Source organism: Natronorubrum marinum, assembly GCF_052040125.1.
Taxonomy (GTDB): domain Archaea; phylum Halobacteriota; class Halobacteria; order Halobacteriales; family Natrialbaceae; genus Natronorubrum.
Map to the genome: position 1 here is coordinate 1 of NZ_JBPPFV010000004.1, position 115343 is coordinate 115343.

Genomic DNA, 115343 nt, shown 5'->3' on the forward strand with positions numbered 1-115343 from the left:
AGTCGCGCCCGCGGTTCGGTCGTAAAGCCCGGCGCGAAGTACGCGCCCTCGTGGGCCTGTTCGGCGATTGCGTCAGCGACTCCGTCGGCGGAGTGTCCGAGGTTCGAACACATGAGCTGTCCCGAAAAGTCGATGAACTCGTTTCCCGCGGCGTCCGTGAATCGGACGCCCTCACCGCCGACGATCTCGGTCGGGTCGACCTCGCTTTGGAACGACCACGTCCCGAATACGTACTCCTTGTCCAGGCGCTCGATTTCGGTCCGATCGTCCGACAACGCTGTCTCGTTCGTCATCCTTTCGCAAGGGTTTGAACCCCGTCTACATTAATCTTTCCGACGAGTACATCATTTCTGAACCAGTGTCCTAAACAAAACCACTATATTAGAATTAGGTGTGGTGTAGTAGCTACTAGTTCGAACACACTCCCGACCTATCGAAGATTTTATTTCATCGCTTACGGTACACCCCCTATGGTCGAACTACAGTCGATCGGTGAGAGCAGCACAGTCCGCAACTACGTAGACGGTGACTGGCGCGACGCCTCGGGTACCGACGAGTTGACGAGCGTGAACCCGGCGACGGGAGAAGAGCTGGCGACGGTTCCGTTCAGCTCCGCCGACGACGTCGACGAAATCGTTCAAACCGGAACCGAAGCGTTCGAGGAGTGGTCTGCCCGCCCGGTCGAAGAACGGATCCAGCCGCTGTTCGAACTGAAGCAACTGCTCGAGGACCACCAGGACGAGCTCGCGGAGCTGCTCGTTCAGGATCACGGCAAGACCTTTGCAGAGGCCAGCGGCGAACTCCGCCGCGGTATCGAGAACGTCGAAGTCGCCTGCGGCATCCCGTCGATGATGCAGAGCGGCTCCCTGCTGAACGCCGCGCCGGACATCGACGAGAGCGCCGTTCGCAAGCCCCTCGGTGTCTTCACCGCCATCACTCCCTTTAACTTCCCCGGCATGATTCCGCTGTGGTTCCTGCCGTACGCCGTCGCGACCGGCAACAGCTTCATCCTCAAGCCGAGCGAGCAGAACCCGCTTGTCGCCCAGCGACTGTTCGAACTCGTCGACGAGGCGGGCTTCCCCGACGGCGTCCTCCAACTCGTCAACGGCGGCCCCGACACCGTCAACGCGCTCCTCGACCACGAGGGCGTCGAGGGTGCGTCCTTCGTCGGCAGCACCCCCATCGCGAAGCTCGTTTACGAGCGCGCGGCGAAAAACGGCAAGCGCGCCCAGGCTCAGGGCGGCGCGAAGAACCACATTATCGTCACCGAGACAGCCGACCTCGAGTTCACAGCCGAGAAGACCGTTTCCTCGGCCTTCGCGTGCGGCGGCGAACGCTGTCTCGCCAACGACATCGCCCTGATCGAGGAGTCGGTGTACGAGGAGTTCACCGACCTCGTCGTCGAAGAGGCGGCCTCGCAGGTCGTAGGCTACGGGCTCGACGAGGGGACGGATATCGGGGCGCTCATCAGCCCCGAACACGAGCAGACGGTTCGAAACTACGTCCAGACCGGTATCGAGGAGGGCGCAGAACTGCTCCTCGACGGCCGCGACGTCACCGTCGAGGGCTACGAGGACGGTAACTTCCTCGCCCCGACGGTCTTCGGCGACGTCACCGAGGACATGGTGATCTCCCAGGAGGAGATCTTTGGCCCCGTGCTCGGTCTGGCAGCCGTCTCGGACGTCGACGAGGCGATCGAACGGATGAACGGGAGTCAGTTCGGAAACGCCGCGAGCCTGTTCACGGGCAGCGGTGCGGACGCACGAAAATTCCGTCACGAGGGCGATATCGGGAACCTCGGGGTCAACGTCGGCACCTCCGCGCCGATGGCCTTTTTCCACTTCGGCGGCTGGAAGGATTCGTTCTTCGGCGATCTCCACGCCCAGGGCGAGGATATGATCCACTTCTACACCGACAAGGCCGTCTACATCGAGCGCTGGCCGGACGCCTGATCGATGACGAACCCACCAGAGTCGACGGATGAGACGGTAGTTCCGGCCGACGTCCGGGAGTCGTACGAACGCGCGACGCCCCAGTCTCGAGCCCTGGCCGAGCGGGCTCGGTCGGTGATGCCCGGCGGCGACACGCGATCGGTCACCTACCACCGGCCGTATCCCTCGTTCGTCGACTCCGCAAGCGGCGCGTCCCTGCAGACGGTCGACGGCGAGACGTTGCTCGACGTCCTCAACAACTACACCCAGAGCGTCCTCGGGCACGCGCCCGAGCCGGTTGTCGAGGCGGTCTGTGACCGGTTTCGCGCGGGCAACGGGATCGCCGCCCCGACCGAACCCGCCGTCGAACTGGCCGAGTTGCTCGTCGACCGCGTCGCGTCGATCGATCAGATTCGTTTCTGCAACTCCGGAACCGAGGCGACGATGAACGCGATCCGGGCGGCGATGGCCTGGACCGGGGCAGAACGGATCTGCAAGATCGACGGCGGCTATCACGGCACCCACGACGTCGTCGAAGTCGGTGTTTCAGGAGACGGCCGCGAGCACGAAGGGATCCCACGCTCCGCCGAACGTCGGGTCCAAACGGTGAGCTATAACGACAGCGAGCAGCTCAAGGCGACGTTCGAAGCCGTCGGCGACGAACTGGCGTGTCTCGTTCTCGAGCCGATACTCGGCGTCGGCGGCATGATTCCGGCGACGGACGAATTCCTGCGGACGGCTCGTGACGTGACGGCGGACGCCGACGTACCGCTGATCTTCGACGAAGTGATGTCGTTCCGACTCTCCCCGGGCGGCGCACAGGAACGGCGCGCCGTCGAGCCGGATTTGACGGCACTCGGGAAGCTGATCGGCGGCGGCCTTCCGGTCGGCGCCGTCGCCGGACGCGAGGAGTTGATGGCGCAGTTCCATCCCGAAACCGGCTCGATCGATCACTCGGGGACGTTCAACGCGAACCCTGCGACGATGGTCGGCGGCGTAGCGACACTCGAGGAACTCGACGGCGACGCGATCGCCGAACTGAACCGACGCGGTGACGACCTGCGAGAGCGTCTTCAGCGGGTCGGCGACGACTCGGCCCACCAGATCACGATCACCGGTGAGGGATCGCTGTTCCAGATCCACTTCACGGACGGTCCGGTTCGAGATTGGCACTCGTCCGGTGCCGGCGGCCCCCTCTCCGAATCCCTCTTTCACGGGATGCGACGCGAGGGTGTCCTCCTCGCACCGCGCGGGATGGGGAACCTCTCGACGGCGATGGACGACGAGGACCTCGAGACGGTAGCGACGGCGTTCGAACGGGCACTCGAGTCGCTGGAATAATTACTGGCGCCGCTCGAAAAATACGGACTAAAATTATTTGAATACTATAAAAAGGCATAATATTCGAAGTATAAGACATACATAGGAAACTATGGTGAAAATGATAGAGAATGTCGAACACAAGATGAACCGGAGAGAGTACCTTGCGGCATCCGTTGGGACAACGACGATCGGACTAGCCGGTTGTATGGGAGGCGATAGCGAGTACATTCGATACCTCGGATGGGGTGGAAACACGCAGGATTCGGCGGCCGAGATTTTCGAGCAGTGGAGCGAAGAATCGGACGTCGAAGTTCGCCACGAATCCGCCGGCGGAGACGTCGAATTCATCTCGTACCTCCAGCAAAACCGCGGAGACGTCGACCTCTTCTTGCCGTCCTCGTACGGCATTCACTTGGCGCGTCAGGAGGATCTCCTCGCGGAGGTCGATCGGAGCGAAGTTCCGAACTACGCGGAGAACATGAAAGAAGAATGGCAAGACATGCCGTACATGGAGAATGACGCCTTCTTCCGCGACGCGCTGACACAGGGGTATGCGGTAAACACCGACGAAGTAAGCCGCGAGATGACCTCCTGGCAGGACATTAAAGAAGACGAGTTCGCCGATCTTCTCGCACTCCGAGACGACGCCGCGAGTCGTTTCACGAACGCGGCGCTATCGATCGAGGAGGACGTGAACGCGATTCCGGACGACGGCGGTCTCTTCGACGATGTCGTGGCCGAACTCGAAGCTCAACACGAGAACACGTTCTCTCTCTGGGGATCGGGCGCAGAAGCGATGCAGTACCTCCGAGAGGAGAACGCGATGGTCGCCGAGGCGTGGGGAGGCCGAACTCGAGCACTCCAGCAGGATGGCAACGAACACATCGAGTACGTCATTCCCGACGAGGGTGCCGCAACGATCACCGAAGACTTCGCTATTCCCGCGGATAGCGAGAAGAAAGAAACCGTATACGACCTGCTGGACTTCGTCTATCAGCGAGACAATCTCGTCGACCTCTCCGATATGCTCGGGTACCCGATCCCGGTCGTCGACACACCCGACGTCATCACGGGACTGCCCGACTACGTCGACGATCCCGACGACTTGGCGTGGGTCGACTGGTCGGTGGTAGATCCCGTTATCGACGATTGGCAGGAAACGTTCGACCAGATCAAATAACGCCTCCCTCGCCACAAATCTATGCTCAAAATTAGCGGACTTACGAAGTATTACGACGATCTTCTCGCGGTCGACGACCTTTCGTTTTCGGTCGACGAGGGCGATTTCGTCACGCTCCTTGGCCCGAGCGGCTGTGGGAAGAGTACGACGCTCCACACTATCGCCGGGTTGATCGAACCGACCGAAGGGAGCATCCATCTTCGAGGGGAGGACGTGACCGACCGGCAACCCGACGAGCGCAACATCGGAATGGTGTTTCAGAACAGCGCTCTGTTCCCGCACATGTCCGTGAAGGAAAACATCTCGTACGGGCTGAAGATGCACGGTATGGACGACGAGATCGATCAGCGCGTCGGCGAGTACCTCGGACTGGTCGAGATGTCGGGATACGAAGACCACCTCACGACGGAGTTGAGCGGCGGGCAACAGCGTCGCGTTTCAATCGCCCGTGCGCTCGCGTACGAACCCGATATCTTGTTGCTCGACGAACCGTTGACGGGGCTCGACAGGGTGCTTCGAGAGCAAATCCGCGACGAGGTCAAGAAAATTCAACGGGAGATCAACGTTACGACCCTTTTCGTGACTCACGATCAGGAGGAGGCGTTGTCGCTGTCGGATCAGGTTATCGTCCTCAACGATGGACGAAAGGAGCAGGAAGGCCATCCCGAGTCGCTGTACGAACGGCCAGTGAACTCGTTCGTGGCCGAATTCATCGGAAAATCCTCGAAGTTCACCGGAAGTATCGACGAGAGCGATCCGTCGATCGTCCGAAACGGGTCCTCGACGTTTGTCGTCGATTCCAACACGCCAGTCAAGTCGGGCGACGTGACGCTCTATATTCGGCCGGAGGATATTACTCTCGAACCGACCAACGGCTACGAGAATCAGTTCGAGGGAACCGTCTCCCACATCGCTAACGTAGGGAGCCACAGCGAAATCGAATTGGTACTCGAAGACGGAACGCCAGTACTGGTCGAATCAAATCGGTTTCCCGATGTCTCGGTCGACGACGTTGCAACCATCGGATTTCGTCCGCAAGACGTGATCGTTCTATGATATTCAGGAACCTCACTGTTCCTTCGTGGATACGTAAGCGTGCGACGCCAGTCCACCTTCTCGCGTTCGGGCTCGGGTGGTTGGTGCTCTTCTTCGTCGTCCCTCTCCTTGTACTACTCTGGCAGAGCCTCGGACTGGGGACTGGCGATCCGTTTGCCGCGTACGAGCGAGCGTTCTCAGAACTCTACATTCGTACGATCCTCAGATCGTTCTACTACGGAATCGTCACGACAGTTATCACTCTGGCGCTCGCGTACGGGTTCTCGTACTTCGTCGTCTTCTGGACGAGCATGAAACAACTCTTTCTCGTCTTCGTCGTGCTCCCGCTCTGGATCGCGTACATTATTCGCTATCTCGGGATCCAGTTGTTCTTCTCGCCGACTGGCCCCTTCGTCGAACTGTTCGGAACCGATTTCGGTATCCTGTTCTCCACGAGGGGCGTGGTCATCGGATTGACCGTCGCGTTCCTTCCGTTCGCGATCCTTCCGATCTACAATTCGATGAGCGCGATCGATCGCTCCTACATTCAGGCATCTCGAGTACTCGGAGCCGGCCAGTTGCGGACGATCTACTCGGTGATCCTCCCGATGAGCGTCTCCGGGATCGTTGCAGCAGGACTTATCGTCTTCATCTTGGCGTCCGGGTCGTTCCTCGCTCCAGCCGTCCTCGGTAGCTCGGACAACTTCATGATCGCAAACATGATCGAACGATCGTACACCGAACTGTACAACATTGAGCTCGCAGCGGCGTTATCGGTGATTTACACGGTGATGTTGCTCGTGCTGATCGCCGTATTCAACTCGTACGTCAACCTCGGAGAGGTGTTCGAAAAACTATGAAGCTCTACGAAGTAGCGGAACGATTCGCAGTGTGGCTGGTCGCCGTCATCGTCCTCAGCCTGTTACTGATTCCGATCGTCGTGATCGTGCTTACGTCGTTGACACCGAACAGCTTCCCGACGATTCCGAGAGACGGAATTAGCTTTCAGTGGTATGGTGAGATGTTGTCTAACGCCGGACTGATGCGCGCCCTCGTCACGAGTTTCGTCGTTGCGGCGGTCGCGGCAGTCCTCGCCGGAATCATCGGGACCGTGACGGCCTTCGGCTTCGTTCGAAGCGACATCCCGTATCGGGAAGAACTCGCGACGTTCATGCTGTTGCCCCTGATGATCTCACCCGTCATCACGGGGCTCGCACTGATCCAGTTCGCCGCGCGGTTCGAACTTTCGAGCGGGTATCCGTCGCTCATCCTCGGTCATACCATCCTGACGCTACCGTACGTGTTCCTGATCGTACGATCGCGGCTGGTTACCTTCGACGAGGAGCTCGAGGCCGCCTCGCGCATCCTCGGTGCAAACGGGCTCGAAACGGTGTTCAACGTGACGCTGCCGATCATCTCGCCGACCGTGATCTCCGCGATGGTCATCGCCTTCGTCGTCTCGTTCGGCGAGTTCACCGCCACGCAGTTCTTGATCTCCCCCGACACCACTACCGTCCCCGTAATCATCTACACGATGCTCCGGGCCGGCCTGAGCCCCGAGATTAGCGCACTCTCGACGGTCCTGATCGCCATCATGGTGATCGGTGCCGTTATCAGCGGTGCGCTCTCGCGGTAATCGCCTCGGAATCTTTCGTCTCTATCCGAACCTAAGGAGCGTTCCCTCTCCGGTGCCGGAACGGCCCTGGCGCTCCGCCGCGAAATCTCGGTTAAAGCGGGTAACTCGACCCGTGTCGGTCGTCTTCGATACGGCCTCGCGCTTCTCCGTCCGCTCCGTTCGAGAGTAACACTATTGTCGCGTTCCCGCGAGCGTACGTGTATGCCTGCAGCACTAGTGACGGGAGCGTCTCGAGGCATCGGCCGCGCCATCGCGGTTCGATTTGCAGCGGACGGCTACGACGTCGCGGTAAACTACCGGAGCAGCGAATCGGCGGCCCGCGAGGTCGTCGACACGATCGAGCGCGAAACCGAGCAGTCCGCCCTCGCGGTACAGGCGGACGTCGCCGATCCCGGCGCCGTCGAGGCGTGTGTCGACGACGCGGTCGACGCGTTCGGCTCCCTCGACCACGTCGTCAACAACGCCGGAATCAACCAGCACCGGTACTCGCCCGACCTCTCGCCCGAAGACTTCCAGCGACTTCTGAATATCAACATCGTCGGCACGTTCGCAGTGACGAAGGCCGCACTTCCATACCTCGAGGAATCATCCGTCTCCGAGGGACCCTCCGTAATCAACCTCTCGTCGCGACTCGCACACAGCGGTGCGGACTACGAACCGCACTACGCGACGTCGAAGGTCGGGATCATCGGGCTCACGAAGAGCCACGCGCTCGAGTTCGGCCCGACGATTCGCGTAAACGCCATCGCGCCGGGGTTCATCGAGACGGATATGACCGACGCGACGACCTCGGAGGAAGCAAAGGAGAAAAAGCGACAGGAGGTGATTCCGGTCGGCCGATTAGGCAAACCCGAGGATATCGGGCAGGCGGCCGCGTACCTTCGGGACGCCTCCTTCGTCACCGGCGAAACGCTGAACGTCAACGGCGGTCAGCGGATGCAGTAGTCGCTTCCACCGGCCGATCGCTTCCGTTAGTCGATCGGTCGCTTCCGTCAGTCCGTCGTCACCGACTCGAGGAGCGCCCGGCGGTCGATCTTGTCGCTGCTCGTCTTCGGCAACTCCCGTTCGAACACGTACTGACGGGGGCGTTTGAACGACTCGAGTTCGTCGGACGCGACGAAGAAGGCCTCGAGGTCGTCGCTCGTGAGGTCCTCGCTCGCCGGAACGACGAACGCGGTGACGACTTCGCCCCACTCGTCGTCGGGAACGCCGACGACTGCACCCGAAACGACGTCCGGATGGCTGTGGAGGAGGTTCTCGACTTCCGCCGGATAGATGTTCTCGCCGCCGCTGACGATCATGTCGTCTTTCCGGTCGACGAAGTAGAGGAAGCCGTCTTGGTCTCTGCGCCCGAGGTCTCCGGTTCGATACCAGCCGTCGACGATCGCCTCGTCGGTCGCCGCCGGATCTCGCCAGTACTCGAGCAGGCACGTGGAGGCCTTCACGAGGAGTTCGCCCACCTCGTCGGTGTCGACGACGGCGTCCGGAACGGGGGTCTCGGAATCGACGACTCGGACGGCTGCGTTCGGAGCGGCCTGTCCGATGCTTCCTAACTTCTCGTCGTGGAACTCCGGATAGATCAGCGTCCCGAAGACGATCTCCGTCGTTCCGTACGCGTTCACGAACTCGCAGTCCGACACGTGGTCCCGCGCTCGCTTCGCGACGGCGGCGGGCATCGCCGCGCCGGAGTACTGGATCATCCGCACGTGTTCGATATCTCGATCTTCGATCGATTCCTCGTCGACCAGCGCCCGCACGTGCGTCGGCACTCCCCACATGGTCGTGATTCCCTCCGATTCGATTCGCTCGAGCGTCGTCGCCGGATCGAACTCGTGCTGGATGACGTTGCACGCCCCGACGTTCAGTGCCGGCAGGACGTTACAGAGCAGCGGCCCGACGTGATAGAGCGGACCGAGCGCGACGTTGACGTCCGTCGGCCGGAGCCGATTGTACGGGAGCGAGACGAGCGCGGCGTTCACGACGGTTCGGTGAGAGTGGAGGACGCCCTTCGGTTGCCCGGTCGTCCCCGAGGTGTAGAGGAGTAGCGCCGGGTCGGATTCGTCGACGTCGGCCTCGGCCGGCATCTGTTTCGTGCCAACCCCGTCGCCGCCCTCGAGTCGCTCGTACAATACGTCGACCGACTCGGCGTCGACACCCACACCCACGACTAAGGTCGGCAACGCCTCGGCCTCGAGCGCACCGACGGTCTCCAGACACTCCTCGTCGAAAACGAGTCCGGCCGATTCGGCGTGCTCGAGGACGTACGCGAGCCGCTTCGGCGGCACTCGATAACTGATCGGGTTGAACACGAGTCCGGCGTACGCCGACGCGAACAGGAGTTCGACGAACTCGATCGAGTCGGTCGACAGGACCGAGAGGTGATCTCCGGGTTCGAAGCCGGCCTCGAGCAGCCCGGCTGCGATATCTTGCGCACGCTCGTCCAGTTCCGCGAAGGAGACCGTTTCGTCGCGTGCCGGCTCTCGGAGTGCGGCTCGATCCGGAAATCGGGCCGCGGCCTGTCCCAGGAGGTCGGCGGTGGTTGGCTGTGTCACACACGACGGTATCGGAGCACACCGTAATAACGCTGCTGTCCGCCGGTCTGGCTGTGCGTGTGGGTGGCGGGCCATCCCACGGAATTATGTTGGATGGCACCAAGGTACGACTGCGATCGGACGGGTCGCACGTGATACCATGATAACAACACTCGAGCTCTCGGAGTCCCATCAGGACCACCGGGAGTCAGTTCGCCAGTTCTGTGAAACGGAGGTCGAACCGCACGTCGACGAGTACGAATCGTCCGGCACGTTTCCGATGGACGTCGTCGAACGGGTCGCCGAGGCCGGATTCCACGGGGTTCAGTACGGGACGGAGTACGACGGGCTCGGCCTCGATTACCGGTCCTACGCCATCACCATCGAGGAGCTCTCCCGAAGCTGGAAGCTCCTCGCCGGAACCGCCTCGGTCGCCGGCAGTCTCGTCGGCTATCCGATCCACGAGTTCGGCGCGGAGTGGCAACGCGAGGAGTGGCTCGGAAACATCTGCTCGGGCGCGTGGATCCCCGCGCTCTCGCTGACCGAGCCGAACGCCGGCAGCGACGCGGGCTCGCTCGAGACGACGGCGACTCGAGACGGCGACGAGTACGTCCTCGACGGCGAGAAGGTGTGGACGACGAACGGCAGCATCGCGGATTTCCTGGTCGTGGGCGCTCGAACGGACGAGGGTGTCAGCCTGATCGGCGTCCCGAACCCGGCCGATCGAGACGGCCTCGAGTTCGTTCGCGACATCCCGTGTATGGAAGGCGACGCCTCGATCGAGACCGAACTTCGGTTCGACGACGTTCGGGTTCCGGCGGAGAACGTCATCGGAGAATCGGGGAAGGGACTCCGATACGTCCTCGAGGGGCTGGATATCGGACGAATCGGAACGGCCGCCCAGGGCGTCGGCGTGGCGCAGGGCTCGTTCGAGGATAGCGTGGCGTTCGCCGACGAGCGCGAGCAGTTCGGACAGCCGATCCGGGAGTTCCAGGGCATCTCGTTCAAGCTCGCGGACATGGCGATCGAGATCGAGGCGTCGCGGCTGCTCACCCTCTCCGCCGCGGCGAAACGGGATCGTGGCGAACGCGTCACCTCCGAGGCGGCGATGGCGAAGACGAAGGCGACGGACGTCGCGATGGACGTGACGACCGAAGCCGTCCAGGTCCACGGCTCCCGCGGCTACTCGAAGGACTACCCGCTCGAGCGGCGCATGCGCGTCGCGAAGGGGATGCAGATCTACGAGGGAACGAACGAGATCAATCGGATCGTGGTCGCGAACGGGCTCTACGACTGAGCGTAAGAACAGTTATTAGCTGACCGGTCACACGTGTTATCGTGTCTCAACTGATCGACTTGACCGCGGAGATCACCGAAGAGATGGCGAACCATCCGAACCACGGGCGAAGCCCGCTGTTCCTCTCCGGCACTCGAATGAACCACGAGCAGGCCGAAGACACGTGGCGCGGAAAGGGGGTCGACGATCTGTCGCTGGTCAACGGCTTCGTCTACATCGCCGAACACAACGGGACGCACATCGACGCGCCGTTTCACCTCCACCCGGACGGCAAAACGATCGACGAGATCGGGCTCGAGGAGTGTCACGGTCCGGCCGTCTGGCTCGACGTCTCCGACGTCGGGCCGAATGGGGAGATCGGCCCAGAGGTGCTCGAAGAGGCCGCGGCCGATGCCGGCGTCGAGGTCGAACGCGGTGACTCGGTGTTGCTGTACACCGGCTGGGACGACTACTTGCCGGACGACGAAGCGACGTATCTCGGTGACCACCCGGGCCTCTCGGCGGCGGGCGCGGAGTGGCTCTTTGAGCGCGACGTGAGCGTCGTCGGCATCGACTGCGGGAACGTCGACATCGCCGGCGACGTCTCGATGCCGGCTCATCGCGTCCTCCTCAGGGAGGGCGCACCCGACTCCTACACCTTGATCGTCGAGAACCTCCGGAATATCGACGACATTCCGTCCCACCGCTTCGTCTTTAGCGCGACGCCCCTTCCGCTCAGCGGGGCAACGGCGAGTCCGATTCGCGCGTTCGCCGTCGTCGACGACTGAGCGTTCCGCGTTACACACTGCTCTCGGGCGATCGTACAGGAGTCTTTGCGAATAAACGGGAGGCCGATGCTGCGTTCAATTCTACTCGTTCGGCAGTACGGACGCCGGAGGCGTAGCCGGTTCGTCCGAATCCCCGTACTATTGCTTTCGGTGTTCCTCGACGACGTCCCAGTCGAGTTCGATACCGAGTCCCGGTTCGTCGGGAACCTCGATACGACCGTCCTGGATGAGCGGTTCGTCGGCGTCGACGAGGTCGTCCCACCACGGGACGTCTCGAGCGTGGAACTCGAGCGCGAGGAAGTTCGGAACGGTCGCGCCGACGTGAACGCCGGCCATCGTCGCGACGGGGCTACCGATATTGTGGGGACACATCGTCAGGTAGTAGGTGTCGGCCAGTTCGGCGATCTTCTTCGTCTCCGCGATGCCGCCGGTCTTCGGCACGTCGGGGGCGACGAAGGAGACGGCTTCCTCCTCGAGGAGGTCGCGAAAGCCGTGGCGGCCGTAGCGGTTCTCTCCGGTGAGTAGCGGCTGCTCGATGCTTCGGTTGAGCGTCGCCAACGCCTTCGCGTTTTCCGGCGGGAGCGGGTCCTCGATCCACGCGAGGTCGTACGGCTCGAGGGCCGCACACAGCTTTTCGGTCGCCTCGACGCTGAAGTTCCAGTGGAGGTCGACTGCGACCTCCGCTTCGTCGCCGACCTCTTCCGTCACGGCTTCGACCAGCCCGCGCTTGTGTTCGATCTCGGGGCCGTCGAAGTGGCGTGCGAGCGTGTCGATCTCGCGACCCGACGGGACGTCGAGGTCGAACTTGACGATCTCGTAGCCGTCGTCGACCGCCGCCCGCGCCGCCTTGGCGTAGGCCTTCGCCTCGTACGTCTCGTTCGGCTGTTCGTTGAGGGCCGACTCGACCATCCCCTCGCCGGCGTGGCAGTCCGCGTACATCCGGACCTCCTCGCGCATCTTGCCGCCCAGCAGTTGGTACACCGGCTGTTCGAGGATCTTCCCGGCGGCGTCCCAGAGTGCGAGTTCGATCCCGCTGATCGCGATCGTGCCGATCCCCTGCTGCGAACCGCGGCCAGAGAGGCTCTCGCGCATGAGATGGTAGAGTCGCTCGACGTCCAGCGGGTTCTCGCCGACGAGTACCGGTTCGAAGTAGTCGGTGATCACCTCGTGGACGCCCGGTGAGGGATAGGATTCACCGATGCCGACGACGCCGGCATCGGTCTCGAGCCGAACGATCGTCCACGGGAAGTTTCCGTCGACGACGATCGTCTCGAGACCGGTGATTTCAGGTGTCTCGGTCGAGCGATCTGGCGTTTGACCGAAATCGGGCCAGATGCTCGAGGCTAACCGCGACGCGAAGTCTGCATACATGGTACCACAAAACACATTGCCGGACGGTTATATTAATCTATGGGAGCACTGACCGAGGGACATCTCGCCGTTCGTGCTACCGTTCGTCGGTCGGTAGTTCGGGGAGAACTTTTCCGGGGTTCAAGATCCCCTTCGGGTCGAATGTGTCCTTTACCGAACGCATGAGATCGATCGCCAGGCCGTGTTCCTCGTCCATGAACTTCCGTTTCCCGATACCGACCCCGTGTTCGCCGGTTGCGCTGCCGCCGAGCGCGATCGCTTTTCTGACGACGCGTTCGTTCAGTTCCTGGGCCCGCTCGACCATCTCCTCGTCTTCGGGATCGACGAGCGACGTGAAGTGAAGGTTTCCGTCGCCCGCGTGACCGACGCAGGAGGTCAACAGGTCGAGTTCCTCGCTGACCCGGGAGACCTCCTCGACGATCTCCGGATACTGCGAGATCGGGACGACCACGTCGCCGACCAGTGCGACCTCCCACCCCTCCCGGTAGGCCTGGGTCGCCGGGTACTTGTCCCGGCGGGCCTGCCAGATATCGTCCAGGTTCTCCTCGGCCGCCGCCTCCCACGAGAGCATTCCGTGGTCCTCGCAGATCGCCTTCGCGAACTCGAGGTCCTCCTCGATTCCGGCGTTGTTCGCGTGTAACTCGATGATCAGCGTCGGCCGCTCTTCGAAGGAGACGTCGTCGTGGTAGGCGTTCAGCATCTTCATCGCCGTCGTATCGATGAACTCGATCGCACCGGGGACCAGCGCCGATCCGATGGCGTCCGCGACGGCCCGCGATGCGGCGGCGCGCGACGGGAACGTTACCAGCGCCGCTCGGCGGTACTCGGGGATGCCGACCAGTCCGAGCGTTACCTCGGTGACGACGCCGAGGGTCCCCTCGCTGCCGACGAAGAGGTCCTTCAGACTATACCCCGCGGACGTCTTGACGACGTCTCTGCCGCAGTCCACGATCCGTCCGTCAGCGGTGACGACCTCGAGCCGCCGAACGTGGTCACGCGTTTCGCCGTAGCGGACCGCGTTGAAGCCGCTCGCGTTCGTCGCGACCATCCCGCCGATCGTCGCCACGTCGCCGCTCGAGATACCGGGCGCGAACCGCAATCCGTTCGAGGCCAATTTGTCGTTCAACTCGTCGTAGACGACGCCCGCGCCGACCGTCGCCTGCAAATCCTCGGGTGACACCTCGACGTGTTTGATCTCGGCCGTGCTGAGGACGATGCCGCCGTGGGAGGGGATCGCGTTCCCCTCGAGACCCGAGCCGCCCGACCGCGGGGTAACGGGGATCTCGCGATCGTTGGCTCCGGCGAGGACGGCCGCGACCTCGTCGGCCGAGGCCGGCCAGACGACGGCGTCCGGCATGCGGCCGGCGTGTGGGCTCTCGTCGGTCGCGTACTGTTCGCGCACGCTCTCGGTGTGGGCGACCCGTCCGTCGGTGACTGCGTCGTCCAGAAACGCGCAGTCGGTGCTCGAATCGGGGTTCCGTTGCATGATACCGCATGGTACGCGAACTGGCATAAAATCTCTCCGGTCCCCACACCACCAGTAGCTATTCCTATATCGGGCGTCTGGGTGGAACCATGACCTGTCCGTACCTCTCGTACCGACGATCCGACGGTGACCTGGAGTTCGATACCGAACGCGCCTACTGCGGCGTCGTCGAGGAGTTCGTCTCGCCGATGCGAGCGGACGTCTGCAACGACCGCCACGAACTGGACCACGAGCGCGACTGCGAGTTTTACCGCGACGCCAAATCTGAGTGAGACGGTCCGCTGTAAGTCATTTCCGGTGCAACCGCAGGACGGTCACGGTTGCACTGATAAATCGTTACAGCAAACCGTATGAGTCGCCGTAAAATCGACGCGATCGCGGTTTACTGATCTGAATCTCCAACTACTGCGACGACATGCCGAGGAGTTCGCGCGCTTCCGCGGGGCTCGCGAGGTCCCGATCGAGCTTGTCCGCAATGTGAACCGTTCGTTCGACGAGTTGCGCGTTGCTCTCGGCGGGCTCTCCGCGGCGAAAATAGAGGTTGTCCTCCATCCCGATGCGGACGTGTCCGCCCATCACGATCCCCATCGTCGTCAGCGGGAGCTGGTGGGGGCCGATCGCGAGCACGTTGAAGATCGAGTTCTCCGGGAGGTTGTTCACCATGTTGACCATGTTCTCCGGCGTCGGCGGCGTGAGCGTCCCCGGTCCGAAGATGAGATTGATGTAGTACGGTTCGTCCAGCAACCCCTTCTCGATGAGGCGGTGGACCTCGTTGAGGTGGCCGTTGTTGAACACCTCCATCTCCGGCTTGATGCCTTTCTCTTGCATTTCTTCGGCCAGCGAGTCGATCATGTGGCGCGTGTTTTCGGACGTGATGTGCTGGTACCGATTCATCGGCCCCATATCGAGCGACGCCATCTCTGGGAGCGGATCGGTCCGGATTCCGGCCACTCGCCCCTCGAGCGGGATCCCCGTTCCACCGGTCGTGTTCTGGATGATGATGTCCTCGCAGCGATCGCGAACGGCGTCGTTGACTTCCTGGAGCCGACCGGCGTCTCGCTCGCCGTGTTCGTCACGTCCGTGGAGGTGGACGATAGCCGCGCCGAGTTGCTCGCACTCGTAGGCCGCTTCGGCGATCTCTTCGGGCTGTTCCGGGAGGTTCGGGTTCGCTTCCTTTCCTTGGACGCCGCCCGTCGTCGGGACGGTCAGGATCAGCTTCCCGCCCTCGAGGTAGTTCTGGTAACTCATCTACCACCTTCCAGACGGGCCACCACGAAAGCATTAATGGACGCCCCCGAAACGGTCGAGCATGGAAGGACACTCTTCCGGCGATAGCGAGGCTGCCTCCCGTCCTGCGATCATCGGCGCCGGCACGATGGGCCGTAATATCGCCGTCGCTAGCGCCGTCGGCGGCCAACCCGTGACGCTGTTCGACATCGACGACGAGGCACTGGACGACGCGGAATCGGAGGTCCGTTCGACCGTTCGGACCCTCACCGACCGCGGGGTCGCGGACGTGACCGACGTCTCCGAGGTTCGCGAGCGCGTGACGTACGTGAGCGATCTGGAGACCGCTGTCGCGGACGCGCCGCTGATCATCGAAGCTGTCACCGAGGATCGCGAGACGAAAGCGGCCGTCTACGAGCGGATCGAACGCCACGCATCGCCGTCCGCGACGCTGGCGACGAACACTTCCTCGCTGTCGATCACCGAACTCGCCGCCTCGCTCACTCACCCGGAGCGGTTCTGTGGCATGCACTGGTTCCACCCGGCCCACATCGTTCCGGTCGTAGAAGTCGTCTACGGCGAGCACACCACGGACGAACCCGTCGACGTCGCCACGGCCTTTCTCGAGACGATCGGGAAGGATCCCGTCGTCGTCGAAGATGACATTCCCGGATTCATCGCCAACCGAATCCAGTCGGCGATGGCCCGCGAGGCGTGGGCGCTGCTCGGAGCGGGCGTCGCCAGCGCCGAGGACATCGATCGCGCGGTGAAAGGGACGTTCGGCTTTCGCCTGCCGACGCTCGGCGTTCTCGAGAAAGGGGATCACTCCGGACTCGACGTTCATCACACGGTCCTCTCGGAACTGCTCGAGGAGATCGACCGGCAGACGACGCCGCCGTCGGTGCTGTCCGATCTCGTCGCCGAGGGGCGACTCGGCGTGAAGACCGACCGCGGCGTCTACGACTGGTCCGAGGCCGACCTCGAGCGGACGATGGCTGAACGAGATCAACGACTCCTCGATCAACTCGAGGTCTACCGGGCCGCACGCGGGCCGCCCGACGCTCCCGACGAGTTTGGATCCGGTTCGTGAGGCGAGTTTGCGGGTCAGTACTCGGAAAAGTCGCGAGTACGGTTATATAGCTGGAATCCAAACTTCACGGTGAACCCATGTACCAGATCGTCATCCCGGTGGACGAAGACGAGACGCGAGCGAAGAACGCGGCCGAGTTCGTCGCGGAACTGATCGGCGAATCGGGGCTCGACGTCGATCCTGAGAACATCACGGTATCGGTGGTGAACGTCTTCAAGGAGTTCAAAGCGATCGACGACGGGGGCAACGTCAAGTCGAAGGACCTCTACGACGAAGACGCACTTCCGGAATCGATGGTGACCGTTCGGGATTTGCTCGACGCGGCCGGCGTGTCGGTCGATCTGGAACGCCGTCACGGCGATCCCGCGGACGAGATCATCGATTACGCCGACTCGGTCGACGCCGATACCATCGTCGTCCCCGGCCGGAAGCGGTCTCCGGTCGGCAAGGCGGTGTTCGGAAGCGTCACGCAGGACGTAATTCTCGACTCCGATCGGCCCGTTACGATCGTTTAGATTCCGTCGTCGGCTCGAACGAGTGGCCGACAATTCAGTTCTCGCGCCGGAAGTCACCGACGGACGCTACACGATCCCGTCCGACCGTAGTCGGTCGCGCTCGGCCTCGTCGAACCCGAGATCCGCGAGTATCTCGTCGGTGTGTTCCCCGAGACGTGGCGGCGGCCCGTTCGCGTCGGTCTCGAGCGAGGAGAAGTTGACCGGGTTGGCCGGCGACTTGAACGTCCCGAGCTCCGGGTGGTCCATCTCCGCGATCATGCCGCGCGTCTCGATGTGCGGATCGTCGACCAGCGTTTCGACGTCCCGTACCGGCGTGCAGGGGACATCTTCGTCCTGGAGGATCGTCATCCACTCGTCGGTCGGCCGCTCCGAGAACATGTCGTCGAGGACGGGATCGAGTTCGTCTCTGTTCTCGACGCGATCGGAAAACGTCGCGTAGCGCTCGTCGTCGATCCACTCCTCGCGGCCGATCGCTCGACACAGCTTCGGCCAAATGTGTTCGCTGACGACGCCGACGACGATGTGTGAGTCGGCGGTTTCGAACGCCTGATAGGGCATGAGACTGGGGTGGCGGGTGCCCATGCGTCCCGGATTCTCACCCGTCGCGAAGTAGTTCGACACGTGGTAGCCCAGAAACTGGAAGCTCGCGTCCAACAACGAGACGTCGATGTACTGGCCCTCACCGGTTCGCTCCCGGTGATAGAGCGCGGTGAGAACGGAGTAAATCGCCGTCATCGCACCCGCCAGATCGCAGATCGAGACGCCGATACGGGCGGGCTGCTCTTCGGTTCCGGTGACGCTCATCATTCCCGATTCGCCCTGTAGGATGATGTCGAAGGATTTGCGATCGGCGTACGGACTGTCCTTTCCGTAGCCGGAGATATCGCAGTAGACGAGGTCGTCGGTCACCGACGAGAGCGTTTCGTACTCGGCGCCGAACGCGTCCGCCTTTCCGGGCGAGAAGTTCTGGACGAACACGTCCGCCTCCGCTACCAGCGCGTGAAGGACCGCTTGTCCCTCCGCCGTCGTGAGATCCAGACTGATGCTGCGCTTGTTTCGGTTCGTACTGACGAAGTACGCCGAGAGCTCTTCGCCGTACCGCGGCGAGTACGTCCGCGTCAAGTCTCCGTGGCCCGGCCGCTCGACCTTGATTACGTCCGCACCGAGATCGCCGAGCGTCTGTCCCGTGAACGGACCGACGAGCGCCTGCGTCGCATCGATGACGGTAATCCCCGCTAATGGCTGCATACTCACGAAACGTGTCGGGCCGGGGCGCATATACTTTGCGCAGCCCCGCTGAAACCGCCTCGACAGGAGTCGATCGGGAACCTGACGAGTTCCCGCGTGAACGCGTATACTACCGTGTGACCTCGAACCGGACTGCCCACTATGGCAGTGTGATCACGAAACAGAATACCCACCACAGCAGCTATATCTACGCGGTGTGTTACCGAATACCGATGGAATTGCAACTTAACGGAGATGCAGCGCTCGTAACGGCCTCGAGCAGCGGCCTCGGGAAGGCATCCGCTAAAGCGCTGGCCCGAGAAGGGGCGAACGTGGTTCTCAACGGTCGCGACGAAGCGCGACTCGAGGACGCCCGCGAGGAAATCGAGGCCGTCGCTTCCGGACGCGTCGTCACGCACGCGGGAGATCTGACCGATCCGGACGATATCTCCGAACTCGTTTCGGTGACGGTCGAGGAGTTCGGCGGACTCGACCATCTGGTAACCTCCGCGGGCGGGCCACCGAGCGGGCCGTTCCTCGAGACGACCGACGAGGACTGGTACGAGGCTTACGACCTGCTCGTGATGAGCGTCGTTCGGCTGGTTCGTGAAGCCGCCGACGAACTGCGGGCCGGCGACGGCGGCACCGTAGTCCACATCACGTCCGTCAGCGTCAAGGAGGCCATCGACTCGCTCGTGCTCTCGAACTCGGTTCGGATGACCGTTATCGGCCTCGAGAAGACGCTCTCGCGCGAACTCGCCCCGGAGGTACGGTTCAACAGCGTGCTACCCGGCCCGATCGAAACCGAACGAACCCGCGAACTGCTCGAGCAGGCAATCGAACGTGGCGAGTTCGATTCCTACGAGGAAGGTCTCGCGGCAAAGGGGAGCACGAACCCGTTAGAACGAATCGGCCGGCCGATGGAACTCGGAAACACGGTTGCGTTTCTCTGCTCGCCAGCGTCTGCTTTCATAAACGGGGTTGCGGTACCTATCGACGGCGGTCTCGGACGGTCGAATATGTAGCGCGAGCCGTCTTGGGGGCGAGTGGTTCGAGACGACAAGCGCCTCTCAACATCAAGCGACCGGTTGCGTTCGGAACAGCGAGGGATCGAAGGTCTATCCGCGCAGTTACTCGCGTCCAGTCGCTCGGGAGACAATAGTTGTTTCTACCTGATAGAATCACCAACATGTTAGTTGAGTTATCTACGTCGAAAAGCCGTCTATAGTTCACACATGTTGGGCATTTTTACAACTATGTTCGACTAACATTGCGGGATATTGCTATTTGTCCGGTCCACACTTAATAGGGGGCGAAGTAAGCGTAGTCTCTTGGGAAAGTTTTAAATAAGGTTGGCTATATCATCTATAACAATGGTTGAGAATGGTAACCAGTCACGAAGGGATGTGTTAAAAGGGACCGCTGGAATTGGGACGATCGCTCTCGCGGGTTGTCTGGGTGGGGACGGAGATTCGGTCGACATGACCGTCGGCTCTTCGTCCTCCGGATCGTCGACGTACGGTAACTCGCAGGCGATTCAGCGGGTGGTCAGCCAAGAGTCCGATAGCATCAATTTCATCACGCAAGACGCGGGTGGTGACCCGCAGTCGATTCGACTGTTCGCCGACGGGGAACTGAACTCCTACTCGGCGGGGAACTACATCTTGAATCAGGCCCTCGAACAGACGGGGCCGTTCGAAGAGCCGGACACCGTTTCGGAGTTCCCACAGCACGGTTTCGGTCACCTCTCGCTTAACCTCTACTGGATGGCACTCGAGGACAGCGACATCGAAACAACCGACGATCTCGCCGGACGAGATCTCTATGCACTCCCCGCAGGATGGGGACTGCGTGCGATGACCGAGGAGATGTACGGTAATGCCGGTCTCTGGGAGGATCTAGAGGAGGGCGTCGTCAACTTCGAAACGACCGAGGCGGCGAGTGCACTCGAGGAGGGTCGAGTCGAGGCGTTCATCGTCTACACGTCGAACTACACCCAGTTACCGTCGTGGGCGACCGAAATCGACTCGCGCGCCGAGGTCAGGGCGATCGAGATGACCGACGATTTCGTCGCGGCAGCCGAAGAGTTCGGCGGTGCAGGATACGAGGAGGTCGACGAGATCGGTGGCTGGAATCAGGACGTGCAGGGTGGAGACTTCCCCAAGCACACCTGGACGGAGACGTACCCGTACCTGTTCAGCTCTGAGATTCCCGCGGATGCAGTGTACGAGCTAATGGACATCTGCCACAACCACTTCCAGTCGATGCAGGACGCGAATCCGACGATCCTCGACTGGGACGATCCGGAGAACTTCACGTTCGCACTGACGCACACGGACGAGATTCCAATTCATCCCGGCGCTGCAGACTGGTACGAAGACAACGACGTCTGGGACGACAGCTGGACTCGCGGCGACGAATAGCTCACGGCCACATCTGCTACGGGCAACAAACTATGGTTTACTCAATTTCAAACAAAGACCGCTTAGAGGTCGCCAACGACTTGGTAACGGCATTAGCGATCATAACGTGGGTTTGGGTCCTGTACTACGCGTTCACGCAACGAATGGATCGGATCCTGTTTACGGTAATCTTCCTCGGCGCCATCATCGTCGTCTATCTCGGTAACGAAATGATCGAGGCGTACAGGGAGGAGAAGATGCTGGAGGTAGCTGGTCTCGGCGTCTCCGCAGTCATCACCATCGTGACGACGGTGTACATGACGGCGTTCTACGACACGCTGTTATCGATCCGCGTCGGGACCGCGTTACCTCGTGAGTACGTATTAGCCGCAGCGTTCGTCCTCGTGATCCTCTATCTCTCGTACCGAGCCTACGGTCTCACGTTCCTGGCTGTGATCGTCGCCGCGTTGCTGTACGGTCTCTACGGAGACCTCGCTCCGGGTATCCTCCGCCACGGCGGGTTCAGCCTCAACCGCACGGCAAACATCATGGTTCTCGACTTCCAGGGTGTCTACGGATCGATATCGAGGATTATCGCGACCTGGGTCGCGTTATTCCTGCTGTACGCCGGGTTAATGCGCGGCTTCGGGGCGTTCGATCTCATCATGCGCGTCGCGTTCCGGATGGCGACGTACGTCCGCTCCGGAATTGCGCTGTCCGCGGTGACCTCGAGCATCATCATCGGTTCGATCACCGGCAGTCAGGCGGCGAACACGGCGATCACTGGTTCGTTCACGATCCCGCTGATGAAAGAGAGCGGCATGAAAGGCGAAACTGCCGGTGGTATCGAATCCGTCGCGTCGACCGGCGGGCAGATCATGCCCCCTATCATGGGCGCGGCCGCGTTCGTGATGGCCTCGCTTCTCGGCATCACCTACGTGGAAGTCATGGTCGCGGGTATCGTTCCTGCCCTCATCTTCTACGGCTCCGTCGTTATTGCCGTTCACTACAAGGGTATCGGCGAACTCCAGGGGAAGACGATCGATCTCAACGCGGAAGACCGGTTCGAGGAGACGATGTCGACCAAGGAGTTCGCGATCCAGTGTCTCCGATTCGGTATCCCGTTCGTCGTCCTGGTCTATATGCTCGGCGTGCTCCAGTACACCGTGCTCACGTCCGCGCTTTACACCATCATCATGATGTTCATCACCGGCTTCGGGTTCCCGTTAGTGACGGCGGCTTTGGAAGGGAACGATCTCACGGAGGAGTTCGTTTCCCTCCTTCACGATACGGCGTTCGGCTTCAGAGAGGGCGCGATGATTCTCGCACCGATCGCGATCATCATCGCGGCGATCAACGGCGTCGTTGACGTCTTCGAGGCCTCGGGTATTCCGGGCGTTCTCTCGCTCGCCCTCCTCGATATTTCCGGCGGCGTCATGCTCTACGCAGTGATCCTTGCGATGGTTATCTCGATCATTCTGGGACTCGGAATGCCGACCGTCGCGGCGTACGTCATCGTCGCGTCGTTAATCGCGCCTGCACTGGTCCAGCAGTTCTTCGTTCCGGATCTGGCAGCCCATTTCTTCGTGCTGTACGCTGCGATTCTGTCCGGGCTGACGCCCCCAATCGCGATCGCAGTCGTGGTTGCCACAGGGATTGCAGGAAGCAATTTCTGGCGGACGGTCCACGAGGCGCTGAAGATATCTGCGCCGATCTACGTCCTGCCGTTCGCGTTCATCTACAATCCAGAAATCGTCGTCGGTGGCTGGGGACTGGAAACGTTCTTCTCGGGACTCATCGCCCTGCTCGGCGCGCTCGGCATCGCTCACGGTCTCAACTACTACGGGAAGTTCTTCCACGAGAGCCCGTTCATCAAGTTCCCCGTCAAGGGCGTCTACTTCGTCCTCGGTGTGCTCGCGATGGTCTACCCCGGCATGATGGTCCGACTCGTCTGCGTTGCAGTCATCCTCGTGATGATGGCAGTGCAACTTCGAAGCCACATCCGAAACCGATTCAGTCGGAAATCCAAGTCGGAGAGCGTCCAAACGGCCGAAGACTGAGAACGGTTCGGCTTCGATCTCGAGCGGTTTGCGCGCGTTCGCGGTGTCTTTTCTCGTTTGGGAGGATACCGGTCACGGTCGCGGAGTAGCCGATTCGGATTCGGTTATCCGTTTGACCTTTCGATTTCCGCCGACGTTTCACCGGAGCAATAGTTATATGCACTGAGGATGGTTACCTACGAGCATGACGTCGTTACTATCTGGGAAGACGGCCGTCGTTACCGGCGCGAGCGCCGGTATCGGCGAAGCGACTGCAGAGACACTGGCCAAGCGCGGCGCAAACGTCGCGATGATCGCTCGTCGGGAATCGAAATTACAGACGATAGCTGATCGTCTCGAGGCGGAAACGGAGGGATCGGCCCTCGTCCTTCCAGCGGACGTCAGTAACGAGGACGAAGTGCAAGCCGCTGTAGAACACACCGTCGAGGCCTTCGATGAGATCGACGTGCTGGTCAACAACGCCGGAATGGCGACCGGCCACGAGACGGTAGAAGACACGCCTACCGAACAGTATCGGACCGTGATGGGCGTAAACGTGGACGGGGTCTTTTTCATGACTCGAGCGGCGCTTCCCTCCCTTCGGGAGACGGCCGGGAATGCGATCTTCGTCGGCAGCTTCGCCGGTCAGTATCCGCGACCAGGCGCCCCAGTGTACGCCGCGTCGAAGTGGTGGGTACGAGGGTTTGCACTCAGTCTCGCTGGATCGGTCGGCAGCGACGGGATCGGTGTCAGCATCGTCAATCCGACCGAAGTGCGAACGGAATTTGGGAAGGAGTACAGAGACGAAATCTCTCAGAATCGGTTCGATCCGGATGAAGTCACGAATCCGGAAACGATAGCGGAAGCGATCGCTTTTGCAGCCGAACAGGAACCGCCAAACGTCGTCAACGAACTCGACCTGTATCGACGGGATAAATTTGCGTCGTTCTAACGAACCGACAGTCGAACGGTACGGCCTGTGGAAACCCGCTTTTTGCCGCGAACGAGAGTCCCCCGTTCAGCTCCGGTTGTGGGAGGAAGCGTCGGAAATGTACATCCGCTGTCGGGGGACCACCGCTCTCGTCCCCCGCCTCACGTCCTCTCTCAGCGAACACAAACCGGCGTCTTCCTCTCTCAGCGAACGGGTGTAGATCCGATCCGTGAAGCAAACTGGCAGACACGGCGGACCTCTTGGCCAACTGTGCGAATGATTAATTAACATGGAAGCCGTTAACACGCAGTATGACCGATAACACAGGGGCGAGCGAGTTTGTGAAGTCCGATCAGACGATGTTCTCTATCATCGAATGCATCCACCAAGAAGACGAGATGGGAGTTACGGAGCTGGCGGACGCGGTCGACTTCTCGAAAAGTGCCGTTCATAAACACCTAAAAACGCTTGAAGAACACGGATACGTCGTCAACAACGGTGGACGGTATCAACTCGGCCTGAAACTGCTCACACTCGGCGGCCATATCCGCGACCGGAACGCGTTCTGCCGATGCGCACGTTCTACGGTCGAAGATCTGGCCAAAGAGAGTAATCAAATGGCGTCGTTCATTCTCCGCGATCGGACACACGGCGTTTTCGTTTTCATCGAAAACGATCGCTACGGACTCCGGAAACCGGTCCCGCTCGGGAACCGGTACGTCATTCACCAGAACGCCGCAGGAAAAGCGATCCTCGCGGAACTTCCCGATGAGACGGTCGAGGACATCATCGAAGAAACGAACCTCCCGCGCGAGACGGACAACACTATTACCGATGCAGCTGAGTTGCGGAACGAACTCGAGGAGATCCGCGAGCAGCGATACGCGACGAGCACAGGGGAGCGAATCGAGGACATTCAGTCGATCGCTGCTGCGGTCAAGAGCCCGGATACGGATCAGATCGGAGCGATCAGTATTACCGGCCCAGCCGACCATCTATCGCAGGACACCGTACACACCGAGTGCGCAGAACTGGTGCGGGAGGCAGCGAATGAACTCGAACTGCGGATGCGGTACGTCGAATAGCGACCACCACTAGGTTCCTCGGCCATGGGAGAATTACAGAAGTACTATTGTAAAATTTTGTCGTGTTGACCGCCTCCCGCCACTGGATCTCTTTCACACAAAATTACAGAAGTACTTCTGTAAATACACCTGGCTGACACAGTACCCTACTCGGAGGTACTTCGGCTTAGCCGTCGACCGCTCGGCCGGCAACGGCCGTCCGTGTTACACGCTGTCAACACCGCGGTATCTACGTCTGCTGCGGCCGGACGTGGTACTCTGGATGGGGTCGATCCGTTGGCATACGAGTTCGTTTTCGTTGACGCACTCTCCCTTGTGGGAGAGTGGTGTGTACTGGCGGTGACTGCACACTGCGTTCCCTGTGAGTGAACAGCAGGGTCGGCTCGGATTCCAATAGCGGCTGATTTAGACTCTCAGATCGTTCAAATCGGCGCTTCATGGTGAATTCGAATTCGAGGTGAACCCGAATCCGAACCGCTGGTCCTCGCCAATTCCGCGGCTGGCAAATGACCGAGTGGACTCCAGTATTGCGCCGGTACGACGCCGACCAGCAGTTGCTCGTCTGGCTCGATCCGAGGACTAGTGACGGACGAAAACCGACCGTCGGAAGCGATCTCGCGATTGGGTAACATATAAGAACGCATCGAACGACGTCAGCGTATGGAACCGGTCAGATCCGCGCTGTTCGTCCCGGGGAACCGCGAAGAGTGGGTCGCGAACGCCCACACGAACGACGCCGACGTCGTGATCCTCGACCTCGAGGATTCGGTACCGCCGGGGGAGAAGGAGGCGGCGAGAGGGATCGTCGCCGACAACGTCTCGGCGCTCGCCGACGAGGGACAGCGAATCCACGTCCGCGTCAACGCACACCCGAACGCGAGCCAGGGGGTCGCCGAACACGACTACGAGGCCGTCGTCCGCGCCGGCGTCGAGGCGATCACCGTCCCGAAGGTCAGGAACCCGGACGATATCGAGCGACTCGATTCGGTGTTGACGCACATCGAACGCCGCGAGGGACTACCCGAAAACGGCGTCGAACTGCTGGTCAACATCGAGACCGCACAGTCGATGCGGCAGGTGTACGACATCTGTACGGCCGCCGAACGCGTCGCGACGATCGGCTGTGGCGCCGTGAAGGGGACCGACACCAATCGAGCGCTCAGATTCGAGTGGACCGGACCCGGCCGGGAGGGATTAGAGACGGTTCATCTCCGCCAACAGGCACTGATGGACGCTCGAGCGGCGGGTATCGAACACCCGCTCGCCGGACCGTACGTCGACGTCGGCGACATCGAGGGACTCAGGGAAGACATGCAGTTTTCCCGAGAGATGGGCTATACGGGCTACATCGTCATCCACCCCTCCCACGTCGAACACGCGAACGAACTGTTCCTCCCCGACGCCGAGACCGTCGAGTACTGGATCGGCGCGCTCGAGGCGCTCCAGGAGGCCGAACGGGAGAACAAGAGTGCAGTGACGTACGAAGGCGAGATGATCGATATCGCGAACATTTCGACGGCGGAACGCTACCTCGAGTACGCGACGGCGTTCGAGGACGACCTCGAGATCGAGGCGGACCTCGACGGGTACTGACGAGGGACCGACGGATCGTGACCCCATCTCGACGCTCGCGTTCACTATCCCTCGCTACGAGTTCCTCGGATGTGGTGGCGGTAGCTTTGTCGAGGTTGTAGCGAATCGCCGCCGTCTACCTCCTGTCACGATCCCTGCAGCAGTGAGAACGCTTAATAACGCTTGCCAGGTGAGTATATGCAATGACCGGGATCTCAAACGTCCTTCTGGATCAAGAACACCAACTGTTCCGCGACGAGACGAAACGATTCGTCGAGAACGAAGTGCTGCCGGAGGCGAGCGAACGGGACCCGAAGCGAGAAGAGATGTCTGCCGAACTCGTCGACAATCTCCGCGAGATGGGCTTTTTCGGCATTCTCATCGACGAGGAGTACGACGGTCTCGGGCTGGATCTCAAAGCCTACGCGGTGATCGCGGAGGAACTCTCTCGAGGCTGGCTCAGCGTCGGCAGCATCATCGCCCGCGGCCAGAGTCTCGCCGGGGCGACCGAGGAACAGAAACGGGAGTACCTCCCGAAGATGGCGAGGGGGGAACTGCTCAAGAGCATTGCGATCAGCGAACCCGACGCCGGAAGCGACGTTTCGAACATGCGACTGCGGGCGGAGCGAGACGGCGACGAGTACGTCCTCAACGGGCAGAAGATGTGGTGTACGTTCGCGAAGGGGTCGGATTTCATCCTGACGTACGCCGTCACCGACCCCGATGCGGAGCCGTCCTACCGCGGTATCTCCGGATTCATCGTCGAAAAGCCGGCCGGAACGTTCGACCGGGAGGGGCTGAGCGGGACCGCGATCGACAAGATCGGCTACCACGGCTGGAAGACGTGGGAGGTCAACTTCGACGACGTCCGCGTCAGCGCGGATAAACTCGTCGGCGACGAGGAGGGGCAGGGGTTCTACCAGATCATGGAGTTCTTCGAGGAGGGCCGGGTTCACACGGCGGCCAGGGCGGTCGGGCTGGCCCGCGGCGCGCTCGAAGATTCCCTGGGATACGCTGAGGAACGAGTGCAGTTCGACGAACCCATCTCGGAGTTCCAGGCGATCCGGTTCAAACTGGCCGACATGGCGACCGAGGTCGAAGCCGCTCGAGCGCTGACGCTCCTCGTCGCGGACGCCGTAGACCAGGGCGAGGGAGCGGACGCCGAGGCCGCGATGGCGAAACTGTTCGCGAGCGAAGTCGCGGAGCGCGTCACGAGCGAGGGCATCCAGATCCACGGCGGCTACGGCTACACCACCGATTTCGACGTCGAACGCTACTGGCGTGACGCCCGACTCACCCGCATCTTCGAGGGGACGAGCGAGATTCAGAAGCGGATCATCGCCGATAAGCTACTCTCCTCGTAGCTTCCGCCTGCGTTTCTCGTCGGTATCGCTCGACGGCCACTGGTTACAATGCCCAGGTTTCGGGAACGGCTTAGATCGTGGCGTCGTAGCGAGTCGCGTTCGAGCAGAACTGCAACTCGCCGGCTCGTACTGTAACTTCGATCACAGAAACTATGATATTACGTACCATAGAACGAGTACGTACTCAATGACTACCGCGACCACCTCTCCAGACGGTGCCGCTCGCCCTCGAACCGTACACGACGAACCGAAACAGACGATCGAGATCGGGGTCGTGACGATGGGCCTGTTCGTCGTCTGGCTCGTCTGGGTATCCGACGGCCACTCGCCGACGCCCGGCCTGGGTACCGACGTCCCTTCCATCGCACTCGGGGCGCTCGTCGCCAGTGGCTCCATCCCTGCGGCGAGAACCGCCGTCGATCGGGAGGGCGAGCAACTGATGCAGGAGCGCGACGCCTTCCACCAGTTCGCGATTGAGATCGACTCGATTCCCGTCTCGGCCGACGCTAGCGGGGGGCTCCCGCTGGTCGGCGTGGGGCACGCGAACGCGGTCGTGGGAGAACTCGATAGCGTTCGGGCCGCCTACCGAGAACGCATCATGGAACTCGAGCATTACGATCAGTTGTACGGCGAAGGGCTGTACGACAACATGGCGTCCGAACTCTCGGACGACGTCGCGACGGCCGTCGTCCACGGCGATCAATTCTCGCTTCCGGTCAAGCGAGCGGCGATTCAGCGGGCGACCGAGGCCAGCCTCCGCCGGGAGCGACTGCTGCAAACGATCGATTCGGAACGCGATTCGCTCGACTGCGCGGAGCGCAACCTTCGAGAGATTGCGTCGGATCTCGAGGCCGAACCGCCGCTGCCCGAGGTCACGCTCACCGATCTCTTCGACCACGAGCAACGGCTGTCCCGGCGAAAAGATCGGTGCGAACGATTGCTCCGAAGTCGCCAACACCACATCCACACCGAGAGTACGTTCCGATCGAATCTCGACCCGCTGTTCGTTCAATCCTACCTGTACGCCGAACTCGAGACCGACTTTCCGGTGTTAGACGCCTGTGTTCGACTGTACTCGCGACTCGAGACGCGCCAGCAGGCGGTCCGACGCGCGATCACGTATCGGTGATCCGGGTGCCCACCTGTCTCCGGTGATTCGGGTACTCACCTGTCGCGGCGTCCCAAGCGGATTGACGAAACTCGGTGTCCAACTCTCCGGTGTGTACCTATCTCCTTCGAATACTACTAGACAGATTGATCATACTGGGACCCGATGTCGGCTCGGAGTCCGTGGCCGCGTATCACGGATCGAACTACAATTCGCGTTTCAGCGACTCCGATTCACGCACCTAGTGCCGTTTATTCTTTTATCGGCGTTGCACTCTTGGAAGCAGATCTCGATACAGAACGCTAAACTGAATACTACCAACACATCAGGTGCTGTGTATAATAGTACACTTCCTCTAACTTTGACTCAATTCGTATACTGTTTCACCAACATTTCACACAACTTCCTCGATAACCAACTACAGTTGGTCTTTAGAGGGAAAATAAGGTTTTAAATTACCACAATTAGCCTGAAAACCTCTGCTATGAAGAAAACGGCTATCAAGTTATTCTAAGATTGTCATTTCACATCCTTCTACAGGTAGCGAGTTCTGACACGCTACGTTTCGTGTACGCGATCCGCGTACAGTTAGAGTAAAGTGAGAATCGGTGAAACACGCACTATGGCTCGCGTCATCCGCGTCGCCGATACCCGCGCGCATACCGGAGAGGGACCGTTGTGGCACCCCGACGAACAGCGACTGTACTGGGTGGATATCCCGGCCGGTCGGCTCTATCGATACGACCCCGAGAGCGACGAGTACGAGTGCGTCTACGAGACGGACGACGAACCGCTCGGCGGCTACACCATCGAAGCGGATGGCGCACTGCTCCTGTTCACTCACGGCACCGTCAGCCGCTGGGTTCCCGGGGCGGAGACCGCCGACCCGATCGCCGAAATCGACGCCGACACGCGGTTCAACGACGTTATCGCGGATCCAGAGGGACGCGTCTACTGCGGGACGATGCCCGGCGAGAACGAACTCGGTGACCTCTATCGGCTCGAGCCGGACGGCACCTCGACGGTCCTCGTCGAAGACGTCGATATCGCCAACGGAATGGGGTTCTCCAGAGATCACGAGACGTTCTATTTCACAGAATCCGAGGCCCGCAGAATCTACGCGTTCGATTACGATCGATCGACCGGCGACCTCTCGAACGAGCGGACGTTCCTCGAAACGCCCGCGGACGACGGTGTTCCGGACGGAATGACCGTCGACGAAAAGGGCTGTATCTGGTCCGCCCGGTGGAACGGCGGGCGAGTCGTCCGGTACGATTCTGGCGGGAAACCGATCGACGAGATCGAACTCCCAGCGAGAAAAGTTTCTTCCGTCACGTTCGGCGGACCGAACTATCGCGATCTCTACCTGACGACGGCGCTGACCGACGCGGATCGGGCTACCGAGGGCGACGGTGCGGGCGCACTCTTTCGGGTCCCGGATGTCGGCGTCACTGGCGGTCCCGAGTTCCGGTCACGGATCGCCCTTGAGTGACGTTCCAGTACCGATCGTTTTCGAGTATCCCCCCGATTTCCGCAGTGTACCGTTGCCGGCTCCTGCTGAGTTGGACGTCAGTAGAGACGCGAGAAGTTCTGGCGACGCCACGAACGAGACTCGAGCGACCAACGTCGATAGCAACCTGTTACTCAATCGAGGTATGCGGTAACGGTTGATCGAAGTGCCGCGGGGTCCGGCGCCGTCGAGTCGGCGTCCGGAAGCGGGTCGGCGACGTCGCCCCGCTGAAAACGGACGACGGTCGCACCGGCCGCGGCTGCTGCGGCGACCCCGCTTTCGGAATCTTCCACGACGAGACAGTTGGCTGGATCGACCTCGAGGGTCTCGGCCGCGCGCTCGTAGACGTGCGGAGCGGGTTTCCCCGGCGCGTCGACGTCTTCGGCGCTCACGAGGACGTCCAGCGGACCGAGGTCGAACCGCTCGACGACGTGCTCGATCCAGGGTCGCGGCGACGAGGAGACGATTCCCACGGAAATGTCCTGACCGCGGATCGTGTCGACAAGCGCAGAAAGCTGCGGTGTGAGGGTCACGTGGTCGGTATAAATCCGTTCGCCGGCGTCTCTGAGTCGGTTTTCGACCGCGAGCCGATCGTCGGACAGGCCGTGGCGTCGCTCGAGTTCGACGAGGGTTTCTTCGAAACTCCGGCCGGTTACCGCGTCGACGGACAGGTCGGCGTCAACGAGCGGAAACACCACTTCGCGCCACAGCCGGTGCCAGTGCGCCTCGGAATCGACGAGAACGCCGTCCATGTCGAACAACACCGCTCGGAATTGGGACATACGCGGCAGTCGCCGTCGACCGTCAAATGCGTGTCGGTTCCCCTCGTTTCCGTTGCGTGGACTGCGTCGGTCATTCCGTCGCATCTCCCGTCGATCCGTCGCGACGTCGAGGGGACGCCCTCGAAGTTCGTCGAAACCTGGCACGACGACGGACCGACGGACATGTTCGCTGCCATGGACGCGTTCGAGGAGATCGGATTCGACGGCCCGATGCGTCCCGACCACGTGGTGACGATGGCCGGGGAGGACAACAGCAACCCGGGCTACCACACGAACGGGCGCCTGTTCGCGATCGGCTACATGCGCGGCTTACTCGAGCAGATCGAACGCTGATCGCCGGATCGATTCGTGAGTCGGTTACGGGGATCCGACGGTGACCGCCGCTCCTGAAGAGATATCCGTCGGCTGGAGAGCACTGACCGAGTGTAGGTGCACGATCACGAACCGGAAGCGTAGATGACGAAAGTTGTATGACACTGGTGGTCATACTCGCTGGTATGAACACGAACGGCCAACTCGATATCGGGGTCGTGGGGTTGGTTACCTACGGATTACACCGGGCGAAGATTCTCGAGGAGTTCGGACATCGACTCTACGGGGCGGACCCGAGTCTCGAAACGCTGGGGGACATCGCCCCGAAATTCGAGGGTGGGTTGTACGAACAGCGGGCGGAGCTCTTCGAGGAGGACATCGACGCCCTGGTCATCACGACGCCGAACAAGTTCCACGAACCGGTCGCCGTCGACGCGATGAAACAGGGGATCGACGTGTTCATCGAGAAGCCGCTGGCACACTCCTTAGAGAGCGCCGAGCGAATCACCGAGGTCGCAGCGGAAACCGGACAGGTGTGTATGATCGGTTTCCAGAGTCGCTTTATCAACGTCTGTAACATCCTCAAGTGGTACATCGACGAGGGGAAGCTAGGTGAGATCACCCATATCGAGGCGAGTTACACCCGGCGTCGCGGCGTTCCCGGTCGAGGGTCGTGGTACACGTCGGACGAGATCGCAGGCGGCGGCGCGGTCATCGACATCGGCATCCACGTCTTCGATCTCCTCTTTTACTTTCTGGATTCGCCCGCGGTGACGAACCTCGTCTCCTCTACGCGCTGTGATTTCGGCCACCGGGAGTCGTACGCCTACCTCGACATGTGGGGCGAGGACGACGAAGCGAAGATGTTCAACGTCGAGGACGCAGCCTCCGGCTTCATCGAGTTCGACGACGGCACGACGGCATCTATCGAAATCGCATGGGCCACGAACGCCGAACCGGAACACGCGTACTACATTCACGGGACGGAGATGGGTGCGCGGCTCGATATCACCGATATCGTCGACAGCGAAGCGGATGTCGTGCAGATGCTCGACTTCTTCAGCGTGGAGTCGGGCGGTGCCGATCACTTCCTCGATATCTCCGTCACCACCGATCAGAACGATCCGTACCGCGAACAGATGCGGGAGTTCACCGAGGCGGTACAGACGCGCGAACAGCCGTCGATCAACACCCCCGAACAGGCACTCGACGTCCAGCGAGTGGTTCACAGAATCTACGAACAGAACGACCAAAACGATTTCATCTGATCGGTCGCGTTGTGATGGGTCGAACCTGCAGGTCGTGTGCGACGCTGCTCGCGCTGTGGCGGTTTCGACGTCTACTTTGGGTTTCCTGAGTTCGGCCTCTCGGCGGGCCGAAGACGAACAGTGCCCGTTCTCGAGTTACTCACTCGCTGTTTCCCACTATCAAATCGATCGGTACCTGCTGAGGGACCGATGTGACGGCTAGTCTGAACGGGTCGGAGTTAGTGGTATACAGTAGTACCGCTGTAAGCTCACTCCCTAAATGGCGTCTGATCGACAGCTATTCTATACGGTAGTACAGTTGTAAATCTACAACGGGTGCGCCGTCGAGCGAGTCCCACGAAATTCCAGTGACCAGTGGGTCGAGGCACCACAATAGTGTCGATGCGGTCACCGACAGTAATCGGCAGGAAAATCGGTATCAGCGACTCGGTATCAGTAGTCTAACACGACGTGTGGTGGAAACCCATCACGTACCGAACGACTGTAGACTACACGCCGGGCGAGGGGCGTCCTCGTCGCTGTGCTGGCGGTACGTGTCTGCCCACCCTCGTCTTTCTCGAGTCGACCCGCGCCTGTTTGACGATGTAAAACTATTTGATGGCGCAGCTAGTACGTGCTGACATGAACGAGCGCCACTCGGGGACGGGAAAGACGATCAAATCGGTCGAGCGCATGATTCGGATCCTCGATGCGATTCGATACCGGGAGCGAGCGGGCGTCACGGAACTCGCCGCCGCGCTCGATATGTCCAAGAGCACGGTCCACCACTACGTCAAAACGTTGGAGATCCACAACTGTCTCGAGAAAGTCAACGGGGAGTACCAGCTCGGACTCCGATTTCTGACGTACGGCGGACAGGCCCGCGCCAACCAGCAACTCTACCGATTGGCGAAGAAGAACATCGACCAGCTCGCCGAGCAGACCGGCGAAGAGGTCCGACTCGTCGTCGAACAGCGCGGGCACGGAGTCACGCTATACCAGTCCGAGGGAGAGCACGTCGACCGAACCAGATCGTACGTCGGACAGGTCGAACAGCTCCACTGTACTGCCGCCGGGAAGGCGTTCCTGTCGGCGCTGCCGGAACGCCGTGTCGCGGACCTGCTCGAGGAGATGGAGCTGACCGAGTACACGTCCCAGACGATCACGAGTCGGGACGAGCTGCTGGCCGAACTCGAGCGGACCAGATCCCGGGACGTCGCGTTTGACGATGAGGAACAGTACGAGGGCGTTCGTTGCGTCGCCGTCCCTATCACCGACCGCTCGGAGGATCTGCTGGGTGCAATCAGCATCTCCGCGCCGAGGGAACGTCTCGAGGGGGACCGGTTCCGAACGCGAATACCAAACCAACTCCACAACGTCGGCGGCGTCGTAGAGTTGAACACCACGTACTCCGAGTGGGAGGGGGTTTCGGGGTAGTCGTCTCAGAGATCGATCGGAGTCGTTTACCCATGTCAAACGAGTTTTGGGGTATGATAGTACGCATCCACGTAACGCGTCGGTATTTGTCGTCCACTCGGCTGTCGGGCCACGGTTCCGTACGGTGGTGTACTGGTTTTCCAGGGCCGTGGCTATCCGACGCGCAACCCGTTTCACACTGTCAACTACGCGGGCGCGTTCCGCTGAGAGACCCTGCACGCAAAGATTTTTCATACGCGAAATTAGAGCTACGGACGAAGATCAAACGCGTCCGACAGCAGTGTGCCGTGGTAAACGGTTCGGCTGGCCCACCCACTGCGTCGGAACGGACCCAACACATGACACGGCCGAATTCATCGCAGCGACGACACCCGCAGTATCACTCGCTGAACGGACGCTGGCAGTTTCGAGCCGACGGCGAAGACGGCTGGACCACCGGAACGGTTCCCGGCGATGTCTACTCCGATCTGGTCGACGCCGGGACGATCGCGGATCCGTACGACGGCGACACCGAACTCGACGTTCAGTGGGTCGGCGAGACCGACTGGACGTACCGGCGAACGTTCGAACTGGACGCCGCGGTACTCGATCACGATCGGATCGTCCTCGAGTGTCTCGGGATCGACACGGTCGCGGAGATTTCGGTCAACGGGACGACCGTCGGGACCACCGACAACATGCACCGGCAGTATCGATTCGATCTCGCCGACGTTCTCGAGCCGGGATCGAATCGAATCACCGTTCGGTTTCGCTCCCCGGTCGAATACGCCGCGGCGAAGAAAGCGACCCATCCCTACGAGGTGCCCTTGATCCGATATCCGGTTGATCAGCCGGGTAGAAACTTCGTCCGTAAGGCGCAATGTCATTTCGGCTGGGACTGGGGTCCCTGTCTCCCGGGCGTCGGTATCTGGCGCGATATCCGGATCGTCGGCTACTCGAGCCCGCGAATCGAATACACGACGACGGACCAGGACCATCACGACGACGGCGACGTTACGGTTTCGGCCCGCGTCGGTCTGGACGTCCCGAATTCGGGCGCGTACGATCTCGTCGCCTCGATCGACGGCGAGACGACCAGTCGCGAGGTCGTGTGCGACTCCGGGAGCGAGACGGTTGACCTGGAGCTGACGGTGCCCGATCCCGATCTGTGGTGGCCGAACGGATACGGGGAGCAGCCGCTTTCGACCCTCGAGATAACCGTCACGGACGGCGCGACGACCCATTCGATCGAAGAACGGATCGGGTTTCGAGAGCTCTCTCTCGTTCGGGAGGACGACGACGGCGGCGAGACGTTCCAGTTCGAAGTCAACGGCGTCCCGGTGTACGCCAAGGGGGCGAACTGGATCCCGACGGAGAACATGCGCGGCCGGGTCGACGAGGGAGATTACGAATCCCTGCTCTCGAGCGCCGCCGAGGCGAACATGAACATGCTCCGGGTCTGGGGCGGCGGCTACTACGAGTTGGATCGATTCTACGAGCTGTGTGACGAACTCGGCCTGCTCGTCTGGCAGGATTTCATGTTCTCGTGTGCGCTGTATCCGGCGACCGACGAGTTCCTCGAGACCGTCGAAGCGGAGGTTCGCGATCAGGTGCGTCGGCTCGCGAACCATCCGTCGATCGCGCTCTGGTGTGGAAACAACGAGAACGAGATGTCGCTCGTCAGCTGGTTCGCGGAGGACGACCACATCGACGAGCTCTACGGGGACTACGAGCGCCTTCAGGAGAGGATCGCGCCGGTCGTCGCCGAGGAGGATCCGTCGCGAACGTTCTGGCCCGGATCGCCCTCGAGCGGCGGCTTCGTCGGCGACGACGGCGGGCTCGACCCTTACGACGAGGGACGTGGCGATCTGCACTACTGGGACGTCTGGCACGACGGCGAGCCCTTCGAGGCGTACGAATCCGTCGAGCCCCGCTTCGTCTCCGAGTTCGGCTACCAGTCGTTCGCGTCGACCGAGCTGTTGTCGTCGGTCGTCCCCGAGGACCAGCTAAACCCGACCGCGCCGATCATGGAACACCACCAGCGAAACGAGGGCGGGAATCGACGCATCCTCCAGCGGATGGCAGATCAGTTCCGTATCCCCTTCTCGTTCGAGAAGCTGGTGTCTCTGAGCCAGATACAGCAGGCGCTGGCGATGCAGACCGCCATCGAGCACTGGCGCCGATGCAAACCGCACTGTATGGGAACGCTGTACTGGCAGCTCAACGATCTCTGGCCGTGTGCCTCCTGGTCCTCGATCGAGTACGGCAACCGGTGGAAGGCGCTTCACTACGTCGCGAGACGGCTCTACGCACCGGTGCTGGTCTCGACGGTCGTCGACGAGGAGTCCGACGAGCTCACGGTGTGGCTGACGAGCGATCGTCCGGAGCCCGTTGCGGGGACGCTTTCGATCGACGCCTACACTCACGACGGCGAGCGCGTATCGTCTCAGGAGACGAGCGTCTCCCTCGAGGCACAGGCGAGCCGATCGGTGGCGACGATCTCGCTCGCGGACGGGCCGCTCGGCGACGTCCCGTCGTCGTCGCTGCTCGTTCGTGCGTCCTACGACGGGCGCGAGGGAGGGGGCGGTGGCGAGCGAGTCGAGAGCTACCCGGCTGTCACCGTCTTCGAACCGTACAAACACCTCGACCTTCCCGACCCCGAGCTACGGGTCGATGTCGACGGAACCGATATCGCCCTCAAGACGACCACCACGGCGCTGTTCGTCGCACTCGAGACACCGTCGCTGTCCGGCACGTTCTCGGACAACTACTTCCACCTCGTGCCCGGAGAGCGACGGACGGTCGCCTTCGATTCGACCGAAGGGGTTGACGAACAGGCGCTTCGCGAGGCGCTGACGGTTACGCACCTTCGGGACTCGAGCTGACCGTCGGCCGTTTGCTCGGAGCAAAGCGGCGAAACTGACTCGGTACCGGCCGTTCTCCGTCGTTCTCCGTCCGCGTTCCCGCCAATAGCTTTACCACCCGCTTCGAGAAACGTTCGGTATGGAACTGACGACGTTCGACGGCGCGCTGTTAGTGTACAACTACGCGGTTATCCTCTCCGGCGGCGCGATCGTGCTTTCTTTGGACGTTCAAAGCCGGACCGGGCTGCTCGTCATCGGTTTACTCGTCGCGGTCTTCTGGACGGGATACTTCAAGTTCGTGATGATCCAGCGACTTCCGGAGCGTCAACGTGAGTAACGTGACCGCTGAGACGACGGCGACGAGACGGTTCGTTCGCGACCGTCGTTCTTGGCCAGCGTCGTCGCTGCGTGTGGGCAGTATCGGCCGTCCACATTCCGCGTTACCCTGGGAGTGGATTTATGTCGCTGGCGGCGAACCAACAACCGATGGACCGCGCACTTATCGTCCTCGAACCGACGGAAACGGGTCGACGACTTCTTCAGGAAGCGGGCGAACTGGCGGCCGGTGTCGACGCACGACTCGACGTCCTCTCGCTCGTCACTCCCGAGGAGTACGAAAGCGATATCGGCGTGCTCGAGACGATCGCCGCCGAGGAGAGCACGTCGTTCGGTGACAGATCGGCCGAGACCTACGCCACGGAGACGGGGAAGAAGTTGGCGGGCGAAACGCTCGACGGACTCGGCGTCGACTATGCGGTCGAGGGACGGGAGATCGACGGCGACGAGAAGGGCCAACTCGTCGTCGAGACGGCGGAACGAAACGGCTGTGATCACGTCTTCGTCACCGGCGCTCGCCGGTCGCCGACGGGAAAGGCCATCTTCGGCGACTTCGCCCAGGGAGTCATCCTGAACTTCGACGGCTGTACGACGATTCTGACCGACGACACCGAGTGATCGGCTGTCGCTGTCAGCAGCTTTATCAGATGGGGGAGTCGTTGTCGAGGTATGGTTCAGACCGCGATCCAACTGTACACGCTGCGTGATATCGATTCCCCGCTGCCCGACGTCCTCGACCTTGTCGGGGAAACCTCGTTCGACGGCGTCGAGTTCGCCCATCGCGTCGGCAGCGACGATACCGATATCGGGGCCGTCCGCGACGCGCTCGAGCGCAACGACCTCGCCCCGGCCGCAGCCCACGTGGGACTCGAGGCCTTCGAGGAGCGGTACGAAGAGACGGTCGAACTGTACGAGCGACTCGACTGCGAGACGCTCGTCATCCCGTGGCTCGAGCCCGAACAGTTCGACTCGCGAGAGACGGTCGCGGACGTCGCGACCAGACTCCGGACCGTCGCCGACGACCTCGACGACGACGGGTTCTCGCTCCACTATCACAATCACGACCAGGAGTTCGCTCCCGTCGGGGACCACACGGGGATGGACGAACTGCTCGCCCGAATCGACGAGCTGGGGTTCGAGATCGATCTCGGCTGGGTCGGGGTCGGCGGTGCAGATCCGGTCGCGTTCGTCGATCGGTACGCCGACCGTATTTCTCACGTCCACTTCGCCGACGCCGACGTGGACTCGGCGAGCGCCGCCGAACTGGGCGCGGGCGACCTCGACGTCGAGGCGTCACTGGATGCAGTCGGGCGTGCGGACGTCGAGTGGTACATCTACGAACACGACGAGCCGAGCGATCCCCATGAATCGCTCGCTCACGGTGCAGAAACGCTCGAGTCGTTTCGGTAGTTACGACCGATCCGTCGGTGAATCGGGGGCGAGCGCGCCGGATTCGACCATCTCCTCGAACGGATTGCCGTCGATTTCGAGCGGGAATTCTACTCGTCCGCGCCTGCGGGCGGATTCGTAGCCGCCGAAGAGGATCTCCGCGGTGTTCAGTCCGAGTCGACCGCTGAGTGCCGGCTGGTCACCCGACTCGAGCGATTCGATAACGTGTTCGACGGCGCGGTCGTGTAACAACGAGCCGTATCGAGCCTCGGGTTCGGCGTTGGTTCGGTGGATATCTTCGCCGTCGACGTCGATCGCCGTCCGCTCTCCCTCGCGCTCGAGTTCGAGCATCGGCCCGTCTTCGACGTCGATTCGGATCGTCCCTTCGGTGCCGCGGAGGAGGAACGCCGAATCGGTCAGTCCGCTTCCCGCACCGGTCGACAGCACGCCGCGGACGCCGTTTGCGTACGCCCACTGGACCCACATCTGATTCTCCTGATGGAGCCCGAACCGAACGTCCTCGGTCCGATAATCGAGCTGTCCGATGACCCACTCCGCGGGCCGGTCACCGGCGAACATGCCGGCGAGATCGACGGAGTGGGCCCCGGTATCGTAGAAGTCGCCCCAGCCGATTTCGACGCGCTCGAGGCTCCCGATTCGGCCGTCCTCGAGCAGCCGTTTCGCCTCGGTGAACGGCTTTGCGAACCGTCGTTGACGGTTGAACGTGAGCTGCGTGTCGTAGCGCCAGCAGGTCTGGACCATCCGCTGGGCGCTCGCCCACGTGTCCGCCATCGGTTTCTCGCAGTGGATCGCCGCGACCGCGTCGTGTTTCGCACAGCCGACGACGAGCTGTTCGTGCGCCACCGGCGCGACGGCGATGCTCACCACGTCCGGTCGTACCTCCTCGAGAAGCCGCTCGTAGTCCTCGTAGACGTTTCCCTCGGGAAGATCGAACGCTTCGGCGAACGCGGTTCCGTGCTCGGACACGAGATCCGCACACGCGACGATCTCGCAGTCGTCGTGGCTCCGAAACCCCTCCGCGTGTCGATATCCCATTGCGAACCCGTCGACGGTCGGATCCGACGGATCCGGACCCGTACCGATAATCGCGACTGTATGCTGACTCATCTTCGTCCGTACTTCGTGATCCGACACCTATGAGTTTCGGTTTCGTCGATCGCATCGCGGACCGTTCGGTACCGGTAGCTGAGCACAACAATTAATACGCGACCGCACACATCCGACTACGTGTGATCCAAACCAAGGAACGACGGGGGCTGGCGTTGCAATGAGTATGAGCACTCGCGAGCGGTTCTGGGACATCGTCTGTGATTTTCGTGCACAGTTTCGGCTGCTGTTGTTCTTCCTGACGACGCTGCTCGTCCTGACGGTGGTGACGATGCTGCTCGGCGAGCAGCGGACCGATGCGTACGTCATCTCGCTCGTCACGATCGCGCTCTTGCTCGCCACCATCGTTCCGGTCAGTTACTGCGTGTGGCGGTGTGGCACGAGCGAAAACGAGTTCGAAACCGACCGCGAGTGATCGATCGTTCGGTTCAGCTGCCGTCGGTTCCCAGTCGACTCGTCCCATCGTCGACGACATGTCCGCGAACCAACCCGTAAATATATGTGGATCTATTGTGAAGATATCGCCCGTGACTAGTCAGCAAGATCGATCGGCGCAACTGAAAGCGGCGGTGCAATCGAAGTCGACGGCGATCGAGCCGTCGGTCGTGGAGAAACAGCTCACCGCGACGGGTGCGGCGGATCGGGGGATCGCGCTTCAGGCGGTGTCGCTACTCGTTAGGGAGTCACCCGATCAAGCGGTAGCGTTCGCCGACCGGGTTACCGAACTGCTCGAGGACGACGTCCTCGCCGTCAGGGCTGCGGCCGCGCTGGCGGCGATGTCGCTCGCGGAGCATCGCCCGGAATCGATTCACCAGGCGATCCCCTCCCTCGTCGAACTGTTGGACGAGGACCCCCCGCTGTTACGGTTCAGGGCTGCGGGTGCGCTCGCGCCCCTCACTGACTCCCATCCCGAGACGTTTTCCGATCACGTCGACAGTCTCGTTCGGTCGCTCCGCCACGGGCCGCGGTTCGAGACGGACCTCCAGAGCGTGGCCCAATCGTCGGATCTCACGGCCGAACAGAAGACCCAGCGACTGTCGGTGCTCAAGAGCCGGACCGACGAACTGGAACGGGGGAAGATCCGATCGGCGGGGACTCGCGAGGTGATCGTCAACACGCTCGTCGAAGTCACCCGCGTCGATCCCGAGGCGTGTACGGCTCACCGATCCGATCTCGTCGCCGCGCTCTCGGACGACGATCCCGCCGTCCGCGCCGGCGCGGTCGAGATCGTCCGCCACCTCGCGGACGCCGATCCGGCGTTCGCCGAGCAGACTGTCGACCCATTGCTCACGCGACTCGAGGACGAGGCTGCGTTCGCTCGAGCCCGAGCCGTCCGCGCGCTCGGATTTCTCGAGGCGACTGACGCGATCGATCCCCTTTCCGAACTGGCTCGGCACGAATCGAACGCGGAGCTCGCGGAGCTTGCAGCAGATACCGCCGACTGGTTAGGTTCTGTCGAAGCCGAGAACGCCGTCTAAGTCGATTTTTCCGGGAAGAATTTGCGTTTCTTCGATATATTGTGGGATCAATATCGAACCCAATGATTTATAGGAATCAACTACAAATCGGATACTGTATGGCAGACTATGACGCGGTAGTGTCACGGAGAAATGTAATGGCAATTACAGGGGCTGCCGGTGCAGCCGCGCTGGCCGGCTGTTTTGGTGGTGACGACGATTCGGACGGCGAAACGGTAAACCCAGATCAGGAGGTTCCGGACCACGCCGACGCGTACTTCCGGACCGCCGACGGTGAACACCAAATTACCGACTTCCAGTACAACCCGCACATCTGGGGCGGGTTCTCGCACATCCAGTTCGCGCTGTTCGACGAGTGGGCGCAGTACCTCATCGATCAGGACGAGTACTACCCGCACTTCGTCGAGGACTGGGAGTTCGAGGACGGACTCGCGCGGCTTCACCTCCGAGATGATTACACCTGGGGGAACGGCGACGACATCACCGCCGAGGACCTCGTGATGCAACTCCACCTTGGCGAGGCGTTGGACGACGACCTCTTCGAGTTCACGGATCCCGACGACATTCAGGCCGTCGACGAGACGACGATCGAGATCGAGTTCGACGAGGGAACGAATCGGGACATACTCCGGCACATCGTCCTGGACCGCTCGCTGGATCACCCGCCCGCGGACTGGGGTGACGCGTACGAGGAACTGCAGGACGAGGGTGAGGTCAATATGTTCGATGTCGATATCGACGAGCCAACCCCGTCGGGCCCCGTCGAACTCGGGGACGTCGGCGAACAGGAGGCACAGTTCGATATTCGTGAGGATCATCCGCTTTCGGACAACTACAACTGGAACGGCTACCAGATAGGGTACCGTTCGGGCAACGAGGCCTTCCACCAGTCGTTCGCGTCTCAGGAGCTTCACGGCATTCACAGTCTGTTCGCCGGCCCCGGCGCACAGGGACAGTTCCCGAACACGCTCGAGCAGATCCAGATACCGGGCGGGTTCGGGATGGGGATCGTGTTCAACCACGATCACGAACACTACGGGGACCGCGAGGTGCGACAGGCGGTCGCCTACGCCATCGACACGGAAGAGTCCATTCTGACGGTCGGTGCGGACACGAAACTGGAGTTCCCGGTCCAGAGCGGGCTCACCGTGCCGGCGACCGAGGAGTGGCTCGACGTCGACGAGTACGAAAGCTACGATCAGGACCTCGACATGGTCGAGGAGTTGCTGCAGGAGGCCGGCTTCGAGCGCAACGGCGACGACGTCTGGGAGCGAGACGGCTCCGTGCTGGCGGCCGAACTTCAGGGGCCACAGGGGTGGGGTGACTGGATCACGCCGCTCAGTACGATCGTCGATCAGTTGAACCAGGCCGGCTTCGAGGCCACGCTCAACTCGGTCGATCAGGGCGTCTGGTCCGAGAACCTCACGAACGGTGACTTCAACGTGGCCGCGTACGGTCACACCGAGGGCGGCAACGCTGCGATGAACTATCCGTTCTTCTCGTTCAGCTGGAAGTTCGAGAATCGCGATCACACCGGCGACGGCTTCTTCAACTACCCGGAAGACGAGGAGATCACGGTGCCCGACGGGGACGGCGGCGAGATCAGCGTCAACCCTCGCGAGGAGCTCAACACGATCGCAAACACCAACGACGAGTCGACGATTCAGGAGAGCGTCGAACGGCTCGCACGGCTGTTCAACGAGGATCTCCCGATGTTCCTCGCCCAGGAGAAGTACGAGCAGTCGTTCATCGACCGGGACGGGTGGGAGTTCCCCCGCGAGGAGGATTCACAGCACTTCCAGGCGTTCTGGCCGCTCTACTGGCTCCCGAAGCAGGACGAACTCAAGGCCACCGTAGCCGCGGAGTAGCACGTGAGACCACAAACATATTAGTAATACCAAGATGAGTGCTTCTCTATGAGATGGGTTATCAAACGGACCGGGCAAGCGATCTTCACCCTCTGGGCAGTCGCGACGCTGTCGTTTGGGCTGATCCGACTCATGCCCGGTGGAGCGGCGGACGTGATGGCGTCCAGGCTCCAACAGCAGTCGAGCGGGTCCAATTTGAACCGCGAACAGCTTCGGGAGATGGTCGCGTCGCAACTCAACGTCGACCCCGATGCACCGATACACGAGGCGTACTACCAGTACATGTCCAGCCTGGTGCAGGGTGATCTCGGCACCTCCGTCCGTTACAACGGCCGAGAGGTCTCCGCGATCATCGCGGATACGCTTCCGTGGACGCTGTTTCTCATGTCGATCGCGACGCTCGGCATGTTCGCGATCGCGCTCTCGCTGGGCGCGATCATGGCGTACAGGGAGGGTTCGACCTTCGATCTGGCCAACACGGGTGTCGGGATCTTCCTCAGTTCGATCCCGTACTACGTGGCGGCCGTCGTCTTCATCGCGATCCTCGGCCATCGGACGCCGCTGTTCCCGGTTCGCGGTCGGTATCCGTCGGGCGTCGATCCGGGGCTGAGTTTCGAGTTCATCTTCGGCGCGTTTCACCACGCGATGTTGCCCGCACTCTCGTTCATTATCACGGGATACGGACTGCTCGCGCTGACGATGCGAGGGAACAGCATTCAGGTCCTCGGCGAAGACTACGTCCGGGTCGCCCAACTTCGCGGCCTCCCGGACCGACGGATCGCGCTTCGCTACGTCGGACGAAACGCCGTACTGCCGCTGTACACGAGTCTGTTGATCTCCATCGGGTTCATGTTCGGCGGCTCGATCATCCTCGAGATCCTCTTCCAGTACCGCGGCATCGGGTTCGAGATGAACGAAGGCATTATCTTCCGGGATATGCCGCTGATGATGGGGACGTTCCTCGTGATTACGTTAGGCGTTGTTATCGCGATCTGGATCGGTGACGCAACGTACGGAAAGCTAGATCCGCGTATCAAATCGGGTGATGAGGGTGAAGCGTACTGACGACGCACGCGCCGACGGCGACGCGCGCACCGACGGCGGCATGTTCGCACGATCTGAGATTACCGAGGTCACCCGGAAACAGCGCTTCGGTGAGTGGTTCAGCGAGTCCATCGCCGAACCGGCCCGCATCGCCTGGTCCGATTGGCGGACGAAGATCGGGCTCTCGATCATCCTCCTGTTCTTACTGATGGGGCTGGTCGCGTGGGTCTCCGCCTCGACGTGGTGGCTGCTCGATCGGCTCGTCCTGATTGAGCCGCCGATCTCGGGACAGGGACACCCGCGGCTCCAGCCGCTCGAGGACATGAGCCATCCGCTGGGTACCGACATGAACGGTCGGGACATGATCTCCGGAATCGTTCACGCCACGCCGACGATGATTCAGATGATCCTCGCGGGCGCAGTCTTCACGATCATCGTCGCGACGATCGTCGGGACCGTCGCCGGCTACAAGGGTGGTCGAACCGAGACCGTATTGATGACGCTGAGCGACGTGGCGATGACGATCCCCGGTCTACCGCTCGTAATCGTCCTCGTGGTTCTCATCGAGCCCCAGTCGCCGGTGTTGATCGGGATCATCATCACGATCAACGTCTGGGCGGGTATCGCCCGGACGATCCACTCGCAGGTGCTTTCGTTGCGCGAAAACGCGTACGTTGAAGCGTCGCGGACGATGGGGATCGGGACGCGCTCGATCATTCAGAAGGACATCCTTCCCAACCTGATGCCGTACGTACTCGTCAACTTCGTCTACGCGTCGCGACGAGTGATCTACGACAGCGTCGCGCTGTACTTCCTCGGCTTCCTCTCTTTTCGAGGCGTCGAGAACTGGGGTGTCATGATGAACCTCGCGTACGAGAATGCGAGCGCGCTGTTGAACCCCAACGCGACGTACATGCTGTTGGTTCCGATGATGCCGATCGTGATCCTCTCGTTCGGGCTCATGCTGTTCGCACAGGGGACCGACAGACTGTTCAACCCGCGCGTCCGGACTCGACACGAAGGCGAAACGAAGACCGAGGACGATGACACTGATCCCATGACACAGGTGGCACAATGAGTGACGCAGACTTCACCCCCGATCGGAAGCTGTACCAGACGACCGACCCGATCGTCGAACTGCGAGACGCCGAGGTCTACTTCGAGATGGACCGTGGCGTCTCGCGAGTCCTCGACAACGTCAATCTCGACGTGCAGCGAAACGAGATCCTCGGTATCGTCGGCGAGAGCGGGAGCGGGAAGTCGATGCTCGCCTCCGCGATGCTCGACGCCGTCGTCGATCCGGGCGTGCTCTCCGGGCAGATTACGTACTACCCGGCGGGCGAGGAGCCGGTCGACGTACTGGATCTCGACACCCGCGAGCTGAAACGGCTCCGCTGGGAACGCATCTCGATGGTGTTCCAGGGCGCGATGAGCTCGTTCAACCCGACGATGCGGGTCGGCGTCCACTTCGAGGAGACGCTTAGCGCGCACAACTACGACGTCTCCGAAGGGATGGAACGCGCAAAGGAGTTGCTCGCGGATCTCTATCTCGAGCCCGAGCGCGTCCTCGGCGCGTACCCACACGAGCTAAGCGGCGGGATGAAACAACGCGCGCTCATCGCGCTGTCGGTGATCCTCGAGCCGGACGTGCTCGTCATGGACGAGCCGACGGCGGCGCTGGATCTGTTGATGCAGCGGTCGATCCTCTCGTTGCTCGAGGGACTCAAGGAAAAGTACGATCTGACGCTCGTGTTCATCACGCACGACCTGCCGCTGGTCGCCGAGTTGGCCGACCGGATGGCCGTGATGTACGCGTTCGAGATGGTCGAGATCGGCCCGACCGACGAGATTCTCGAACACGCAGCCCACCCCTACACGCGGGCGCTGTTGAACTCGACGCCGAATCTCGATGCACCGCTGGATGAGATGCAGGCGATCGAGGGATCGGCACCGGACCCGGTCAACGTTCCGGCCGGCTGTTCGTACCATCCGCGCTGTCCGCTTGCAACGGAGGAGTGCGTCGAATCCGATCCCGACTACTCTCAGGTATCAGGAGCACACAACGTAACCTGCCATCACTGGACCGAGGCGGCCGCGGAGATACCGCTCACCGTCGATTCGGCGACGGAGACCAGAGCCGAGGTGGAGTTCGCGACGGACGGCGAAGGCGATCCTACCGACGGCGCGGGCCACGGGGGTGAGTGCCGATGAGCCGCGACCCCCTCGTTTCGCTCGAGGATGTCGAGGTCCACTTCGAGGAGGAGAAAGGACTGTTCGACTTCGGTGACCCGGACGTCGTTCGTGCGGTCGACGGCGTCTCGCTCGACATCGAGGAGAACGACGTCGTCGCCCTCGTCGGGGAATCAGGCTGCGGCAAGACCACGCTCGGGAAGACCTCGATCGGCCTCCAGCGGCCGACCGGCGGCAGCGTTCGCTACCGTGGACAGGATATCTGGGACGCGAAGGACAACCGCGGAGACGTCGACATTCCGTTCGAGGAAATTCGTCGGTCGCTCCAGATCATCCATCAGGATCCCGGGAGTTCGCTCAATCCGAACCGTCGCGTAATGAAAATCCTCGAGGCCCCGCTGAAGCGGTGGCAACGAGACATGAGCGCGGGGGACCGACGTCGAGAAGTGCTCACGATGCTCGAGCGCGTCGGCATGACGCCCCCGGAAGACTACGCGGGTCGGTACCCACACCAGCTTTCCGGCGGCGAAAAGCAACGCGTCGCGCTGATTCGGGCGCTGTTAATGGATCCCGATCTCATCCTCGCGGACGAGGCGATCAGCGCGCTGGACGTCTCCCTGCGCGTCGAGATGATGGATCTGATGCTCGAACTCCAAGAGCAGTTCGACACCTCCTTCGTCGCCGTCTCACACGACCTCTCGAACGCGCGGTACTTCGCCTCGCACGGCGGCGGTCGGATCGGCGTGATGTATCTGGGGCGACTCGTCGAGATCGGGACGCCCGAACAGATTATCAACGATCCCCAACACCCCTACACGAAGGTCCTCCGGTGGGCGACGCCCGATCTGCGGGCCGGCTCCAGCTCCGAGGGACCGCCCGTTCGCAAGATCGACATCCCCGATCCGAAGAACCCGCCCTCGGGCTGTCGGTTCCACACGCGGTGTCCGAAAGCCCGCGAGGCGTGTCGCAGCCAACAGCCACGGAGCTATCGACTCGACGAGGACCACGAGGCCGCCTGCTTCCGTCTGGAGCAAGACCACGAGTACTGGTCGAGCGATCCGCTTCCGGACACCGAACCAGACGCGGACGACCGGTCTTCCACCGCGCCTTCGACACAGGACTGATCGTTCGCTGCGTCTCAACCAGTTCGGACGGTGTTCGTTCGGTATAATCCGATTCATTCCAATTATAAATAAATTGTTTTAAGTACATACGGGGAATAACTCATATATGTCCAGACAGACAACCTCCGGTCCGAGAGCTGACACGCTCTCACAACTCCTCTCGGAGCTTTCCCTTGAGGAGAAGGTGGGACAGCTCGTCGGAACCTACATCGGATCGATGGATCGTGACGTAACCGTCGAGGACGCGAAACGGGAGATCGTCGACGAGAACGTCGGTAGCGTCGCCGCCTTCGGGATCGGCGTCTCTCGGTATCACGAGCCCGAGCGGGTCGCCGAAATCGCGAACGAACTCCAGCGCACCGCGCTCGAGGAGACCAGTCACGGGATCCCGCTCCTGTTGCCGGTCGATGCGGTCCACGGTCACGCGTACGTCCACGACGCGACGGTTTTCCCGCACGGCCTCGGCGTCGCCGCTAGCCGTTGTCCCGAACACGCCCGTACCGCCGGCGAGATCACCGCAACCGAGATGCGAGCGACCGGCGCGAATCTCAACTACGGGCCGACCGCCGACCTCGCGCGCGATCAGCGCTGGGGGCGCACGTTCGAGACCTACGGCGAGAGCCCGCTGCTGTGTGGCTCGTTCAGCGCCGCGGCGATCGAGGGGCTCCAATCGAACACGCGCGGCCCGTCGGTCGCGGCGACGGTCAAACACTTCCCGGCCTACGGCGACCCGGAGGCCGGCGAGGACGCCGCCGTCGTCGATCGATCGGCGAGCACGCTGTACGGGCAGTTTCTCCCGTCGTTCGAGGCGTCGCTCGAGCCCGAACCCGCCGTCGTCATGCCGTGTTACAACTCGATCGACGGCGAACCCGCACACGGCTCGCGTCGGTATCTCACCGACCTGCTTCGCGAGCGGCTCGGATTCGACGGCGTCGTGGTTTCGGACTGGGGCGGCATCGACATGCTCCACGAGGACCACCGAGTGACGGCCTCACAGCGCGATTCCGCGAAACGGACGCTCGAGGCCGGGCTGGACCACATCTCGATCGGCCACGGCGAGTTCGCCTCGCATCTGTGCTCGCTCGTCGAGGACGGGGAGCTGTCCGAGAGCCGCATCGATGAGGGGGTAGCGCGCATCCTCTCGCTCAAAGCCGAACTCGGGCTGTTCGAGGATCCGTTCGTCGAGGTCGAGCGGACGACGACCCACATCGGAACGGACGAGCACAGGGAGGCGGCCTATAGCGCAGCGCGGGACGCACAGACGCTCCTGAAGAACGAGGGCGGCCTGTTGCCGCTTTCGAACTCGCTCGACTCCGTTCTCGTGACGGGGCCGAACGCGGACTCCCTGAAACACCAGTACGGCGGCTGGAGCGTCCAGGATCCCAAACCCGACTCCGGGACGACCGTCCTCGACGGGATCGAGAGCCGCGCCGATGCGGCGACGACCGTCAGCTACGAACCCGGTGCGACGACGACCGAATCGCTCGATCTCGAGTCGGTCGAGAGCGCGGCGGCCGAGTCCGACGTCGCCGTCGCCGTCTGCGGCGAAAACTGGTACTTCCACGAGTTCGGGCCGCGGGAGGTCGCGGGCGACACCGGCACCTTCCCGACGCGAACGCAACTGGGGCTGCCCCCGGCACAGCGGGCGCTCCTCGAGACGCTCGAGCGGGTCGACACGCCGACCGTCCTGGTGACGATTACGGGCCGACCGCTGGCGCTCTCCTGGGCCGACGAACACGTCCCGGCGATTCTTCAGTCGTACTACCCCGGGAGCGAGGGCGGACGCGCCGTCGCCGACGTCCTCTTCGGCGACCACAACCCCGCCGGTCGGCTCCCGATCACGACCCCTCGGTCCGGGAGCCAACTGCCCGTTCGGTTCAACCACTACGCACATCCGCGGCCGATCGGACGCAACGAGCATCCCGACACCTACGACCCGTTGTACGAGTTCGGACACGGGCTGAGCTACACCGAGTTCGAGCACTCCGACTTCGCGGTTTCCTCGACCGAAATCGGGCCCGCGGAGTCGGTGACGGCACGGATTACGGTCGAAAACGTCGGCGACCGCTCCGGGAGGCGGACGCTCGATTTCTTCCTGCGAGACGAGGTCAGCTCCCGCGTCCGCCCGGTCAGGGAGCACGTCGGCTTCGCGACCGTCGACCTGGAACCCGGCGAGTCGACGACGGCCGACGTACCGATTCCGAACGACGCCCTCGCTGTCACCGACTCGCGCGGTCGCAAGACCGTCGAATCGGGGTCGTTCGAACTCGTCTGCGAAGAGCAGTCGACGTCGTTCACCGTTCGATAACCGCTTCGATACTGGAAGCTACTCGCTCGAGGCCGCTTACAGCCGCTCGAGCGCGGCGATACACTCCAGCAGCGCTCGGCCGTTGTGGTACGCCGCCTTGTAGACGGCGCCCTTATGGCCGACGGGGTCTCCGTTCTCGTCGATGCCGGAGTGCCACTCGCCGTGTTCGCGGTCGATCTGGTACTGATCGAGGAACGCCCACGTTTCGGCGAAGACCTCGAAGTAGCGCTCGTCGCCGGTGCGTTCGTAGGTGCGCAGGGCGCTGGTCATACACTCGGCTTGGACCCACCAGGCTTTGATCCGGAAACTCGCGGGTTCGTCGAAGCCGCCGTAGAAGTAGAAGCCGCCGTCTTCGTCGTCGTAGCCGTACTCGAGGGAGTAGTCCCAGAGCGTCTCGAAGAACTCGCGGTAGAGAGCCGTCGAAACGCCGAGCGCGTCGGCGGCCTCCATGACGAGCCAGACGTTCTCGAGGTCGTGTCCGTACGAGACGACCTGAAACGCCTCGTCGTCGATCTTGGGCGACCAGTCGGGATTGTACTTGTCCGTACAGAAGCCGCGTTTTTTCCGGTAGACCGTGTTGGTGAGGATGGCGAGCAGTTCGTGCAAGCGGTCGCGTCCGCGGTCGGTGCCGAACGCCTCGTAGTAGGTCGTAAACGCCTCCATGAGGTGGAGGTGGGTGTTCATCAGCTTCAGCGTCGGATCGAGGACGCTGTCGCCCGACTCCTTGGGGGACCAGTCGGGCTCGATGTTCTCGAGGTAGGTCTGGCCCTCGGTGATCGGCTCCCACTCGGGCGTGAAGTACTCGACGTAGCCGCCGTGCTCGTCGTCTTTTGCGTGTTCGTCCAGCAGATCGACGAGTTCGTGGGCGTAGTCGGCCGCCTCGTCGTCCCCGGTGGCGCGGACGTACTCCGAGAGCGCGTAGAGACCGAACGACTGTCCGTACAGGTGTTTGTTCGGTTTGCTCGTTGTCCCGTCGCGTTCGACTTCCCACACGAAGCCGCCGTTGGCCTCGTCCCACATCTCGCCGAGCAGAAACGCGAGTCCGTGGTCGGCGATCTCGCGGTACTCGTCGCCGTACCCCTCGCGGGCGAGGCGTGCCGTCAACCAGACCATGCGCGCCTGCGTGACGACCTGCTTGTTCCCGTTGCCGGCGAACGCGCCGCGTTCGTCGTAACTCGTGAGGAAGCCGCCGTGCTCGTCGTCGACGCTCCGCGGGAACCAGAACCCGAGGACGTTGTCGGTCAGCGTCTGCTCGAGCGACGAGCGATACTCGTCCGTTCGCGTGGCTAAATCGGCCATGACGCGTCGTCGATAGGACGAATCGGGAGATAATAATACCGATATCGGCGGTTCCTCGGCGGCGGCCGTACGCGTCCGAGGCTGCGCTCCCACGACGCCGTCTGGATGTCTTCGTCTTTCGGTAGGTTCACAGTTGACGAACTCGTGTTCCGTCGACACGTACAGTCATCGGAGAGTGTAGACATCACCTATTACTGGTTGGTAATCCCCTATTAGTATGACAGATCGTAGCGGGCACCATAGCCCGCCGTGGCCGATCGTTGCCCCGTAATGCGCCTCCATCAATCCGCGCTACCGGTATCCGAATCGGGGCCGGTACTCGAGCGTCCTCCCGTCGGAGAGACGCGTTCTGACATACTAAATCTAATTTACTATGACAGAATATAGTACATTCATTGATATACGTCTTATGCTGGAATCTATGGAAGATACGCGAACCATTTCGTCGGTAAGATGCGATATCGCGATCGTAATATCTAATTACCAAAACATACGGGTATCTATCGATGTATAGGGATACTGCTGTACTGTTTGGTGATGGAAAACAGGAAAGGATAGTATCAGTACAGCCGGAGATCATCACACGCCAGACGGACAGAAAGACGATCCACATACAATCAGTACTCACAGCGACAGCGACGTTCGGCATCCGCATTCGAGCGTCGAGACATAGTACCGGCCACCCTCTCAGCACGATCTGCGAGAGACGTTCGGTGCTCGGTTCGTCGGCGCGAGTTGGCGCGATCAGTCCAGTTCGGGCAGATACTCGGTGTTCGCCTCGAGTAAGTCGCGCTCGCCGGTCGCACGGTGGTGGGCGACGGCGGCCTCGACGAGGTGGCCCGCACAGTACAACTCGTGCATCATGTTGAGGTTCGTCCACCGTTTCTCGGGCTCCTCGAGCACGAAGTAGGTGTTCAGATAGCCGGTATCGTCCTGTGCCGCGGCGACGAGGTCGATCACTTCGTCGACCCGCTCGCGGAGGCCGGAATCGTCGTGCGTCGCGAGAACGTAACTCGCCGCCTCGAGCCACTTGTAGGCGTCCGAGTCGGCGAACCAGATGCCCTGGAATCCGCCGCGGTCGTCCGCCCGTCCGTCCGGCGCGGCGGCGGCCCGCCGGAAGTTCTCGAGGCAGTCGCTCGTCTTGAGGTGGTCGTACTGGTACTCGAGGGTGACCTCGCGGTTCCGTTCGAGCCGCGAGTTCCAGAACTCGTCGTCGATCGTGACGTCGGTCAGGTCGACCGACTCGGCGTGACGAAGCGTCTGCATTGTATGGTAGTTACAGGGATAGTACTGTAATTCCTCGGAGCGTTGCTCGACGAGACAGGGGCTCGAGTCCTCGTGCAGATCACCTCACCCGAGTCGAACGCGGACGACTTCCAGCGGGCTCGAGCGATAGCACCCTACCGGTCCTCCGCTTTCCCTAGCGACTTCGGTAGCAACTCGTCGACGAGCGCCCTCGCCACGGGACAGGAGCCGTAACCGTCGATCACCCGAAACGTACAGACGCGAACGGTGCCGTCGCCGTACTGGCGGGTGGCGATCGCTGCAGACGGGTTCGCGAGCCACCCTTCGACGTATCCGACCGACACGTCGTCGTCTTCGCTGACGGAGGCAACCGCGTACGGGTACCGTCCGTCGAGTTCCCAGCCCGGAACCGTTCCGAGGAGTGACTCGAGGCGCTCGCCGATGGTGAAAAACAGCGACGCGACGAGGTTCCAGCTCTCGTCTTCGGGCAGGTAGCGGTAGTCGAAGACGTCTGCGTCGGCGACTGAGCCGTCCCGGTCCGCCAGCAACAGCACGTCGCCGCCGCCGCGAACGTACTCGAGTACCGCGTCCGTCGTCTCCGTAACGACGGCGGCGGCGACGGTGTCGTCGAGTTGGGCGACGACGGACGCCCCGCGCTCTTCGAGTGCGTCTCGAAGCGCCTCGTCCTCGACGTAGATCGGCTCGTCGGCCCCGGATTCGCGACCGGGAACCGGGCTGACGGAGTCGGTTCGCGGACCGATTGAGACGGGTTCCTCGGTCGTTGCGTCGCCGAACTCGAGGCTTATCGTTTCGGTCGTCATGGTGTCTACCGTCGGCACATCGACGGCGATGAGATCCTTGACGCGAACCGTCGAGACGGGATCGACCACGACCGTCTGCTGGCCCGATTCGCCGGCGGCGGTCCACGACAGCTCCGCCTTGAGTCGGTCGTCCGTGTCGTTGACGACGACTGCGTCGGCCGCGACGGTCTCGTCGTCCCAGACGGTCCGCGACTCGAGGTCGAGTTGCACGGCGACTGGCCCGTTGACACGGGCAAACTCGTCGTGGAACGCCTTCTCCTCGCGGCGGTAGTCGAGGATCCCGTTGAACTCCCACTCGATGTCGGAGAACTCCGTAATGACGTAGCCGGCGACGTTTTCCCGGGCTCGCATGCGCTCGATGACGTCCTTGTTCGAGCGGAACTCGCGCCACTGCCAGGCCTCGACGAGCGCCTCGAACTCGTTGAACGCCTCCGAGAGTGCCGTTTCCTCGAACCGCTCGCGGTAGCCGTCGGGGCGTTTCAATCCGTCCTCCAGGAACTCGTAGTCGAACCAGGGCGGTCGCTCGCCGTAGTAGTCCTCGATGGCCGGCGCGTCGCACAGCCCCCACGTGCCGAACTCGGAGACGATGATCGGTGCGTCGTTGGGATCCGTCTCGGTCGCCGCGTAGTTGTCTTCCGGCCGATCGGTCATTCGGTCGAGGTCTGCCACCCACGCGTCGGCGCGGTCGGGACTGACGAAGTACCGGTGATAGTCGTTGACGTCGGTCGCCACGTGCGCCCAGCCGGAGTTGTCACAGACGAGTCGCGTCGGATCTCGTTTTCGGACCGTTTCGTAGCAGTCGGCGAGGTACCGCTGTTTTTCCTCGTCTTCCCACAGTGACGTTTCCTCGTCCAGTCCCTGCGGGTTGCCGATCCCCCACTCCTCGTTGTAGATGCTCCAGATCACGACGCTCGGCCGGTTGTAATCGCGCTCGATCATCGCCTCGAGTTGCTCGAACACCGCGCGTCTCGAGCGATCCGTGTGTACCGTCGGATTCGCGGGCTCCTCCCAGACGAGGAGTCCGAGTCGGTCGGCCCACTCGAGGAAGTCGGGATGGGCCGGCTTGATGTGTTTGCGCAGGAGGTTGAAGCCGAGTTCTTTGGCGGTCCGGACCTCCGCCTCGAAGCAGTCGTCGCCGCACGGCCGGTACAGCGTCTCCGGGTAGTAGCCCTGCTCGAGGGCGCCCCGGACGACGTACGGCTCACCGTTCAGGTACACCCGCCCGTTTCGGGCCTCGACGCGTCGCATCCCGAAGTAGTCCTCGTACCGATCGACGACACTCCCGTCGCGCTCGAGGTCGACGCGAACGTCGTAGAGGGCGGGCCGCTCGGGTGTCCAGTAGTCGGCGTCGGGAATCGAAACCGCGACTCTCCCCGTTCCGTCGGCGTCGATCGTCGCGGGCTCGATCGCGACCGGATCGCCGTCTCGCTCGACGACGACGCGAGCAGCGACGGACGGGTCTCCACCCCGTGGCTCGTCCAGCCCGTTCAGGTCGATTTCGACGTGCGCCGTGTCCGTCTCGAGGTCGGGGGTGACGCGAATCGCCTCGACGTGTACCGGCGGTACGGTCTCGAGGATTACGTCCTGCCAGACGCCGCTGACTCGCTGATACCACGGTTCGCCCTGTTTTCCGTGGGGAATCTCGCGTCCGTCTTCCGGATCGATCACCTCGATGACGATCTCGTTCTCGCCGTCGACGAGCGCGTCGGTGACGTCGAACTCGAACGGCAGGTAGCCGCCGCGGTTCGAGCCGACGCGCTCGCCGTTGACCCAGACGGTGGCCCCGTAGTCGACTGCGCCGAAGCGGAGCCGACTCCGGAAGCGACCGGTGTCCGGTGAGTCCAGCGTGACCGTCCGCCGGTACCACGCGATGCCAGTGTACTCTCGGAACTCCTCGAGCTCCTGCCAGGCGTGGGGGACCGCGAGGGATCGCGTTCGGTCCGGCCAGACGCTGTCGGACTCGTACCAGCCTTCGTTCCGCCCGATCTCGTCGGGATCGGTGGCGAACTGCCACGTGCCGTTTAGCGACGTTTCCTGTCGACCGTCGTCCGCTCGTCCATCCGTATCCATGTCGTGTTTGTCTCCTCGTTTGCCGTCGATTCGGAACGCGTAACTCGCTACTCGTGGCTCAGGTGGCTTCTTCGGCTTCTTCAGTTTTGGACTCTGGGGCCGACAGTCTGTCGCCCGTCCCCGCGAGCAGATTCTCGCCGGTCCGGACGTCGAAGAGGTGAATGTCGTCGGGATCGAACCCGATCTCGGTCTGATCGCCGACGGTCGGTTTCACGTCTCCGGGCACCCGAACGCGACACTCGGAGCCATCGATATCCAGGTAGACGAAGTTGTCGCTGCCCGCGACCTCGAGGACGTCGACGACGGCGGAGATCGTGTTGTCACCGGTCGCGTCGTACGTGATGTCCTCGGGGCGGATCCCCAGTTCGAGCCCGGATTTGGCTTCGTTTCCGAGGACCGTGTCGACGATCGATGGTGGGACGGCGTACTCGATTCCGTCACCGACGAGCGTCGCGCCGCTCAACTCGACGTCGAAGAAATTCATCGCCGGACTACCGATGAAGTCGGCGACGAACCGGTTTGCTGGTTCGTTGTAGACCGTATCTGGCGGGGCGAACTGCTGGAGTTCGCCGCCGTCGAGCACGATGATTCGGTCGCTCATCGTCAGCGCCTCGTGCTGGTCGTGGGTGACGTAGATCGTCGTCGTCCCGAACTCCTCCTGGAGCCGCTGGAGTTCGGTTCGCATGTGAACCTTGAGTTTGGCGTCTAAGTTCGACAACGGCTCGTCCATCAGGAAGATTTTCGGGTCGCGGACGATCGCTCGGCCGGTCGCCACGCGCTGTTGCTGGCCGCCCGAGAGGTTCGCCGGCTTGTCGTCCAGTTGGTCTTCGATACCCATCATCTCCGCCGTCTCGCTGACTCGCCGTTTGATCTCGTCGTCGGGGAGATCCGTGGTCAGTTTGAGCCCGTAGGACATGTTCTTCCGAACGGTCATGTGTGGGTATAACGCGTAGTTCTGGAACACCATTGCGATCCCGCGATCCTGCGGCTCGACGCCCCTGATGCTGTCGTCGCCGATCCGGATATCGCCGCTGGAGATGTCCTCGAGGCCGGCGATCATCCGCAGCAGCGTCGATTTGCCGGAGCCCGACGGCCCGACGACGGTGATGAACTCGCCGTCTTCGATTTCGGCGTCGAACCCGTTGACTGCGACGAAGTCGTCGAGGTACACTTTCCGCACATTGTCGAACGTTACCGATGCTGCGTCGTTATTCGTTTTACTCATTGTTGAAGCTCCGTTTGATGTCGTGAGTACCGCTGTCGGTCGTATCTGCTACGATCGATTCACCCGTTCCCGGGGTGGCTTTCCGTGATCGGTCAGCGCGTCCGGTCATCGCTCGGTCACCACCGTCGTAACCTGGGCCTCCCGCTCGGCGACGCTCGAGATGAACTCGACGTGAAGCGCGAACGCGACGCCGGCGAACAGGAGCGCCACGGCGACGGTCAGCAGCGACGTGACGACGAGCAACGCGCTCGTCACGACGCCGAGTGCGACTGCGCCGACGGCGTGGCGCGCCGTCCAGAGCAATCCGTCACCGAGTGCGCTGCCGACGGATTTCCCCTCTGCCAGACCGAGCAACGTCGGGATTGACACGAGCCAGGCGTACAGACCGGCGTACGCACAGCAGAGCGCGAGCAGACCGGCGACGATGGTTCCGCTCACGAGGTACGCGAGCGCGTAGTTTGCCGCGATCGCGAGCAGCACGAGCGGAACGAGTCCGAGCAGCGTCGCGTGGACGAACTGGCGGCGGACGGTTTCGAGAACCGCCGCTCGATCGATACCGTGGTGCCCGTCTTCCCGAAGCGACAGCACGGCGCGGTAGGCCCCGACGGTCGCCGGGCCGAGCGTGACGATCGGCAGCGACGCGAGGAACCAGCCGATGCTGATCCACACGATCGAGACGAGGTTCGCCCAGACGAACCGTCCCGTCCGCTTGAGCGAGGCGTACATCGGGTCGAGATCGGTTGGTCGGGTCATTTCGTGGTCCCCTGCATTTCGACGGCTCTGACGAGGTGTTTCTGCATGACGAGGAAGACGATCAGGAGCGGGATCGACGCGATGACCGCGGAGGTCATGATCACGCCGGGTTCGGTGACGCCCAGGTTGTCCTGCAGCGTCACCAGTCCGATCGGCAGCGTGTACATCGTCTCGCTCTGGAGGATGAGCAGCGGCCAGACGAAGGCGTTCCACGTCCAGATGAAGATGAACAGTCCGAGCGCCGCGAGCGCCGACCGCATCAACGGGAGGACGATGTGGGTGAAGACCCGGAGCCGCGAGAACCCGTCCAGACGCGCCGCCTCCTCGAGTTCTTCGGGGATATCCTTGAAGAACTGGACGAGCATGAACACGCCCAGCGGGTTCGCGGCGCTCGGGAGGACGACGCCCCACATGGAGTTCACCAACCCGAGTTCGCTCACAATGATGTACACCGGGACGAGGTTGACGATTCCGGGCACCATGAAACTCGCCACGATGACCGCGAAGATGACGCGCCGACCCGGCCACTCGAGGCGGGTCAGCGAGTAGGCGATCATCGCGTCGATTACGAGCACCACGAGAGTGGTCACGCCCGCCAGGATCAGCGTGTTGACCGTCCACATGCCGATCAGCGAGTTGGCGAGGAGGTACTCGTACCAGTAGAGCGTAACGTCCCACGGGATCAGGTGGGGCACCTCGGCGTACACCAGATCGCGCGTCATGAACGACGTCGCGAACATGTACCAGTACGGGATGAGGAACAGCGCCGCCGTGCCGTACAGTCCGACGTACAGCGCGATGGTTCGGAGCCGTTCGTCGGTGATCGTTAGACTGTCGCGTAGGGTCGTCGATTTCGTACTCATCGGTCGTCACCTCCGAGGAAGTAGTAGCTGGTCGCCGAGACGGCGATCAGGATCATGAACAGCACGTAGCCGACCGCGGCGGCGTAGCCGAAGTCGCGGCCGGTAAACGCCGTATCGTACAGGTAGAGGACGATCGTCGTCGTCGAGAACGATGGACCGCCGTCGGTCATGATGAACGGTTGGCCGAACACCTGGAACGACCCCACGAACGTCACGATGACGACGAAGATGAGCGGATTCTGCATCTGCGGGATGGTGATGTCGCGCATCATTCGCCACGTGCTCGCGCCGTCCAGTTTCGCCGCCTCGTAGAGGCGATCCGAGACGTTCTGTCGCGCGGCCAGCAGGATGATGAAGTTGAACGCCAGCTGCCACCAGATCGTCGCGATAGCGATCGCGGGCATCGCGAGGCTGTGGGAGTTCAGCCAGTTTCCGCCGCCGACGTAATACGGGACGAGTCCCGAGGCGTTGAAGATGTCCGCCCACAGCAGTCCGACGACCGCGACGGTCAACACGTACGGACTGAAAAATATCGTCCGTAGCAGCCACTGTCCCTTCACGTCGCGGTTGACGCCGAGTGCCAGCAGAAGCGATCCGATAACGATCGGCGGCACCGTGAGGACGACGAAGTAGACGGTGTTCCACAGCGCGTTCCAGAACTCCGGATCCGAGAGCAGGATCCGGTAGTTCTCGAAGCCGATGAACTCCGACTGGCCCGGCTCGAGTGCGTTCCAGTCGTGGAAGCTCATGTACAGCGCGAGGAGCAAGGGTCCGAACAGGAACAGTCCGGCGATCAGGAGGTACGGAATCGAAAACGAGACCCCCGCGATCCACTCGCGCGTCGACGACTTCGAGAGATCGAGGCGTCCCGAATCGCTCGTTTCGGTCTGTTGATTTGCTTGTGCCATAGTGTTAATTTCTGAACGTATTACGGACGCCATCCGCAGCGGCCTCGATTACCTCTTCCGGAGTCAGGTTCCCGGCGCGCATGTCGTCGAGCGGTTGGTAGATCTGTTCCATGTACTGGCTCGTTCTCGGCGTCGAGGGCGGCCGAAGGAGTTCGTCCTCCTCGACCATCTCGTGGAAGGTCTCGAGCGTCTGCGACCACGTTTCGGAGTTGCGGAGTTCGTCACTCTCGGTCGCCGCCTCGCTCGCGGGGAGGTGACCGGCCTCGTACCCCCACCGCGGATTGAACTCCTGTGTGAGCAGTCGAATCGTCTCGATCGTGTCCTCGAGACGAGCCTGATCGCGGTCCTCGCTCTGGGGGATGATCATCATGTGACTCTCTCCGAGCGTCACGGGATCGGTCGAGTCCGGCATGATGAACGGTTTCGTCATCCCGAACTCGAACTCCGTTTCGCGAACGACGCTGATGTGCCACGACCCTTCGAGCCGCATGCCGACCTCACCTCGATTCCAGGCGTCCCAGCCGGTGTCCGGATCGACGGGAACCCAGTCCCGTTCGTGCACCCAGTCGTGCATCTCCTGGACGACCGCGAGTCCGTCGTCCGTTTCGAACGCCGGGTTGTAGTCGTCGTCGAGGAGCCGTCCACCTCGACTGGCTAACATCATCCGCATTACTTCGACTCCTTGTTCGCCATCGAAGGAGTCGAACGCGTAGTGATCCGTGTTTTCGACGATCGCGTTGGCCGCGTCGACGAACTGGTCCGGCGTCTCCGGCGGGTCCTCGGGATCTAACCCGGCCTCTTCGAAGATTTCCTTGTTGTAGTAGAGACCGAACGGGTGGCTATCGAGCGGGACGGCGAGTTGTTCGCCGTCGACGATGCCGCCCTGAGCGACCTCCTCCAAGTACGGCTCCGTGCCGATTTCGTCGGTGACCGCCACGAGACTGTCTTCGTACTCGTCCATCATTCGCGAGTGCATGATCGCGAGGTCCGGCGCGTTTCCGCCGACCATCGACGTGTACAGGCGACCGTAGTATTCGTCCCACGGCACTCGCTGTCGATTGATGTTCATTTCGTCGTTCTCGTTGATCTCGTTGACCATCTCCTCCATGACGACACCGTCACCGCCACCGAACAACGTCCAGTACTCGACACCCTCCTGAGCCCTCCCGACGAATCCGGTACAGCCAGCGAGCCCCGCGAGGCCGGCAGTACCCGCTGCCCGAAGCAGCCCCCGGCGACTCGCGCACCTCGGGGGCTGACGAGTGCTCGAGCGAGGGGTCTGTGGAACCCTCTTCTTGTTACCTGCTGTCATACACCACCATCAATCATAGATGTACATATATATGTTACGACCGCCCATCCGTTGATATATAATACCCCATACTATTTGACAAACCGAATCGGTACACGAGACGACCCACGGAGGAACGGAACGGACGATATCGTACCAACTGGAACTGTCTACACACCGATCGCATAGCTCACGGGTCGCCCCCCCGTCTGCTCACGGACCTCCGGCCCGGTCGCGCGGTATGCGGGACCTGTGGTCCCGCACTATTCGCTCGTCCGCGGTTCTCGCGTCACTCGAACCGCGTTTCATCCTGCGATCGGGTGTGCACTGACTTCCAGTAGCTACTATAGCTACCGCCCGATCGCCTGCAGTGGCTTACACCGAACCGATGCGAACGCGGCTCCGAGCCGATCGATCAGTCCGGCGAGTCGTAGCGACTAGAACGCACTATCGGCGAACCCACCGTCGACGGTGAGCACCTCGCCGGTGACGAACGACGACGCGTCGCTCGAGAGGTAGATCGCGGCGCCGATGAGTTCCTCGCGTTCGCCGACGCGACCGAGCGGCGTTCGCTCGTCGATTCGGACTCGTTTGTCGGTCCCCTCGGCGTAGGTGTCGGCGTTCTGTGGCGTGATGAAGAAGCCAGGGGCGATGGCGTTGACTCGAATCTCGGGTGCCAACTCTTTGGCCGAAGCGCGAGTGAACGCCTCGACGCCGCCTTTGACCGCCGAGTACGCTGGCAGATTCGCCATCGACAATCGCGCCGCGAGCGAGGAGATGTTGATAATGCTTCCACTCTCGTCCATCGCAGGCGCGAACGTCTGGGTCACCCGTCGCACGCCGTCGAGTGCCACGCTCGTGACGAACTCCCAGTCGTCGTCTTCGATACCGAGGACGGTCTCTCGAGAGATCGCCCCCTGCGAGGCGACGACGATATCGATCCCGCCGAGCGTCTCCTCGGCGACCTCCCGAACCGTCTCGAGCGACTCCCGATCGGTGACGTCACAGGTGACGCGAGCCGTCGTCGCCCCGCGGTCCTCGAGGAGGTCGGCGGTCTGCTCGACGTTTTCCTCACCTCTGCTCGTCGCGATGACGTCGGCACCGTCGGCCGCGAAGCCGACGGCGATCGCCTGTCCGAGACCGCTGGTGCCACCGACGACGACGGCTCGCTTGTCCTCGACAGTCACCGGTGTGTGCGTGTAGTCGTCCATACGCCAGCTTCTCTCACACTCTGCTATGAAACTTCTCATCGCTATCGTCTGTCTGCCGGCTCGGTGCGACTCTCACAGCAATCGATGTCGATCGCTACGTCTCACCCATTATTCTCTTGTTAGTACCCGAAGTATTAATATTGCCATGTGCAAATACTGAACCAGTGCATGACAGACGCACGCATAGCGGTTCATACAGAGGCGAGTATCGATCGGATTGCGCCGGAAGTACACGGACACTTCGCTGAACACCTCGGACGCTGTATCTACGGCGGAATCTGGCACGGTGACAGCGCCGCGGAGAGCGGCTTCCGCGAGGACACCGTTTCGCTGCTCGCTGACCTCGAACTCCCTGTCCTTCGGTGGCCTGGTGGCTGTTTCGCCGACGACTACCACTGGGAGGACGGCGTCGGGCCGCGGGATGAACGACCGCGCCGTCGTAACCTCTTCTGGGCGCAGGGACCGGAGGAAACGCCCGAGGAGTCGAACGCCTTCGGTTCCGACGAGTTCCTCGAACTCTGTGAGCGCATCGGCACCGAGCCGTACCTCGCGGCGAACGTCGGCTCCAGCGACCCACAGGAAGCCGCAAACTGGGTCGAGTACTGCAACTACGACGGCGACACCGAACTGGCGGACCGGCGCCGGAACAACGGCCACGAGGAGCCTTACGGCGTCACTTACTGGGGCCTCGGCAACGAGAACTGGGGCTGTGGCGGTCGGATGACCCCCGAACAGTACGCCCGCGAGTACCGCCGCTTTGCGACCTACGTCGGAACCATGGACAATCTGATGCTCGATCACGAACTCGAGCTCATTGCCTGTGGGTTCGAGGGGCACGAGTGGAACCGCCGCTTCCTCGAGGAGGTAAACGGCGCTCCGTGGGGGGCCTCGTTCCCTCTCGACCACCTCACCCTCCACCACTACTACGGACGCACGATGACCGTTGCCGAGGCCGACGAGGACCAGTACGACCAGTTCCTCGTCGAAGCCCTCGAGATGGAAGACCACATCGAGCGAATCGCCGCGGCAATCAACGCGGTCGCGACGACCCGCGACATCGGCGTCATCGTCGACGAGTGGGGGTCCTGGCATCCCGAGGCGACGGCCGACACCGGCCTCGAGCAGCCGGGGACCGTTCTCGACGCGCTCTCGGCGGCGGCCGTCCTCGACATCTTCAACGACTACAGCGACGTCGTGACGATGTCGAACATCGCACAGACCGTCAACGTCCTCCAGTGTCTCGTCGAGACCGACGAGGACGACGCCTGGGCCCGCCCGACTTACCGAGTCTTCGATTTCTACGCCCCTCACAAGGGGAACGAGGCCGTCCGAACCTCCGTCTCCGCCCCGACTCGCGAACTCGCCGACGACGGCGAAGACCGCGAACTGCCGCTCGTCGGCGCGTCCGCCTCGATCGGCGACGACGAGACGTACGTCACCGTCACGAACCTCGACTGCCGTGCGGAACGGACCGTCGAGATCGCCCTCGAGGCTGCGACTCTCAGCGAGGGCGACGTACGGGCCGAGATTCTGTTCGCCGACCAGGAGCCCGACCTCGAGGTTACCGCTGACAACGCGGACGAGTTCACCGCCGCCGACCTGTCAGTGTCGGTCGACGGTTCGTCGATCGTCGCGGAACTCCCCCCGTCGACGGTCGCTGCGGTCTCGATCGAGTAATCGACTCGAAGCCGCTATCGACCCTCCGGATGCGATTTTTTGGACCGATGTACCTACGAGGTGCGTAGTGCCGATAGGCGACGGCGGAGTCGACGGTCCGACTCAGGAGTAGTTGTGCTCGAGTTCGATCACGTTCGCCGCGCCGAGAACTGACTCCGGCAGGTCCTCGTAGAACCGTTCGTCACCGACGCGGTGGACCGGACAGGCGACGCTGATCGAGGCGATGCTTCGGTCCGTATCGTCGGTGATCGGCGCGGCGATACAGCGTAGCCCGTTGAGTCGCTCCTCGCGGTCGATCGCGTAGCGCTGCTCGCGAATTTCTTCGAGTTCAGCGTGGAACGCTTCGCGGTCGGTGATGGTGTGCGGTGTGACCTCCGGAAGCCCGCGCTCGTCGAGGATCTCGTCGACCTCGGATTGCGGTCGGAACGCGAGTATTGCCTTTCCGAGGCCCGTACAATGCATCTGCACGCGCTTTCCCTCGTGGGTGTCCAGTTCGACCGCGTTCTCCCCTTTCGCCTGATAGAGGTAGACCCCCATCCCGTTCTTTTCGACGAGCAGATTCACCAACTCCCCCGTTTCGTCGGCGAGTTGATCGACCTGGGACTGAGCCGTGTCGTAGATCGGCGTCCGGTTTCGCGCGTACGCGCCGAGTCCCAGAAACGACAGCCCGATGTGGTACTCGTCGCCGTCTTTGTCGACGTACTCGTGGTTCGCGAGCGTCATCAGGTGGTTGTGGACGGCGCTCTTGCCAATATCGACTCGGTCGGCGATCTCCGAGACGCCGGCACCGTCGAGTTCCTGAATGACCTCCAGGATCTCGAACGTCCTGCCGACGGTTCGAACGGGATGTTTCGGCTCTGCCATGGTTCTAGCTCACACTGCACCTACATATAGGTTGTTCTGTATCACTGAATTAGATTCCATATCACTCACACTGAGTCATGCACCCCAGAACGAAACGGCTCCCGTCGTTTCTCATTTACGAGTGTCGCTCGACTGGCACGCAACGGTCTGCGTGTGGTGTACGAACCGCTTCGTGTCGGTCTCGAATGGGGTGGTACTGTCAGAACGATTAAACCGATCGCTCTCGATTGGTGACTGTGACACGAGAACAGTCCACTACCAGGTACCGGGACGAAACAGCAGCCGTTGCGGGACGGGTCGAGGATCTCCTCGAGCGCGTCTCGCTCGAGCCGGGTGAATCGAAGCGCGTCACCTTCGAACTGTCGGCGACCCAGCTCGCCTTCCACGACCTCGATATGAACCTCACCGTCGAGGAGGGACCCTACGAGGTTCGTATCGAACGTTCGTCCGTGGACATCGTGGCAAGCGAATCGCTCGATGTCGCGGCGACGAAGGCGGTTCCGAAGACTGGACGAACGTACGTTACGCCCGTAACCGTCGATTCCATCGAGTAGCGTGTACTGACCGCGTTCTCGAAAATAGCGTCCCGCCCGCCGTTTTCGGGTATCTTTCCACGGCTGCGATGGCATCGGACACTACAACACGATGGGCGTCGTCGAACGGGAACCGTAGTCGTCAGCTCCGACTCACGAAGCGGAGACTGGAGTCGTGCGAAAACTCCTTCTGCAATACAGAACGATCCACACTTTTACAGAACGAATTTGGGCTTACTCACAATGTGCTGTGTTAGTAATTGCCATGAAGGGGCCCGGCTGATATCGCACCTCACTAGCCGGTTGATGGACTTCTGAGGCGTTATTCTCCGCGTTTCGGCGGTAGTCAATCTCATCACGACCGATCGCTTGGGACGGACCTCTGCCAGTCAACGGTGGGTATAGACGCCCCTCTTATGCGACTCGAGATCCCACAACCGCTCGGATATTTACAAAGGTACTTTTGTAATTAAACTCGCTCCGATCTGACTTGTGGGTTGGTGGATTGTCGAACTGGCGAGTACATGCCGATTTTGGGGGAGTGTCGTGCCACAATGAGATGGCTTGAACTATATCTAAACAAGAGTTCTCTGTTTGAGAACGCCAGTCTGCTTGAATGGACAACCTGTATACTGTACAGGTAACGACCTGACGGCAGGGTACGAATAGGCGTCGCTCGAGGACGCAACCGGTGCCCGCGAGTCGCTCGGTAGTCGATCGACTCACGAACCCCGTGTACGACGACGTTCGACGACGCTTTCGGTCTGTGCTCGGTCGCCGTCGCTGATGACCTCCGGAGATCGTGACCTACCTTCCGAGCCGTCGATTACGGTGAGACGGTGGGCACCAGTTCTAAGAAAGATCGGTTTGGAGACGATGATCCGTCGTCACTACCGGTACGTCCGGTATAGTACCAATTGAAACGATTTACACACTGATCGTAACACAGTCCTGCGGTCAGGTGTGCAGTGACGTTCAGTGGCTACTTTAGCTTTCGGAGCGAACCACTGTCGATTCCGGCTCTTAGGACAGCAGTTCGTCTCGAGTTCCGGAGAACGACAGTTCCCGATTCTTGAGCGCGACGCCGCTGTCGCCGTCGAAGAGGTGAATCGCCGCTTCGGGAAACTCAACGCCGACCCGGTCGCCGGCGCTCACGCTCGGGATCCCTTCGGTCGTTGCGATGAACTCGCCGTCGGTCGTCGTACCGTCGAACCGAAGGTGGACGACGTTCTCGTTCCCCATTGGCTCGACGACGGCAACCTCGGCTTCGAACTGTCGGTCGCCCGATCGAGAGTCGACGATCCGTACGTCTTCCGGGCGGATGCCGAGGACGAGATCCGTTCCCGCCTCGATATTGCGTCGCGCGTCCGACGACAGCGGGTACTCGACGGAGTCGATCACGATTGCGCCCTCCTCGAGCTGTCCATCGAAGGTGTTCATCGACGGCTCACCGATAAAGCCCGCGACGAACAGGTTGTTCGGCTCGTGGTAACACTCGAGTGGGGTCCCGACCTGCTGGAGTTCGCCGTCGTTTAACACTGCGATCCGATCGCCCATCGTCATCGCCTCGGTCTGATCGTGCGTGACGTAGACCGACGTGACGTCGAGCTGTTCCTGTAGGTGCTGTAGCTCCGTCCGCATCTCCGCGCGCAGTTTCGCGTCGAGGTTCGACAGCGGTTCGTCCATCAGGAACACGTCGGGATCGCGAACGATGGCGCGACCGAGCGCGACCCGCTGTTGCTGGCCGCCCGAGAGCTCACCCGGTTTGCGATCCAGCAGCTCCTCGATCCCCATCATCGCTGCCGTCTCTTCGACCGTCTCGGCGATCGCCTCGTCGGAGAGATCCGTCGACTCCTCCAGACCGAAGGACATGTTTCCGCGAACGGTTTTGTGAGGATACAGCGCGTACGACTGGAAGACCATCGCAATATCCCGTTCCTGTGCGGAGGCGTCGTTGACCGATTTGCCGTCGAGTCTGATCTCCCCGTCGGTGATCTCCTCGAGGCCGGCGATCATCCGCAGCGTCGTCGACTTCCCACAGCCGGAGGGGCCGACGAGGACGAGGAAATCCCCGTCGGGGACGTCGATGGAGACGTCTTCGACGGCGACGACACTCATCTCTCCATCCCGGTACTCCTTGGTTACGTCGTCGAGTGTTAGGCGTGCCATGTTAGATCGTGAGTTCGCGTGCGGTTTCGAGTCGGCGGTTACAACGCGCTTCGCCGGTCGCCCCGTCGAAGATGTGGACGGCATCCGGATCGATGGTGACGACGACCGACTCGCCGACGTCGACGATGTGCATTCCGTCGGTCACCGCACGGAGGGCGTCGTGATCGGTCGCGTCGTCGGCGTGTGTGAGGGAGACGATGTTCTGATTACCGTGCGTTTCAGTGACGGTGACGGTCATCGGGAACTCGTACGGTCCGAGTCGTTCCGCCGACGTTTCGTCGGCGCGGCGAACGTCGACCGCTTCGGGACGGACGCCGAAGACGAGGTCGTCGACGTCGCCGACGGCCCGCTCGAGACGCTCGTCGAAGGGATACTCGATGTGTTCGCTGGCGAATCCGTCCTCGGACCGCCGCCCGTGGAGGAAGTTCATCATGGGTTCGCCGATGAATCCGGCGACGAACTGATTCGCGGGCTCGTGGTAGAGTTCGAGCGGAGCGCCCACCTGCTGTAGCCGTCCCTCGTTCAACACTGCGATTCGGTCACCCATCGTCATCGCTTCCGTCTGGTTGTGCGTGACGTAGACCGTCGTCACGTCCAGTTCGGCTTGCAAGCGCTGGAGTTCCGTCCGCATCTCCGCGCGCAACTTCGCGTCGAGATTGGCCAGCGGCTCGTCCATCAGGAACACCGCCGGATCGCGAACGATGGCGCGACCGAGCGCGACCCGCTGTTGCTGGCCGCCCGAGAGCTCGCCGGGTTTGCGATCCAGCAAGTCGTCGATGCTGAGCGTGTCGGCGACGTCTTCGACGCGGTCGTCCATCTCGTCGGCGGTGTAGCCCGCTTCCTCTTCCAGACCGAACCGGATATTCTCCCGAACGGTCATATGCGGATAGAGAGCGTAATCCTGGAACACCATCGCAATGTCTCGATTCTGCGGGACGCGATAGTTCATGTGCTCGCCGGCGATGTAGAGGTCTCCCGACGTCGGGGTCTCGAGACCGGCCATCATGCGAAGCGTCGTCGACTTTCCACAGCCCGACGGGCCGACCAATACGAGGAACTCGCTGTCCTCGACGTCGAGCGTCACGTCCTCGACGGCGACCGTCTCTCCGAATCGCTTCGTCAACTGATCGAGTTGAATTCGTCCCATTGGTTATGCACTCTCCGTTTCCAGTCCCTTCGCGAACTGTTCGGCGAACGCCACGTACAGGATGATCGTCGGCAACGCCGCGAGGAACGCCGCCGACATCCGGATCCCGAAGTCGATGCCGGAAGTCGACGTCCCGATGGTTGGAATGATCAGGGTGACGGGCGCTTCCGGCGAGTTCGCACTCGAGATGAGGGTAAACGAGAACAGGAACTCGTTGTAGATCTGGGTGAACTGGTAGATGAAGACGACGCCGAACATCGGTTTCGAGATCGGCAAGATGATGCGGCGATAGATTTTCGTGATGCTCGCGCCGTCGATCTTGGCCGCCTCCACCAGCGAGTTCGGTAGACTCTGGTAGTACGACCGGAAGAGGATCATACAGATCGGAATCCCGTAAGCGACGTGGGTGATGATCAACGGCACCAGGTCGGCGTGATAGCTCTGGATCAACGGTACCGTCGCGAACAGCGGCGAGATCATGTTAGCGAGTGGGAAGGTGTTGTTCCAGAACCGCGCCAGGGGAACCAACACGGCCTGGTACGGCACGAAGATGCCGATGAGAAACAGGATCAGAATCCCGAGTTGGCCGCGCCATTTGACCATCGTCAGCCCGAACGCTGCCATACTCGCGAGCAACACGTTGATGATCGTCGCCGGAATCGCCATCAGCAGCGAGTTGACGAACGCGTGCGAAAGCTGGTTAAAGGCGTACTCGAGGTTCCCGAGCGTGAAGCCTTCTCCCAGTGGCGGTATGAACGGAACCGTCCGAGCGATGGCTTCGTTCGTTTTCAGCGCCGTCATGAGTCCCGTAATCAACGGGAGGAGGAAGAACCCGAGGAAGAGGACGATCAGCGTGTAGTGGCCGATCCGTCTGAGATTGACGTCTTCGACGACCGATGCAACGTCGAGGTTCGTGTCGGATGTTGACTGTGACATTGTTAGAGGCTCCCCTGTCGGTACTGGAAGATCAGATACGGTGCGATTACGGCGAGCGAAAGCAGAAGGAGCATCGTCGCGATCGCCGCGCCGTACGCCCACTGTCCGTACTGGAACGCCTCTCGAACCATCAGCGTCGCCAGAATATCGGTTCCGTTCGGTGGCCGATAGTCGCCGGTGATGGCGTAGAGGAAGTCGAACGCCTTGAGCGCGAACAGCATCAGGACGACGGCGGCGCCGACGGACGCCTGCTTGAGCTGTGGAATAATGATCCGGATATACGTCTTTGTCGGACTCGCCCCGTCGACTTTCGCGGCCTCGAACTGGTCAGACGGAAGCGACTGAAGCCCGGCCAGAAAGACGACCATCGCGTACCCGCTGAACTGCCAGACGAGTGCGAAGATCACGGCTGCGAGGGCGAGCCGTGGATTGCCCAGCCAATCGATCGGTTCGAACCCGAGCGTCGTCACGAAGACGTTCAACACTCCGTTGCCGGGACTGTACATCCACAACCAGAGCTGTGCCGTCACGACGAACGAGAGGGCCATCGGCAGGAGATAGATCGTCTGGATCGTCTCCTTGTATCTGATACCGTAATCGAGGAGGACTGCCAGGAACAGTCCGAGCCCCAGCGAAACTGACGTAAACCCGACGAGCAGCACGAAATTCTGGAACGCAGCTGCCCTGAACGATCCGTCTGCAAGCGCCATGCGATACATCTCGAGGCTCAAGTTCTCGAACTGTGGACGGCCGATTCCCGCGTAATCCGTAAAGGAAATCGCGAGGTTGTAGCCGATGCCACCGTACACTGCGATTCCCATGAGAACGAACGGGATCCCCCAGTACGGCGACGACCGAACGAAGTCGCTGTTGAGGAAGTACCTGAGCTTCGTCCGCCAGTCTACCACCTCTTCGGTCGGTCCTGCCGTCGAATCCGTGGTTTCAGTCGTGTCGTGCGTTGCCATCTGACTATCCGTTTCTCTCTACCATGATAAAGAATTTGTTACTTGTCCCGGGGGCCGCTTATTGCACACTTCGCACGCGACCGTCGTTACTGGGAAACGGCCTCGAGCAGGGCGTCAGCCGCTGCTTCGGGGTCGTACGGATCCATGAAGTGGTCGCCGATAGCCCCCTCGCAGTTGTTCTGTTGCTGGGGCTCGACGGCGAGTCCGTGTGCGAGCGTCGGCGGGTACTCCTCGGAGTCGAGGAGGTCCTCGTAGGTCATTGCCAGGAAGTCCGTCAGTTCGTCGGGATCGATATCGGTTCGAAGCGGCACGGATCCCTTGAGGTTGTTGAACTCGACCTGGGCCTCCGCCGTCCCGACGAATTTTTGCCACTCGACGGTCTCGTCCGGACTCGGGTTGTCGTCCGGCGTGACGAACGCGTCGAGGTGGTAGAAGTAGACGCCCTCGGTTCCGGGGAAGGGGATCCAGTCCCACTCCTCGCCGTAGTTGAAATCGTCGTCGGCTCGGTACATCCCGTACTGCCAGTTCCCGCCGTGAATACACGCCGCTTCGTCGGCGATCAGTTTCTGTGCGGCCTGCGTGTAGCCGATCGACGACGCGTCGTCGTTGATGTAGTTCTCCTGAATCTCCTGGAGGGTCTCTAACGCGTCGATCATGGCGTCCCTGTCGCCGTCGCCTTCGATGAAGTCCATGTAGGCGTCGACGCCGGACTGACTCGAGAAAATTTGGACCCACGTCTGTAAGCCGAGGAACGCCGAGCGCATCCCGTGGGCGAACGGCACGTAATCGGTCTCCTGATCGATCGTCTCGAGGGCGTCGAGAAGGTCGGACGTGCTGTCGAGTTCCTCCGCGTCGATACCCGCCTCGTCGAAGGCAGCCGTATTGTAAAACAGATTGTTCATCCGGTGTGAGCCGACCGGCACCGCCGGCATCTGTCCGTTGAACGTACAGAGTTCGACGGCTCGGTCCTGGATGTTCTCCTTCAACCCGTCGGCCTCCCAGACGTCCTCCTCGAGGTCCATGAGGACCCCTTCGTACCGCTGGAGGTTGTTGCCCGGCCAGTTGGCGAACGAACTCATCGGGTTCTCGTTCGTCAACCGCTGGAGGATAGCCGTATTGAGTTCGACGTTCCCGTCCCCCCCGACAGCTTCGAAGTTCCCCTCGATATCGGGGTGTTCCTCCTCGAACGCGCTCGTGAGCGTATTGATAGCATCCGCGCCGTCGCCGCCGGTCCAGCCGTGAAGGACCTCGAACCCGCTTCCGTTTCCATCGCCGGCACAGCCTGCTAACCCGGCCGCAGCACCCGCTGCGATACCGCTGAGGTACGTTCGTCTATCTATATCGTTGCCCAGCTTGTCATGATCAACCATGCTACTCGGGAGATATGAGCACATATTCATAAAGTTACCGGTGTAGCAACAGCTCGGGGTTCGACGTCTGAGTGCAGTCTGGCGGGTGGCTTGGGTATATTCCGCTTTGTGAGTCACCCGAACACGGACAGCCTGTGTCGGCTCGACGACACCGATCGGACCGCTCGAGAGTATCGCATCGAGCGAGGAAACTGAACGCGCTCCCGTATATGCAGAGTACACACCGGTGCTCGAACCGGCGGTAGGTCGCCGGCCGATCCGGCTCCAAGGTCGATCTACCAGTTGCGGAAATCGACAGTACGAGATCGCAATCAGTGTGCTTCCGTCCGGTCAGATCAGATTGAACTCCCACCTCTGGTTGTCACCACCCCACCAACTCCACTGGACGATGTCCGCACCGTCGTCGGTCAATGCGTCCAGTACGTCAGCAGCGTACCCGCTCGCGATTACGCGCGAGTCGACCCGAGTGACGCCTCCGACCGGATCGTACCAGACCAGTGATTGGGGGGTCGCCTCTCGACCGAGATGGCTCTGGACAGAACGGAACAACCGATGGTTACGCCATCTAACGCCGAAAATACGCCGCAGAGAGGGTCTAACACACTCTCAACGGTACCCGTTTGGACCAGTTGATTGCTACTGACTCTCGCCGTTCGGACTCGCTCGTTGGAGAGTCACACTTCAACGACGGTGTTCGAGAGGGTGCCGATCTCCTCGAGGCCGATTTCGATCTCGTCACCCTCGCGAAGCGTGAACTCCTCGTCGGGTACCAGTGACGTTCCGGTCAGGAGGACCGAGACGTCGGGGACGGCGTTGTGCGTGACGTAACAGTCGACCAATTCCTCGACGGATCGGACCATCTTGTTCGTGTTCGTCGACTCGTCGTAGAGGACATCGTTGCCCCGACTGATCGTCATCCACATCTCGAGGTCGTGTGGGTCGTCGATCGAGTCAGCCGAGCGGACGCACGGCCCGATCGAGCAACAGCGGTCGTACACTTTCGCCTGCGGGAGGTAGAGCGGATTCTGTCCTTCGATCGAGCGGCTACTCATGTCGTTGCCGACCGTGTAGCCCACTATTTCGCCCTCGTAGAGAACGACGCCGAGTTCCGGTTCGGGGACGTCCCACTCCGAATCGGCGCGAATGCCGACGCCCTCGTTCGGACCGACGGTTCGCTTGGGCGTCGCCTTGAAGAACACTTCCGGCCGATCGTTCTCGTAGACGTCGAGATACATGTCCGGCATCGAACTCTCGGCCTTGCGCGCTTCCTCGCTGATCCGATACGTGACGCCCGCTGCCCAGACCTCCCCTGAGGAGACGGGTGCTGTCGGCGGACTCTCCTCGAGTGCCGTCTCCGAGAGGACGGTCGCCTCCTCGAGCAGGCGGTCGGCGACGGCGTCGACCGATTGGTTGGTGATCGCGGACGCTCGAAGTAGGTCCTCGAACGTCTGCAGTTGTGACGTTGCTGCGGTGAGATCGTACAGCGATCCCGCCGTTTCCACTGCGAGACGAGGGGAACCCCCCTCGCAGAGCTGGTAGTAACGCATGTGGGTACCTCCTTCTTTTCGCCCAACCATATTAGCTCTGGTGTCCGGGGAGAGTATCGCAGCGAATCGGTTATAGGCTCGATATCGTGTTGTATAGTCTGCATATCGGGAGATAGCTCCCGAAGCGGAGATTCCTGTACAGATCATAAGTATTCTATACTTCCTCGCCGATGTTTCTGGCGTGACCGCACGCTACCAGAACTACGTGAGCGGAGAGTGGACCGACTGCGAAACGAACGAGACGTTCGAGACGACCGATCCGGCGGCACCGGCGGAAGTCGTCGCCGAGTATCCACAGTCGAGCGCCGAAGACGCAAACGCTGCCGTCGAAGCCGCGGCGGCCGTAGCGGACGACTGGGCGACCACGCCCGCGCCCGAACGGGGTGAGATCCTTCGCGAGGCGGCATCGATTCTCGCCGACCGGAAGGACGAACTTACCGACCTCCTCACCCGCGAGGAAGGGAAGACCCACGCCGAAGCCGGCGGTGAAGTTCAGCGGGCCATCGACATCTTCTACTACTACGCGGAAAAGACCCGCGACCTCGGTGGCTCGGTGAAATCCGCGAGCGGTCCGCGGACGAATCTCTACACCGTCGACGAACCGGTCGGCGTCACCGCGTTGATCACGCCGTGGAACTACCCGATCGCCATCCCGGCGTGGAAGCTCGCGCCTGCACTCGCCACCGGAAACACGGTCGTCCTCAACCCGGCTTCGGTCGCCCCCGGTGTCGCCGTCGAACTCTTCGAGGCGCTCGACGAAGCCGGCCTTCCCGATGGCGTGGCAAACGTCGTCACCGGTCCCGGAAGCACCGTCGGTGATGCGATCATCACCCACGAGGACGTCGACGCCGTCTCCTTTACCGGCTCCGGTCAGGTCGGCCACATGGTCTACGATTCGGCCACCGACGACGGCAAGCGCGTTCAGACCGAACTCGGCGGGAAGAATCCGACCGTCGTCTCAGACAGCGCCGATGTCGAGGAGGCCGCCGAAATCGTCGCCGCGGGCGCGTTCGGCGTGACTGGACAGGCTTGCACCGCCTGTTCACGCGCGATCGTTCATACTGATGTCTACGACGAGTTCGTCGAGGCGGTCGTCGCGCAGGCCGAGTCGATCGAGATCGGCCCCGGTGACGAGTACGACATGGGTCCGCAGGTCACCGAGAGCGAACTCGAGGGAACCCTCGACTACATCGGGATCGCGGAGGACGAGGGTGCGACCCTCGAGACGGGCGGCGGTCAGCCCGATGGCGAGCGCTTCGGTGATGGCTACTACGTCGAGCCGACGGTCTTCAGCGGCGTCGAGAACGACTACCGAATCGCTCAGGAGGAGGTGTTCGGCCCCGTCCTCGCCGTGATCGAAGTCGAAGACTTCGAGGACGGGCTGGAGACGGCGAACGACGTCGACTACGGCCTCTCGGCGAGCATTGTCACGGACGATCACACCGAAGCCGAGCGCTTCGTCCGCGAGGTCGAGGCCGGCGTCGCCAAGGTCAACGACAAGACCACCGGCCTCGAACTGCACGTTCCCTTCGGCGGGTTCAAGCAGTCCTCGAGTGAGACCTGGCGCGAGCAGGGCGACGCCGGCATCGACTTCTACACGATCGAAAAGACCGTCTACAACAGCTTCTGACGGAACCGACGGCCCGGAACGACGGCGGACGGCAGTTATTTTTCGAGCGCGTTCACTCACGGGCGCGGAAGTTGTTACGACAGGGAAACGGAACGAAGTCATACAGAACGTAGTGGCGGCATTCGTGACTGTGTCCGACATGCCAAACGTGATATACCCCGGCGAATATATGTCGATCGTATGCCGAACTACCGGACGCTACGCGATCCGAACGCAGAGTATACGATGCGCGATCTGTCGTCGGAGACGATGCAGCTGACGGCCGATCGTGGCCCGCGTGACGTGGAAATCACGGACGTGCAGACGACGATGGTCGACGGCAACTACCCGTGGATCCTCGTGCGCGTCTACACCGACGCCGGACTGGTCGGGACGGGCGAGTCCTACTGGGGCGGCGGCGACGACGCGATCATCGAACGGATGACGCCGTTCCTCGTCGGCGAGAACCCGCTGGATATCGATCGACTGTACGAACACCTCATCCAGAAGATGTCCGGCGAGGGCTCGATCTCGGGCAAGGTCGTTTCGGCCATCTCGGGCATCGAAATCGCGCTCCACGACGTCGCGGGCAAGATCCTCGACGTTCCGGCCTACCAGCTCGTCGGCGGGAAGTACCGCGACGATGTCCGCATCTACTGCGACCTGCACACCGAAGACGAGGCCGATCCCGTCGCCTGTGCGGACGAAGGTGAACGCGTCGTCGAAGAGTTGGGATACGACGCCATCAAGTTCGATCTCGACGTTCCATCCGGCCACGAGAAAGACCGCGCGAACCGTCACCTGCGCGGGCCGGAGATCGACCACAAAGTCGAGATCGTCCGCGAGGTCACCGAACGCGTCGGGGACAGAGCCGACGTCGCCTTCGACTGCCACTGGTCGTTCTCCGCCGGCTCCGCGAAACGACTCGCCCGCGAACTCGAGGCGTACGACGTCTGGTGGCTCGAGGACCCCGTGCCGCCGGAGAACCACGACGTCCAGCGCGAGGTCACCCAGTCGACGACGACGCCGATCACTGTCGGTGAGAACGTCTACCGGACCCACGGTCAGCGCCGGCTGCTCGAGGAACAGGCGGTCGACATCATTGCGCCGGACCTTCCTCGCGTGGGCGGGATGCGCGAGACCCAGAAGGTCGCCCAGCTTGCGGACCTCTACTACACGCCCGTGGCGATGCACAACGTCTCCTCGCCGATCGGGACGATGGCGTCCGCACAGGTCGCCGCAGCGATCCCCAACTCGCTGGCAGTCGAGTACCACTCCTACCAGCTGGACTGGTGGGAGGACCTGGTCGAGGAGGATAACCTCATCGAGAACGGTCGAATGGAAGTCCCAGAGAAACCGGGACTCGGGCTGACGCTCGATCTCGACGCCGTCGAGGAGTACATGGTCGAGGGCGAGACCCTCTTCGACGAAGCGTAACCTCATCGGACTCGCTGCGCGCTGCTCAGCGTTGTTTGACGAGGTGTGAGCGTCGTCAAGCCAGCAAATCTCTGATTTGCGCTGTTCGATTGAGCGATGCGAAATCGAGCTCGGAAGACGAGGAATGCGCGGTTCTCCGTGAGAACCGCGAGATACGAACGGCGAAGCCGTGAGTACGACGCGAGTCTTCCGTTGTCCGACGCGGTGTAAGCCGCGTCGTGCTCGTGAGTTGAGAGCCGTCTTGAGCACACGAGTTGCGGATTCCCATAGCAAAACGGCTTTTTTGGTTTGTTACGTGCTGAACGGCGAGTTTGTTGTATCTCGATTTGCACAGACGCTCGTCTCCACGAGGCGTCTCGACTACGGGCACGCCCATCTATCGGCGACCTCTGTGCGGCGGTTGCTGCTGGCGACGAGTGACGGCAGGACCGATGGTCGTCAACAGTAGCACTCGCACTCTCGAGACGGCCGATCGGTTTCATCCGTCGAACGATCGAACGTGAATTGAGACGGAACGCGAGGAGCACGAAATTCAATTCTCTACTATAGAACGATACTCACCCTTTCAGAACGACACTGAGGTTAGGCACAATGTACAACGTCAACTAATAACAAGGTCCCGGCCGACCGCTACGCCCCTCAACACAACCGACTTGACGGCTGCCGTGTCGGTTTACCGAAATAGTGGGACGTGGAGAGTCGGTACTCGCGTCGTTCGGTGGCGATCGGTAACGGCCGAAGCGGGTTACAACTACAGACCCGTGAAACGGTGACCAAACTGCCGCGATCGGGAGCATATTACACCAATATGATTGTAAAAAAACTGCCGGGGTGAGACAGGATCCCGCCGCGATCAGCGAGAGAAACTACAACTGACTGATACTGTGGGATACCGACTACGCAGAGAACAATATGGAAATCAACCAGAACAGCTATTCTGTATTGTAGAACACTGTTCTCTTATCAGAGGTCAAAGCAGTGAGCGGATACTTCGGATTGCACGGCGTCGAAGTACGAACGATTTTATCCCCCACGGACGAAACGAAGCGCATGGGGACACAGTCAGTAGTTGATCGGTTTACAGAGCGCGACTGGGCGAGCGGAACCGACGGGACCGTTCGATTCGCACTGGTCGGCCTCGGTTGGTGGACCGTCGACGTCGTTATTCCCGCGATCGAACAGTCGACGCATTGCGAGACGACCGCACTCGTCAGTTCGTCCCAGGAGAAAGCGGACCGGCTCGCGGACCGACACGACGTCGATGCGGCCATCACGTACGACGACTTCCACGACGGCGCCGCGACCGATACGTACGACGCGGTCTACGTCGGGACGCCCAACGCCTACCACCTCGAGTACGTCGAAACCGCCGCCGATCTCGGCAAGGCGGTGCTCTGTGAGAAGCCGCTCGAGGCCACGGTCGAGCGTTCCGAACGGCTCGTCGAGGCCGCCGAGGCGGCCGACATCCCGCTGATGACCGCCTATCGGATGCAGACCGAACCCGCCGTGCGGCGAGCGAAGGAACTCATCGAGGACGGATTCATCGGCGAGCCGACGCACGTCTACGGCAACAACACCCAGCCGATTCTCGAGATGAATCCGGATCCCGATCAGTGGCGGCTCGATCCCGACGTTACCGGCTACGGGACCTCCGTGATGGATCTCGGAATCTACCCGATCAACACTGCACGCTTCCTCCTCGAGCGCGATCCGGTGTCCGTGAGCGCACGGATGGACTCCTCGCACGAGGCGTTCGAGAACGTCCCGGACCAGACCGCGACGTACACGATCACTCTCGAGGGCGATCTGCCGTTGGTCTGTACGACCAGCCAGCACGCCCAGCAGGACACACAGCTCAAGATCATCGGCACCGAGGGGACGATCGAACTCGCCCCCGCGTTCCACGGTGAGGCGACACTACATCTCTCGTCGGGGAGTCTCCGTGCCACCGTCGAGGACACCGACTACGGCGCCGTCGAGGAGATGCGCGAGGAGTTCGATTACTTCGCCGACCGAGTGCTCAGCGGCGAGTCGATCCGTCCCGACGGCCGTCACGGACTCGCCGACATGCGAACGATCCGGGCGATTCACGAGGCCGCCGAGCGCGACGAGCCGGTCACCATCTGACCTCGACACCGAACCAGTCGATCCCATAGAATTATAACCGTCGGACGAGGACTCGAAGTATGCGCGGACTTGCGAAAACGAGCCGAGAGTACGGGCGGATGGAACTCGTCGACCTCGAGCGACCGGAGCCAGCATCCGGCGAGGCGCTGATCGAAGTCGACTACGCGGGTCTCTGTGGCAGCGACACGGGAATCTACAAGTTCAAATCGGCCTTCGAGCGGATGTCGCTTCCCACGACCATCGGCCACGAGTACACCGGCCGCGTCGTCGACGTCGGCGACGGTGTCACGGAGTTCGATGTCGGCGACCGCGTCGTCGAACGGCCGATCCGCGGCTGTGGTTCCTGTTATCAGTGTCGACTCGGCGAGGAGAACGTCTGTCAGGATGCGGTCATCACCGGCGTCGACCACGACGGCGCGTACGCGGGATACATCGCCGTTCCCGAAACCGCGCTCCAGCACGTTCCCAGCGGCGTTGACCCCGAACACGCCGCCCTCGTCGAACCGACGAGCATCGGCGCTCGAGCGGTCATCCAGAACTCGCGCGTCGGTGCCGGATCGCGCGTCATGGTCGCCGGCCCGGGGCCGATCGGACTCCTAACGGCTCAGATCGCCGACGCGCAGGGCGGTGACGTCGTCGTCGCGGGCGTCGGTAGCGACACGAACTACCGACTCCCGCTCGCCGAGGAACTCGGCTTCGGGACGCTGAACGTCGAGGAAGACGACCTCGAAGCCGCCCGCGCAGAGTTGACCGACGGCGCCGGCTACGACGTCGTCTTCGATACGACCGGTCACCCCTCCGGCCTGACGATGGCCGTCGACGAGGTGCGAAAGGGCGGCCAGATCGTTATGGTCGGCCAGACGGGCGAGACGACGATGGAATACTCGCCGCTCGTCCGCGCGGAGATCGACCTGCAGTGTTCGTACGCCTCGACCTGGGAGGACTTCGAGCGGTCGATGCGTCTCATCGAATCCGGCGACGTCGACCTCGAGACGTTCCTCGACGATCGGTACTCGCTGCTCGAGGCCGACGAAGCGTTCGAGTCGTTCCTCGCGGGCGACACCTGCAAACCCGTCTTCGACGTGAGTCCGTTGCGGGAGTGAATAGCCCGAGATCGGATGATTCGGTAGCCTCGATGGGACGCCACGATTGGTAGCTTCCCGGCTGTTTTTGGCTGCTCGAGTAATTGATCTAAATTACTATTTGCCAAAGATTATATGTGGGGTGATGGTATACGTGTCACCATGGCGCTAGAGAGTCCGGTGATCGTCTTCGGTATTGGATTGATCGCAGTCGTCGCGCTGTTGGTCTGGTTACGCGTTCCGGCGTTCATCGGACTGATACTCGCGACGCTGATCGTCGGTGCGGCGACGGCCGAAGTACCGATGGGGGAGGTCCCAGCCGAGACGGCTGCAGCCTTCGGTGACACGATGGTCGGTGTTGGTATTCCGATTCTGATGGCGGCGGTGATCGGAAAGACGATGATGGAAAGCGGGGCTGCCGAGCGGATCGTCCGCTGGTTTCAGTCGTTTACCAGCGAGGAACACTCGTATCTCGCACTCGGCGGATCGAGCGGCGTACTCGCGATTCCCGTGTTCTTCGACAACGTCTTTTTCCTGTTAGCGCCGCTGGCTCGATCGATGCGCGCTCGAACGGGACGGGATTACGCGCTGTTCATTACCATCGTCGGCGCCGCCGGGGTCACCGCTCACGGATTCGTGCCGCCGACTCCCGGACCGCTCGCGGTCGCGCTAGAACTCGGCGTCGATCTCGGGTTGACGATGCTGGTCGGTGCCGCCGTCGCGATTCCGATCGTGATCGTCTCCGGCGTGTTCTACGGCAAGTGGATCAATCGGCACGTCGACGTCCCGCTTCGGGAGACGATGGGCTCGTCCGTCGAGCGAGTCGAGGAGCTGGCCAATCGTCCGCTGTCCGAACTGCCCGGCATGTTCGAGGCCTCGCTGCCGATCCTGCTCGCGGTGTTCCTGATTGCATCGAACACGACGCTGGACTATCTTATCGATATGGCCGCCGAGGATAGCTTTGGACTCGGCACGTTCCAAGGGTCGCTCGAGGCGGTCGAGCCGGCGACGGCCTTCGTCGGCGATCCGAACTTCGCGTTGACCGCCGCCGCACTCGCAGCGGCGATAACCTTCTACCGGATGGAGTCGTTGACTCGAGAGGTGTGGTCCGACGAACTCGTCGACTCGCTACAGAGCGGCGGACACATCGCGGCGATCACTGCCGCCGGCGGGGCGTTCGGTGCGATGCTCGCCACCTCCGGGATCGGCGAGTACATCGCTACCACGCTCGAGGGGCTCGGCATTCCGTTGCTGGTCGCCGGCTTCGTTATCGCGGCGACGATTCGCATCGCGCAGGGCTCGGCGACGGTCGCCCTCCTCACGACCGCGGGGATCATGGCACCGCTCGTGGGCGACCTGACGGTTAATCCGGTCTACCTGGTCATGATCATCGGCGCGGGCGGTTCGATCTTCTCGTGGTACAACGACAGCGGCTTCTGGATCGTCAAGGAGATCGGCGGCTTGACGCAGGCGGAGACGTTCAAAATCTGGACCGCGTTGACGACGATCGTTTCCCTGACCGGATTCGTCGTCGTCATGGTGCTTTCGACGCTGTTCCCGCTCACCTAGTCGTCGCGGTCACTCGTCCGTTCGAAATCGTCCGAGTGCTCGTTTCGTTCGATGGCGAGAGAATACATTTATGTGAGGAGTGCGATACCATTTCTATGGTCGTCGTTACAGCAATCGACGGAGAAGAAGGCTCGGATCAAGTGCTCTCGGAGGGGTGGAAGCTTGCAGAGCGGTTCGACGAACCGCTCCACGTCGTCTTCGTCTACGAGGGAGCGGATCACCAGTATCTCATCAAGAAGTCGCTCGACTTCGACGGGTCGATCACGTCGGAACAGGCGACGGAGCTCGCCGAGCGAATCGTCGCCGAGGCCGCCGAGGGCGTTACCGACGAGTACGAAGCGATCGGTCGTACCGGCAACGCCTCGGCAGAAATTCTCGACTACGCGAACGATGTCGACGCGAGCTACGTCGTCGTCGGCGGTCGCTCCCGGACCCCAGTCGGGAAGGCGCTGTTCGGCAGCGTCACCCAGTCGGTGTTACTCGACGCCGAGTGCCCGGTGCTCGCCGTCATGGACGAGTAGCGGGCAGGTGGATTCACCGGCCTCCCGGTCTCGGTGTCCTCGTTCTCTGCTGTGCGCGTAGCGGTCCCTCGAACGGCTGATACGTGCGGGACGGAGGGACGCGGAGTGACCGCGGTCGAATCGCCGTCCGTGAACTCGTCTTCCAGCGACGAACTCGTCCCTCGAGAAACACGTATGCGGCCGACGACCGCTCGATGTCAGTATGGGACATCCTGCGGTCGAGAAGCGCCAGCGAGTCGTCGACCTGCTCACCCGTCGGTCGCTCGAGGAACTGTGGCTCTGTCGCCCGGCAAACGTCGCCTGGTTCGGCGGCGGCAGCGTCGTCGTGGACGCGGCGAGCGAGATCGGCGTCGCCGCACTGGGGATCCCCGCCGACGGACGGTCGGAACGGCTGCTCGCGCCGAACAACGAACTCGATCGCATCGACGAGGAAGAGCTTCCACAACTCGAGGCAACCGATATCGACATCGTACTCGAGGAGTACGAGTGGCAGGAGTCGTCGCTTCCTGTGGCCGTCGCGGATCGCGCTCGCGCGTCTGCCGGAGCCGATGTCCCGCTCGAAGGACTCCCAGCGGTCGACCTCTCCTCGATTCGGACGCCGCTTCCGGCGGGCGAACTCGAGCGGTATCGGCGGGCGTGTCTCGAGACGACGCGAGCCGTGGAGGCCGTCGCCCGCGAAATCGCGTCCGGGACGACCGAACGGGAGACCGCGTCGGCGCTTCGAGGCGTGCTCTCGAACCGCGGCTTCGCCGCGCCGGTCGTCCTCGTCGGCGGGTCGGAGCGCTCGGTCCGGCAGCGCCACTTCATTCCGATCGACGCCCCGCTGGACCGGTTCGGACACCTGACGGTCGTCGCCGAACGCGGCGGCCACAACGTCGCCGTGACGCGAACGGTCGCGTTCGATCCGCCGGAGTGGCTCCGCGACCGCCACGACGCGGCGTGTCGAGTCGCCGCGACGGCCGCAGCGGCGACGCTGGACGCGGCCCGAACCGGCGCGACCGCCGGGGACGTCTTCGACGCGATCCGAACGGCCTACGACGCGGTCGGCTACCCTGACGAGTGGCGAGCCCACCACCAGGGCGGAGCGATCGGCTACGAGAGTCGCGAGTGGATCGCCGGTCCCGATTCCGAATGCCCCGCCCTCGCCGCTGCCCTACGCGTGTCATCCGACGATACAGGGGGCAAATGCGAGGAGACGATTCTCGTCGACGACGGGGTGCAGGCACTCACCTCGACCGGCGAGTGGCCGACGACGAGGTACGAAGCCGTCGGATTCGACGACTTCGTCGCGTTTCACGACCCGATCGAGGGACGGGACTGACGGATTCGAGGAACCACAGTCTTCATTACCCCTCGAGTCGATCCCGAAAACGGGTCGTCGACGGTCGTCAGCCACCCTCGCGTCTCGCCGCGACCTCGAGCATCTACGGCGTCGTAGCTCGACCAACCGATGTTCCGACGACCCGCCTTTCAGATCGGCTGTGGCGAGGCGCAACAGCGAACTGCGGACAGCGTTCGTCGCAGAGACGTGTATTTCGCGGGCGGTCAACTGCGAGCGATTCCCATCGAACAGGGAGATCAGCAGGAGCTGCTGACGCGACGGTGCAGCCTCGACGGCCGATCGGTCGTCGGTTGTCGCTTCGGAGCCGCACTGATATCGACAATCGTCGTAGCAACGTTTTAGTAATTAGCGATAGTCCGTACCGCCATGGAGTACGAGTGCCCTCGCTGTGCGCGACTGATCGCACTGGACCAGCATCTCTCGAGTTGCCCGCACTGTGGCCACCTCTCGAACCACGGTGCCGATTAATTCGAAAGTCTCGCAGTCGAGACCGGTGTCTGGTGGGTCGATCACAAAACGGCCGTAGCTGGAGCTGTCCGGTAAGACAGCCTCAGGTTCGCCTCATAAATCGCTACAGACGAACGTGACGGGGCAGGGTGACGAGAGGAGGACCTCCTGTGCGGTAGATCCGAACACGGCCTTGCCGACCGGCGATCGCTGACGACCCGCGACGACGACCCGATCCGCATCGACCTCGGTCGCCAACTCGACGATCTTCGGCCCCTGTTCGCCGACGGTACCGCGAATCTCGTACTCGAGATCGGCCTCCTCGAGGCTGTGTTTGAGATCCTGAATCGCCGCGTAGCGGTCGGCAACTCGGTCGGGGCTCACCGCTTCACCGTCCGGGTCGAAATCGAGTTGAGCCAGTCGTTGCTCGTACTCGTCGTCGGTAAAGACGTGTGCGAGTACGACGGTTGCATCGGCCGGCTTCGCCGTCGCGAGTACCGTTTCCATGATCGCTTCGGATCGGTCGGTATCCGTCGGCCCGATCGCAACGAGAATCGCATCCAATGACATCGTATAACACACCACGGTCAGTTGTCTTAACTGTATGGGAGAGGAGACGGTCGCCCGAGGGGGCTACACGGAGGCCGAGACGAAATCGTCGCTCGGAGCCGTGCGCACGGAAGAGAACCATGATAGCCGCCAGCACCTCAATACGGTCGTGGGTCGGAGCCGATTCGTCGTCTTTCGGCTCGTCACGGATATCTGCGATGTTAACTGTCGCGCCGGCTACACCGAATCGGCGGACGGACTTCCCGCCGATTTACAACGATCCGTCGGTTACGGCGGCGGTCTCGCCGGAAAATCGGACGTTACGTCGCCGACACGCTCACTGGGAGACTACGTCACACAGCCGTTCCTTCGCTCGGGTAGCGGGCATCGACTGTCGTCGCTTCGTCTCGTGCTGACGAACGTCGTTCTGAAATAGTACCGGTTCGTTCACTACCGTTCGGATCCCACTTCGTCTAGACGCGCGTCCGCTAACCGGCGTACCGGGGCGCGGTAGACACAAAACCGTAGGGTGAACTGGTTCCGGTGGTCTGCGAACTCGAGAACACCGTAGTGACGATGGTATCTCGATACCGCCAGATAGCGCAGTCGACGGCCGCTGACGCTACCGGCCCCAGCGCTCGAGTTCGGAATTCGTGTATCACTCGACACCCGTTTGGTATTACCGGACAAGAACTCATCACCGGTCACGGCCCGAGTCGGAGCGGTACTGTATGGTATACCCCACCATCGTACGCGGCTCGCTCTAAATGAGCCGTTACAAATGTACAAGTGTAAATCGATTGCGTTCAGATTTCAATGTCCTCGTATACTGGTGTAATCGCCCACCTCATCCCGCTAAATCTGCCGATCCGGAGAGAGCGGACGCCTACGAGTAGGTCATGTTAACTTCAATCACGTTCGCCGTGCTCAGTACGCTCTGTGGAATTTCGTCCCGGAACGCGTCCGCGTCGAACCGATTCGTCGGGCCGGAGACGCTGATTGCGCCGAGTGGGTGGCCGTCTTCGTCGCAGATCGGTGCGGCGACACAGCGCATGCCGAGCACGCGCTCCTCGTCGTCGATCGCATAGCCGCGCTCGCGGATTTCCGAAAGCTGGGCCTTCAGTTCCGTGCTATCCGTGATCGTTTTTTCGGTCACGGCGGGGAGCCCGTGTCGGTCGATAATCTCGTCGACTGCCGACTCCGGGAGCCGAGAGAGAATCGCCTTTCCCATGGCGGTCGTGTGGAGGTGGACGCGTTTTCCGATGTGCGTATCGAGGTTGACGGCGTCCGGCCCTTTGGATTTGTTGAGGAAAATCCCTTTTCCGTGTTCCTCGATCATGAGATTCGCGTGCTCACCCGTCTCTTCGGCGAGTTTCTTGATCTCGGGGGTGGCGACCTGATACAGTTTCATCTGGCTCCGAGCGAAGCCGCCGAGTTCGAGGAATCGGGCACCGACGTGGTACGTTCCGTTCTGATTGACCAGATATTCGGTCTCGGTCAGCGTTCGGAGGTGATCGTGAACGGTGCTCTTCGGCATCGAGAGCGCTTCCGAAAGTTCGGAGACGCCCGCGCCGTCGAGTTGGTGGAGTGTCTCGATGATCCGGAACGTCGTCGCAGCGGCCTGGACCGGGTATCTCGGTTTGTTCGACATTTGCTCCTAGTACAAATACAATCTATTTAACTGTTGTCCGGCCAGACCGGACTGTGCCAAGCAGTGACAAAACACACGAACTGTGGCGGTTCGAGAGACAGTTACTCGGCGCGAACTGACCGTTTGTCCGGTAACACCGGATGGCGCGCTCAGCTCCGTCTGCCACTCACAAGCTACTACCTGAGTCGTTCTCGGGCCTGTCGTTTCTCGAGTACACGTATCTCCTCCTGAAAGCTCCAGTTCCGCCATCGGCTCTGCCATTGACCGTGCACTTATCCAAGTGTAACGGGTAAAGGATCATATTTATATAATGGTATACTCATTACTGTTGTATGGTAGGCAGAGCCAATCATAGGGGAGTGCGTAGATTCAAGACCAACAGCGTCTCGCGACGTCGATTCCTTTCGGCAGCCAGCGCCGCTGGTGTCGTCGGGGTCGCCGGCTGTATCGGCGGGGGTGACGAAGAGGATGTGGATATCGGAGAGTACGACGGTGAAGAGGTCACGCTCGAGTACGCGACCGCACCACTGTTCGGCGAGATCGAGGAGGAGCTCATCGAGTCGTTACGGAGCGCCGGCCTCCACGAGAATATCGAGGTCGAGTTCTCGACCGGTGTCTGGGGCGCGGACGACCAGCAGGATCGTTACACCCAGATTCTGCAGGCCGGCCGTTCGACGCCGGACATCATGCTGACGAACTTCGCGTACACGTCCGCGTTCGCGCCGCGTGAGTGGCTCGTGGATCTGAACGAGGCGTTGCCACAGGAGAAACTCGACGAACTTGAGTCTGACTACCACGAGACGATGGTCGACTCGATGCGCTGGGAGGGCGGCCTCTACGGCATTCCGCAGTTCGTGGACATTCCGGCGATTCTCTACCGCAAGGACTACGTCGAGAACGCCGGGTACGACCCCGAGGGCGGTAACTGGGCGACCGAGCCGATGACGTGGGAACAGTTCGCCGAAATCGCGAGTGACGCGATGGAGGCGAACGACGTCGATCACGGCTACACCACGACGCTCAACCAGCGGACGATCGGCCACCAGACCGGCTACGAGAAGGTCGTCACGATGGGCGGGAACTACTTCGGTGACATGGAAAACCAGCACGGTCCCATCGGCGACCGCCCGATCACGATCGACGACGAGCCGATCGTCGAGACGCTGCGGATGATGCGGACGTTCATTCACGGGTCGGACGACGACTACGCTCTGAGCGGGATGGACGGAGACTTTCTGCCGTCGGAGGCACTCGGATGGGATACGACGCCGTCGATGGAATCGTTCGGGGACGACGACGCGGTCTTCCACCGAAACTGGTCCTTCGCTATCGCGCAGTTCGGTGGCGAGGACGCCCTCGGCGACGATCTCGGGTTGATGCCGTTCCCGTACGGCGTCTCCGAGGCGGATGCAAAGTACAGTGGAACCGGCGGCACGAACGCGACGCTCGGCGGCTGGCATCTCTCGCTCAATCCGAACAGCGAACACCTCGCGGCGGCCGTGGAACTGATTCAGGTGATGACGTCGGACGAGTTCTACCTCGACATCTTCGAGTTCACGGGCTCGACGCCCCCGAAGCCGGAACTGTTCGAGTCCGACCAGGCCCAGGAGGTCGACATCATGAATCGGTACCTCGATACGCTACAGCTCCAATCGGAGAACCAATGGGTTCACCCGATCAACCCGATCTGGGACACCCAGTCCAGTCGAATCGCCAGCGAGTTCCACGCGTGTCTCAACCAGGAGAAATCGCCCGAAGATGCCGTCGCAGACGCACAAGAAGACGTCGAAGCGATCGAAGCGGAGGGAATCTAACGTGGGACTGACCGATAGTGTCGGTGGGCCACCCAGAACATCAACGACTATATAGCACAACCGACTCAGGTATACAATAATGAGAGAGACAGTACAGCGGGCGGTCTCACCTGTGCTTTACAGGATCGAGCGCTTGGACGAGGACAAGTACGGCTATCTGCTGATCGCGCCGATGTTCCTCGTGCTCTCGATTCTCGCCTTTTATCCGCTCGCGCGGACGTTTTGGGTCTCGCTCCACGGCGACGATCTGTACGGCACCGATCCGGTCGGTGCGTTCGAAGGGCTCAGCAACTACCGGTCGATCCTCTCCGGTGACGCGAATATCGTGCTCAACTATCCGTTCGTGTCGCTCAGCGATCCGCTCTCGAGCGCGCTGATAGTCACCGTGACGATCACGCTCGTGAGCGTCCTCATCGGGACGGTGTTCGGGCTCGGCATGGCGTTGATCTTGAACAAGGAGTTCCGCGGCCGGTCGGTCGCGCGGATGATCGTCATCCTACCCTGGGCGGTTCCGATCGTCATTCAGGGGATGATGTTCTACTTGCTGTTCCAACCGTCGATCAGCTTCCTCGTCGAGCCGCTACACGAGCTCGGACTGCTCTCGTCGAACCCACTGATCAGCACTCGAGACTCGATGCTGATGGTCATCATCGTCGACGTCTGGCGGAAGATTCCGTTCATCGCCCTGATCATTATGGCGGGGCTGGCGAGCATCGATCAGAGCCTCTACGATGTCGCGAAAGTCGCCGGGGCGTCGAAGTGGCAGCAGTTCCGGCTAATCACGCTACCGTTGATCAAGCCTGTCGTCCTCATCGGAATGATCTTCTATACGATCAGTTCGATGAAGATCTACGGCATCGTCGAGGCGTCGGCCGGCTGTAGTACGGTGCCGACGCTGACGTGCCTCGTGGTCGATACGTTCCGGATGCAGCGGTGGGCGATGGCCTCCGCGATCGCATTCCTCACCGCGATCATCATCGGCGGAATTGTCATGGTGTATCTCGTGCAGTTCAGAGACGAGGTGGGAGAATGAGCAATCAGATGGCAACAGACTCGACCGAGAATCGGAGTATCGCCGGTCGGATCGTGGACTTCCTCGTCCACGAACCGGCCAATACGTACCGAATGCTGTTCTACGTCGGACTCGTCGGGTTCATCACTATCACGTTGTTCCCGTTTTACTGGCTGTTTATCCTCGCGGTGACGCCGCGAGGCCAGCTACGAAACATGGGGATCGTCCCCGAGGGGTTCGAGCCGTCGGTGTTCGTGACGGTCTTACAGGAGTATCCGCTCCACCTCTACATCTTCAACAGCATCCTGATCGCGTCGATCACCGTCGTCATCTGTCTGGTGATCGGCAGCCTCGCCGGCTACGCGTTCGGCCGCGTCGAGTTCCGCGGCAAGGGACCGCTCATGTTGCTCCTGTTGCTCATCTCGTACTTCCCCGGGATCACCTATCTGATCCCGCTGTTCGAGATGCTCACCGGAGCGCTCACCGTCGGGCCGTTCATGACGCCGGACCTCTACAACACGCCGTGGGCGATGGTGTTTCCGTTCACGATGTTGAGCCTGCCGCTCACCATCTTCATCCTCACGACGTTCTACAGCCAGATCCCTGACGGCTTAGAGGACGCCGCACGCGTGGAGGGGACGACGCGACTCGGGGCGCTGTTCCGAGTCATCATTCCGCTGTCGGCACCCGGCGTCGCGACGGCGGCGATCATCGTCTTCATCGGCGTCTACCGAGAGTTCTTCTTCTCGTTCATGATGACCGACGGGCAGGCCGGCAACTGGGCCGTGCTGGTGTACGGCATCTTGAACTTCCAGGAACAGCACACCGAACTATGGAATATGATGGCCGCAGCGAGTCTCATCGGCATCCTCCCGGTCGCGCTCCTCGTCATCGTCGCCCAGAAACACATCGTAAGAGGCTTAACGTCCGGGGGATTAAAGGAGTGATAAGCTATGGGGAATGTTACCCTTCGTAACGCAACCAAACGATACGAGGACATAATCGCGGTCAACGAGATGAACCTCGAGATCGAGGACGGCGAGTTCCTCTGTCTCGTCGGTCCATCGGGCTGTGGAAAATCGACGACGCTCGAGATGATCTCGGGACTGACGCTGCCGTCGGACGGCGATATCGAAATCGCCGGCGAGAACGTCACGAACGACCCACCGAAAGACCGGGATATCGCGATGGTCTTCCAGAACATCGCGCTGTTCCCGCATATGAACGTCTACGAAAACATCAGCTTCGGTCTGCGGCTTCGGAACTTCGACACGGACGAGATTGACCGGCGAGTCGAGCAGGCGGCGAAGATCGTCAAACTCGGGGCGATGCTCGATCGAAGCCCGAAGGAGCTCTCCGGGGGCCAGCAACAGCGCGTCGGGATCGCCCGCGCGATCGTTCGCGAGCCCGCGGTGTTCCTGATGGACGAACCGCTGGCGAACCTGGACGCGAAACTCCGCGTTCACATGCGAACGGAGATTCAGCGACTCCAGAAGGAACTGGGCATCACGACCATCTACGTGACCCACGACCAGGAGGAGGCGATGACGATGGCGGACCGTATCGCCATCATCAATCAGGGGGAGCTCCAACAGTGTGCGCCCCCACTCGAGTGCTACGGTCGACCGGCGAACAGGTTCGTCGCCACGTTCGTCGGCAGCCCGTCGATGAACGTCTTCGACGGCGTCGTCGGCACCGACACCATCGAGTCGGATCACGTCGCCATCGAACACGCGCTCGGCGCCGAGTACGTCGATCGAAACGTCTCCGTCGGCGTCCGACCGGAGAACGCCTACCTCGTCTCGAGCGACGACGAACCGGCGAATTCGAGCGCATCCTTCCCGGCCGTCGTCGACGTCCTCGAGCCAGTGGGCGACCAGACGTACGCCTATCTGCTCCCGCAGGGAGTCGAGACGACCGACGAGGCGGTCATGAGCGACGAGACGAACCAGTTGCTCGTCAGTATCGACCCCGATACCGACATCGAGGAAGACGAGTCGGTCGACGTCGTCTTCGATCGGGAAAAAGTCCACGTCTTCGATGGCGAGACCGGTGACGCGATCACCCACAACCTCGTCGATCCCGCGACGGCAGGCGGTGCTGCAGGGTCCGCGGAAGAAGCACGAGGTGACTGAGCGATGGTGACGACTGCTGGTGCGCTGTTCATTATCTCGGCAGTCGTCCTGTTTTTCTTCTGGATCTACGGAATCGTCTCGTTTTATTTCGATCTGCGATATCAGTTCATTCCGGCCGCGCGGGAGTACCTGCGTGACGACGAACAGGACAACCGTCCCGATCCGGAAGAGTACCTGTAACGGCGTTCGATTCGTCACTCGAGTTTCTCGCTGTCGTCCTCCGCACACAGTCCCGTGGGATTGAACGATCGTTTCGTGAAGCCCCGCTTCGCGATTCGTGCTCGTCAGTGTCCTCGACCACCGAACTCGGATCACCGGTTTTAGACGCGAATCATGCTACCCAACATCGACACAATAACATGCAGCGAGCGAAGCTGAACGTCGGTTACAGCCGCTCGAACCGCCAGATCTGGTGTGCACCGCCTTCCCAGTCGCCGGCGCGAACGTTCGCGCCGTCGTCCGTCGACGCATCGGCGACCTCGAGACGACCCTCGGGGACGTCGATCTGGAACCCGGTCTCGTAGCGTTCCATGCGGTACTCCGTGACGCTGCCCTGGACGGCGTCGTCGCCCGAAAAGGCGACTCCCTTGCCGCTGTGTTCTGCAACTAGCGTGAAGTTGCCCTGTCGTCCGTCCATCTCGCCGTCGACCTCCCAGCGCTGGTGGGGCTCGTCGGCCCACTCGCCCTGCTGGATCGCCGCGCCCGAAGCGGTCGATCCGCCGGCGACCTCGAGCACCTGCCCGCTATGTTCGGCGACGATCCGGTAGGTGCCGGGTTCGATCGAGTTTGTACCGGCCTCCCAGACCGCGTCCCGATCGATCTCGCGGTCGATCGTCGCACGGGGCTGGTCGACGACGTAATCGACGTCGACGTCCGTGCCGGGATCGGTGCGCCATTCGAAGACGAGATCCCACGCCTCCGTCTCGGCGTTCCACTCCGGATACTGCTCCCAGGCGGCCGCCGCGCCGGCCGCGTCGTAGGGGGCCGTTCGGGCCTCGAGCGTCGACCGGTAGTGCTCGGAGACGCCGTCGACGCGGGCCGCTGGGGACGCACCTGACTCGAGCGTGACGGTACCCTGATCGATGCCGCCGCCGACGTTCCCGTAGACGATGGTCGTCTCGGAAGCGACGTCGATCAAGCCCTCGGTGCCGCCACCGCGGAGGTCGTTGTTGACGAACTGGTTGTGTAGGCAGGCGCCGGCCTCCTTGATCGCCCACGGCTGGCGTGGCTCGTCGCGGTCGTCGGTGATCCGCAGATTCGCGAGCGTGACGCCCTCGTTGATCTCCGAAGACTCGCCCATGAGTCCGAGCGACCAGAAGTTGACGCCGGGGCCGTCGAAGTTCTTGATGACGCCGCCGAGGATCTTGACGTTCCGGACGTCGACCAACAGGATGCCGGCCTTCGAGCCGTCGTGAATGTTGACTTCGCCGACGGTGACGTTCCGCGTCCCCGTGATGATCGACAGTCCGCGGACGCCGCCGCGGCTGACGACGCGGCCGACCGAGACGTTCCGACAGCCGTTCGCGAGGCGGAACGTCGCGTAGTCGAACGACGGGTTCTTTCCGACGACCTGACCGACGGTCGCGTCGAACGTCTCGTTTAACAGGAGGACGCAACTGCCCGGATCGACACCGGTTACCTGTCCGATCTGGAGCCGTTCGACGTCGTAGGTCTCGATCCCGTGGTGTCCCGTGTTCGTGACGTATGCAGTGTCGATCTGGATGTCGGAACTGCCACCCTGAATTCGGACCCCCTGTACCGAGACCCCGTCGATCCAGAGTCGTCCGAAGGTCAGCTCCGAGCAATCGTCGGCAAAGACCGCCGTGCTCGCCGCGCCGCGGACGGTGAGTCGCGGAACCTCGACGTTCTCGACGCCGTGCATCGAGAGGACGTCGTCGGTTTCGCCGTCGATCGTCACCGTTCCCGCGAGGTCGAGTCGGGTGTGGCTCGGCACCTCGACGCTCGTTCGCTCGTGGTCGTCGCTCACCTCGAGATCAGCCGCGACGTGGACCGTCGCTTTCGTCGTTCGCCCCTCCCCGAGCGCGTCGACGGCCTCTTGGACGACGGCCATCGGTTCGTCACCGCTCGCGATCGTTTCGTCCTGATCGTCGGCGTGATAGGTGCCGTCGTCGTCGCGCCAGACGACGACTGCTGCGTCCCTGGCCGCGGTATACGTGTGATCGACGTCGAGGGCTCCCAGATTCGTCAGCGCGTGACCACCTGCATTGACGTCTGCGTCCCACTCGTACCACGGCTGGTTGCCGCTGCCGCCGCGACCGTTTCGGCTACCCGAACCCCCGCGTTCGTTCGCCGCCGCCGTCTCGGTCAGTGCCGCGCCGAGTCCGGCGGCACCGAGTATCGCCATCGCCCCGCGTCGACCCATCGACACCGGGGGATTCGTCTCCGTACTGTGCGACCCTGCTGCGTTCCGCTGATGGTTCTCATCACTCATGGCAATCAATGTCGCTCTATTGCGACACATTCACACATCATTACTGGTGACCTTAATTCTTCCCCATACATCGATACGTAGAGCAAGCACCGAGTCGAAACGAAGGTATCGAGCCTGAACGGAGGGATTTAGGTCGTCCGCTGCGATAAGTCGGACGAGATGACCAAGCGATCCGCGTCTGCTGGCGTATTTCGAATACTGCCGACCGACGACACAGAGCGGGCAACGGCGTTGACGGTCGACCGCGAGACCGAACGGGTACAGGAAGCGATCGACGACTGTCACGACGCCGGCGGCGGCACCATCGCTATGGCAAGTGGTGAGTATACGGTCGGAACGATCCACCTGCGCAGCGACGTGACGCTCCACCTCGAGGCGGGCGCTCGTCTCCGCCCTACCGAATCGAAATCGGCGTACGTGGATCGACACGTCGGCCCCGACGGCGAGCGGCCGTTCCTGCTCGCCGAAGGCCTCGAAAACGTCGCGATCGTCGGTGACGGGACGATCGACGGCCGGGGAACCGAGTTCATGGACATGGACGAACCGATTCGTCAACACTCCGGCGAGAGCGACGGCCACCCGCTCGTCTCGAACGCGCCACATCGCGCCCGACAGGGGGAGGCGTATCTCGATCGATCCGGAACGCTCGAGGAGTGGCCGGTCGCGAAGCCGGCGTTCCGTCCGGGACCAATGGTTCACTTCGTCGACTGCGAGGGCGTCTCGATCCGGAACGTGACTCTCGAGGATATGCCCGCGTGGACGCTCAGCTTCGACGACTGTGCTGACGTCGACGTTCGCGGCGTGACGATCGACAACCACAGGCGGATTCCCAACTGCGACGGCATCGCGATCGGCAACTCCCGCAACGTTCGAGTCTCCGACTGTGCGATCGAGTCCTGTGACGACGCGATCACGCTGGTCTCCCACGACGACCGCGAACGAGACTGCGAACACGTAACTGTCACCAACTGTACGCTCGCCTCGAGCGCGTGTGCGATCAAGCTCGGCTCCGAAACGAGCGGGAACATCCGCCACTGCACGTTCGACAACTGCGTCGTCTACGGCTCGAATAGAGGACTGGGGATCCAACACCGCGACGAGGGGACGATCGAGCACGTTTCATTTTCGAACATCACCGTCGAAACGGGGCTGCTCCCGGGGCCGTGGTGGGGCAAAGCCGAGCCGATCTACGTGACCTCGGTCCCGCGCGACGAGGGGACCAACCTCGGGACGGTCCGCGATATTCGATTTGCGAACGTCACCGCTGCCGCCGAAAACGGCGTGCTCGTCTACGGGCACGCGGACGCGACCCTCGAGGACGTTCGCCTCGAGTCGATATCGCTGTCGATCGCCGGCAGCCGCCACGCGGACGCAGTCGGGGGGAATATCGACCTCCAGCCGACTGCAGTGATGGCCCCCATTTACGAAGCACGGATCTCGGGTGTGCACTGCGAGAACGTCGTCGACCTCGAACTGCGTGACGTGGCTCTCGAGTGGACCGGCGAGGTGCCCGACCACTTCGCCCACGGCGTTCGCTGTGTCGACGTCGACGAACTCGTGATCGACGGGGTTGCGGGCCGGCAAGCGGCCGTCGCGCGTGAAAATTCAGCCGGGGTCGACGCGGCGATCGCGCTCGAGCGAACGACTCGAAGTACGATTCGAAACTGCAGAGCGAGTCCCGGCACGGAAACCTTCCTCTCGACGACGGACTGCGCCGACGAACGGCTGCTCGCGACCAACGACCTCACCGACGCCGAGACGCCGACCGACGGTGCCGTCGGCTATTCGACGGTCGGCAACGTGCCGCCGCTGTGACGACATGCGGGCCTGACTCGCCCGACGACCGAAATCGTTATGCGTCAGTTCGAGTAGTATTCGATGATGGCTGTCGAGCAACGCAATTACGTCGACGGAGAGTGGATCGAATCGGAAACTGGCGAGACCGTCTCGGTTGAGAACCCGGCCTCGCCGGACGAGATCGTCGCACGCTATCAGCAATCAAACGCCGCAGACGCCCACAGGGCCATCGAGGCCGCTTCGAACGCGGCCGAGGAGTGGGCGGCGACGCCGGGTCCCGAACGCGGCGCGATCCTCACGGAAACCAGCCGCATCCTCGCCGACCGGAAGGCGGAACTGACCGAACTGCTGGTACGCGAAGAAGGCAAGACGCGAGGCGAGGCCGGCGGCGAAGTCCAGCGGGCGATCGACATCTTCAGCTACTACGGCGCGAAGACGCACGACCTCGGCGGGACGGTTAAGAGCGCGAGCGGCCCGCAGACGACCCTCTATACCGTCAAAGAGCCCCTCGGTGTCGTCGGCCTGATCACGCCGTGGAACTACCCGATCGCGATTCCGGCCTGGAAGCTCGCACCCGCGCTCGCGACCGGTAACGTCGCCGTGCTCAAGCCGGCATCGCAGGCCCCCGGCGTCGCCCACGCGATCTTCGAGGCCCTCGACGAAGCGGGGCTTCCGGACGGCGTCGCCAACGTCGTCACCGGTCCCGGAAGCAGCGTCGGCGAGGAACTCGTCACCAGCGAGGGTGTCGACGCGATCTCCTTTACCGGCTCCACCGCGGTCGGCAACACCGTCTACGAGCAGGCGACCGAGGACGGCAAGCGCGTTCAACTCGAGATGGGGGGGAAGAACCCGACCATCGTCGCCGACAGCGCCGACGTCGACGAGGCCGCCGACATCGTCGCCGCGGGCGCGTTCGGCGTCACCGGCCAGGCCTGTACCGCCTGCTCACGCGCGATCGTCCACACGGACGTTTACGACGAGTTCGTCGAGGCAGTCGTCGAGCGCGCTGCGGCGATCGAACCCGGTCCGGGACTCGAGGAATCGGATATGGGGCCACACGTTTCGAAAGACGAACTCGAGAGCACCCTCGAGTACATCGACATCGCACAGGAGGAGGGTGCAGCGCTCGAAACCGGCGGCTCGGCGCTCGACCGGGCGGGCTACTACGTCGAGCCGACGGTCTTCGCGGACGTCGAGCCGTCGAGTCGCCTCGCCCAGGAGGAGGTGTTCGGTCCGGTCCTCGCCGTGCTGGAGGTTGAGGACTTCGACGACGCGCTCGCGGTGGCCAACGACGTCGACTACGGGCTCTCGGCGAGTATCGTCACGGACGATCACACCGAGGCGAACCGCTTTATCGACGAGATCGAGGCGGGCGTCGCCAAGGTCAACGCGAAGACGACGGGCCTCGAACTTCATGTGCCCTTCGGTGGGATGAAGGCCTCCTCGAGCGAGACCTGGCGCGAACAGGGCGACGAAGGCCTGGAGTTCTACACGATCGAGAAGACCGTCTACGACAACTACTGATCGAGACGACTACTGATCGAGACGTCGCTGTGAACCACACCGATCCGTACTGATCGAGCGGCTCGAAACCTGCCTCGAGTCGACGGTTTTCGTCGCCGATCGTTCGTCCCGACGTGATGGTCAATGACAAGACCCAAATCCGTGGCATCCGTTAGTCACGCACAAGAATGACGACTCAACTAGAGACGTTCGAAACGAACCTCGAAACCGTCCGGACGGGCGTCACCCGGACCACACCGGCGGCGTTTCAGGAGACGCTCGCCGACGTCATCGACCGGCCCGCCATCGGCGCGTCGCTCCCCTTCGATGACATCACGCTCGAGGGGATGGATATCGTCCTCGAGCCGACGCCCGACCAGCTCCGCGAGGCGGCCTGTGGCGTGACGGCCGCCGCACTCGGCGTCGCCGACTACGGCTCGGTCGTCCTCGAGTCGACGCCGGCGGGCGCTGAACTTGCGGGTCTCTTCCCCGACCGACACGTGATCGTCGTTCGCGAGCGGGACCTCGTCCCCGACATGGCTGCGGCGTTCGAGCGGTTGGGCGAGCGCTTCCGCGACGGCCACGACGACGCCGTGATCGCGACCGGTCCGAGCGCGACCGCAGACATGGGCGAACTCGTCTACGGCGTCCACGGGCCGCGAGAGACCCACGCGGTCGTCGTGGAGGACGCGGAGGCATAATGTCGAGCGAGAGAGCCGAGAAGGCCGAACGAATTCGACACATTATGGCGACGGAGGGCGACAGCGTCGAACGCAACGCCCGCGGGTTCAACGAAGGCCGCTACGAGTCCGTCGCCCGACTCGAGGATTACGACGCGTACAAGGACCGCGCACGCGAGATCAAGGAAGACGCGATCGAACGCCTCCCCGAACTGATCGAACAGGTTCGAGAGTCTGTCGAAGCGAACGGGGGCACCGTCTACGTCGCTGACGACGCCGCTGACGCGAACCGATACGTCCAAGCACTCGCCCGCGAGCAGGCTGCTGAGACCGTCGTCAAGTCCAAGTCAATGACGACCGAGGAGATCGATCTCAACGAACACCTCGAGGCCGAGGGCTGTGACGTCTGGGAGACTGACCTCGGCGAGTTTGTCCTACAGGTAGCCGACGAGGCGCCCAGTCACCTCGTCGCGCCGGCGATCCACCAGTCACGCGAGGAGATCGCCACCCTGTTCAACGAACAGTTCGAGCCGGAGGAAGCACTCGAGACCGCCCAGGAGCTGACCGAGTTCGCCAGGGAGTACCTCGGAGAGCGGATCGAGGAGGCGGACATGGGCGTGACCGGCGCGAACTTCGTGACGGCGGATACGGGCTCGATCGCGCTGGTCACCAGCGAGGGCAACGCCCGCAAGACGATCGCCGTCCCCGACACGCACGTCGCGGTCGCGGGCGTCGAGAAGATCGTGCCGACGTTCGAGGATCTCCAGCCGTTCGTCGAACTGATCGCGCGCTCGGGGACGGGCCAGGACATCACCTCCTACATCTCCCTCTTTTCGCCGCCGGTGTCGACGCCACCGGTCGACTTCACCGACGACGAGCCGATCGCCGACGACCCCAACGATCGGGAGTTCCACCTCGTCTTGCTCGACAACGGTCGCATGGCCATGCGCGACGACGAGCAGCTTCGGGAGACGCTGTACTGCATCCGGTGTTCGGCCTGTGCGAACTCGTGTGCGAACTTCCAGTCCGTCGGCGGCCACGTCTTCGGCGGCGAAACCTACTCGGGCGGCATCGCGACCGGGTGGGAGGCTGGCGTCCACGGCCAGAAGTCGGCCGACTCGTTCAACGACCTCTGTACCGGCTGCTCGCGCTGTGTCAATCAGTGTCCGGTGAAGATCGACATTCCGTGGATCAACACCGTCGTCCGGGACCGACGCAATCGCGGGGCCGACGAGGGGCAACTCGACTTCCTCGTGGAGGGACTGACCCCCGACGAGGAACCCGCGGGGCTCGACCTCCAGAAGCGCTTCTTCGGGAACTTTGCGACGCTCGCGAAACTCGGCACCGCGACCGCGCCCGTCTCGAACTGGGTCGCTGACACGCTTCCCTCGAGACTCCTCATGGAGCGCGTGCTCGGAATCGATCGTCGGCGCGAGTTGCCGACATTCGAGCGCGAGACGTTCGTCGAGTGGTTCCGGAACCGGGACGTGCCACGGCCCGTTGACGCCGACTACCACGCCGTCGTCTACCCCGACCTCTACACGAACCACGTCCGGACCGACCGAGGGAAAGCGACCGTCCGCACGCTCGAGGCCCTGGGCGTCGCCGTCGAGGTCCCCGAAGTCGCCGCTTCCGGACGCGCTCCGCTCTCGCAGGGAATGATCGCCACCGCGGAAGACCACGCTCGGGACGTGTCGGCCGACCTCGAGCCCTACCTCGAGGCCGGCTACGACGTTGTCGTCATCGAACCCAGCGACCTCGCGATGTTTCGCGGGGAGTACGAGCGACTGCTCGAGACCGATCGCTACGAGCTCCTCGCCGAGAAGAGCTACGAGATCTTCGAGTACGTCTTCGGACTGCTCGAGAACGACGCCGATCCCGCGCCGTTGCGGAGCAGTACCGATGCGGGCGGCGCTGGCTCCGAAATCGCTTACCACTCCCACTGCCAGCAGCGGACGCTCGAACTCGAGGCCTACACCACGACCGTCCTCGACCAGTTGGGGTACGACGTTGTCACCTCCGACGTCGAATGCTGTGGCATGGCCGGGAGTTTCGGCTACAAGAGCGAGTACTACGAGCTGAGTATGGACGTCGGCGGTCGACTCAGGGAGCAGTTTGAAACGCCCGACACTGCCGATCGAACGGTCGTCGCGAGCGGCACGTCGTGTCTCGAGCAACTGGACGGCCTGCTCTCCCGCCAGCCACGACATCCGATCTCGCTCGTGGACCCGGACGGGTCGGTCTGAGGGGTCGATCGATTCTCGAGTCGGTCAGACCACGGTCGCTGGTCCGGCCCAGTTGACGGGGGGCGAGAGAAAGATTCAATATCCCGGACCGGAATCTCGAAACGATGCAATTCGTTCGATTCGCGACCAGCGGCGGCGTCCGCTGGGGCGTATCCGTCGACGATCAGACCTACGGACTGGACCGATTCGGCGTACCGACCATTGAGGACCTCGCGACGCCCGGCTACCGCCGCCGGGTCCGTCGCGCCGTCGAGACCGGCGAACTGCCGGAAATCGACGAGCCAGAGGAGTATCTCGCACCGATCCCATCCGTCGAGGGGATCATCTGCGTCGGTCTGAACTATTACGATCACGCCGAGGAGCAGGACGAAGAGATTCCCGAGAAACCGATGCTGTTCACGAAATATCCCTCGAGCGTCACCGACCCGGACGCGCCGATCGTCCATCCCGACGACGTCGAGCAGGTCGACTACGAGGTCGAACTCGGGATCGTCATCGGGCGCACGGCGTGCGACGTCTCGGCCGACGAGGCCGAAGAGTACGTCGCGGGCTACACGGTCGTCAACGACGTGAGCGCACGCGACGCCCAGTTCGAGGACGGCCAGTTCTTCCGTGGCAAGAGCTACGATACGTTCGCGCCGATGGGGCCAGCGCTGACCGCGCCGGAAGATATCGACGCGAACAACGTCGACGTGGAACTTCGTCTCAACGGCGAGGTCAAACAGGAGTCCTCCACCGCGGAGTTCATCTTCGACGTCGGCGACACGATCGAGTACCTCAGTCACAGAATGACCTTACAGCCCGGTACCGTCATCTCCACCGGCACCCCGGGCGGCGTCGGCATCTTCCGCGACCCGCCGGAACTGCTCGCGCCCGGTGACACGGTCGAAGCCGAAATCGAGGGAATCGGCACGCTCGAGAACTACGTCGTCGGCCAATAAGCCTCCGAGTTAGATTCCGGATAGATCTCTGAACGATCGACCCGTCAGCCACTCGCGGTCGGTTTTCGAGAGACAGTCCACGTGCTCGAGCCACTGCAGGCTCTCCTCGTAGCGTGCTTCGTCACTAACATTTGGAAAGTCGGAGCCCCACACGACTCGTTCGCGGCCGAAGGTCTCGAGCAGCCAGCGGACGTGGTCGTGCATATCGTGGTACGGGAACCCCTCTTCGGATCGGTGGACGACCTCGGAAATCTTCACGGCCACGTCGTATTCCGCGAGGGCCTCGAGGTCGGCGAACGCGTCGTCCGGTGCAACCGACGGGTCAGCATGACAGAAGTGATCGAGCGCGTACCTGAGGTCGGGATAAGTTTCGACCAGTTCGCGAACCTGATCGAGCTGGTCGACGTGCGCGAGGAGCTGTACCAGCGCATCGGTCTCGCGAGCAGTCTCCCAAAATTCGGTTTCGTCGATGGCGTCGCGGAGCCACTCGACCTCGGGGTCGAACGTCTCCCACATCCGATCGTACGGACAGATCGCGCCGAGACGGAAGCCGAGAATCCCGTCGACGGCCATCTGCGTGCGCAGCCGGTCGGCCGCGCCGTCGGCGAACTGATCGAGCATGACGATTCCCGAGAGCGCGTCGTGTTTCTCGACGCACTCGAGCGTGTACGCGTTGTCGGTCCACTCACAGATCGGGTAGCCGACGACGACGGCCTCGTCGACGCCGACGGCGTCCATATCGTCGAGTAGCTTTTCGGCGGTGTAGACGGCGTCGACGCTGAACTCGTCGACGACGTCGACCAGCGGGCCGTTCACCCAGGGGTGGTCTCGAGTCGGTCGCGTCCAGGCGTGCGTGTGGGTATCCAGCACCATCGCGTACGGTTGGCGACGTGTCGCGCCGTACTAAACGTTGTGTTGACCCGTGGCTCACGCTACGAGCTGAGAAACAGACAGGTTGCTATGGGACCTGACTGGGGTTAGTAGTCCGCGAACGAAAAGACCGGCTTGCAAGTTTCGGACTCGAGGAAGGCCTCGAATGCGGCTGTCGGCTCGTCGATGCTAAAGGAGCGATCCACGATCGCCTCGGCGTCGATTGCGCCCTCGGACAGCAGCCGAATGGCTTGCTCGAAGTTCGTCCAGGTCGAACCGTAGGAGGTGTTCAGCTCGACCTCGCCGCGAACGACCGGCGTCATGAAGACTTCACTCGGGGCACCGGGAAGCCCGACGACGACGACCTGGCCGCCCTTGCGGACGTGCTCGATAGCCATCTCGATGCCGCTCTCGTGACCGGTGGTGTCGAACACCGCGTCGAAACCGATACCGTCCGTCTGAGCGTCGACGACTGCCTCGAGGTCGCTCGTCTCAACGTCGACTGTGTCGATGCCGAGTGCTTCGACCAGCGGCAGGCGATACTCGGTGTCTTTGCCCAGTCCGGAGACGAGCACGTCGGCACCCATCGAGTCCGCGACGGCGGCGACGAAGACCCCGATCGGACCGGGACCTTCGACGAGGACGGTGTCGCCCGGCGTCACACGAGACTGATCGAACACCGCGCGCGTCGCGATGCTGAGCGGTTCGGTGATGGCTGCCTGACCGAGGGGGACGTTGTCGGGAACGTGGTGGAGGTCACGCGGGTGGACCGTCGTGTACTCGGTGTAGGCACCGTCGGTGTGCATCCCCGTGATCTCGAAGTTCTGACAGACGTTCGGTTGGCCGTTTTTACACTGGAAACACGAACCGCAGTCGTGAATCGGTTCCTCGACGACGGTGTCGCCGACCGCGAAGTCGGTCACGTCGTCGCCAACTGCGACGACCTCGCCGGAGTACTCGTGGCCCATGATCCGCGGGATCGGAATCCACTCGTAGCCGTCCTCGTAGGTATACGCGTGTGCATCACTGCCACACAGTCCCGCGGAGTGGACTTGGACAAGTACCTCGTCGTCGTCGGGCACGGGTTGCTCTCGTTCACGAATCTCGATGGATCTGGGACCGGTATGGACTATCGCCTTCATGTAGGGTTACCTCTTACTCTGGTCGAGCTATCGATAACTGGGTTACTCACCTACATATAACTTTAGGTGCGGCTTCCCGACACTCCGAAGACGCCGTGGCCGCTGCCGAAGCTGCTCACTTCTCCGACGTGGTCCAGCCCCGTTCTCGAAACCGAATTCGGGGTAGCCGCTTCCCGTATCCGCCCTAACGGCCTCCACGGAGCCGAGCGTGGCATCGGCCGCGTCGTTCAACAGGAGTTCACAGCCACCGGTGTCGCTGGTTTCGACCGAGGCCGAACTCACCTGTCGAGGGGCGTCGCGTCCCTATTCTCGATGGCTGACTCGAGGTACCTCGCCGCGCGGTCGATCTCCGCGACAGTCGTGCCGACGTTCGTCGACGTAGCGATCGTCGTCGGGTTCGAACCGTTCTTTCGCGCGACCCTCGGCGCGGCTCGGATCGCCCCGGCCGAAGCGGCCGGTCTGCCGGGTAATATCGCAAACACTTATATGGCTGTTTCTCACATCTCGACACGAATCTACAGGGATTGTCCACTATGGAAATTACAGCCATCAACGCGACCAAGATCAGCAACGAATCGTGGGGCGAGTTTATCGAGTTCCCCCTCGTCACGATCATGTCGAAGTACGACGAGTACCGGAACGTCGACGGCGAGAACCCCCAGGCCCGCCGCAAGTGGATGGGTCCCGTGGGTGACGTCGCCGTCGAAGTCGAGACGGACGCCGGCATCACCGGGGTCGGCGTCGGGAACTGGGGAACCGGCGCCATCGCTACCGTCGTCGAAGAGACGCTCTCGAAGATCGTGATGGGCGAGGATCCCACACAGCGCGAGCGCCTCTGGGAGCAGATGTACCGCGCGACGCTTCCGTTCGGCCGGAAGGGCGTCGCCGTCATGGCGATCAGCGCGGTCGATCAAGCGCTGTGGGACATCGCGGGCAAGGAGGCCGGCAAGCCGGTGTACGAACTGCTCGGCGGCCCCACCAAAGACGAAATCCCCGCCTACGCGTCGAACCTCCACCCTGTCGACATGGACAAACTCGAGCGCGAGGCCCAGGAGTACGCCGAAGCTGGGTTTGACGCGATGAAGATGCGCTTCCTCCACGGACCGGAGGCCGGCCGTAAGGGGATGAAAGAGAACGAAGAGATCGTCAAGACGGTTCGGGACACCGTCGGCGACGAACTCGAGATCGCGGCCGACGCCTACATGGGCTGGTCGGTCGGCTACGCGAAGAAGATGCTCGATCGCCTCGAGCCCTACGACATGGCGTGGGTCGAAGAGCCGGTCATCGCCGACGACATCAGCGGCTACGCCGAGGTTCGCGAGGCCGCGCCGATGCCGATCTCCGGCGGCGAACACGAATTCACCCGCTGGGGACACGAGGACCTCCTCGAGGCGGGGGCCGTCGACATCCTCCAGCCCGACGTGGGCCGGGTCGGCGGGATCACCGAGATGATGAAGGTCGCCGACATGGCCGAGGTTCACGACGTGCCCGTGATTCCCCACGCCGGCACGAATCCGACGCTGCACGCCATCGCGGCGCACACGAACATGCCGATGGCGGAGTACTTCCCGACGCCCGAGTGGTTCCAAGAACAACAGGAGAAACAGGAGTCGACCTACGCCGACGCGATCTTCGAGAACCCACCCTCGCCCGAAGACGGGTCGATTCCACTTCCCGAGGAAGCCGGTGTCAGCACCCAGTTGAACCGCGAGGCCCTCGAACACTTCGCCGTCGAGTAACCCATGACTGACGTTACATTCGAGTACAACGTGCCGGTGTTCGCGGGCGCTCCCGATGAGGGTGACGACGAGCCGATCCACCGCGATACGCCATGCTACGAGAAACTCGACTGGGAGACGACGAAAGGCGGCGTCCTGAAAGCCGAGGCACTCGGTTTCGACGCCGCGTGGGCGCCCGACCACCTCATGCTCGGCCGCGACAATGCCGAGTACGAGTGCTGGACGCTGCTGTCGGCGCTGGCTGGTCTCACCGAAGAGATCAACCTCGGCTCGCTTGTTCTCTGTAACGACTACCGCAACCCCGCGCTGGTCGCGAAGATGGCCGCGACGCTCGACGTGATCTCCGACGGCCGACTCGAGCTCGGTCTCGGCGCCGGCTGGCACGAACCTGAGTACGAGGCCTACGGCTGGGAGTACCGCGACGGGTTCGAGCGCCTGATGCGCTTAGACGAGAGTATCCGGCTGCTGAAGGCGATGTGGGACACCGACGCCGGCGAGGGCGCCTCCTTTTCGGGCGATCGCTATGAGATCAACGAGGCGTACTGTGATCCCGGGCCGGTTCAGGAGCCTCATCCACCGATCCTCGTCGGTGGACAGGGCGAGGAGGTGACGCTCAAACTCGTCGCAAAGCATGCCGACGTCTGGAACACCGACGTGTTCAACGGCACGCCGGAGACCTTAGCGCACAAGATCGGCGTCATCGAGGACCACTGCGAGACGGTCGGTCGCGATCCCGACGAGATCGAGTACTCCTGGGATGGCCACGTCCTCTGTACGCGCGACGAGGAGAAACTCGAGGAACTGCTCGATCTGATCCTCCCCATTCAATTCGAAGAGGAGTACGTCGATCAGGCCGACATCGAGACTGCAGACGACGCTCGCGACTACTTCGTCATGGGGACGCCCGAGGAGTGCGCCGAGGCGATCGAGCGCCGGATCGAGGCCGGCGTCACCAAGTTCCAGGGTTGGTTCGTCGACTTCCCCGACACCGGCGGGATGGAGCTGTTCGCCGACGAAGTCATGCCGCAGTTCCAGTAGTCCACCACGCTGTTTTCGTCACTGTCGGTTGTCATCACCGAAGTCGACGCGTGTTTGCGCGGACGGACGGACTGCCGCCGCGACCCGGGAACAGGTATTTGGTACCGTCCCGAGATGATTACCTGTGCCATGGAAATCACCGAGATAACAGCTATTCCGCTAGCCCACGAGCTGGAAGACGGCCGCGCGTTCGGCGGCGCACGCGGCATGACCGACTCGCGGACGACGACGCTCGTCCGCCTCGAGACCGACGACGGAACCGTCGGCTGGGGCGAGGCGTTCGCCTCGCCGCGGGCCGTCGCGGCGCTGATCGAGGACGCATTCGCCGACGCAGTGCTCGGCAGTTCGCCGATCGCCGCCGAGTCGCTGGCCGACCGCGTCTACACCGGCGATATCGGCGGCTATCACGCGGCTCGAGAGGCGCTGACTCAGTCCGCGCTCTCGGGCGTCGAAGTCGCGATGTGGGACCTTCGTGGCAAGGCGCTCGGAAAGCCGGTCCACGAACTGCTCGGCGGGCAGCAGGTCGAGTCGGTCGTCCCCTACGCTTCCACGATGTATCTCACCGAGTGGGGGCAGGATCCGGCCAAGCCGATGCACGAGGCCGCCGACGAGGGGTTCACCGCGGCGAAAATCAAGATCGGTCACGGCCGAGAGGACGACCGCGAACGCGTCGAAATCGCTCGAGAGATCCTGGGCGACGACGCTCACCTGATGGTCGACTACAACGGCAACTACACGCCGCGACAGGCGATCGCGTCGATCCGTGACCTCGAGTCCTACGAACTCACGTGGGTCGAAGAGCCGGTTCCGCCGGAGAACCTCTCGGGCTACCGCGAGATCCGAGATCGGATCGACGTGCCGCTCGCGGCTGGCGAAGCACACTACGGTCGCTTCGAGTTCACGCGACTGCTCGAGGAGGGTTTAGTCGACGTGATCCAGCCGAACCTCGGCCGGTGTGGCGGCTTCGCCGAGGCCCGGTTCGTCGCGAAACTGGCGACGACGGCGAACGCCGTCGTTCGGCCCCACGTCTGGAACAGCGCCGTCGGCACGGCCGCTGCACTCCAGTTCGCGGCGAGCCTCTCGTCGTACCCCCACGCCGAGGGAACGGCTCCCGATCCCGTCCTGTTCGAGTTCGACCGCAGCGAGAACCCGCTGCGCGACGAGTTACTCGAGTCGCCGCTCGATCCCACCGGCGGCCGACTCGCCGTTCCACAGGGCCCCGGACTCGGCGTCGATGTCGACGAGTCGGTCGTCGACGCGTATCGACTCGAGTGAGAGGGGATGGCCGACTCGTCGAACGAGGGGCACTCGAGCGCGACGAGGACTGCGTAATAGCTATGAGTGAGTCAGTCGAGTCTCAGAACGCATGGCCCGAATCGCATTCCACCTGCAGATAGCCGACGGAAAGCGCGACGAGTACCGCGAGGCACACGAGAACGTCCCCGACTGGCTCGAGGAGGCCTACCTCGACTCCGACGCCGGCCTCGAGACCTACAGCGTCTTCGAACAGGACGGCCACGTCTTCGGCTTTCTGGAACTCGAGGATCCAGCGGCCATCGAGGAGGTCATGGACTCGAGCGACGCGCAGGCTCGGTGGGCCGAAGAGATGGACGGCATTACCGTCGACGACGACTCCGACAGGTGGATGGACGAAGTGTATCGCATGATCTGACTCGTCCGGCCGGACCGTACCGCACGCGGTCGCCACCGCCCGTTCTCGTCGTCCGTACTCCGAGCGATAGCGCTCGAGTTGCCGCACGCGCAGCCGCGTCTCTCGTCGCCTCGATCTCGATCGCGTCACGCGCTGACACACAGGTGTCCGGTGTGAGCGAACGGATGCGGTCTGAACGAGCGATCGGTTACTGACTACCGTTTCGGACCCTCTCGAGCGGAAATTACAGATTTTGGGATCAGATATTTACGGTAGTACGTGTGTAATTGATAGTTCGAATACGCGTTCGTCAGTATCGGTCACACCGGACAGAGACTGCTGACCCGGTGTTGGGTATCGGTACCGATACCGTAGAGACTCCGACCCACCGGTCGACGACCGCGACGCTATCCGGTGTGGACGGACGAGCGTCGAAATGCGGTCGGGAAGCCCGAACGGACGCTGGAACCGCGAATAGCGCGCCGACCTCAGAGCAGTCGCTCGAGATCGTCCTGAAGCTGCTCGTAGAGCGTCTCCGCCTGTTTCTCGTCGGCCTCAGTGAGCCCGACGATCGGCTCGCGGACGTTCCCACCGTTGTAGCCGGCGAGTTCGAGGCCGTACTTCACCGCAGGGACGCTGATCGCGCCCGCGAGCGTGTTGTTCGCGCCCGTCTGGCCGCGGAACTGCTGGTACGGGACGGCTGCGCTCTGGAGCGCGCGGGCCCGCTCCCAGTCGCCCTCACGCAGCGCCGACAGCAGGGCACGGCCGAGTCGCGGTTCGAAGTTCGTCACGCCCGCGGTGAACCCTTCGGCACCCTGTGCCCAAAACGAGACCGCGTACGGCTCCGCGAGGCCGTCGACCCAGACGACGTCGTCGTCGCCGGCGACGACCGCTTCGCCGAGTTTGACCGGGTCCTCGAGCGCGTACTTGATCCCGACGACGCCCTCGATCTCGGTGAGGTCCGCCAGAAACGCTACCGACGGATCGAACCCGCGAATGTAGGGAACGATGCCGGTGTCTGTCGCCGCCGCAAGTGCTCGGAAGTACTCGAGTAATCCCTGCTCGTGGAGGTAGGTGTGGTCCGGCGGCATGATCATCATCGCGTCGACGCCGATCTCGTCGTAGGCGTCGATGAGTTCCTCGGCCCCCTTCGTGCTGCCGCCGACGCCGGCCAACACGCAGGCGTCGTCGGGAAGCGCATCGACGCTCGTCTCGGTGACGTCGATTCGTTCCTGCTGGGACAGCGAGTGGTACTCGCTGATGTTCGCACACGCGAGGAAGGTATTCACGCCCGTGCTCGCGAGGTCCTCGGCGTTCGCAGCGAGCTTCTCGTGTTCGATTCCGCCGTCGTCGTCGAACGGTGTCAACAAACCGACTGCAACGTCTCGTAGACCGTCCTGTAGCTTGGCGTACGCCATGGTTCGGAATGGCCCAGACGGCAGATAAAGCTATCGCCACTCGCTTTTGTCGTCCGTTCGGGGATTTTCGTCGGTGCCGTTTGCAATCGGAACTCGGCGGCTGAGGGTGTTCGGATCGTCCAACAAGGTTTATACCGAATCCGGCGAACTACTAGTCAACGTCACATGAGTACGTCCCTCGAAGAGACCATGGCGGACGTTGCAGCGTACACCGTCGCTCGCGACATGGAGAACGAAGTCTGGCAGAAAGGCGTCGCGATCAACGGGTTACTCGCGACCGAACGCGAGGAGTTCGTCGACGCCGCAAGAGACCTCGTCGACCGCGCGGTCGAGACCCAGGACAGTAACGGCCAACTCTCCTACGGGCCGAGCTACCCGATCGAGGTGTTCCAGCACGGCAAAGAGTACGACGCCCACTGGCACATCGACGAGCGCAAGGCGATGAACACGAACAACACCACGTCGATCGGCCACGGCGTCCTCGACTTCTACGTCCGAACCGGCGAGGACCGGTACCTCGAGGCCGCTCGCGGCGAGTACGAGAACCTCCAGTCGGTCACCCGGACCGAAGACGGCGGCATCCCCCACCACGTGCCCGAACTATCGGGTGTGAAAGGGCTGTGGATCGACTCGGTCTACATGATGTGTCCGTTCTTCGCCCGCTACGGCGCCGCCGCCGACGAACCCGAGGCGTTCGACGAGGCCGCCAGACAGCTTATCGTCCACGCGAAACATCTCCAGGACCCACACACCGGTCTCTTCCGCCACATCTGGCACGAACAGCCGAACAGCTATCCCCAGAGCACGTTCTGGGCTCGCGGTAACGGCTGGGCGCAGGCGGCGATCGTCGACGTCTTAGAACACCTCCCTGAGGACCACGATGACCGCGACCAACTGATCGAGATCTTCCGCGACGTCGCTTCGGCCATCGTCGAGCGACAGGACGACAGCGGCATGTGGTACAACCTCGTCGACGATCCGCACACGCCGCTCGAGAGTTCGGGGACGCTCATGTACACCTACGCGTTCAAGCGGGCCCTCGAGATGGGCATCGTTTCCGACGAGACGTACGAGCAGGCGGCACAGGACGCGATGGACGTCGCTCGCGGTCTCGTCGACGACGACGGCGCCGTTCGCCGCGTCGCCGGCCCCCCGGGCGGACCGGGCGCGCCGCTGACGTCGACGTCGTACGGTCAGGGCTTCTTCCTGCTCGCCGCGGCGCAGTTCTAGCCACGGGCTAGATTTCTCGAGTGCTGGCGAGCTTTTCGACTGAACGAGTCAGTTTCGGAGCGAAACAGCTATGGTACCTGCTACCAATCGTTCGTATGCCAGTGCATCTCCAGAGATTGCACCAACTACCCGGTATGTTGTTAGATGCCTGGCGATACCACCTACTACCGGAGATTGAATCGGCACCACAAATCCAATCGTGCCGGGCCAACCTCCTGGACCACCGCGTCGATGACGCATCGCCGTCGTCGCTTACGACACCCGCAACCCTGCACACATCACCGGTGTCGACTCACGATGCGTCATCGGCGCGACGCGGTCCGCTAACCAAACGATTATGAGCGCGAGGCAGTAATCGCTAGCTATGAACGTCCTGTTGACCGGTGCGTACGGCCGGTGTGGAACCGCCATCATCGATCACCTACACGACGATTCGGCATACGAGTTCACCTATCTCGATCGCGACGAACCCGACACGAGCGGCGAGTACGGCGACCACGAGACCGTCGTTGCGGACGTCGGGGACGCCCGTGCCGTTCGCGACGCGGCAACCGACCAGGACGCGATGATCCACCTCGCCGGCTACCCCTTCACGGACGGCACGTGGGACGACGTCCACCAGCCCAACATCATCGGGATGCTGAACGCGCTCGAGGCCGCCCGCGAACACGAACTCGAGACAGTGGTCTTCGCCTCGTCGAACCACGTGATGGGAATGTACGAGATCGAGAACGCCCCCGATCTCTACTACGGCACCGACGTTCCCTTCCGACTCTCCCACGAGGATCCCGTTCGGCCGGACTCGTACTACGGCGTCTCGAAGAGCTTCGGAGAGGATCTCTGTCGGTACTACGTCGAGAACTACGAGTATCCGAAACGAGCGCACGCGATCCGAATCTGCGTCGTGCGGTGGGCGGAGTACGACCACCCCTACGGCGACGCCGAGCGCGACGTCAATCGCGGCGACTACGAGCGCGACAGCGACGAGTACGAGGAGGTCGTCGCTCGAACGAAAGGAATGTGGCAGTCCCGACGGGACTTTGCCCACATGATCGACCGCTGTCTGCAGTCCGACGAGGAGAGCTTCGAGATCTTCAGCGGCGTGAGCGATAACGATCGGCGCTGGTACAGTATCGAGAACGCTCGCGAGACGATCGGCTACGAGCCACAAGACAACGGCGAGGAGTGGGACTCGCCGCCGGAATAGCGACTTTCAAGGGGACCCGCGACGAATCGGGTGGTATGCACGTGAGCTGCACCCTCTACGGCCCGCTTCGGGACGCGGTTGGCGACAAGACAATCGAGCGTGAGGTGTCGACCGACGCGACCGTCGGTGAGGTCTTCGACGACCTCGCGGACGACTACCCAGAAATTCGAGACCTACTGTTCGACGGCGACGAGTTCAGCGGCTCGGTCAGCGTGATGCAAAACGGCCGCAACGTCGCCTTCGAGGACGGTGTCGAGACACCCGTCGAAGATGGCGACGAACTCAGTGCGTCGCCGCCGGCCGAAGGCGGTTGACGCGGTCTCGCGATGTTCTTCCCGCCGGCTGCGCTCACCTACGATATGCGATACACTGCGCGAAAAGTGAGATAGTACCGCTCAGCGCGGCACAGACGCGTTCTCAGTCGGCCTGTGCGAACTCCGACGCCGTCTCCGGCGAGACGGTTCCGTCGTCGTTCCAGCCGCGCAGTTCGTAGTACTCGCCGATCGATGACTGCAGGTCGGGCAGGTCGTAGGGCAGTCGGTCCTCGTCGCCGTCGTACCCGCGCTGATTCCGGAAGTGACGCTCGAGGGTGACGACGCGAGCGCCGACCTCGAGAAGGTCGTCGTAGTCGGCGTCGAACAGTGCTTCGAACCGGTCGGCTTCGACCGCGCGACCGACGCCGAACTGGCAGATGACGCCGCTGTCACGGAGCGCGTTGCGGTTCTCGTTTTCGATCACGAGTTCTGCCTTGCCGGCCGTCCCCTCGGGGTCGACGTCGCCGCCGTACTCGTCGGCGAGCGTCGTCGAGTACATGTGGTCACCGCCGCGGTTCGCGACGGCGTAGGAGAGTCCCTGCCCGTGGAGCGCGCGGCCGTCGTGAGCGGCGAACTCCATACCCTTGACCGAGAAGTTCTCGACGCCGAGTTCCTCGTGGCTCCGGGCGACGCCCTCCGCCAGCAGGTCGCCCTCGTCCTCGCGGAACGCGATCTTCTCGACGAGGTCGTGGACGAGTTCGGCGTTCCCGAACTCCTCGTTGCCGGCGAGGTACGCCGCGACGACGTTCCCACAGGAGATCGTGTCCATTCCGTACCGGTCACACAGTTCGTTCGACTGCATGATGTCGACGATGTCGCCGACGCCGCAGTTCGATCCGAACGAGAAGACCGTCTCGAGTTCGGGCCCTTCGGTCTCGACGCCGCTCGCTTCGTCTTTCGTCGGAAGCTTACAGGCGAAGGCACAGACCGAACAGGAGGCCTTCTTGTACTTTTTCGACTCGACGGCGTCGCCGCCGATGTTCTCGATGTCCTCGAACGACCGCTCGGAGAAGTACCGCGTCGGGAACGAGAAGTTGTCGTTGATGAACTCGATCGAGTTGGTCGTCCCCTGCCGGCGCATGATGTGATCGCTCGTCGCGGCCTCCCGATGGACCGACGACTGGACGTCCTCGGCCGGCACCTCGACATCGGGAGCGGAGTCGCCCTGGAACGTGACGCACTTGACGTTTTTCGCCCCCATAACCGCCCCGAGGCCGCCGCGTCCGAACGCTCGGCTGTCGTAGGTCATCACGCACGCGAACCGAACACCGTTCTCGCCTGCCGGCCCGATCGTCGCGAGATTCTCGCTTTCGAGGCCGTGGCGTTCGTTCATCACCGCGGTCACCTCGCGGACGGTCGCCTGCTCGAGTTCGGGCACTTCCTCGAACTCGACGCCCTCGTCGGTGACGTGGACGGCCAGCAGTTCGTCGCTCGTGCCGGTGAGTTCGACGACGCTGTGGCCGGTGCCGACGAAGTTCCGCGAGAGGTAGCCGCCGGCGTTGGCCGAGGCGACGCCGTCGGTCAACGGCGAGAGCGCGGTACAGTTCATCCGACCGGTGAAGCTCATCTGGGACTGCTGGAGCGGGCCGGTCGAGAAGTAGAGTCGGTTCTCGTCACCGTACGGATCGGCATCGAACGGGATTCGGTCGTGGGCGAGCGCGGTTGCAACCCCGCGGCCGCCGATGAACTCGGACAGTTCGTCCTCGATGTTCTCCGTCGTCGCAGACTGATTTCCGACATCGATTGTACAGAGTGAACCCTTGGCGTGGAGCATTACCGGGCCAACGCAGTATGAGCTAAAAAAGCTAGGGTTACGAGCGGGACGACCTGACCGGAGAACGTCGAAACTGCCGATCGATGTTGGTTTGTTGGAACAGTCGCGTAAAGACGACCGAGCGGCTAATTATCCGGGAAGAGCGAACGAGGGTTCGTACTCGTTTCCACGGCGGTACTGAGACGAGATGCGACCCCGTGATACAACGGACGAGGTAACGTCGGTAGGTACCAAAGCGTATTTATTGTACATCGAACACGCTAGCCATGTATGCAGACAGCACAGACGGTTTCGTTAGACGATGCAACGGAGATTCTGGATGCTGCGGAGTCGAAGGCAGCCGATCTCGGCGTCTCGATGAATCTCGCGGTCACGAACAACGAAGGGAATCTGGTCGCGTTCCGTCGAATGGACGGCGCGAAACTAGTCGCGGCGAGCATCGCTCGAGACAAGGCCTACACCGCCGCAGCCGTGAAAAAGCCGACCGAAGCGCTGAAGGAGGGCTCAGAGCCCGGCGGCGACGTCTACGGTCTCCAGTCGACGGACGACAACCGCGTCGTTACCTTCGGTGGCGGCATTCCGCTCGAGTACGACGGCGAGGTCGTCGGTGCAGTCGGGTGCAGCGGTGGGGCCGTCGAAGAAGACATAGCGGTCGCCAGCGCCGGTGTGGCAGCGTTCGAAGACCTTCAGTAGGAACGATGACGCCCGCTCGGTAGCACACGGCCCTCGACGGTAGCTCTCCGTATGAGTGTGTCGAACGGGACGACGGACGAAGTGACAGTTTTTGACGAAGTCGCGTCGGTCCTAGAAGGTAGTCGTCCCCTCGAGACGTGCCCCTCGACGACGTCTATACCCAGTGCAACACCGAGCCTCGGCTTCTCCGGGACCCCTGGAGCCGTCTTCGACGGCGTACGCCGCGCTGGCGTGGCAGTCACAGACGTTTTACGGCCGCGTCCGGAGTGCGTTCTCGATCCCGAAGACGGCGGTAACGACCGTATCCGCCGTTCCGCCATGGCCGGACATCTTCTGGGCGAGTAGACGAGCAAGTTCCTCGGCGTCGAACGGATTTTCGCCGGTCAGGAACCGCTCGGTGTACTCGACGAGTTCGGGGACGCCGCCGCGGTAGGACTCACCGATCACGGTGAGGCCCGCGTCCGTCTCGCTCCTGATCGGGGTCCACTCGAAATTCCCGTCGACAACTCAGGTGCTGGTATCCGCGATTCCACTCGTCACCCATTCCGTCCGTCGTTCCGACACACGGCTCGAAATTCGGGTCGTGAAATCGGTTATAGTCGTGCCGTGGTCGCAACGACGTCCGCTTCCGACGACGTCGATGCTCGGACTGACATCCGGTATCGCCGATTCGGAGTTTGCTCCACTTTCACCCTGTGTCCGACCGCGCCGGTATCAGTACTGGATCGCAGGTGGACAGGAACGGGCACCCTCGACCGGAGCCCAACGAGCGGATACACCCTGACGAATCGTCCTCGTTCCCACCGAATCAATTGCATCCGGTCTCGCCGGATATCGAACGCCAGTCGGGGCTTCGTTCGAGTTTGAAATTGATCGGAGAGATCATAGAGATGCGAGATGTCGGCGAAGATGGATAACCGACACCTAGCCGCTCGAGGTTTCACTCTGGAAATCATTTCGAAAGGCGACGACCGAAGGGTCGGTCGAGACGAGTCGGTGTGGTGAGTACGCCATCGATAGATTACTCCCGCGGAAAATATCTGTAAAAGAGGACGTTCGTGAATTAATATGAACACAGACACGTTTGAAGATCCTAGACTCGTCGTATCGAACTACTCGTACTCCACATAAACAGGTATTGCATGAAGGGACCGCGGGAAGACGCGATCAACCGTGAAAACACTCCCACTATCGGTTATAGACGGCACTATAGCCGGACAGTGATATCGTCAGCGATACTGAAACCAACGGCTTCGCGTGAATCTCGAGATCGATTCGCCACGAAGTTCGGCGGTCGATTGGACCACCGGAATGAGTATAATGGCAGTTTTAATATATGTATGTCACGAGACACCGTTGAGCTGTAAATGCGGAGCGGCCGGGTACATTGATTACATTCATACCTCCGTAAATCCGTTCGAGACCCAAATGTTTTTTAGCCACTAGTTGGTACCCTCAGTTAGTGACCGAACGCACCCAGTCGTCCGACTCAGAGACCTCGTGTGGATGCAAGCTCGGACGCGTCGCCGACGAGTACGGGCTCCAGGGGCTCGACGATCAACTGGTTGGGTACTGGACCGGCGAGCGGGACGAGAAGATGAGCACGCGCCAGCTCGCGACCTACGTGAACCAGCGCGTCCTCGAGACCGCACTCGAGGACGCGAACGTCCTCCTCAAAGACGGGGAGATCGAAAACACCTACCGGCTGTTGACCGACGACGACGTCAGTAGCGGGACGCAGGTACAGACGCGAAACGAACTCGAGCGCGACGGCGTCCCGATCGACGACGTCGAGTCGAACTTCGTCTCCCACCAGACGGTTTACAACCACCTGACGGACTGTCTGGCTGCGACGCTCGAGACGCCGAGCGACGACGAACGAGTGGAACGGAGCGCCGATAAACTCGGCGCACTGCAGAACAGAACCGAGGCGGTGACGTCGGATACGATCGCCCAACTCGAGCGAAACGGGATCCTCGATCTCGGCAAGTTCAACGTGACCGTCTCCGTGACCGTGACGTGCGAGGACTGCTTACAGGAGTATCCGATTCGGACGCTGTTAGACGAACGATCCTGCGACTGTCAGGATGCAACCGCGGATGACACCTGATAACTGGGATTTACTCCGGCGATTTCCGATGGGTTCGACGCTCGTGGAAGGGGTAACTTATTTTTGCTAAGAGCGAGAACGCGGTGATATGAAAAGTGAACTTGACAGGACGGAACGTGATACTCCAGAGCGAGCGACGCTCTCCGTCGACAATATCGGCGGTATCGACGAGACGGAGGTCGCGTTTCAGCGAGGGGCGACAGTGCTTTCGGGACGAAACGCGACCAATCGGACAT

At 62.1% G+C, this 115343-nt stretch carries 95 protein-coding genes and 3 pseudogenes (1 of these 98 running past the window's edge); 66 read left to right on the forward strand and 32 right to left on the reverse strand.

Annotation, left to right across the window (positions count from 1 at the left end; translation table 11 throughout):
• A pseudogene (locus tag ACSFC5_RS20080) lies at window positions 1-293 on the reverse strand (aspartate aminotransferase family protein); the annotation flags it as partial.
• Between the two features lie 177 nt (window positions 294-470).
• Between ACSFC5_RS20080 and ACSFC5_RS20085 the strand changes: the two are divergent.
• The 7 genes from ACSFC5_RS20085 (at window position 471) to ACSFC5_RS20115 (ending at window position 8050) form a co-directional block, all read left to right on the forward strand.
• Window positions 471-1952, forward strand: coding sequence for a CoA-acylating methylmalonate-semialdehyde dehydrogenase (locus tag ACSFC5_RS20085; protein WP_440767000.1), 1482 nt, complete (start codon window positions 471-473; stop codon window positions 1950-1952).
• Between the two features lie 3 nt (window positions 1953-1955).
• The gene (locus ACSFC5_RS20090; RefSeq protein WP_440767001.1) at window positions 1956-3272 is read left to right on the forward strand and encodes an aspartate aminotransferase family protein; all 1317 of its coding nucleotides are present in this window, start codon (window positions 1956-1958) and stop codon (window positions 3270-3272) included.
• Between the two features lie 187 nt (window positions 3273-3459).
• Window positions 3460-4434: an ABC transporter substrate-binding protein gene (locus ACSFC5_RS20095; protein ID WP_440767002.1), complete on the forward strand. Its 975-nt coding sequence runs from the start codon at window positions 3460-3462 to the stop codon at window positions 4432-4434.
• Between the two features lie 21 nt (window positions 4435-4455).
• On the forward strand, window positions 4456-5490 hold the full coding sequence (locus ACSFC5_RS20100; protein WP_440767003.1) for an ABC transporter ATP-binding protein: 1035 nt from the start codon (window positions 4456-4458) through the stop codon (window positions 5488-5490).
• An 83-nt stretch (window positions 5491-5573) separates the two neighbouring features.
• Window positions 5574-6329 carry an ABC transporter permease gene (locus tag ACSFC5_RS20105; RefSeq protein WP_440767004.1) on the forward strand — a complete coding sequence of 252 codons (756 nt, stop codon included), beginning with the start codon at window positions 5574-5576 and terminating at the stop codon, window positions 6327-6329.
• A complete protein-coding gene (locus tag ACSFC5_RS20110) occupies window positions 6326-7105 on the forward strand; it encodes an ABC transporter permease (RefSeq protein ID WP_440767005.1) in 780 nt (259 codons plus the stop codon). The genes ACSFC5_RS20105 and ACSFC5_RS20110 overlap by 4 nt, the downstream gene beginning before the upstream one ends.
• A 201-nt stretch (window positions 7106-7306) precedes the next feature.
• The gene (locus ACSFC5_RS20115; protein WP_440767006.1) at window positions 7307-8050 is read left to right on the forward strand and encodes an SDR family NAD(P)-dependent oxidoreductase; all 744 of its coding nucleotides are present in this window, start codon (window positions 7307-7309) and stop codon (window positions 8048-8050) included.
• Between the two features lie 47 nt (window positions 8051-8097).
• Here ACSFC5_RS20115 and ACSFC5_RS20120 read toward each other — a convergent pair whose 3' ends face one another.
• A complete protein-coding gene (locus ACSFC5_RS20120) occupies window positions 8098-9657 on the reverse strand; it encodes a class I adenylate-forming enzyme family protein (RefSeq protein WP_440767007.1) in 1560 nt (519 codons plus the stop codon).
• Between the two features lie 139 nt (window positions 9658-9796).
• Between ACSFC5_RS20120 and ACSFC5_RS20125 the strand changes: the two genes are divergently transcribed.
• Together ACSFC5_RS20125 and ACSFC5_RS20130 are read left to right on the forward strand one after the other, a co-directional pair.
• Window positions 9797-10933 (forward strand): acyl-CoA dehydrogenase family protein, encoded by a 1137-nt coding sequence (locus ACSFC5_RS20125; RefSeq protein ID WP_440767008.1) that lies wholly within the window; start codon window positions 9797-9799, stop codon window positions 10931-10933.
• Between the two features lie 41 nt (window positions 10934-10974).
• Window positions 10975-11700: a cyclase family protein gene (locus ACSFC5_RS20130; RefSeq protein ID WP_440767009.1), complete on the forward strand. Its 726-nt coding sequence runs from the start codon at window positions 10975-10977 to the stop codon at window positions 11698-11700.
• Between the two features lie 138 nt (window positions 11701-11838).
• Here ACSFC5_RS20130 and ACSFC5_RS20135 read toward each other — a convergent pair whose 3' ends face one another.
• Both ACSFC5_RS20135 and ACSFC5_RS20140 read right to left on the reverse strand, forming a co-directional pair.
• Window positions 11839-13071: a mandelate racemase/muconate lactonizing enzyme family protein gene (locus ACSFC5_RS20135; protein WP_440767010.1), complete on the reverse strand. Its 1233-nt coding sequence runs from the start codon at window positions 13069-13071 to the stop codon at window positions 11839-11841.
• Window positions 13072-13147: 76 nt separating this feature from the next.
• Entirely contained in the window at window positions 13148-14557 is a 1410-nt protein-coding gene (locus ACSFC5_RS20140) for an FAD-binding oxidoreductase (RefSeq protein WP_440767011.1), read from the reverse strand.
• An 89-nt stretch (window positions 14558-14646) separates the two neighbouring features.
• Here ACSFC5_RS20140 and ACSFC5_RS20145 point away from each other — a divergent pair, with 89 nt between their 5' ends.
• A complete protein-coding gene (locus ACSFC5_RS20145) occupies window positions 14647-14829 on the forward strand; it encodes a hypothetical protein (RefSeq protein WP_440767012.1) in 183 nt (60 codons plus the stop codon).
• A gap of 130 nt (window positions 14830-14959) precedes the next feature.
• Here the strand turns inward: ACSFC5_RS20145 and ACSFC5_RS20150 are convergent, their stop codons facing one another.
• Window positions 14960-15805: a beta-keto acid cleavage family enzyme gene (locus ACSFC5_RS20150; RefSeq protein WP_440767013.1), complete on the reverse strand. Its 846-nt coding sequence runs from the start codon at window positions 15803-15805 to the stop codon at window positions 14960-14962.
• 61 nt (window positions 15806-15866) lie between these two features.
• Here ACSFC5_RS20150 and ACSFC5_RS20155 point away from each other — a divergent pair, with 61 nt between their 5' ends.
• Window positions 15867-16874 (forward strand): 3-hydroxyacyl-CoA dehydrogenase family protein, encoded by a 1008-nt coding sequence (locus tag ACSFC5_RS20155; protein WP_440767014.1) that lies wholly within the window; start codon window positions 15867-15869, stop codon window positions 16872-16874.
• A 77-nt stretch (window positions 16875-16951) separates the two neighbouring features.
• A complete protein-coding gene (locus ACSFC5_RS20160) occupies window positions 16952-17389 on the forward strand; it encodes a universal stress protein (RefSeq protein WP_440767015.1) in 438 nt (145 codons plus the stop codon).
• A 66-nt stretch (window positions 17390-17455) separates the two neighbouring features.
• Here the strand turns inward: ACSFC5_RS20160 and ACSFC5_RS20165 are convergent, their stop codons facing one another.
• The gene (locus ACSFC5_RS20165) at window positions 17456-18637 is read right to left on the reverse strand and encodes a CaiB/BaiF CoA transferase family protein (protein WP_440767016.1); all 1182 of its coding nucleotides are present in this window, start codon (window positions 18635-18637) and stop codon (window positions 17456-17458) included.
• A 212-nt stretch (window positions 18638-18849) separates the two neighbouring features.
• Between ACSFC5_RS20165 and ACSFC5_RS20170 the strand changes: the two genes are divergently transcribed.
• The 9 genes from ACSFC5_RS20170 to ACSFC5_RS20210 all read left to right on the forward strand — a co-directional run bounded on the left by ACSFC5_RS20170 (window position 18850) and on the right by ACSFC5_RS20210 (window position 30609).
• Complete coding sequence (locus ACSFC5_RS20170) at window positions 18850-19641, forward strand: SDR family oxidoreductase (protein WP_440767017.1); 792 nt, start codon at window positions 18850-18852, stop codon at window positions 19639-19641.
• A gap of 456 nt (window positions 19642-20097) precedes the next feature.
• Window positions 20098-21039, forward strand: coding sequence for a TAXI family TRAP transporter solute-binding subunit (locus ACSFC5_RS20175; protein ID WP_440767018.1), 942 nt, complete (start codon window positions 20098-20100; stop codon window positions 21037-21039).
• A gap of 32 nt (window positions 21040-21071) precedes the next feature.
• Window positions 21072-23078: a TRAP transporter permease gene (locus ACSFC5_RS20180; RefSeq protein WP_440767019.1), complete on the forward strand. Its 2007-nt coding sequence runs from the start codon at window positions 21072-21074 to the stop codon at window positions 23076-23078.
• A 184-nt stretch (window positions 23079-23262) separates the two neighbouring features.
• Window positions 23263-24009 carry an SDR family oxidoreductase gene (locus ACSFC5_RS20185; RefSeq protein WP_440767020.1) on the forward strand — a complete coding sequence of 249 codons (747 nt, stop codon included), beginning with the start codon at window positions 23263-23265 and terminating at the stop codon, window positions 24007-24009.
• A 290-nt stretch (window positions 24010-24299) separates the two neighbouring features.
• Window positions 24300-25073 carry an IclR family transcriptional regulator gene (locus ACSFC5_RS20190; protein WP_440767021.1) on the forward strand — a complete coding sequence of 258 codons (774 nt, stop codon included), beginning with the start codon at window positions 24300-24302 and terminating at the stop codon, window positions 25071-25073.
• A gap of 660 nt (window positions 25074-25733) precedes the next feature.
• The gene (locus ACSFC5_RS20195; protein ID WP_440767022.1) at window positions 25734-26666 is read left to right on the forward strand and encodes an HpcH/HpaI aldolase/citrate lyase family protein; all 933 of its coding nucleotides are present in this window, start codon (window positions 25734-25736) and stop codon (window positions 26664-26666) included.
• A 182-nt stretch (window positions 26667-26848) separates the two neighbouring features.
• Entirely contained in the window at window positions 26849-28009 is a 1161-nt protein-coding gene (locus ACSFC5_RS20200; protein ID WP_440767023.1) for an acyl-CoA dehydrogenase family protein, read from the forward strand.
• 187 nt (window positions 28010-28196) lie between these two features.
• The gene (locus ACSFC5_RS20205; protein ID WP_440767024.1) at window positions 28197-29138 is read left to right on the forward strand and encodes a DUF7260 family protein; all 942 of its coding nucleotides are present in this window, start codon (window positions 28197-28199) and stop codon (window positions 29136-29138) included.
• A 601-nt stretch (window positions 29139-29739) separates the two neighbouring features.
• The gene (locus ACSFC5_RS20210) at window positions 29740-30609 is read left to right on the forward strand and encodes an SMP-30/gluconolactonase/LRE family protein (RefSeq protein WP_440767025.1); all 870 of its coding nucleotides are present in this window, start codon (window positions 29740-29742) and stop codon (window positions 30607-30609) included.
• A gap of 152 nt (window positions 30610-30761) precedes the next feature.
• Here ACSFC5_RS20210 and ACSFC5_RS20215 read toward each other — a convergent pair whose 3' ends face one another.
• Entirely contained in the window at window positions 30762-31409 is a 648-nt protein-coding gene (locus ACSFC5_RS20215) for an HAD family hydrolase (RefSeq protein ID WP_440767026.1), read from the reverse strand.
• A 30-nt stretch (window positions 31410-31439) separates the two neighbouring features.
• Between ACSFC5_RS20215 and ACSFC5_RS20220 the strand changes: the two genes are divergently transcribed.
• From ACSFC5_RS20220 to ACSFC5_RS20250, 7 genes are all read left to right on the forward strand, one after another.
• Window positions 31440-31742 (forward strand): mannonate dehydratase, encoded by a 303-nt coding sequence (locus tag ACSFC5_RS20220; RefSeq protein WP_502263040.1) that lies wholly within the window; start codon window positions 31440-31442, stop codon window positions 31740-31742.
• Between the two features lie 164 nt (window positions 31743-31906).
• Window positions 31907-32989, forward strand: a complete 1083-nt coding sequence (locus ACSFC5_RS20225) for a Gfo/Idh/MocA family protein (RefSeq protein ID WP_440767027.1) — start codon at window positions 31907-31909, stop codon at window positions 32987-32989.
• A gap of 621 nt (window positions 32990-33610) precedes the next feature.
• Window positions 33611-34405 (forward strand): IclR family transcriptional regulator, encoded by a 795-nt coding sequence (locus ACSFC5_RS20230; protein ID WP_440767028.1) that lies wholly within the window; start codon window positions 33611-33613, stop codon window positions 34403-34405.
• Window positions 34406-34743: 338 nt separating this feature from the next.
• A complete protein-coding gene (locus tag ACSFC5_RS20235) occupies window positions 34744-37269 on the forward strand; it encodes a beta-mannosidase (RefSeq protein ID WP_440767029.1) in 2526 nt (841 codons plus the stop codon).
• Between the two features lie 118 nt (window positions 37270-37387).
• Entirely contained in the window at window positions 37388-37585 is a 198-nt protein-coding gene (locus tag ACSFC5_RS20240) for a DUF8074 family membrane protein (RefSeq protein WP_440767030.1), read from the forward strand.
• Window positions 37586-37734: 149 nt separating this feature from the next.
• Window positions 37735-38202: a universal stress protein gene (locus ACSFC5_RS20245; protein WP_440767031.1), complete on the forward strand. Its 468-nt coding sequence runs from the start codon at window positions 37735-37737 to the stop codon at window positions 38200-38202.
• 51 nt (window positions 38203-38253) lie between these two features.
• Complete coding sequence (locus tag ACSFC5_RS20250; protein WP_440767032.1) at window positions 38254-38994, forward strand: sugar phosphate isomerase/epimerase family protein; 741 nt, start codon at window positions 38254-38256, stop codon at window positions 38992-38994.
• On the opposite strand, the gene ACSFC5_RS20255 is transcribed toward ACSFC5_RS20250, so the two are convergent.
• Complete coding sequence (locus tag ACSFC5_RS20255) at window positions 38995-40101, reverse strand: Gfo/Idh/MocA family protein (RefSeq protein ID WP_440767033.1); 1107 nt, start codon at window positions 40099-40101, stop codon at window positions 38995-38997.
• A gap of 166 nt (window positions 40102-40267) precedes the next feature.
• Here ACSFC5_RS20255 and ACSFC5_RS20260 point away from each other — a divergent pair, with 166 nt between their 5' ends.
• The 8 genes from ACSFC5_RS20260 (at window position 40268) to ACSFC5_RS20295 (ending at window position 50113) form a co-directional block, all read left to right on the forward strand.
• Window positions 40268-40516 carry a hypothetical protein gene (locus ACSFC5_RS20260; protein ID WP_440767034.1) on the forward strand — a complete coding sequence of 83 codons (249 nt, stop codon included), beginning with the start codon at window positions 40268-40270 and terminating at the stop codon, window positions 40514-40516.
• A 112-nt stretch (window positions 40517-40628) separates the two neighbouring features.
• Window positions 40629-41579 (forward strand): HEAT repeat domain-containing protein, encoded by a 951-nt coding sequence (locus tag ACSFC5_RS20265; protein WP_440767035.1) that lies wholly within the window; start codon window positions 40629-40631, stop codon window positions 41577-41579.
• A gap of 137 nt (window positions 41580-41716) precedes the next feature.
• Window positions 41717-43447, forward strand: coding sequence for an ABC transporter substrate-binding protein (locus tag ACSFC5_RS20270; protein ID WP_440767036.1), 1731 nt, complete (start codon window positions 41717-41719; stop codon window positions 43445-43447).
• A 48-nt stretch (window positions 43448-43495) separates the two neighbouring features.
• A complete protein-coding gene (locus tag ACSFC5_RS20275) occupies window positions 43496-44512 on the forward strand; it encodes an ABC transporter permease (protein ID WP_440767037.1) in 1017 nt (338 codons plus the stop codon).
• The gene (locus ACSFC5_RS20280; RefSeq protein ID WP_440767038.1) at window positions 44493-45569 is read left to right on the forward strand and encodes an ABC transporter permease; all 1077 of its coding nucleotides are present in this window, start codon (window positions 44493-44495) and stop codon (window positions 45567-45569) included. The genes ACSFC5_RS20275 and ACSFC5_RS20280 overlap by 20 nt, the downstream gene beginning before the upstream one ends.
• A complete protein-coding gene (locus tag ACSFC5_RS20285; protein ID WP_440767039.1) occupies window positions 45566-46702 on the forward strand; it encodes an ABC transporter ATP-binding protein in 1137 nt (378 codons plus the stop codon). The genes ACSFC5_RS20280 and ACSFC5_RS20285 overlap by 4 nt, the downstream gene beginning before the upstream one ends.
• On the forward strand, window positions 46699-47805 hold the full coding sequence (locus ACSFC5_RS20290; RefSeq protein ID WP_440767040.1) for an ABC transporter ATP-binding protein: 1107 nt from the start codon (window positions 46699-46701) through the stop codon (window positions 47803-47805). Before ACSFC5_RS20285 ends, ACSFC5_RS20290 begins: the two co-directional genes overlap by 4 nt.
• 106 nt (window positions 47806-47911) lie before the next feature.
• Complete coding sequence (locus ACSFC5_RS20295; RefSeq protein WP_440767041.1) at window positions 47912-50113, forward strand: glycoside hydrolase family 3 N-terminal domain-containing protein; 2202 nt, start codon at window positions 47912-47914, stop codon at window positions 50111-50113.
• A 36-nt stretch (window positions 50114-50149) separates the two neighbouring features.
• Here ACSFC5_RS20295 and ACSFC5_RS20300 read toward each other — a convergent pair whose 3' ends face one another.
• From ACSFC5_RS20300 to ACSFC5_RS20340, 9 genes and pseudogenes are all read right to left on the reverse strand, one after another.
• Window positions 50150-51412, reverse strand: a complete 1263-nt coding sequence (locus ACSFC5_RS20300) for an AGE family epimerase/isomerase (protein WP_440767042.1) — start codon at window positions 51410-51412, stop codon at window positions 50150-50152.
• Window positions 51413-52159: 747 nt separating this feature from the next.
• Window positions 52160-52678: pseudogene (locus ACSFC5_RS20305) on the reverse strand (beta-L-arabinofuranosidase domain-containing protein); the annotation flags it as partial.
• 134 nt (window positions 52679-52812) lie between these two features.
• Complete coding sequence (locus tag ACSFC5_RS20310) at window positions 52813-55548, reverse strand: glycoside hydrolase family 2 protein (RefSeq protein WP_440767043.1); 2736 nt, start codon at window positions 55546-55548, stop codon at window positions 52813-52815.
• 58 nt (window positions 55549-55606) lie between these two features.
• Window positions 55607-56773: an ABC transporter ATP-binding protein gene (locus tag ACSFC5_RS20315; RefSeq protein WP_440767044.1), complete on the reverse strand. Its 1167-nt coding sequence runs from the start codon at window positions 56771-56773 to the stop codon at window positions 55607-55609.
• 105 nt (window positions 56774-56878) lie between these two features.
• Complete coding sequence (locus ACSFC5_RS20320; protein WP_440767045.1) at window positions 56879-57526, reverse strand: DUF624 domain-containing protein; 648 nt, start codon at window positions 57524-57526, stop codon at window positions 56879-56881.
• Window positions 57523-58389 (reverse strand): carbohydrate ABC transporter permease, encoded by an 867-nt coding sequence (locus ACSFC5_RS20325; protein ID WP_440767046.1) that lies wholly within the window; start codon window positions 58387-58389, stop codon window positions 57523-57525. Before ACSFC5_RS20325 ends, ACSFC5_RS20320 begins: the two co-directional genes overlap by 4 nt.
• Window positions 58386-59297 (reverse strand): carbohydrate ABC transporter permease, encoded by a 912-nt coding sequence (locus ACSFC5_RS20330; RefSeq protein WP_440767047.1) that lies wholly within the window; start codon window positions 59295-59297, stop codon window positions 58386-58388. The genes ACSFC5_RS20325 and ACSFC5_RS20330 overlap by 4 nt, the downstream gene beginning before the upstream one ends.
• Window positions 59298-59301: 4 nt before the next feature.
• Window positions 59302-60609, reverse strand: coding sequence for an extracellular solute-binding protein (locus tag ACSFC5_RS20335; protein WP_440767048.1), 1308 nt, complete (start codon window positions 60607-60609; stop codon window positions 59302-59304).
• Window positions 60610-61025: 416 nt separating this feature from the next.
• A complete protein-coding gene (locus ACSFC5_RS20340) occupies window positions 61026-61799 on the reverse strand; it encodes an SDR family NAD(P)-dependent oxidoreductase (protein WP_440767049.1) in 774 nt (257 codons plus the stop codon).
• Between the two features lie 168 nt (window positions 61800-61967).
• Here ACSFC5_RS20340 and ACSFC5_RS20345 point away from each other — a divergent pair, with 168 nt between their 5' ends.
• Window positions 61968-63476, forward strand: a complete 1509-nt coding sequence (locus tag ACSFC5_RS20345) for an alpha-N-arabinofuranosidase (protein ID WP_440767050.1) — start codon at window positions 61968-61970, stop codon at window positions 63474-63476.
• Window positions 63477-63578: 102 nt separating this feature from the next.
• On the opposite strand, the gene ACSFC5_RS20350 is transcribed toward ACSFC5_RS20345, so the two are convergent.
• The gene (locus ACSFC5_RS20350; protein ID WP_440767051.1) at window positions 63579-64340 is read right to left on the reverse strand and encodes an IclR family transcriptional regulator; all 762 of its coding nucleotides are present in this window, start codon (window positions 64338-64340) and stop codon (window positions 63579-63581) included.
• A 236-nt stretch (window positions 64341-64576) separates the two neighbouring features.
• On the opposite strand from ACSFC5_RS20350, the gene ACSFC5_RS20355 reads away from it, so the two are divergent.
• Window positions 64577-64894 (forward strand): fibronectin type III-like domain-contianing protein, encoded by a 318-nt coding sequence (locus ACSFC5_RS20355; RefSeq protein ID WP_440767052.1) that lies wholly within the window; start codon window positions 64577-64579, stop codon window positions 64892-64894.
• A 1002-nt stretch (window positions 64895-65896) separates the two neighbouring features.
• Here ACSFC5_RS20355 and ACSFC5_RS20360 read toward each other — a convergent pair.
• The 6 genes from ACSFC5_RS20360 to ACSFC5_RS20385 form a co-directional block, all read right to left on the reverse strand.
• Window positions 65897-67042, reverse strand: a complete 1146-nt coding sequence (locus ACSFC5_RS20360; protein WP_440767053.1) for an ABC transporter ATP-binding protein — start codon at window positions 67040-67042, stop codon at window positions 65897-65899.
• A 1-nt stretch (window position 67043) separates the two neighbouring features.
• Window positions 67044-68189, reverse strand: coding sequence for an ABC transporter ATP-binding protein (locus ACSFC5_RS20365; RefSeq protein ID WP_440767054.1), 1146 nt, complete (start codon window positions 68187-68189; stop codon window positions 67044-67046).
• 3 nt (window positions 68190-68192) lie between these two features.
• A complete protein-coding gene (locus tag ACSFC5_RS20370; protein WP_440767055.1) occupies window positions 68193-69125 on the reverse strand; it encodes a carbohydrate ABC transporter permease in 933 nt (310 codons plus the stop codon).
• A gap of 2 nt (window positions 69126-69127) precedes the next feature.
• Entirely contained in the window at window positions 69128-70090 is a 963-nt protein-coding gene (locus tag ACSFC5_RS20375; RefSeq protein WP_440767056.1) for a carbohydrate ABC transporter permease, read from the reverse strand.
• An 86-nt stretch (window positions 70091-70176) separates the two neighbouring features.
• Window positions 70177-71460: an ABC transporter substrate-binding protein gene (locus tag ACSFC5_RS20380; protein WP_440767057.1), complete on the reverse strand. Its 1284-nt coding sequence runs from the start codon at window positions 71458-71460 to the stop codon at window positions 70177-70179.
• 674 nt (window positions 71461-72134) lie between these two features.
• Complete coding sequence (locus ACSFC5_RS20385; RefSeq protein ID WP_440767058.1) at window positions 72135-73007, reverse strand: fumarylacetoacetate hydrolase family protein; 873 nt, start codon at window positions 73005-73007, stop codon at window positions 72135-72137.
• Window positions 73008-73188: 181 nt separating this feature from the next.
• Here ACSFC5_RS20385 and xacF (ACSFC5_RS20390) point away from each other — a divergent pair, with 181 nt between their 5' ends.
• The 7 genes from xacF (ACSFC5_RS20390) (at window position 73189) to ACSFC5_RS20420 (ending at window position 82673) form a co-directional block, all read left to right on the forward strand.
• Window positions 73189-74637, forward strand: coding sequence for a 2,5-dioxovalerate dehydrogenase (gene xacF, locus ACSFC5_RS20390; RefSeq protein ID WP_440767059.1), 1449 nt, complete (start codon window positions 73189-73191; stop codon window positions 74635-74637).
• 180 nt (window positions 74638-74817) lie between these two features.
• A complete protein-coding gene (locus ACSFC5_RS20395; protein WP_440767060.1) occupies window positions 74818-76053 on the forward strand; it encodes a mandelate racemase/muconate lactonizing enzyme family protein in 1236 nt (411 codons plus the stop codon).
• A 1050-nt stretch (window positions 76054-77103) separates the two neighbouring features.
• Window positions 77104-78180: a D-xylose 1-dehydrogenase Gfo6 gene (gene gfo6 / locus ACSFC5_RS20400; protein ID WP_440767061.1), complete on the forward strand. Its 1077-nt coding sequence runs from the start codon at window positions 77104-77106 to the stop codon at window positions 78178-78180.
• Window positions 78181-78239: 59 nt separating this feature from the next.
• Window positions 78240-79283: a zinc-dependent alcohol dehydrogenase gene (locus ACSFC5_RS20405; RefSeq protein ID WP_440767062.1), complete on the forward strand. Its 1044-nt coding sequence runs from the start codon at window positions 78240-78242 to the stop codon at window positions 79281-79283.
• A 141-nt stretch (window positions 79284-79424) separates the two neighbouring features.
• Window positions 79425-80831, forward strand: coding sequence for a GntP family permease (locus ACSFC5_RS20410; RefSeq protein ID WP_440767063.1), 1407 nt, complete (start codon window positions 79425-79427; stop codon window positions 80829-80831).
• A 95-nt stretch (window positions 80832-80926) separates the two neighbouring features.
• Window positions 80927-81352, forward strand: a complete 426-nt coding sequence (locus tag ACSFC5_RS20415; RefSeq protein WP_440767064.1) for a universal stress protein — start codon at window positions 80927-80929, stop codon at window positions 81350-81352.
• Window positions 81353-81554: 202 nt separating this feature from the next.
• Window positions 81555-82673 carry a M24 family metallopeptidase gene (locus tag ACSFC5_RS20420; protein WP_440767065.1) on the forward strand — a complete coding sequence of 373 codons (1119 nt, stop codon included), beginning with the start codon at window positions 81555-81557 and terminating at the stop codon, window positions 82671-82673.
• Between the two features lie 582 nt (window positions 82674-83255).
• Here the strand turns inward: ACSFC5_RS20420 and ACSFC5_RS20425 are convergent.
• The gene (locus tag ACSFC5_RS20425) at window positions 83256-83711 is read right to left on the reverse strand and encodes a universal stress protein (RefSeq protein ID WP_440767066.1); all 456 of its coding nucleotides are present in this window, start codon (window positions 83709-83711) and stop codon (window positions 83256-83258) included.
• Between the two features lie 34 nt (window positions 83712-83745).
• On the opposite strand from ACSFC5_RS20425, the gene ACSFC5_RS20430 reads away from it, so the two are divergent.
• The gene (locus ACSFC5_RS20430) at window positions 83746-84126 is read left to right on the forward strand and encodes a hypothetical protein (protein WP_440767067.1); all 381 of its coding nucleotides are present in this window, start codon (window positions 83746-83748) and stop codon (window positions 84124-84126) included.
• Window positions 84127-84576: 450 nt separating this feature from the next.
• On the opposite strand, the gene ACSFC5_RS20435 is transcribed toward ACSFC5_RS20430, so the two are convergent.
• Window positions 84577-85341 carry an IclR family transcriptional regulator gene (locus ACSFC5_RS20435; protein WP_440767068.1) on the reverse strand — a complete coding sequence of 255 codons (765 nt, stop codon included), beginning with the start codon at window positions 85339-85341 and terminating at the stop codon, window positions 84577-84579.
• 332 nt (window positions 85342-85673) lie between these two features.
• Here ACSFC5_RS20435 and ACSFC5_RS20440 point away from each other — a divergent pair, with 332 nt between their 5' ends.
• From ACSFC5_RS20440 to ACSFC5_RS20460, 5 genes are all read left to right on the forward strand, one after another.
• Window positions 85674-87155 carry an ABC transporter substrate-binding protein gene (locus tag ACSFC5_RS20440; protein WP_440767069.1) on the forward strand — a complete coding sequence of 494 codons (1482 nt, stop codon included), beginning with the start codon at window positions 85674-85676 and terminating at the stop codon, window positions 87153-87155.
• Window positions 87156-87234: 79 nt separating this feature from the next.
• Complete coding sequence (locus ACSFC5_RS20445) at window positions 87235-88188, forward strand: carbohydrate ABC transporter permease (protein WP_440767070.1); 954 nt, start codon at window positions 87235-87237, stop codon at window positions 88186-88188.
• 8 nt (window positions 88189-88196) lie between these two features.
• Complete coding sequence (locus ACSFC5_RS20450) at window positions 88197-89114, forward strand: carbohydrate ABC transporter permease (RefSeq protein ID WP_440767071.1); 918 nt, start codon at window positions 88197-88199, stop codon at window positions 89112-89114.
• A 6-nt stretch (window positions 89115-89120) separates the two neighbouring features.
• Window positions 89121-90302: an ABC transporter ATP-binding protein gene (locus ACSFC5_RS20455; RefSeq protein ID WP_440767072.1), complete on the forward strand. Its 1182-nt coding sequence runs from the start codon at window positions 89121-89123 to the stop codon at window positions 90300-90302.
• A gap of 3 nt (window positions 90303-90305) precedes the next feature.
• Window positions 90306-90482 carry a DUF8005 family protein gene (locus ACSFC5_RS20460; protein ID WP_440767073.1) on the forward strand — a complete coding sequence of 59 codons (177 nt, stop codon included), beginning with the start codon at window positions 90306-90308 and terminating at the stop codon, window positions 90480-90482.
• Between the two features lie 205 nt (window positions 90483-90687).
• On the opposite strand, the gene ACSFC5_RS20465 is transcribed toward ACSFC5_RS20460, so the two are convergent.
• Window positions 90688-92754 (reverse strand): RICIN domain-containing protein, encoded by a 2067-nt coding sequence (locus ACSFC5_RS20465; RefSeq protein ID WP_440767074.1) that lies wholly within the window; start codon window positions 92752-92754, stop codon window positions 90688-90690.
• A gap of 159 nt (window positions 92755-92913) precedes the next feature.
• On the opposite strand from ACSFC5_RS20465, the gene ACSFC5_RS20470 reads away from it, so the two are divergent.
• The 5 genes from ACSFC5_RS20470 (at window position 92914) to ACSFC5_RS20490 (ending at window position 99921) form a co-directional block, all read left to right on the forward strand.
• Entirely contained in the window at window positions 92914-94569 is a 1656-nt protein-coding gene (locus tag ACSFC5_RS20470) for a glycoside hydrolase family 28 protein (protein WP_440767075.1), read from the forward strand.
• Between the two features lie 66 nt (window positions 94570-94635).
• Window positions 94636-96075 (forward strand): 2,5-dioxovalerate dehydrogenase, encoded by a 1440-nt coding sequence (gene xacF, locus ACSFC5_RS20475; RefSeq protein ID WP_440767076.1) that lies wholly within the window; start codon window positions 94636-94638, stop codon window positions 96073-96075.
• A gap of 167 nt (window positions 96076-96242) precedes the next feature.
• The gene (locus ACSFC5_RS20480; protein ID WP_440767077.1) at window positions 96243-96755 is read left to right on the forward strand and encodes an LUD domain-containing protein; all 513 of its coding nucleotides are present in this window, start codon (window positions 96243-96245) and stop codon (window positions 96753-96755) included.
• The gene (locus tag ACSFC5_RS20485) at window positions 96755-98980 is read left to right on the forward strand and encodes an LUD domain-containing protein (RefSeq protein WP_440767078.1); all 2226 of its coding nucleotides are present in this window, start codon (window positions 96755-96757) and stop codon (window positions 98978-98980) included. Before ACSFC5_RS20480 ends, ACSFC5_RS20485 begins: the two co-directional genes overlap by 1 nt.
• A 104-nt stretch (window positions 98981-99084) precedes the next feature.
• Window positions 99085-99921: a fumarylacetoacetate hydrolase family protein gene (locus ACSFC5_RS20490; RefSeq protein WP_440767079.1), complete on the forward strand. Its 837-nt coding sequence runs from the start codon at window positions 99085-99087 to the stop codon at window positions 99919-99921.
• Between the two features lie 9 nt (window positions 99922-99930).
• On the opposite strand, the gene ACSFC5_RS20495 is transcribed toward ACSFC5_RS20490, so the two are convergent.
• Window positions 99931-100791 carry an amidohydrolase family protein gene (locus tag ACSFC5_RS20495; protein ID WP_440767269.1) on the reverse strand — a complete coding sequence of 287 codons (861 nt, stop codon included), beginning with the start codon at window positions 100789-100791 and terminating at the stop codon, window positions 99931-99933.
• Window positions 100792-100898: 107 nt separating this feature from the next.
• Complete coding sequence (locus ACSFC5_RS20500) at window positions 100899-101933, reverse strand: zinc-dependent alcohol dehydrogenase (RefSeq protein ID WP_440767080.1); 1035 nt, start codon at window positions 101931-101933, stop codon at window positions 100899-100901.
• A gap of 533 nt (window positions 101934-102466) precedes the next feature.
• On the opposite strand from ACSFC5_RS20500, the gene rhcD reads away from it, so the two are divergent.
• From rhcD to ACSFC5_RS20520, 4 genes are all read left to right on the forward strand, one after another.
• Entirely contained in the window at window positions 102467-103672 is a 1206-nt protein-coding gene (gene rhcD / locus ACSFC5_RS20505) for an L-rhamnonate dehydratase (RefSeq protein ID WP_440767081.1), read from the forward strand.
• Window positions 103673-103675: 3 nt separating this feature from the next.
• Window positions 103676-104710: an LLM class flavin-dependent oxidoreductase gene (locus ACSFC5_RS20510; RefSeq protein ID WP_440767082.1), complete on the forward strand. Its 1035-nt coding sequence runs from the start codon at window positions 103676-103678 to the stop codon at window positions 104708-104710.
• A gap of 129 nt (window positions 104711-104839) precedes the next feature.
• Window positions 104840-105985, forward strand: a complete 1146-nt coding sequence (locus ACSFC5_RS20515; RefSeq protein ID WP_440767083.1) for a mandelate racemase/muconate lactonizing enzyme family protein — start codon at window positions 104840-104842, stop codon at window positions 105983-105985.
• A gap of 91 nt (window positions 105986-106076) precedes the next feature.
• Window positions 106077-106382, forward strand: coding sequence for an L-rhamnose mutarotase (locus ACSFC5_RS20520; RefSeq protein WP_440767084.1), 306 nt, complete (start codon window positions 106077-106079; stop codon window positions 106380-106382).
• A gap of 467 nt (window positions 106383-106849) precedes the next feature.
• On the opposite strand, the gene ACSFC5_RS20525 is transcribed toward ACSFC5_RS20520, so the two are convergent.
• A complete protein-coding gene (locus ACSFC5_RS20525; protein ID WP_440767085.1) occupies window positions 106850-107779 on the reverse strand; it encodes a dihydrodipicolinate synthase family protein in 930 nt (309 codons plus the stop codon).
• A gap of 165 nt (window positions 107780-107944) precedes the next feature.
• Between ACSFC5_RS20525 and ACSFC5_RS20530 the strand changes: the two genes are divergently transcribed.
• From ACSFC5_RS20530 to ACSFC5_RS20540, 3 genes are all read left to right on the forward strand, one after another.
• The gene (locus tag ACSFC5_RS20530) at window positions 107945-109009 is read left to right on the forward strand and encodes a glycoside hydrolase family 88 protein (protein WP_440767086.1); all 1065 of its coding nucleotides are present in this window, start codon (window positions 107945-107947) and stop codon (window positions 109007-109009) included.
• A gap of 364 nt (window positions 109010-109373) precedes the next feature.
• Entirely contained in the window at window positions 109374-110216 is an 843-nt protein-coding gene (locus ACSFC5_RS20535) for an NAD-dependent epimerase/dehydratase family protein (protein ID WP_440767087.1), read from the forward strand.
• A 35-nt stretch (window positions 110217-110251) separates the two neighbouring features.
• Window positions 110252-110530 (forward strand): ubiquitin-like small modifier protein 1, encoded by a 279-nt coding sequence (locus ACSFC5_RS20540; protein ID WP_440767088.1) that lies wholly within the window; start codon window positions 110252-110254, stop codon window positions 110528-110530.
• Between the two features lie 103 nt (window positions 110531-110633).
• On the opposite strand, the gene ACSFC5_RS20545 is transcribed toward ACSFC5_RS20540, so the two are convergent.
• Window positions 110634-112304, reverse strand: coding sequence for an aldehyde ferredoxin oxidoreductase family protein (locus tag ACSFC5_RS20545; RefSeq protein WP_440767089.1), 1671 nt, complete (start codon window positions 112302-112304; stop codon window positions 110634-110636).
• Window positions 112305-112574: 270 nt separating this feature from the next.
• Here ACSFC5_RS20545 and ACSFC5_RS20550 point away from each other — a divergent pair, with 270 nt between their 5' ends.
• Window positions 112575-112997 (forward strand): GlcG/HbpS family heme-binding protein, encoded by a 423-nt coding sequence (locus tag ACSFC5_RS20550; protein WP_440767090.1) that lies wholly within the window; start codon window positions 112575-112577, stop codon window positions 112995-112997.
• Between the two features lie 174 nt (window positions 112998-113171).
• Here the strand turns inward: ACSFC5_RS20550 and ACSFC5_RS20555 are convergent.
• A pseudogene (locus tag ACSFC5_RS20555) lies at window positions 113172-113561 on the reverse strand (mandelate racemase/muconate lactonizing enzyme family protein); the annotation flags it as partial.
• A gap of 898 nt (window positions 113562-114459) precedes the next feature.
• On the opposite strand from ACSFC5_RS20555, the gene rdfA reads away from it, so the two are divergent.
• Window positions 114460-115107: a rod-determining factor RdfA gene (gene rdfA, locus ACSFC5_RS20560; protein ID WP_440767091.1), complete on the forward strand. Its 648-nt coding sequence runs from the start codon at window positions 114460-114462 to the stop codon at window positions 115105-115107.
• 88 nt (window positions 115108-115195) lie between these two features.
• A protein-coding gene (locus tag ACSFC5_RS20565) for an archaea-specific SMC-related protein (protein ID WP_440767092.1) crosses the window boundary here: on the forward strand, window positions 115196-115343 show its 5' portion. It continues 1829 nt past the right edge of the window; the window shows 148 of its 1977 coding nt (coding positions 1-148); its start codon is at window positions 115196-115198; its stop codon lies beyond the right edge, outside the window.

What these genes read in the sequence shown, in the direction of transcription:
- ACSFC5_RS20090 (WP_440767001.1), top strand. Translation starts at nt 1,956, where the DNA reads ATGACGAACCCACCAGAGTCGACGGATGAGACGGTAGTTCCGGCCGAC.
- ACSFC5_RS20140 (WP_440767011.1), bottom strand. Translation starts at nt 14,557, where the DNA reads ATGCAACGGAACCCCGATTCGAGCACCGACTGCGCGTTTCTGGACGAC.
- ACSFC5_RS20530 (WP_440767086.1), top strand. Translation starts at nt 107,945, where the DNA reads ATGAGTACGTCCCTCGAAGAGACCATGGCGGACGTTGCAGCGTACACC.
- ACSFC5_RS20360 (WP_440767053.1), bottom strand. Translation starts at nt 67,042, where the DNA reads ATGGCACGCCTAACACTCGACGACGTAACCAAGGAGTACCGGGATGGA.
- ACSFC5_RS20150 (WP_440767013.1), bottom strand. Translation starts at nt 15,805, where the DNA reads ATGAGTTACCAGAACTACCTCGAGGGCGGGAAGCTGATCCTGACCGTC.
- ACSFC5_RS20300 (WP_440767042.1), bottom strand. Translation starts at nt 51,412, where the DNA reads ATGGCCGATTTAGCCACGCGAACGGACGAGTATCGCTCGTCGCTCGAG.
- ACSFC5_RS20405 (WP_440767062.1), top strand. Translation starts at nt 78,240, where the DNA reads ATGCGCGGACTTGCGAAAACGAGCCGAGAGTACGGGCGGATGGAACTC.
- ACSFC5_RS20320 (WP_440767045.1), bottom strand. Translation starts at nt 57,526, where the DNA reads ATGACCCGACCAACCGATCTCGACCCGATGTACGCCTCGCTCAAGCGG.
- ACSFC5_RS20340 (WP_440767049.1), bottom strand. Translation starts at nt 61,799, where the DNA reads ATGGACGACTACACGCACACACCGGTGACTGTCGAGGACAAGCGAGCC.
- ACSFC5_RS20215 (WP_440767026.1), bottom strand. Translation starts at nt 31,409, where the DNA reads ATGTCCCAATTCCGAGCGGTGTTGTTCGACATGGACGGCGTTCTCGTC.
- ACSFC5_RS20225 (WP_440767027.1), top strand. Translation starts at nt 31,907, where the DNA reads ATGAACACGAACGGCCAACTCGATATCGGGGTCGTGGGGTTGGTTACC.
- ACSFC5_RS20255 (WP_440767033.1), bottom strand. Translation starts at nt 40,101, where the DNA reads ATGAGTCAGCATACAGTCGCGATTATCGGTACGGGTCCGGATCCGTCG.
- ACSFC5_RS20510 (WP_440767082.1), top strand. Translation starts at nt 103,676, where the DNA reads ATGACTGACGTTACATTCGAGTACAACGTGCCGGTGTTCGCGGGCGCT.
- ACSFC5_RS20545 (WP_440767089.1), bottom strand. Translation starts at nt 112,304, where the DNA reads ATGCTCCACGCCAAGGGTTCACTCTGTACAATCGATGTCGGAAATCAG.
- ACSFC5_RS20085 (WP_440767000.1), top strand. Translation starts at nt 471, where the DNA reads ATGGTCGAACTACAGTCGATCGGTGAGAGCAGCACAGTCCGCAACTAC.
- ACSFC5_RS20480 (WP_440767077.1), top strand. Translation starts at nt 96,243, where the DNA reads ATGACGACTCAACTAGAGACGTTCGAAACGAACCTCGAAACCGTCCGG.
- ACSFC5_RS20165 (WP_440767016.1), bottom strand. Translation starts at nt 18,637, where the DNA reads ATGCAGCCATTAGCGGGGATTACCGTCATCGATGCGACGCAGGCGCTC.
- ACSFC5_RS20515 (WP_440767083.1), top strand. Translation starts at nt 104,840, where the DNA reads ATGGAAATCACCGAGATAACAGCTATTCCGCTAGCCCACGAGCTGGAA.
- ACSFC5_RS20365 (WP_440767054.1), bottom strand. Translation starts at nt 68,189, where the DNA reads ATGGGACGAATTCAACTCGATCAGTTGACGAAGCGATTCGGAGAGACG.
- ACSFC5_RS20280 (WP_440767038.1), top strand. Translation starts at nt 44,493, where the DNA reads ATGAGGGTGAAGCGTACTGACGACGCACGCGCCGACGGCGACGCGCGC.
- ACSFC5_RS20380 (WP_440767057.1), bottom strand. Translation starts at nt 71,460, where the DNA reads ATGGTTGATCATGACAAGCTGGGCAACGATATAGATAGACGAACGTAC.
- ACSFC5_RS20470 (WP_440767075.1), top strand. Translation starts at nt 92,914, where the DNA reads ATGACCAAGCGATCCGCGTCTGCTGGCGTATTTCGAATACTGCCGACC.
- ACSFC5_RS20125 (WP_440767008.1), top strand. Translation starts at nt 9,797, where the DNA reads ATGATAACAACACTCGAGCTCTCGGAGTCCCATCAGGACCACCGGGAG.
- ACSFC5_RS20335 (WP_440767048.1), bottom strand. Translation starts at nt 60,609, where the DNA reads ATGACAGCAGGTAACAAGAAGAGGGTTCCACAGACCCCTCGCTCGAGC.
- ACSFC5_RS20235 (WP_440767029.1), top strand. Translation starts at nt 34,744, where the DNA reads ATGACACGGCCGAATTCATCGCAGCGACGACACCCGCAGTATCACTCG.
- ACSFC5_RS20270 (WP_440767036.1), top strand. Translation starts at nt 41,717, where the DNA reads ATGGCAATTACAGGGGCTGCCGGTGCAGCCGCGCTGGCCGGCTGTTTT.
- ACSFC5_RS20145 (WP_440767012.1), top strand. Translation starts at nt 14,647, where the DNA reads ATGACCTGTCCGTACCTCTCGTACCGACGATCCGACGGTGACCTGGAG.
- ACSFC5_RS20250 (WP_440767032.1), top strand. Translation starts at nt 38,254, where the DNA reads ATGGTTCAGACCGCGATCCAACTGTACACGCTGCGTGATATCGATTCC.
- ACSFC5_RS20395 (WP_440767060.1), top strand. Translation starts at nt 74,818, where the DNA reads ATGCCGAACTACCGGACGCTACGCGATCCGAACGCAGAGTATACGATG.
- ACSFC5_RS20375 (WP_440767056.1), bottom strand. Translation starts at nt 70,090, where the DNA reads ATGGCAACGCACGACACGACTGAAACCACGGATTCGACGGCAGGACCG.
- ACSFC5_RS20290 (WP_440767040.1), top strand. Translation starts at nt 46,699, where the DNA reads ATGAGCCGCGACCCCCTCGTTTCGCTCGAGGATGTCGAGGTCCACTTC.
- ACSFC5_RS20095 (WP_440767002.1), top strand. Translation starts at nt 3,460, where the DNA reads ATGGGAGGCGATAGCGAGTACATTCGATACCTCGGATGGGGTGGAAAC.
- ACSFC5_RS20275 (WP_440767037.1), top strand. Translation starts at nt 43,496, where the DNA reads ATGAGATGGGTTATCAAACGGACCGGGCAAGCGATCTTCACCCTCTGG.
- ACSFC5_RS20420 (WP_440767065.1), top strand. Translation starts at nt 81,555, where the DNA reads ATGGGACATCCTGCGGTCGAGAAGCGCCAGCGAGTCGTCGACCTGCTC.
- ACSFC5_RS20370 (WP_440767055.1), bottom strand. Translation starts at nt 69,125, where the DNA reads ATGTCACAGTCAACATCCGACACGAACCTCGACGTTGCATCGGTCGTC.
- ACSFC5_RS20500 (WP_440767080.1), bottom strand. Translation starts at nt 101,933, where the DNA reads ATGAAGGCGATAGTCCATACCGGTCCCAGATCCATCGAGATTCGTGAA.
- ACSFC5_RS20155 (WP_440767014.1), top strand. Translation starts at nt 15,867, where the DNA reads ATGGAAGGACACTCTTCCGGCGATAGCGAGGCTGCCTCCCGTCCTGCG.
- ACSFC5_RS20205 (WP_440767024.1), top strand. Translation starts at nt 28,197, where the DNA reads ATGACTACCGCGACCACCTCTCCAGACGGTGCCGCTCGCCCTCGAACC.
- ACSFC5_RS20385 (WP_440767058.1), bottom strand. Translation starts at nt 73,007, where the DNA reads ATGCGTTACTACCAGCTCTGCGAGGGGGGTTCCCCTCGTCTCGCAGTG.
- ACSFC5_RS20550 (WP_440767090.1), top strand. Translation starts at nt 112,575, where the DNA reads ATGCAGACAGCACAGACGGTTTCGTTAGACGATGCAACGGAGATTCTG.
- ACSFC5_RS20110 (WP_440767005.1), top strand. Translation starts at nt 6,326, where the DNA reads ATGAAGCTCTACGAAGTAGCGGAACGATTCGCAGTGTGGCTGGTCGCC.
- ACSFC5_RS20455 (WP_440767072.1), top strand. Translation starts at nt 89,121, where the DNA reads ATGGGGAATGTTACCCTTCGTAACGCAACCAAACGATACGAGGACATA.
- ACSFC5_RS20330 (WP_440767047.1), bottom strand. Translation starts at nt 59,297, where the DNA reads ATGGCACAAGCAAATCAACAGACCGAAACGAGCGATTCGGGACGCCTC.
- ACSFC5_RS20230 (WP_440767028.1), top strand. Translation starts at nt 33,611, where the DNA reads ATGAACGAGCGCCACTCGGGGACGGGAAAGACGATCAAATCGGTCGAG.
- ACSFC5_RS20170 (WP_440767017.1), top strand. Translation starts at nt 18,850, where the DNA reads ATGGAATTGCAACTTAACGGAGATGCAGCGCTCGTAACGGCCTCGAGC.
- ACSFC5_RS20135 (WP_440767010.1), bottom strand. Translation starts at nt 13,071, where the DNA reads ATGTATGCAGACTTCGCGTCGCGGTTAGCCTCGAGCATCTGGCCCGAT.
- ACSFC5_RS20425 (WP_440767066.1), bottom strand. Translation starts at nt 83,711, where the DNA reads ATGTCATTGGATGCGATTCTCGTTGCGATCGGGCCGACGGATACCGAC.
- ACSFC5_RS20175 (WP_440767018.1), top strand. Translation starts at nt 20,098, where the DNA reads ATGACCGTCGGCTCTTCGTCCTCCGGATCGTCGACGTACGGTAACTCG.
- ACSFC5_RS20115 (WP_440767006.1), top strand. Translation starts at nt 7,307, where the DNA reads ATGCCTGCAGCACTAGTGACGGGAGCGTCTCGAGGCATCGGCCGCGCC.
- ACSFC5_RS20285 (WP_440767039.1), top strand. Translation starts at nt 45,566, where the DNA reads ATGAGTGACGCAGACTTCACCCCCGATCGGAAGCTGTACCAGACGACC.
- ACSFC5_RS20430 (WP_440767067.1), top strand. Translation starts at nt 83,746, where the DNA reads ATGGGAGAGGAGACGGTCGCCCGAGGGGGCTACACGGAGGCCGAGACG.
- rhcD (WP_440767081.1), top strand. Translation starts at nt 102,467, where the DNA reads ATGGAAATTACAGCCATCAACGCGACCAAGATCAGCAACGAATCGTGG.
- ACSFC5_RS20465 (WP_440767074.1), bottom strand. Translation starts at nt 92,754, where the DNA reads ATGAGTGATGAGAACCATCAGCGGAACGCAGCAGGGTCGCACAGTACG.
- ACSFC5_RS20520 (WP_440767084.1), top strand. Translation starts at nt 106,077, where the DNA reads ATGGCCCGAATCGCATTCCACCTGCAGATAGCCGACGGAAAGCGCGAC.
- ACSFC5_RS20410 (WP_440767063.1), top strand. Translation starts at nt 79,425, where the DNA reads ATGGCGCTAGAGAGTCCGGTGATCGTCTTCGGTATTGGATTGATCGCA.
- ACSFC5_RS20460 (WP_440767073.1), top strand. Translation starts at nt 90,306, where the DNA reads ATGGTGACGACTGCTGGTGCGCTGTTCATTATCTCGGCAGTCGTCCTG.
- ACSFC5_RS20100 (WP_440767003.1), top strand. Translation starts at nt 4,456, where the DNA reads ATGCTCAAAATTAGCGGACTTACGAAGTATTACGACGATCTTCTCGCG.
- ACSFC5_RS20200 (WP_440767023.1), top strand. Translation starts at nt 26,849, where the DNA reads ATGACCGGGATCTCAAACGTCCTTCTGGATCAAGAACACCAACTGTTC.
- ACSFC5_RS20485 (WP_440767078.1), top strand. Translation starts at nt 96,755, where the DNA reads ATGTCGAGCGAGAGAGCCGAGAAGGCCGAACGAATTCGACACATTATG.
- ACSFC5_RS20525 (WP_440767085.1), bottom strand. Translation starts at nt 107,779, where the DNA reads ATGGCGTACGCCAAGCTACAGGACGGTCTACGAGACGTTGCAGTCGGT.
- ACSFC5_RS20160 (WP_440767015.1), top strand. Translation starts at nt 16,952, where the DNA reads ATGTACCAGATCGTCATCCCGGTGGACGAAGACGAGACGCGAGCGAAG.
- ACSFC5_RS20195 (WP_440767022.1), top strand. Translation starts at nt 25,734, where the DNA reads ATGGAACCGGTCAGATCCGCGCTGTTCGTCCCGGGGAACCGCGAAGAG.
- ACSFC5_RS20310 (WP_440767043.1), bottom strand. Translation starts at nt 55,548, where the DNA reads ATGGATACGGATGGACGAGCGGACGACGGTCGACAGGAAACGTCGCTA.
- ACSFC5_RS20415 (WP_440767064.1), top strand. Translation starts at nt 80,927, where the DNA reads ATGGTCGTCGTTACAGCAATCGACGGAGAAGAAGGCTCGGATCAAGTG.
- ACSFC5_RS20190 (WP_440767021.1), top strand. Translation starts at nt 24,300, where the DNA reads ATGACCGATAACACAGGGGCGAGCGAGTTTGTGAAGTCCGATCAGACG.
- ACSFC5_RS20260 (WP_440767034.1), top strand. Translation starts at nt 40,268, where the DNA reads ATGAGCACTCGCGAGCGGTTCTGGGACATCGTCTGTGATTTTCGTGCA.
- ACSFC5_RS20325 (WP_440767046.1), bottom strand. Translation starts at nt 58,389, where the DNA reads ATGAGTACGAAATCGACGACCCTACGCGACAGTCTAACGATCACCGAC.
- gfo6 (WP_440767061.1), top strand. Translation starts at nt 77,104, where the DNA reads ATGGGGACACAGTCAGTAGTTGATCGGTTTACAGAGCGCGACTGGGCG.
- ACSFC5_RS20535 (WP_440767087.1), top strand. Translation starts at nt 109,374, where the DNA reads ATGAACGTCCTGTTGACCGGTGCGTACGGCCGGTGTGGAACCGCCATC.
- ACSFC5_RS20435 (WP_440767068.1), bottom strand. Translation starts at nt 85,341, where the DNA reads ATGTCGAACAAACCGAGATACCCGGTCCAGGCCGCTGCGACGACGTTC.
- ACSFC5_RS20445 (WP_440767070.1), top strand. Translation starts at nt 87,235, where the DNA reads ATGAGAGAGACAGTACAGCGGGCGGTCTCACCTGTGCTTTACAGGATC.
- ACSFC5_RS20490 (WP_440767079.1), top strand. Translation starts at nt 99,085, where the DNA reads ATGCAATTCGTTCGATTCGCGACCAGCGGCGGCGTCCGCTGGGGCGTA.
- ACSFC5_RS20350 (WP_440767051.1), bottom strand. Translation starts at nt 64,340, where the DNA reads ATGGCAGAGCCGAAACATCCCGTTCGAACCGTCGGCAGGACGTTCGAG.
- ACSFC5_RS20245 (WP_440767031.1), top strand. Translation starts at nt 37,735, where the DNA reads ATGGACCGCGCACTTATCGTCCTCGAACCGACGGAAACGGGTCGACGA.
- ACSFC5_RS20315 (WP_440767044.1), bottom strand. Translation starts at nt 56,773, where the DNA reads ATGAGTAAAACGAATAACGACGCAGCATCGGTAACGTTCGACAATGTG.
- ACSFC5_RS20450 (WP_440767071.1), top strand. Translation starts at nt 88,197, where the DNA reads ATGGCAACAGACTCGACCGAGAATCGGAGTATCGCCGGTCGGATCGTG.
- xacF (WP_440767076.1), top strand. Translation starts at nt 94,636, where the DNA reads ATGGCTGTCGAGCAACGCAATTACGTCGACGGAGAGTGGATCGAATCG.
- ACSFC5_RS20210 (WP_440767025.1), top strand. Translation starts at nt 29,740, where the DNA reads ATGGCTCGCGTCATCCGCGTCGCCGATACCCGCGCGCATACCGGAGAG.
- ACSFC5_RS20295 (WP_440767041.1), top strand. Translation starts at nt 47,912, where the DNA reads ATGTCCAGACAGACAACCTCCGGTCCGAGAGCTGACACGCTCTCACAA.
- ACSFC5_RS20440 (WP_440767069.1), top strand. Translation starts at nt 85,674, where the DNA reads ATGGTAGGCAGAGCCAATCATAGGGGAGTGCGTAGATTCAAGACCAAC.
- ACSFC5_RS20345 (WP_440767050.1), top strand. Translation starts at nt 61,968, where the DNA reads ATGACAGACGCACGCATAGCGGTTCATACAGAGGCGAGTATCGATCGG.
- ACSFC5_RS20240 (WP_440767030.1), top strand. Translation starts at nt 37,388, where the DNA reads ATGGAACTGACGACGTTCGACGGCGCGCTGTTAGTGTACAACTACGCG.
- ACSFC5_RS20185 (WP_440767020.1), top strand. Translation starts at nt 23,263, where the DNA reads ATGACGTCGTTACTATCTGGGAAGACGGCCGTCGTTACCGGCGCGAGC.
- ACSFC5_RS20180 (WP_440767019.1), top strand. Translation starts at nt 21,072, where the DNA reads ATGGTTTACTCAATTTCAAACAAAGACCGCTTAGAGGTCGCCAACGAC.
- ACSFC5_RS20540 (WP_440767088.1), top strand. Translation starts at nt 110,252, where the DNA reads ATGCACGTGAGCTGCACCCTCTACGGCCCGCTTCGGGACGCGGTTGGC.